The sequence below is a fragment of the Thiohalobacter thiocyanaticus genome (genome assembly GCF_003932505.1).
GTDB classification, from domain to species: Bacteria; Pseudomonadota; Gammaproteobacteria; order Thiohalobacterales; family Thiohalobacteraceae; genus Thiohalobacter; species Thiohalobacter thiocyanaticus.
The window spans coordinates 55,320-168,832 of sequence record NZ_QZMU01000002.1 but is presented as its reverse complement, the minus strand read 5'-3'; the positions used below and the strand labels follow the sequence as shown (position 1 = coordinate 168,832).

Sequence of the window (113,513 nt, the reverse complement as noted above, 5' to 3'; positions counted from 1 at the left end):
GCCGATGGGCAACGGCCGCAGCAGCAGCAGACCGATGCCGGCCAGCAGCGGCAGCAGTACCGGGGCGATCACCAGATGGTTCAGCATGAGGGTCCGTCCCCGTCGACCCGGTCATCGCCCAGCTCGGCGCGGGCCTTGAGCGCGAGCATGATGACGAAGGCGGTCATGGCGAAGCTGATGACGATGGCGGTCAGCACCAGTGCCTGCGGCAGCGGGTCGGCATAGCCCGTGGCGGCGTCATCGATGACGGCCGGCTGGCCGATGGTGAGTCGGCCCATGGCGAACAGGAACAGGTTCACGGCATAGGACAGCAGGGTGATGCCCAGCACCACCGGAAAGCTGCGCCGGCGCAGGCTGAGATACACCCCGCAGGCGGTCAGTACCCCGATGATGACAGCGACCAGTGCCTCCATCAGCGATAGTCTCCCGCGGCCGAGCGCGGCGTGTGGCTGGCGCTGTGCATCAGTCCCAGGTGGATGAGGATGAGCAGGGTCGCGCCCACCACCACCATGTATACCCCGAGGTCGAAGGCGATGGCCGAGGCGATTTCGAAGTCCCCGACCACCGGCCAGTGCAGGTGGGTGAAGGCCGAGGTAAGGAAGGGGTAGCCGTAGACCAGGCTCACCAGGCCGGTGGCAGTGGCCACCAGCAGGCCCAGCCCGACCAGCGGGTGCATGTTGGCCGGCAGCCGTGACTGGGTCCATTCCACGCCGTTGGCCAGGTACTGCATGATGATGGCCACGGCGGTGATCAGTCCGGCGATGAAGCCGCCGCCGGGCATGTTGTGGCCGCGCAGGAAGATGAAGGCCGAGACCAGCAGCGCGCAGCGGCAGCAATCGGGTCAGCGAGGCCATCACCGCCGGGTGCATGTCCCAGTTCCAGGGCCGGCCGCGGCTGTCATAGGCCGGGCCGGGCAGGAACAGGTGCTCCAGCATGGCATAGATGCCGAGCGCGGCGATGCCCAGCACCGTGATCTCGCCCAGGGTGTCGAAGCCGCGGAAGTCCACCAGGATCACGTTGACCACGTTGTGGCCGCCACCGCCCGGCACGCTGTTGGCTAGGAAGTAATCCGAGATGCTCTCCAGCGGCCGGGTCAGCACCGCCCAGGCCAGTAGCCCGGTACCGGTGCCGGCCGCCACGGCCAGGACGGCATCGCGGCTGCGCCGCAGGCCGGAGGAGTCCGCCGGCGCCTCCTGGGGCAGGAAGTAGAGTGCCAGCAGCAGCAGCACGATGGTGACAACCTCCACTGACAGCTGGGTCAGCGCCAGATCGGGACCGGAGAACTTGATGAAGATAAGCGAGACCACCAGACCCACAACCCCGATCAGCACCAGGGCCACCAGGCGTTGGCGATGCAGAATGACCGTGGCCAGCGCAGCCGCGATCAGGCCGGCGGCGGCGAGCAGGCTGATGCCGTCCACCGGCAGGGTCGCGCGGCTGCCGGTCAGCGGCCCGCCGCCGCCGAGATAGCCGGCCAGTCCCAGTAGGGCGGCAAAGGTCACGAACAGGGCCAGCATGCGCGGCAGCGAGCCGCTGTTCAGGGTCCGGGTCAGCCATCCCGCGCCCGCGAACAGGCCGGCCATCAGGGCGTCGAATACGGATTTCGCCTGGCAGTAGGGCTCGCAGCGATCATGCAGTCGGAACAGCGGATAGCGCGCCGCATAGACCAGCCCGCCGCCGACCAGTGCGACCACACTCATCAGCAGCGCCGGACTCAGGCCGTGCCAGATAGCCAGATCGAAGGTCGGGGGCGCAGTCTGCAGCACGCCGCCGGCGGCCAGTTCCAGGATGGGCTCCACGGTCAGGGAGGGTAGGATGCCGACCAGCAGGCACAGGGCGACCAGCATCTCCACCGGTACCTTCATCCAGCGCGGCGGCTCGTGCGGCACCTTCGGCAGGTCGATGGGCTCGCCGTTGAAGAAAACGTCGTGGATGAAGCGGAATGAATAGGCCACGGCGAACACGCCGGCCAGGGTGACCAGCGCCGGCAGCAGCCAGCCGAGCTGCAGGTGGGTGCTGGCGCTGAACGCCTCGGCGAAGAACATCTCCTTGGACAGGAAGCCGTTGAGCAGCGGCACCCCGGCCATGGAGGCGGCCGCGACCATGGCCAGCAGGGCGGTGTGCGGCATGTATTTCCACAGGCCGTTGAGGCGGCGCATGTCGCGGCTGCCGGTCTCGTGGTCGATGATGCCGGCGGCCATGAACAGCGAGGCCTTGAAGATGGCATGATTGATGATGTGGAAGACGCCGGCAACGGCCGCCAGCGGCGTGCCGATACCGAACAGCAGGGTGATCAGGCCCAGGTGGCTGATGGTGGAGTAGGCCAGCAGGCCCTTCAGATCATGCTTGAACAGGGCGAATACGGCGCCGATCAACAGGGTGGCCAGCCCGGCGCCGCCGACCAGCCAGGCCCATTCCGGCGTGCCCGACAGGGCCGGGAACAGGCGTGCCAGCAGGAACACTCCGGCCTTGACCATGGTGGCCGAATGCAGATAGGCCGACACCGGCGTGGGCGCGGCCATGGCATTGGGCAGCCAGAAATGGAAGGGGAACTGGGCCGATTTGGTGAAGGCGCCGAGCAGCACCAGCACCAGCATGGGCAGATACAGCGGATGGGCACGGATGGTGTCGCCGGAAGCCAGGATCACCGACAGCTCGTAGCTGCCCGCGATCTCACCCAGCAGGATGAAACCGCCGAGCATGGCCAGGCCACCCCCGCCGGTGATGGCCAGTGCCATGCGCGCGCCCTGGCGCGCCTCCGGCCGCTCCTGCCAGTAGCTGATCAGCAGGAAGGAGGTCAGGCTGGTCAGCTCCCAGAACACCAGCAGCTGGATGATGTTCTCTGACAGCGCGACGCCCAGCATCGCGCCCATGAACATCAGCAGATAGCTGTAGAAGCGCCCCATGCAGTCGCGCGGCGACAGATAGTAACGGGCGTAGAGGACGATCAGCAGACCGATGCCCAGGATCAGCAGGGCGAACAGCAGTCCCAGCCCGTCCAGCCGGAAGCTGAGATCGAGCCCCGCGGTGGGAATCCAGGCCGTGCGGCTGGTCAGCGTCTCGCCGGCGAACACCGCCTGCATCGGTTCCAGCAGCTGACCCAGCGCGAACAGGACCGTGACCCCCGCAACCCAGGCCGCGTGCAGCCGTCCGAAGCGCGAGGCCCAGCCGGCCAGGATCGCGCCGACGAATACGGTCAGGATAAGGGTGAAGAGGTTGTCGGCCATTGATCAGGTTCCGGGGAACCTCTGATTAATTACAAAATATCCGTCATTGCGAGTACCCGAAGGGCATAAACGAAGCGTGGCAATCTCGTAATGCAGAATCAACCGGTTGGAGATTGCCACGTCGCTGCGCTCCTCGCAATGACGTATTTAATCAGAGGTTCCCTGGATATTAGGTTTCGGACTGGCAGGTCGGGTTACGCCCTTCGGGCTAACCCGACCTACGGTACTATACCTCGGCCCTGGCACCTAGAGCCTGGTACCTGATGTCATATATCCCGCAACAGCTCGTTGATCCCCACCTTGCCGCGGGTCTTCTCGTCGACCTTCTTCACGATCACGGCGCAGTACAGGCTGTAGGTACCGTCCTTCGAGGGCAGGTTGCCGGACACCACCACCGAGCCGGCCGGCACCCGGCCGTAGAGGACCTCTCCGGTCTCGCGGTCATAGATCTTCGTGCTCTGGCCGATGTACACGCCCATGGAGATGACCGAGCCTTCCTCGACGATCACGCCCTCGACGACCTCGGACCGCGCGCCGATGAAGCAGTTGTCCTCGATGATGGTGGGCGCGGCCTGGATGGGCTCCAGCACGCCCCCGATGCCCACACCGCCGGACAGGTGCACGTTCTTCCCGATCTGTGCGCAGGAGCCCACGGTGGCCCAGGTATCGACCATGGTGCCGGAATCCACATAGGCGCCGATGTTCACATACGAAGGCATCAGGACTACGCCCGGGGCGATGTAGCTGCCGCGCCTGGCGGTGGCCGGCGGCACCACCCGCACGCCGTCCTCGCGGAAGGCGCGCGAGTTGTAGTCGGCATACTTGGACGGCACCTTGTCATAGTAATTGGTGAAGCCGCCCTTGATGAAGGCGTTGTCCTCGATGCGGAAGGACAGCAGCACCGCCTTCTTCAGCCAGTCGTGCACCACCCAGCCGCCATCGATCTTCTCGGCCACCCGGGCTTGGCCCGAGTCCAGCATGCCGATGGCTTCCAGCACCGCCTCCTTGACCAGGGTCTCGACATTGCGCGGGTTGATGTCGGCGCGGCGCTCGAAGGCCTCCTCGATGATGCTCTGGATTTCGCTCATGATGGTGTTGTCCTCTTATGCGTTGATGCGTTCAATGTAATTCCGGATGCGCCGGGCGGCCTCGATGCAGTCCTCCAGCGGCGCGACCAGGGCCATGCGCACATGGTCGGCGCCGGGGTTGCCGCTGTCGGTGTCACGGGAAAGAAAACTGCCGGGCAGTACGGTGACATGTTCCTCGGCGAACAGGCCGCGGGCGAAGTCGGTATCCGCGATCGGGGTGCGTGGCCACAGATAGAAGCCGGCCTGCGGCGGGGCGACGTCGATTACCGGCTGCAGGATGTCGGTCACGGCCGTGAATTTCTGCCGGTACAACTCGCGGTTGTCGCGCACATGGACCTCGTCCTGCCAGGCCAGGCGGCTGGCCGCCTGGGTTGCCGGCGGCATGGCGCAGCCGTGGTAGGTGCGGTAACGGAAGAAGGCCTGCAGTACTTGTGGATCGCCGGCGACGAAGCCCGAGCGCAGCCCCGGCAGGTTGGAGCGCTTGGACAGGCTGTGAAACACCACGCAGCGGCGGTAGTCGGCGCGGCCCATGGCCGCGGCGGCCTGCAGCAGGCCCGGCGGCGGTGCGGTCTCGTCGGAATAGATCTCGGAGTAGCATTCATCGGCGGCGATGATGAAATCATGCCGCTCGGCCAGTTCGATCAGCCGCTGCAGCGTGGGGATGTCGAGCACGGTTCCGGTGGGGTTGCCGGGCGAGCACAGGTACAGCAGCTGGCAGTCGTCCCAGACCGTTTCCGGCACCCGGTCGAAGTCGGGCAGATAGCCGCTGTCCCGGGTCGTGTTGAGAAAGACCGGCTCGGCGCCGGCCAGCAGGGCCGCGCCCTCGTAGATCTGATAGAAGGGATTGGGCATCAGTACCCGCGGTCGGGCCGCGCTGCGGTCCACCACCGCCTGGGCAAGCGCGAACAGGGCCTCGCGCGTGCCGTTGACCGGCAGCACCATGGTCTGCGGATCCAGGCTGTCGACGGGCAGTTCGAAACGCCGCGTCAGCCAATCGGCGATGGCTGCGCAGTTCGGGCTGGCCGCGGGTGACCGGATAGTGGGACAGGCCGTGCAGATGGCTGATCAGGGCCTCGGCGACGAAGTGCGGCGCGGCATGCTTGGGCTCGCCGATGGACAGATCGATATGGGCCCTGTCCTCCGGTGGCACGCAGTCGGCCTTGAGCCTGGCCAGGCGTTCGAAGGGGTAGGGCTGCAGCCGTTCCAGATCCGGATTCATGTGTAATGACGTGTGCGATGCCTGACGCCGGTCGGCGTGTTATGGTGTGCCGGCCGCGCGCCGGCAGGGCAGGCGCCCGGGCGGTTCCCGACAAAACAGCTGAATATTATACGTCATCCACCATCCCGTGACACACCGCGACTCGACTCTGCTGCCTATTCTGAGCCTGCTGTTGGCCGCCTGCATGTGGGGCACCGTCTGGTATCCCCTGCGGCTGCTGGAAGGCGGCGGCCTGCACGGCCTGTGGAGCATCCTGGTCGCCTACACTACCGCCATGCTGCCGGGGCTGGTGCTGCTGTGGCGCCACGGCGATGAGCTGCGCCGCGACCCGAAGGCCCTGGTGGTGATGGCGCTGGCCAATGGCTGGTGCAACGTGGCCTTCGTGCTGGCGGTGATCGAGGGCCCGGTGATGCGGGTGCTGCTGCTGTTCTATCTTTCGCCGCTGTGGTCGGTGATCCTGGCGCGTCTGATCCTGGACGAGCGGTTGAGCCGGGAGGCCAGGTTGGTATTCGCCATGGCGCTGGCCGGGGCCCTGATCATGTTGTGGAATCCGGCCCTGGGCCTGCCCTGGCCACAGGGGGCGGGGGACTGGCTGGCAGTCTCCGCCGGGTTCGGCTTTGCGCTCAGCAATGTCATGATCCGGCGCATGCAGGCGGTCTCGATCTGGACCCGGACCAGTGTCAGCTGGGTCGGGGTGCTGGTGATTGCCCTGTTCATGCTGGGGCTGAGCGGGCAGGCGGTGCCGGCGGCGGTTTCCGGCGGCGTCTGGCTGGGCGCGGTCGGGCTGGGTGTCTTCGGCATTATCATCATGACCGTGACCGTCCAGTACGGCGTGAGCCATCTGCCCATCCACCGCTCGGCGGTGATCCTGTTGTTCGAACTGGTGGCCGGGGCGGTGTCTTCCTACCTGCTGGCGCACGAACTGGTCAAGGCCCAGGAGTGGGTCGGCGGGGCCCTGATCGTGGCCGCGGCCTATGTCTCCGCGCACGCGGCGCGGAAGCAGGGTGAGGTGGATTGACCAGATTGGTGATGGGAACGCAGAGGGCGCAGAGGCGCGGAGGCGCAAAGAAATTCAATAAACATCAGGCTACCCCGTCATTGCGAGGCGCGTAGCGCCGTGGCAATCTCCAACCGGCCCTGCTGCATCACGAGATTGCCACGCTACGCTCGCAATGACGATGTTGTAACGTAAATTTTAATCTTTTTCCTTTGCGCCTCCGCGCCCTGTGCGTTATCCCACCCAGGGAGGAAGACCGGCATGACAGCCCAACTACACCACGTCAGCGTCATCGTCGCCGACACGGCGCGGGCGCTGGGATTCTATCGCGATCTGCTGGATCTGCCGGTCAACCCCGACCGCCCCGATCTGGGCTACCCGGGCGCCTGGCTGGACGTGGGTGCAGCCCAGATCCATCTGCTGGAACTGCCCAATCCCGATCCGGTGGAGAACCGGCCGGCGCACGGCGGCCGCGACCGCCATCTGGCGCTGGCGGTGAGTGACCTGGAAAGGGTGCTGGCGCGGCTGGAGGCGGCCGGCGTGGCCGTGAGCCGCAGCCGTTCCGGCCGCGCGGCGGCCTTCTGCCGCGATCCCGACGGCAATGCCGTCGAACTGATCGGTCAGCCCGGGCAGTCGTCGGGATCGGGTTCCTCGCCGTAATCGATGGTGATCTCCTCGCGCGGCCGGATGTCGCGCAGGGCGAACAGGTCGAAGCCGTCGAACACGGCATTGGGCTCGGTGCTGTGATTGAGATAGCGCAGGAAGTTCTTGCCGTCACGCGCCCGGCGCACGCCGTTTTCATCCGTTACCCACAGCACATGCGGGCCGTTGCGGCTCGCCGCCGGTCCGATGTAGGTGCCCAGGTAGCTGTCTTCGGGGATGAAGGCCCTGGCGAACAGGCCCTTGCCATGAAGGGGTGAGGCGGCGACGAAACAGCGCCGGTTGATAAGCTTGTTTTTCAACTGCATGGTTTTTGTGGATGTCAGGTGGGGCGGGCCGCGCCGCGACATCCCGGCACCCGTAGGTGCCAGTGCAGGATGCCTGGCCCGGGGAAGGGTTACATCACGCTGCCGAAGGACTCATTCTTGGCGTCGGCCGGCACCGGCAGACCGGCGATCTTGCAGGCCTGACGCACCGGGCCCTTGGGGAACAGCTCGTACAGGTGCTTCTTGCCGCCGTTGGCCGCGGTGCGGTCCTCCATGCATTCCAGTGCCTCGCGGGCATGGAAATGGGGATTTTTGCGATACAGTTCACGCAGGCCGTGCAGCAGCGCCATGTGTTCGTCGCTCAGGGTGATGCCTTCCTCGGTGGCCAGCACGTGGGCGCGGGATTCCGACCATTCCTCCAGATCCGACATGGGATCGCTGGGGTCGGCCATGACGGGCTTGTCCGGGGTTTCATACAGCGGGGGCTTGGACATGTTCGATCTCCCTTCCTTCTGATTGCGTTACCTTGAGTGTAGTGTAAATGAAATGAGGTTCTAGGTTCTAGGTTCCAGGTTCCAGGTTCCAGGGCCGAGTCTCGCAGGTCGGATTAGGCCGAAGGCCGTAATCCGACACCGGAGCATGTCGGGTTACGCTGCGCTAACCCGACCTACTGAACTGTTCCGGTTTTTTTCCTCGGCCCTAGAGCCTGGCGCCTTTTTCTGAATCCAACTCATCGACGATGTGCTCGCGCAGGCAGTCCAGCACCGCCTGGTCGTGGATCGGGTGATGGTCGTGGTCGGTGATGTAGAAAACGTCCTCGGCGCGGGCGCCGAAGGTGGCGATGCGGGCGTTGCGGATGTTGACGTCGCAATGGGTGAAGGCGCGTGCCACGGCCGACAGCAGTCCCGGCCGGTCGCCGGTGATCAGTTCCATGATGGTGCGCTGGTTGGGTTCGTCCTGCTTGAACTCGATCGAGGTGCGGATTTCGAAATGCCGGAACTGGCGCGGCGGCCGCCGGGTCACGCGGGTGGCCTCGCCATGCGGCTTGGCCAGGCCCCGGATCAGGGCCTGGCGGATCTCGCGGATGCGGGCCGGATCCTCGATCGCCAGGCCCTGGTCGTCCAGCACCACGTAGCTGTCCAGCGCATAGTGATCCTCGGAGGTGAGGATGCGTGCATCCATGACGTCCAGGCCCATCTGATCCAGCATGGCGGTGATGCGTTCGAACAGGCCCGGGTCGGTCGGCATGTAGACGAAGATCTCGGTGCCGCCGCGCTCGGGACTGGGGCGCAGGGCAATCAGCGGGGCACGCGGGTCGTCGCGTTCGAGGATGGCGTGGGTCTGCCAGACGATCTCATCGGGCGAGTGGCGCAGGAAGTACTCCTCGGTGAAGTTGTCCCACAGCGGCTCGAGCTGGTCCGGATCGAAACCGTCCTCGAGCAGTCGGTCGCGGGCCCGGTGCCGGGTCACGGCCACCAGTTCGGCCTGGTCCAGCGGGTTCTCCAGCCCCCGGCGCAGGGCCTGGCTGGTGACATTGTAGAGTTCGTTGAGCAGCGCCGCCTTCCACGAGTTCCACAGTTCCTGATTGGTGGCGCGGATGTCGGCCACGGTCAGAAGATAGAGGTAGTTCAGGCGCATGCGGCTGCCCACGGCCTGGGCGAACTCGTTGATCACGGCCGGGTCGCTGATGTCGCGGCGCTGGGCGGGTGGGACATCAGCAGGTGATTCTGTACCAGCCAGGCCACCAGTTCCGAGTCGTAGCGGCTCAGCCCGTGGTGCTGGCAGAAGGCGCGGGCCTCGTCGGCCCCGAGTTCGGAGTGGTCACCGCCGCGGCCCTTGGCGATGTCATGGAACAGTGCGGCCAGGATCAGCAGCTCCTGCTTGGGGATCTTTCTGATCAGCTCGCTGGCGAACGGCAGCTCATGGGCGAATTCCGGCACCGTCAGGCGGCGGATGTTGCGCACCACGAACAGGGTGTGTTCATCGACAGTGAAGGCGTGGAACAGGTCGTACTGCATCTGGCCGACGATCCTGCCGAACACCGGCAGGTAGGCGGCGAGGATGCCGTAACGGTTCATCCGCCGCAGCTCGTGGGTTACGCCGTGCGGCTGGCGGATGATCTCCATGAACAGGGCGCGGCTGCGCAGGTCGTTGCGGAAATCCTCGTCGATCAGGTGGCGGTGGTCGCGGATCAGGCGGATGGTGGAGGCGCGCACGCCCTTGAGATTCGGGTGCTGGGCCATGACCAGGAAGATCTCCAGCAGCGCGAAAGGGTAACGCCTGAAGACATTCGGGTGAGCCACCTCGATGAAACCCTTGCGGGACTGGAAACGCTTGTTGATGACCACCGGGTCGGCGGAATCGTCGGCATAGAGGATCTGTTCCTTGAACAGCTGCAGCAGCATTTCGTTGAGCCGGTTGAGCTCGAACACCGTGCGGTAGTAATCCTTCATGAACAATTCGACCGACAGGTTCGGCGAGTCCCCGGCCTGATAGCCGAGCTGGACGGCCAGGGTGCGCTGGTAATCGAACAGCAGCCGGTCCTCGCGCCGGCGGGTGAGGGTGTGCAGGGCGAAGCGGATGCGCCAGAGATAGGACTGGCCCTCGACCAGGGTCTCGTATTCATGTTCGGTGAGAAAGCCGTGCTCGACCAGACCGTGCAGGGTCAGCACGCCGTAGTGGCGCTTGGCGATCCAGCCGATCATCTGGATGTCGCGCAGTCCGCCGGGGTTTTCCTTGATGTTGGGTTCCAGGTTGTAGGCCGTGTCGTGGTATTTGTGATGCCGCACGTCCTGCTCCTTGAGCTTGGCATCGAAGAAGTCGCGTCCGCTCCACATGTACTCCGGTCCGGTGCGTTCGCGCATCTGCTCATACAGGGCGTGCGAGCCGGTCAGGTGGCGTGCCTCCAGCAGGTTGGTGGCAATGGTGATGTCGGCCCGGCCGTGTTCCACGCATTCCTGAATGGTGCGCACACTGTGCCCGACCTCCACGCCCATGTCCCAGAGACTGGCCAGGAATTCGCGGATGGCTTCGGCATGATCGGCCTCGGCGCCCTCGGCGAGCAGCACCAGCAGGTCGATGTCCGAGCCCGGCAGCAGCTCGGCACGGCCGTAGCCGCCCACCGCGATCAGGGAGATGTCATTGGCCTGGGGATCGAAGTACAGGGCCCAGGCCCGGCGCAGCAGCTGGTCAAGCAGCCAGCAGCGGCCGTAGACCAGCTCCGGGGCCGGCGCCCCTGCCTCGAAATGCCGGCGCAGGGTGGCGTCGCCCTGCCTGAGCGTCTCGCGCAGCACGGCCATCGGCTGGGCGGACCCGGCAAGACGGCTGTCGAGCGCCGACGTATCCAGGATGTCCGGCAGTGCCGGACGATCGGGAAACTGGATGCGGGGTTCGGGAGCGGTCATCCCGTGTCAGGGATATTCCGGCATGGTGTCCAGCGACTCGGACGGATGCAGGGTCAGCACCTCGAAGCCGTCCTCGGTCACCAGCACGGTGTGTTCCCACTGCGCCGACAGGCTGTGGTCCTTGGTCACCACGGTCCAGTTGTCGGGCAGCATCTTGGTGTGACGCTTGCCGGCGTTGACCATGGGCTCGATGGTGAAGATCATCCCGGGCCGCAGCTCCAGCCCGGTACCGGGGCGGCCGTAGTGCAGTACCTGCGGGTCCTCGTGGAATTCGCGCCCGATGCCGTGCCCGCAGTATTCGCGCACCACCGAGTAGTTGTTGGATTCGACGAAGGTCTGGATGGCATGGCCGATATCGCCCAGCTGCACGCCGGGTCTGACCATCTCGATGCCGGTACGCATGGCGTCGTAGCAGATCCGGATCAGGCGCCCGGCCTGTACGCTCGGTTCACCGATACTGAACATGCGGCTGGTGTCGCCGTGGAAGCCGTCCTTGATCACGGTAATGTCGATATTGAGGATGTCGCCGTTCTTGAGCTTCTTGTCCCCGGGAATGCCGTGACAGATCTGGTGATTGATGGAGGTGCAGATGGACTTGGGAAAACCGCGGTAGTTCAGCGGTGCCGGTATGGCCTGCTGCTCGTTGACGATGTAGTCGTGGCAGATACGGTCCAATTCGCCCGTGGTCACGCCGGCCTTCACATGGGGGCGGATCATCTGCAGCACGTCCGCGGCCAGGCGGCCGGCAATGCGCATTTTTTCGACTTCGTCCGGGGTTTTGATGGTAACGGCCATGTAAGATCCTGAATTATTTGATTGCGCCGGGTCAGGGAGGCGACGGGGAAGATTGTTGAGTCCGGCAGTTTATGGTATAAAGTCGCGCTTGTTAAGCACCGCCCCCACAGAGTGAGGGCGAATCTCGATCCCAAAAACCACACATACTCCGACACATACAGCGGGGTGCCCGGATGAAAAGGGTTGCTGTATGGGGAGTGTGGAGGCCCAACCCGAGAGGAAAATCTCATGGCAGACGTTACCATGCGCCAGATGCTGGAAGCCGGCGTGCACTTCGGGCATCAGACCCGCTTCTGGAACCCCAAAATGGCGCCGTTCATCTTCGGTGAACGCAGCAAGATCCACATCATCAACCTGGAAAAGACCCTCCCGCTGTACAACGACGCGATGAACTACCTCGGCAGCCTTGCGGCCAAGGGCGGCACCATCCTGTTCGTCGGCACCAAGCGCTCGGCCCGTGACGCCATCGCCGAGGAGGCACAGCGCTGCGGCATGCCCTATGTCAGTCACCGCTGGCTCGGCGGCATGCTCACCAACTACAAGACCGTACGCCAGTCCATCCGCCGCCTGAAGGAACTCGAGGCCATGGCCACCGACGGCACCTTCGAGCAGGTCGGCAAGAAGGAGGCCCTGATGCTGCGCCGCGAGATGGAAAAGCTCGAGCGCAGCCTGGGTGGCATCAAGGACATGCGGGGCATCCCGGATGCCATGTTCGTCATCGATGTCGGCCACGAGAAGATCGCCGTCAGCGAGGCGCAGAAGCTGGGCGTACCGGTGGTCGGCGTGGTGGATACCAATAACTCCACCAACGGCATCGACTATGTCATCCCCGGCAATGACGACGCCATTCGTGCCATCCGGCTTTACGTCCAGGGCGCGGCCGATGCCGTGCTCGCCGGCCGCGGCACCGCCGTACGCATTCCCGAGGGCGAGGACGACTTCGTCGAGGTCGACGAGGCCGGCGGGGAAGGCGCCGAAGCCAAGGCCTGAGGCCCCGCGCCCAGAACGGTTGCGGGCCGGCCGGTTCCGGCCCGCGTGATACAGAGACCCGCCGACGGCGGGCGAATCCAGAGTTTTCAGGAGTAACTCCATGGCAATCACTGCGGCACAAGTGAAAGAGCTTCGCGAGCGCACCGGTTCCGGCATGATGGAATGCAAGAAGGCGCTGACCGAGGCCGGCGGCGACATGGACGCCGCCATCGAGGTTCTGCGCAAGTCCGGGCTGGCCAAGGCCGACAAGAAGGCCGGCCGGGTGGCGGCGGAAGGCCTGATCGTGATCGAGTCCAGCGAGGACGGCAAACAGGCCGTCCTGGTCGAGGTCAACAGCGAGACCGACTTCGTCGCCAAGAAGGACGAATTCCGCGAGTTCGCCGAACAGGTCGCCAGGCGCGTGCTGGCCAGCCAGCCGGCGGATCTCGACGCCCTGCTGGCCATGCCGCTGCAGGATGGCGGTGAGCAGAGCATCGAGGAGGCGCGCAAGGAACTGGTCGCCAAACTGGGCGAGAACATCAATGTACGCCGTTTCGTGTCCGTTTCCACCGACGGCTACCTGGGCGCCTATCTGCACGGTACCCGGATCGGTGTGCTGGTCGAACTGGCCGATGCCAATCCGGATCTGGCCAGGGACCTGGCCATGCACGTGGCCGCCAGCCGCCCGGCCGCCGTCGACGAGAACGATGTCCCGGCCGAGATGCTGACCAAGGAGCGCGAGATCATCGAGGCCCAGGCCGCCGAGAGCGGCAAGCCGGCCGAGATCGTCGAGAAGATGGTCCAGGGTCGCATCAACAAGTACCTCAAGGAGATCACCCTGCTGGGCCAGCCCTTCGTCAAGGATCCGGACACCAGCGTCGGCAAGCTGCTGGAACAGGCCGGTACCCGGGTGCTCGGCTTCAACCGCATGGAACTCGGCGAGGGTATCGAGAAGAAGCAGGAGAACTTCGCCGACGAGGTCATGGCGCAGGTGCGCGGCGAATAACCACAGGGCGGCCCGGTCCGGCCGCTGTCAGGCACTGCAATGGGGCCGCACTGCGGCCCCATTGCATGCATGGCATTTCAGCGCGAAAAGACCGACAATAGCGCTGCCCGGCGGGGAGTCATTCAGAGGACGGTACAGGACAGCTGTTTCCGTCATTGCGAGGCGCATAGCGCCGCGGCAATCTCGCGCCGGATAAGCACGCATCACGAGATTGCCACGCTTCGTTTACAATGACGAAATGCCCGGATATCCCTGATGTGATAAATCAGGTTTTCCTTTTAATATTCTGATAAAGAAGATTTTTATGCCTGATACTTATCGGCGGATCCTGCTCAAGCTCAGTGGCGAGGCCCTGATGGGCACGATGGAGTCGGGGATTGACCCCGCGACCCTGAACCGGTTCGCGGCCGAGATCAGTGACCTGCTCAAGTCCGGTGTCCAGGTCGGCCTGGTCGTCGGCGGCGGCAACATCTTTCGCGGCGCGGGCCTGGCCGCCGCCGGCATGGACCGGGTCAAGGGGGACCAGATGGGCATGCTGGCCACGGTCATGAACTCGCTGGCCATGCAGGACGCGCTGATCCGGCTGGGTTCGCCGACCCGGCTGATGACGGCTTTCACGGTCGGCACGCTGAGCGAGCCCTTCGACCGTGACCGCGCCATCCGCCACCTGGAGCAGGGGCGGGCCGTGATCTTCGCCGGCGGCACCGGCAATCCCTATTTCACCACCGATTCCGCTGCCAGCCTGCGCGCCATCGAGATCCAGGCGGACATCCTGTTCAAGGCCACCCAGGTTGACGGCGTGTACTCGGACGATCCCAAGCGCAATCCGCAGGCCGAGCGCTTCGATCGACTGAGCTATGACGATGCCATCGGCCGCCGGCTGATGGTCATGGACACCACCGCGCTGGCCCTGTGTCGGGAAAACGGGCTGCCACTGCAGGTGTTCAACATCCATGAACCGGGCAACCTGGGCCGCGCCGCTGCCGGCGAGGCGATCGGGACCCGGGTCGAATAAATCAAATCTGAGGAGTCTCGTCGTGATCGATGAAATCACCCAGGATGCCAAGACCCGCATGGGCAAGAGTGTCGAGGCGCTGAAAACCGAGATGTCCAAGATCCGCACCGGGCGTGCCCATCCCAGCCTGCTCGAGCACATCACCGTGGAGTACTACGGCAGCGAGGTGCCGCTCAACCAGGTGGCCAACGTCAATGTGGAGGACGCGCGCACCCTGGTGGTCACACCCTGGGAGAAGCCGATGGTGTCCAAGGTGGAGAAGGCGATCCTGGAATCCGATCTGGGCCTCAACCCGGCCGTGGCCGGCACCGTGATGCGTATCCCGATGCCGGCGCTGACCGAGGAACGGCGCCGCGACCTGATCAAGGTGGTGCGCAGTGAGGCCGAGGGCGCCAAGGTGGCGATCCGCAATATCCGCCGCGATGCCATGAACGATTTCAAGGAACTGCTCAAGGACAAGGAAATTTCCGAGGACGAGGAGCGGCGCGCCGGCGAGGCCATCCAGAAACTCACCGATCAGTACGTGGCCAGGGTCGACGAGGTTCTGGCCACCAAGGAAAAGGACCTGATGGAGATCTGAGCGCGCATACGTCATGACCGATATCCGCCACCTGGACCCCAAGCCGACCGCTGCAGAGCTGCCCCGGCACCTTGCCATCATCATGGACGGCAATGGTCGCTGGGCGCGCCGTCACGGCATGCCGCGCCCGGCCGGCCACCGCGAGGGGGTCAAGGCCGTGCGCCGGGCGGTGGAGGCCTGCCGCAAGCGCGGCATTGCCGCACTCACCCTGTTCGCCTTCAGCAGCGAGAACTGGCGCCGGCCGCCGACCGAGGTGAAGCTGTTGATGGATCTGTTCATCAACACCCTGCGCAAGGAGATCGAGGACCTGCACGCCAACGGCGTGCGGGTGCGTTTCATCGGCGATCGCAGCGCCTTCTCTGCCAAGCTGTGCCGGCTGATGGAGGAATCCGAGCAGCGCACCCGCGACAATCCCGGCATGCAGCTCGTCATCGCCGTCAACTACGGCGGGCGCTGGGACATCGTCGAGGCGGCCCGTCATCTGGCCGAACGGGTCAAGGCCGGAACCCTGGCGCCGGAGCAGATCGATGCCGAGGCCTTCGCTCGCGGCCTGTCCCTGGCCGATCTGCCCGAACCCGACCTGTTCATCCGCACCGGCGGCGAGCAGCGCATCAGCAACTACCTGCTCTGGCAGCTGGCCTACACCGAACTCTATTTCACCGACCTGCTGTGGCCGGATTTCGACGCCCAGGCCCTGGAGGATGCGCTGGCCTGGTACGCCGGGCGCCAGCGTCGCTTCGGTCAGACCGGGGAGCAGGTGGAGCGCATTCAGGGTGCTTAGGCTGCGCCTGATCACCGCCATGGTGCTGGTTCCACTGGTGGTCTGGGGCGTACTTGCCCTGCCCACCCCGACCTTTGCCGCGGCTGTTGCTGCCGTGTTGGTACTGGGGGCCTGGGAATGGGCACGTCTGATCCCGCTGCCGGTGCTGCCTCTGCGGCTGGGCTTTGCCCTGCTGGCGGCGGTGCTGTTGTATGCGCTCTGGGACAGCGGCTGGTCGGTCACTGCCCGCGAACCGCTGCTGCTGGCCGGCGTCGTCTGGTGGCTGCTGGCGCTGGCCTGGCTGACCCGGGCCGACTGGAGCCGCGGGCGGATGCTGGTCAAGGGACTGGTCGCGGCCCCGGCGTTGGTGCCGGCCTGGATCGCCCTGATCGCGCTGCACGGGACGGGGCAGGGCGGCTACTGGGTGCTGTACCTGCTGGTGCTGGTCTGGGTCGCCGACAGCGCGGCCTATTTCTCCGGCCGTCGTTTCGGTCGCCGCAAGCTGGCCCCGCGCATCAGCCCGGGCAAGACCTGGGAAGGGGTGGCCGGCGCTCTGCTGGCCTGTACCCTGCTGGCCACGGCCGTGAGCCTGGTTCCGGCCTGGTCGGGGCGCCAGCAACTGCTGTTCGTGCTGTTGAACCTGGTCGCCGTGGCCCTGTCCATTGTGGGTGATCTGTTCATCAGCGCGCTCAAGCGCCAGGTCGGGGTCAAGGACAGCGGCCGGCTCATCCCCGGCCACGGCGGCGTGCTGGATCGTATCGACAGCCTGCTGGCCGCGCCGCCGGTATTCGTCGGCGGGCTGCTCTACCTCGGATTGATGCCGGACTGAAGATGGCGAGTAGCGAGACCAAGACGGGCGTGACCCTGCTCGGGGCGACCGGCTCCATCGGCCTGAGCACCCTCGACGTGCTGGCCCGGCACCCCGAGCGCTACCGGCTCATGGCCGTCACCGCCAACACCGACGTCGAGGGCATGCTGCGCATCTGCGACCGCCACCAGCCCGAATGGGCGGTGATGGCCGATACCGCGGCGGCCGAACGCCTGGAGGCCGGTCTGCGCCGTGGCGGCAGCGAGACCCGGGTGCTGGCGGGCAACGACGGTCTGGTGCAGGTCGCCACGCTGGCTGAAGTCGATTATGTCATGGCCGCCATCGTCGGCGCCGCCGGCCTGCCGCCGGCGTTGTCCGCGGCAGGGGCCGGCAAGACAGTGCTGCTGGCGAACAAGGAAGCGCTGGTCATGTCCGGGGCCCTGTTCATGGACCAGGTGCGCGGCCACCATGCCACCCTGTTGCCCATCGATTCCGAACACAACGCCGTGTTCCAGTGCATGCCCGACGGCTACATCGCCGGTCAGTCGCCGCAGGGCGTGCGCCGTATCCTGCTAACCGCCTCCGGCGGCCCCTTCCGTACCCGCAGCCTCGACGAGCTGGCCGATGTCACCCCGGCCGAGGCGGTCGCGCATCCGAACTGGGACATGGGACGCAAGATCTCGGTCGACTCCGCCACCATGATGAACAAGGGCCTGGAGGTCATCGAGGCCTGCTGGCTGTTCGCCATCGATGTCGACCGGGTCGAGGTGGTGCTGCATCCGCAGAGCGTGATCCATTCCCTGGTCGATTACGATGACGGCTCGGTGCTGGCCCAGCTGGGCAATCCCGATATGCGCACCCCCATCGCCCATGCCCTGGCCTGGCCGCGGCGCATCGCCTCGGGGGTGGCGCCGCTGGACCTGGTCGGGGTGGGGCGGCTCGAATTCGAGGCGCCGGATCTGGTGCGTTTTCCCTGCCTGCGCCTGGCCTACGAGGCCATCCGCGCCGGCGGTACCGCACCGGCCATCCTCAACGCCGCCAACGAGGTCGCGGTGGCGGCCTTTCTCGATGAAAGGCTGGCCTTCACCGCTATCCCGGAGGTGATCGAGGCCGTGCTCGGGCGCCTCACGCCGCAGCCGGCCGACAGCCTGGAGGCCGTGCTCGCGGCCGATGCCGGCGCCCGCGAAGCGGCCCGTGAACTGTGCGCCCGCGGGCGCCGGCAGGCGGTTTCATGAACGGCATCCTGTTCACCATTGCCGCCTTCATTGTCGCCATCGGCCTGCTGGTGACGGTGCACGAATTCGGCCACTTCTGGGTGGCACGGCGCATGGGCGTGAAGGTCCTGCGTTTCTCCATCGGTTTCGGCAAGCCGATCTGGTCGCGGCGCTGGGGCGCGGACCGCACCGAGTTCGTCATCGCCGCCATTCCGCTGGGCGGCTATGTGAAGATGCTGGACGAGCGCGAGGCACCGGTACCCGAGCAGGAACTGGACCGCGCCTTCAACCGCAAGCCGGTGCTGGCCCGCATCGCCGTGGTGGCGGCCGGTCCGCTGTTCAATTTCCTGTTCGCCATCCTTGCCTACTGGTTCCTGTTCGTGACCGGCGTGCCGGGCCTGAAGCCGGTCCTCGACACCCCGCCGCCGGGTTCGCCGGCCGCCGAGGCGGGACTGGTGCAGCGCGACCAGCTGCTCAGTATCGATGGCCGCGAGATCCCGTCCTGGAACGAGGCCATGATCGCGCTGCTCGACGGCGCCCTGGACGCGCGCCAGCTGAACCTGCGCGTGCAGGCGCCCGACGGGGCTGTCCGCAGCGTTACGCTGGACCTGGCGCAGCAGCCGGGACTGCTCGACCGCGGCGACATCACCGACAAACTCGGGCTGCTGCCGTGGCGGCCCGAACTGCCGCCGGTGATGGCCGAGATCCTGCCCGCCAGCCCGGCCGAGCGTGCCGGTCTGCAGCCGGGCGACCGGGTGGTCGAGGCCAACGGCGAGTCCATCGGGACCTGGTCCGAGTGGGTGGATTTCGTCAGTGCCCGCCCGGCAAAGATCATTGACACCCTGATCGAGCGCGACGGCGAGCGACTGCAGGTCAAGCTCATCCCGGAACGCAAGCAGGTCGAGGACGCGGTGATCGGGCGCATCGGCGCCGGACCCGAGATCCCGCCCGGCTACGGCGAGCAGCTGCGCACCATTGTCAGCTACGGGCCGCTGGAAGCGGTGGGCCGCAGCCTGGGGCGTACCGGCGAGATGAGTGTGTTGATGCTGCGCACCCTGTGGAAGATGCTCATCGGCCAGGCCTCGGTGGAGAACATCAGCGGACCGCTGACCATCGCCCAGTATGCCGGCCAGACCGCCAGTATCGGCCTGACCGCCTTCGTCGGGTTGCTGGCGCTGGTCAGCATCAGCCTGGGGGTGCTCAATCTGCTGCCCATCCCGGTACTGGATGGCGGCCACCTGATGTATTACCTTATTGAGCTTTTGCGGGGCCGGCCGGTGTCCGAACAGACCGAGGCCTTCGGTCAGCGTATCGGCCTGGCGCTGCTGCTGGCGTTGATGACGCTGGCCATCTTCAATGACTTTGCCCGCCTGATGCGCTGACGGCGACGCACAACCTCTTGGACTGAAGAATAATCTATGCGACTTACTGCCCTGGTTCTGTTTCTGGTGTGGCTGCTGCCGCTGGCGGCCCACGCGTTCACGCCCTTCGTCGTGGAGGATATCCGCGTTGAAGGGCTGCAGCGCATCTCGGCCGGGACCGTGTTCAACTACCTGCCGGTCAAGACCGGCGAGACCTTCGATGAGGCGCGTTCGGAACAGGCCATCCGGGCCCTGTTCCGGACGGGCTTTTTCCAGGACGTGGAGCTCGAACGTGACGGCAGCGTGCTGGTGGCCACCCTGGTGGAGCGCCCGGCCATCTCCAGCATCGAGATCAGCGGCAACAAGGACATCGAGAGCGAACCGCTGCTGGACTCGCTCAAGCAGATCGGCTTTGCCGAGGGCAGGGTGTTCAACCGGTCGCTGCTGGAGAAGGTCGAGCAGGAGCTGCGGGTGCAGTACTTCGCCCGTGGCAAGTACGGTGTAAAGCTCACCACCACCGTCACGCCGCTGGAGCGCAACCGCGTGGGTATCACCATCGACGTCTCCGAGGGCAAGGCGGCGCGCATCAAGCAGATCAATATCGTCGGCAATGAGGTCTTTGACGACGAGACACTGCTGGATGAGTTCGAGTTGAGCACGCCGACACTGCTGTCCTTTTACACCGGCAAGGATCAGTATTCCAAGCGCAAGCTGGCCGGGGATCTGGAAACCCTGCGTTCCTTCTACCTCGATCGCGGCTACCTCAACTTCAATATCGACTCTACCCAGGTCACGATAACGCCCGACAAGCAGGATATCTACATCACCATCAATCTGCAGGAAGGCGAGCAATACCGGATCGAGGAGGTGAAGCTGTCCGGCGACTTCGTCGTCGATCCCGAGGAACTGTTCCCCCTGGTCGACGTCAATCCGGGCGAAATCTTCTCGCGCAAACGGGTGTCCGATTCGGTCGAACGCATCAGCGAGTATCTCGGCAATGAGGGCTACGCCTTTGCCAATGTCAACACCATCCCGGATGTCGACGAGGAGAACCGGGAAGTGCAGGTGACCTTCTTTGTCGATCCCGGCAAGCGGGTGTACGTGCGCCGCATCGACATGCGCGGCAACACCAAGACCCGTGACGAGGTGCTGCGCCGGGAGATGCGCCAGATGGAGCGCGGCTGGTTCTCGGCCTCGGCGGTGGAGCGTTCGCGCACCCGCCTGGACCGGCTGGGCTTCTTCGAGGAGGTCAATGTCGAAACACCGGCGGTGCCCGGAGCGCCCGACCAGGTGGATGTTAACTTCTCGGTCAAGGAACGCCCCTCGGGCAACCTGATCCTGGGCGTGGGCTACGCCCAGTCCTCCGGTCTGCTGCTCAATGCCAGCGTCAGTCAGAACAACTTCCTGGGTACGGGTAAGCGGCTGTCGGTGAATTTCAACAACAGCGACTTCGATACCCTCTACAGTTTCAACTATTCCAATCCCTACTACACCATCGACGGTATCAGCCGCGGCTTCGGTGCCTTCTACCGCGAGACCGACGCGGCCGAGGCCAACATCGCCGAATACAATGTCGATTCCTTCGGCGGCAATGTCAGTCACGGCATTCCCATCAGCGAGTTCAACCAGGTCCGGCTCAATGTCGAGTATGAGCACATCGAACTGGGCACGACGATTATCTCGCCCTTCATTGTTGAGGACTTCATCAATGCGGAGGGGGACTCCTTCAACACCCTGAAGCTGACCGGCAGCTGGTCCTACGATACCCGTAACCGGGCGATCTTCGCCGACCGCGGCACACTGCAGAGCGTCTCGGCAGAGGTGACCGTGCCGGGGCTGGACCTGCAGTTCTACAAGCTCAATCTGCGCCAGCAGGTGTTCCTGCCGCTCACCGAGCTGTTCACGCTCTCGCTCAATGCCGAGCTGGGCTATGGCGGTGGCTATGGCGATTTCGACGATCTGCCTTTCTTCGAGAACTTTTTCGCCGGCGGTGTGCGTACGGTACGCGGCTGGGAGGACAACACCCTGGGACCGCGTGATGCCCGCTTCAACGAACCCATCGGTGGCGCCTTCAAGACGGTGGGTAACGTGGAGCTGCTCTTCCCGCCGCCCTTCTTCGCCGATTCGAACTCCTTCCGGATGCTGGGCTTTTTCGATATCGGCAATGTTTTTGCCGACGTGGACGACTTCGATGCCGATGAATTGCGGTATTCTGTCGGTGTAGGGGCGACCTGGCTGTCCCCGCTGGGGGCGCTGACCTTCAGTCTGGCCCAGCCGCTGAACGACGAGTCCGAGGACGACGTGCAGGTGTTCCAGTTCACCGTGGGCACGAATTTCTGAGATATTGCCCCGGCAACCTGATGTGTCGGGTTCAGACAACGAAACTGAGGAGTGGTGTCTGTCATGATCAAGCTTATGCGCATATTCGCCCTGTCCCTGCTGGTGCTGCCGCTGTCGGTGCTGGCCGAGGTCAAGGTGGGTTTCGTCAACACCTCCAAGCTGATGGAGGAGGCCCCGCAGGCCCAGTCCGCCAGCAAGCAGATGGAGACCGAATTCGCCCCGCGGGAGAAGGAGTTGATCTCCCTGCAGCGCGAGATCAAGCAGATGGAAGACAAGCTGGCCCGCGATGGTGCGGTGATGAGTGAGTCCGAGCGCAACAAGGCCGAACGCGAGCTGCTCAACCAGAAGCGTGACCTGAAACGCTCCCAGGACGAGTTCCGCGAGGATCTGAACATCCGCCGCAATGAGCTGCTGTCCCAGCTGCAGAAGGAGCTCAACGACGCCATCGTGGCACTCGCCAAGGAAGAAGGCTACGACCTGGTGCTGTTCGAGGGTGTGGTCTTTGCCAGTGACCGCATCGATATCACCGACGCTGTGCTGGAACGGTTGCGGCGCCAGGGGAACTGACCCGGGGAGGCCGACGGGTTGGCCTGGACACTCGAGGCGCTGGCGCATGAGCTGGGTGTGCGGCTGGTCGGCGAGGGCGGCACCCGTATCGACGGGGTCTGCACCCTGCAGCACGGGCGCGAGGGCGGACTGAGCTTTCTGGCCAATCCGGCCTATCGCAGATACCTTCTGAATACCCGGGCCAGCGCCGTCATCGTCGGGAGCGACGACATCGACGACTGTCCGGTGCCGGCGCTGGTCAGTGACAATCCCTACGTCACCTATGCCAACGCCGCGACCCTGTTGAGCGCGCCCCCTGCGCCCGCAGTGGGTGTTCATCCCAGCGCGGTGGTCGCTGAGGATGCGGCAGTCGATACCTCCGCCAGCATCGGCCCACTCTGTGTTATCGAGGCGGGTGCCGTGATCGGCGAAGACTGCGTGCTCGGCCCCGGCTGTCTGGTCGGTCGCGGGGTGCGTCTTGGCGCCGGCAGCCGGCTGGTTGCCAATGTCACGCTGTGCCACGAGGTCAGGCTGGGGGAGCGCTGCATTCTGCATCCGGGCGTGGTGATCGGCAGCGACGGTTTCGGCATCGCCAATGACCGGGGCCGCTGGATCAAGGTGCCGCAGCTCGGCGGCGTGGAGATCGGCGACGACGTGGAAATCGGCGCCAACACCACGGTGGATCGTGGCGCGTTGGAGGATACCGTCATCGCCAGCGGCGCCAAGCTGGACAACCAGATCCAGGTGGCGCACAACGTCCATATCGGCGAACATACCGCCATTGCCGGCTGTGTGGGCATCTCCGGCAGTGCGCACATCGGCAGCCACTGCATGCTGGCCGGCGGTGTCGGTGTGGTGGGACACCTGGAAATAGCCGATCACACGGTGGTTACCGGCATGTCCATGGTCACCCGCAGCATTGGTGAGGCCGGTGTGTATTCCTCGGGTCTGGCGGCCATGCCGACTGACAAATGGAACCGGATCCAAGCCCGCCTGCGCCGCCTCGACGACATGGCCCGGCGGCTGCAGGCGCTCGAACAACAGCTGGCCGCGCTGCGGGACGGCCAATTCGATAAGAAACTACCGGACGACGAGAATGACTGACACTGTAATGGACATCAATGAAATCATGCGGGAGCTGCCGCATCGCTATCCCTTTCTGCTGATCGACCGGGTTATCGAATACGTCGCCGGCGAACACCTGGTGGGCTACAAGAACGTCAGTTTCAACGAGCCCTTCTTCAATGGGCACTTTCCGGAAAAACCCATCATGCCCGGTGTGCTCGTCATCGAGGCCCTGGCCCAGGCCACCGGTCTGCTGGCCTTCCGCAGTATGGGCCGGGAAGGGCGCCGGGATAATGTGCTCTATTATCTGGTGGGCGTGGACAAGGCTCGCTTCAAGCGCCCGGTGGAGCCGGGTGACCAGCTCATGCTGCACGTGCGGGTGAAAACCACCCGACGCGGCATCTGGATGTTCGAGGCCGAGGCGAGGGTGGACGGCAAGGTGGCCGCCAGCGCCGAACTCATGTGCACCGAGCGGGAAGCCGAGGCATGATTCCAGGATGATCCATCAACAGGCCCTGGTTGATCCCGGCGCGATGCTGGCGACCGGGGTGGAGGTCGGCCCCTTCAGCGTGATCGGGCCGGACGTGAGTATAGAGGCGGGAACCGTCATCGGTCCGCACGTGGTCATCAACGGCCCCACCCGCATCGGCCGCGACAACCGCATCTACCAGTTCGCCTCCATCGGCGAGTCGCCCCAGGACAAGAAATACGCCGGCGAACCCACTGAGCTGGTCATCGGCGACGGCAATACCATCCGCGAGGGGGTGACCATCAACCGCGGTACGGTCCAGGACCGTGGCTGCACCAGCGTGGGCGATGACAACTGGATCATGGCCTATGTGCACATCGCCCACGACTGCGACATCGGCAGCCATACCATCTTCGCCAACAACGCCTCGCTCGCCGGCCATGTCCGCGTCGGGGACCACGCCATTCTCGGCGGCTTCACCCTGGTTCACCAGTTCTGCACCATCGGTGCTCACGCCTTCACCGCCTTCGGCAGTGTCATCGGCAAGGACGTACCGCCCTTCGTGATGGTCTCCGGACATCCGGCGCATGTGCACGGCCTCAACAGCGAGGGCCTGAAACGGCGCGGTTTTGCCGCCGACAGCCTGCGCGCGCTCAAGCAGGCCTACCGGACGCTGTACCGCAGCGGTCTGCCCCTGGAGCAGGCGTTGTCGCGGTTGCAGACGGAGCAGGGGGGGGATGCACAGGTGCAGCACCTGATCGGCTTTCTGCAGCAACAGACCCGCGGCATCGTGCGCTGATGCCATGTCGGCTATGACAACCAGTTCCGATGTCCCGGCGCCAAAGCCGCCGCTGCGCATCGCCATGGTGGCCGGCGAGGCCTCCGGCGACCAGCTCGGTGCCGGCCTGATCCATGCCCTGCGCGAACAGCTCTCCGGTACGCGGGAACTGGTGGTGGAGGGTATCGGCGGTCCGGAGATGCAGGCCGCCGGCTGCCGCAGTCTGTATCCCATGGAGGCCCTGTCAGTGATGGGGCTGGTGGAGGTGTTGCGTCATCTGCCGGGGCTGCTGCGGCTGCGTCGCCGGCTGGGCCGGCAGTTTCTGGCCGAACAACCCGACGTGTTTGTCGGCATTGACGCCCCGGATTTCAATCTCGGGCTGGCGTATCGGCTTCGCCGCAGCGGCATACGCACGGTACACTACGTCAGCCCTTCGGTGTGGGCCTGGCGCGGCTACCGCGTCAGGAACATTGCCCGCAGCGTGGACCGTATGCTGACCCTGTTTCCCTTCGAGGCCGAGTTCTATCGCCGCCATTCCGTGCCGGTAAGCTTCGTAGGGCATCCCCTGGCCGAGCGTATCCCCATGCTGCCCGACCCGGTCGCGGCGCGTCAGCTGCTGGGCCTGCCCGAGCGCGGTCCGCTGGTGGCTGTGTTGCCGGGCAGCAGGCTGGGCGAGGTCCAGCGCCTGGCTCAACCCTTCATTGAGACCATGCAGTGGTGCCTGGAGCGCGACCGCAGCCTGCGCTTCATCGTGCCCTGCGCCAGCCCGAAGACCCGGGAGTTGTTCGAGTCCATCCTGGCCCGCTCCGGTGCGAACCTGCCGCTGACTCTGCTCGACGGCCAGGCCCGTCCCGCCATGACCGCCGCGGATGCCGTGCTGCTGGCCTCGGGTACGGCCGCGCTGGAGGCGATGCTGCTCAAGCGCCCCATGGTGGTCGCCTATCGGCTCGCACCGGTCACGTACCGGCTGCTGCAGCGACTGGTCAGGGTTCCGTATTACAGCCTGCCCAATCTGCTGGCCGGCGAGCCGCTGGTGCCCGAATACATCCAGGACCAGGCCACGCCGGTCAATCTGGGGCAGGCGCTGATGAACGAACTGCACAATCCGTCCCGGCGCAGCCAGCTGATGCAGCGCTTTCGCATCATGCACGGCGAACTGCAGCACAATGCCGACCAGGCCGCCGCCGCGGCGGTGTTGGAGGTGGCTGGTGGCTGATGCCGGATCCGGACAGGGCGAGCTGGATTTCGCCTGCCTCGCCGACCGCGTGGCCGGCGTGGATGAGGCCGGGCGCGGTCCCCTGGCCGGGCCGGTGGTGGCCGCCGCTGTCATTCTCGACCCGGACCGACCACTGGCGGGACTGGCCGACTCCAAGACCCTGACGGAGAAGCGCCGCAGCACACTGGCCGGACAGATCCGGGAACAGGCGCTGGCCTGGGCCCTGGGCCGGGCCGAGGTCGAGGAAATCGACCGCATCAACATCCTGCAGGCCAGCCTGCTGGCCATGCAGCGAGCCGTCGCTGCCCTGGCCGTCGCGCCCGAACTGGCGCTGATCGATGGCAACCGCTGTCCCGAACTGCCCTGCGCGTCGCAGGCCGTTATCAAGGGCGACAGCCGGGTCGAGGCCATCAGCGCGGCCTCCATCCTGGCCAAGGTGGCGCGCGATGCGGAGATGATCGCCCTGGATGCGCTGTATCCCGGCTACGGTCTGGCCAGTCACAAGGGCTACGGCAGCAAGGCCCACCTGGCTGCGCTGGAGACCCTGGGCGTGACGCCCATTCACCGGCGTTCCTATGCGCCGGTGCGGCGCCTGATTGAACAGGGCCGAGGGCCGGGGGGCTAGGGACGAGGAGAAAGTCTCGTAGCCCGCAGGCAGGAATAATGGCCGTATGGTCCGTTTCCGGCAACTGCCTGTAGGTGCTGGAAACGCTGCGCTTATTCCGGCCTACAATGTGCATAATTGCTTTTCCTCGGCCCTCGCCCCTAGCACCTCGGCCCTGTCCCAACAAGCCTTGCATCGCCCGCCGCGGTGCCGGAAACTTCCCCTCATGCCAGTCTCCTTCGTCCATCTGCGTCTGCACACCGAATACTCCCTGGTCGACGGTATTGTGCGCATCAAGCCGCTGGTCAAGGCGGCGCGCGCGGCGGGCATGCCGGCGGTGGCCGTCACCGACCAGTGCAACCTGTTCGCCATGGTCAAGTTCTACAAGGCGGCCATCGCGGCGGGGATCAAGCCGATCATCGGCGTGGACCTGTGGCTGGAGAATCCGAACGATCCCAACCAGCCGTACCGGCTGACCCTGCTGTGCCAGAACAACCAGGGCTACCTGAACCTTTCCGAGCTGGTATCGCGGACCTACACCGAGGGTCAGCACGGCGGCGTGCCGGTGCTCAAACGCGACTGGCTGGAGGGCCTGACCGAAGGCCTGATTGCTCTGTCCGGCGGGCGCGAGGGCGATGTCGGCCAGGCACTGCTGGCCGGACATGCCGATACGGCTGCGGCCGCGCTGGCTGACTGGCAGCGGCTGTTCCCTGATCGCTTCTATCTGGAGTTGCAGCGCACCGGCCGCGAGCATGAGGAGGACTATCTGCACGCCGCCGTGGCGCTGGCCACCGACCAGGGCGTACCGGTGGTGGCCACCAATGACGTGCGCTTCATCCAGGCCGACGGCTTCGAGGCCCATGAGGCCCGTGTGTGCATCCATGACGGCCGCACCCTGGACGATCCGCGCCGGCCGCGGCTGTACAGCGATCAGCAGTATCTGAAATCCCCGGAGGAGATGGCCGAGCTGTTCGCCGACATCCCCGAGGCGCTGGATAACACGGTCGAGATCGCCAGGCGCTGCAACCTGGAACTGACCCTGGGCGAGAACTTCCTGCCCGAATTCCCCGTCCCGGAAGGGATGACCATGGAGGCGTTCTTCAACCAGCAGGCGCACGCGGGTCTGGAGCAGCGCCTGGACAAGCTGTTCGACCGCAACAGCCCGGAATTTGCCGAACAGCGCAGGCCCTATGACGAACGTCTGCAGATCGAGCTGGACGTCATCAACCAGATGGGCTTTCCCGGCTACTTCCTCATCGTGGCCGACTTCATCCAGTGGGCCAAGGCCAACGGCGTGCCGGTCGGGCCCGGGCGTGGCTCCGGCGCCGGCTCGCTGGTCGCCTACGCCCTGACCATCACCGATCTGGATCCCATCGCCTACGACCTGCTGTTCGAGCGCTTTCTCAATCCCGAGCGCGTGTCCATGCCCGACTTCGATGTCGACTTCTGCATGGAGGGGCGCGACCGCGTCATCGATTATGTCGCTCGCCGCTATGGCCGCGAGAAGGTCTCCCAGATCATCACCTACGGCTCCATGGCGGCCAAGGCGGTGGTGCGCGATGTGGGCCGGGTACTCGGGCACCCCTACGGTTTCGTCGACCGCATCGCCAAGCTGATCCCGTTCGAGATCGGCATGACCCTGGACAGGGCGCTGGAGCAGGAGGAGGAGCTCAAGCGCCTGGTCGACGAGGACGAGGAGGTGCGCGGTATCATCGAGCTGGCGCAGTCGCTGGAGGGCCTGGCGCGCAACGCCGGCAAGCACGCCGGCGGGGTGGTGATCTCGCCGACCAAGCTCACCGACTTCACCCCGCTGTACTGCGAACACGGCTCGGAGAGCATCGTCAGCCAGTTCGACAAGGACGATGTCGAGGCCGTCGGGCTGGTCAAGTTCGACTTTCTGGGCCTGCGTACGCTCACCATCATCGACTGGGCCCTGCGCAGCGTGAACGCCATCCGCCGCGAGGCCGGCGAGCCCGACGTGGACATCGAGACCATCCCGCTGGACGACCCCGACAGCTTCAGGCTGCTCAAGGCCTGCAAGACCACCGCTGTGTTCCAGCTCGAGTCCAGCGGCATGAAGGACCTGATCCGGCGCCTGCAGCCGGACAGCTTCGAGGACATCATCGCCCTGGTCGCCCTGTTCCGGCCCGGACCGCTGCAGTCCGGCATGGTGGACGATTTCATCGCCCGCAAGCACGGCCGCCAGCGGGTCGAGTATCCGCACCCGAAGCTCGAACCCATCCTGGCACCCACCTACGGCGTGATCCTGTACCAGGAGCAGGTTATGCAGATCGCCCAGGTGCTGGCCGGCTACACGCTGGGCGGCGCCGACCTGCTGCGCCGCGCCATGGGCAAGAAGAAGCCCGAGGAGATGGCCAAGCAGCGCGTCATCTTCACCGAGGGCGCGACCGTCAACGGTGTGGACGAGAAAACGGCCACCTACATCTTCGACCTGATGGAGAAGTTCGCCGGTTACGGTTTCAACAAGTCGCACTCGGCCGCCTATGCGCTGGTCTCCTACCAGACCACCTGGCTCAAGGCGCATTACCCGGCCGCCTTCATGGCCGCGGTACTGTCGGCGGACATGGACAACACCGACAAGGTGGTCACACTGATCGACGAGTGCCGGGACATGAAGCTCGGTGTCATCCCGCCCAACGTCAATCGTTCCATGTACCGCTTCACCGCCGAGGGCGTGGAGACGGTCATCTACGGTCTGGGGGCCATCAAGGGCGTGGGGCAGGGCGCGATCGAGGCCATGCTGGCCGAACGTGAGGCCAATGGGCCCTTTGCGGACCTGTTCGATTTCTGTCGCCGGGTGGATCTGCGCAAGCTCAACCGCCGGGTGCTGGAAGCCCTGATCCGGGCCGGGGCGCTGGACGAGATCGGTTCCAACCGCGCCACCCTCATGGCCCGGCTGCCCATGGCACTGAAGCTGGCCGAGCAGCATGTGCGTGATGCCGACCTGGGCCAGAACGACCTGTTCGGCGAGGCCGGACCGGCGCCGGTGGACAAGCCGCTGGACCTGATCGAGCTGCCCGAATGGACCGAGGACGAACGCCTGACCGGGGAGAAGGAGACCCTGGGACTGTATCTCAGCGGCCACCCCATCTGCCGCTACGAGGCCGAGCTGGCGCACATTACCAGCGGCCGCATCGCCGAGGTCGTGCCCGATGCCGTTCCCGCCGAGGGCGGCAGCGGCCGTGGCCAGGAGCGTACCGTCACCCTGGCCGGCCTGGTGATCGCCCTGCGGGTGCGCAACACCCGGCGCGGGCGCATGGCCTTCGCCACGCTGGATGACCGCAGCGCGCGCATCGAGATGCGGGTCTTCTCCGAGACCTTCGAGGCCCACCGCAATCTGCTGGCCAGGGACCGGGTGCTGGTGATCAGGGGATCGCTGGCGCTGGATGACTATTCCGGCGGCTACCAGCTCACCGCCGACGAGATCTATGACATCAGTCAGGCCCGCGCCGCCTTCGCCCGCCGGCTGGTGATCGATGTCGACGCGGCGCGGGCTGGCAACGGCTTCATGCAGCACCTGGCCGAGACCCTGCAGCCCTACCGCGAGGGCCGCTGCCCGGTCTGGCTCAACTATCACAACGACCAGGCCCGGGCCCAGATCATGCTGGGCAACGAGTGGCGGGTGCAGCCCGCCGACGAGCTGCTGCACCGCCTCGGCGAGCTGGCCGGCGGTGAGGGGCGGGTGCAGGTCGAGTACAACACCCATTAGAAACAAAGACCATCAACGCAAAGACGCAGAGAGTAGGTTGGGTCAGCCGCAGCGTAACCCGACACCCGACCCGCGACCCCTGTCGGGTTACGCCCTGACGGGCTAACCCGACCTACTCTACACGATTGAAAACTTTGCGTTCTTTGCGCCTCTGCGCCTTTGCGTTGAATACCCGTAGTGGTTGCCAGCCATAGCCGCACCCGAGTATCCTTGCGCCCCATGGACCTCAACTTTCTTGATTTTGAACAACCCATCGCAGAACTCGAGGCGAAAATCGAGGAACTGCGCTACGTGGGCGACGATGCCGAGATCAACATCAGCGAGGAGATCCGGCGCCTGGAAGAGAAAAGCCGTTCGCTGACCCAGTCCATCTTCGCCAAGCTCAATGCCTGGCAGATCGCCCAGCTGGCCCGTCATCCCCAGCGGCCCTACCTGCTGGATTACATCGCCCGCATCTTCACCGATTTCGAGGAGTTGCACGGCGACCGTGCCTTCGCCGATGATCCCGCCATCGTCGGCGGCGTGGCACGGTTGGAGGGCGAGCCGGTCATGCTCATCGGCCAGCAGAAGGGCCGCGACACCCGCGAGAAGCTGCACCGCAATTTCGGCATGCCGCGCCCGGAAGGCTATCGCAAGGCGCTGCGGCTGATGCAGACCGCCGAGCGCTTCAAGCTGCCGGTGCTGACCTTCATCGACACCCCCGGCGCCTATCCCGGCATCGGCGCGGAGGAACGTGGTCAGAGCGAAGCCATCGCCCGCAACCTGCAGGCCATGGCCGAGTTGAAGACGCCCGTCATCTGCACCGTGATCGGCGAGGGCGGCTCCGGCGGGGCGCTCGCCATCGGTGTCGGCGACCGCCTGCTGATGCTGGAGTACAGCACCTATTCGGTGATCTCGCCCGAGGGCTGTGCCTCCATCCTGTGGAAGAGCGCGGAGAAGGCCGCCGAGGCCGCCGAGGCCCTGGGTATCACTTCGCGGCGGCTGCTGGAACTGGGGCTGATCGATGCCGTCATCGAGGAGCCGCTGGGCGGCGCTCACCGGGATCCGGAACACATGGCCGAGCAGCTCAGGGACAGGCTGCTCAGCGAGCTGACGGATCTGCGCAGCCAGCCCCTCGACACCCTGCTGGAGACCCGCTACCGCCGGTTACTGGAGTTCGGCGAGTACAACGAAAAGGCCTGACTTTCCTGAGCACCTCAACGCTCCCCCCGGTCGCCCGCCAGATCAAGGAATGGATCCCCCAGGCGCACGCCTGCTGGGTGGCGCTGAGCGGCGGTCTGGATTCCGTCGTGCTGCTGCACCGGCTGGTTACCCAGCGCGAAACGCTCGGCCTGCCGCTGGGCGCGGTGCATGTGGATCACCAGCTGCATCCGGAGTCGGCGCAGTGGAGCGAGCGCTGCCGGGCGCTGTGCCGGCAGCTGGACATCCCCTTCGAACTGCACCGGGTGCAGGCGAGGCACTGCCCCGGAGAGAGCCCCGAGGCCGCGGCGCGCGAGGCCCGCTACCAGGCCCTGCGTGACTGGCTGCGGCCGGATCACTGCCTGCTTACCGCCCATCATGAGGACGACCAGGCCGAGACCCTGCTGCTGCAGCTGCTGCGCGGCAGCGGGCCCAAGGGCCTGGCCGGGATGCCGGCGGTGAGCGTGTTCGGTCGGGGCTGGCTGGGCCGGCCGCTGCTGGGGGTGTCGCGCGAGCAGCTGCTGGCCTGGGCCCGCGACCATGCCCTGGACTGGGTCGAGGATCCGGGCAATGTCGACCGGCGCTACGACCGCAACTTCCTGCGCCACGACATCCTGCCCCGGCTGGAGGCGCGCTGGCCGGGCGTGAAACACGCACTGGCCCGGGCGGCCCGGCATCAGGCCGATGCCGCCAGCCTGCAGGACGCCCTGGCGGTCAGCGACCTGATGCAGGTGGGCGGGCGCGGCCCCGCCACCCTGTCGGTAACGGCCCTGCTGCACTACACCCCGCCGCGCCGGCGTAATCTGCTGCGCTACTGGCTGAACAGTCTGGGGTTGCCCACGCCCAGCGAGGCGGTACTGGAACAGATCGATCAGGCCGCGCTGGGTGCCCGGGTCGATGCCATGCCCCGGGTGCACTGGCCGGGGGCCGAGGTGCGCCGTTACCGGGACGATCTTTATGCCATGCGGCCGCTGCTGCGCCCGCCTGCCGGTCTCCGGGACTGGGACGGCGGGAGCTGTGAACTGGAACCGGCCGATGGCCGGCTGGAGGTCACGCCGACATCGGGACAGGGGCTGCGCCGGGATGCGCTCGCCGGTCGCCGGCTGCAGCTTGGTTTCCGCACCGGTGGCGAGACCCTGGTGCCGGCCGGGCGCGGGCATCACCACAGCCTCAAGCAGCTGTTCCAGGAACGCGGCATTCCGCCCTGGGAGCGCGACCGCGTGCCGCTGGTGTACTGCGACGGGGAGCTTGTGGCCGTGGCCGGGCTGTGGCTCGTCGAGGGCTGGCAGGCGCGCGGCGAGGAGCCCGGTCTTGCACTGAAATGGAGTCGTTTGTGACACGGCTCGCGTTGTACGGGTGGGGGGGTTCTGGTATCGTTGACTCCCGTCCGTAGCGCAACCCGCTTCGCCCACAGCGGCCAGCCCGCCGGCTGCTGAATCTCGCATCTCGACAACTGTTTGGATCGCATGACCCGATACATCTTCATAACCGGTGGTGTGGTTTCCTCGTTGGGGAAAGGCATCGCCGCGGCCTCGCTCGGCGCCATCCTGGAAGCACGTGGCCTCAAGGTCACTCTGATGAAGCTGGACCCCTACATCAACGTGGATCCGGGGACCATGAGCCCGTTCCAGCACGGCGAGGTCTTCGTCACCGCCGACGGCGCCGAGACCGACCTGGATTTGGGACACTACGAGCGCTTCGTGCGCACCACCATGTCCAAGCGCAACAACTTCACCACCGGCCAGATCTACGAGAACGTCATCCGCAAGGAGCGGCGCGGCGACTACCTGGGCGGCACGGTGCAGGTGATTCCGCACATCACCGACGAGATCAAGCGTTCCATCGTCGAGGGCGCGGGTGATGCCGATGTGGCCATGGTCGAGATCGGCGGCACTGTGGGCGACATCGAGTCGCTGCCCTTCCTGGAGGCCATCCGTCAGATGGGGGTGGAACTGGGCCGCGAGCGCGCCATCTTCATGCACCTGACCCTGGTGCCTTACATTTCCGCCTCCGGCGAGATCAAGACCAAGCCGACCCAGCACTCGGTCAAGGAACTGCGCTCCATCGGCATCCAGCCCGACGTGCTGCTGTGCCGCGCCGACCGGCCGCTGCCGGAGGACGAGCGGCGCAAGATCGCGCTGTTCACCAACGTCGAGGAGCGGGCGGTGATTTCGGCCCCCGACGTGGACAACATCTACAAGATCCCGCGCGTGCTGCACGGCCAGCATCTGGACGACATCGTGGTCGACAAGATGCGGCTGGAACTGCCGGCGGCCGACCTGGGCCAGTGGGACCAGGTCATCGAGGCCATGGAGCATCCCGACGGCGAGGTCACCGTGGCCATGGTGGGCAAGTACGTCAACCTGACCGAATCCTACAAATCGCTGTCCGAGTCCCTGATCCACGCCGGTGCCCACACCCGCACCCGGGTGAACATCACCTATGTGGATTCCGAGGTGATCGAGCAGGAAGGCACGGCCTGCCTGGACAAGGTCGATGCCGTGCTGGTGCCGGGCGGCTTCGGCGAACGCGGCGTGGAAGGCAAGATCGCCGCCGTGCGCCATGCCCGCGAGCAGGGCATTCCCTATCTGGGCATCTGCCTGGGCATGCAGGTCGCGGTGATCGAATACGCCCGTCACCTGGCCGGGCTGGCGGACGCGCACAGCACCGAGTTTCGCCCGGACACCCCCTATCCGGTCATCGCGCTCATCACCGAGTGGAAGACCGAGGAGGGCACCATAGAACGCCGTGACGAGCATTCCGACCTGGGCGGCACCATGCGCTTGGGCGCACAGAAATGTCGGCTCAGGGAAGGCTCGCTGGCGCACCGGCTCTATGGGCAGGACGTGATCGAGGAACGCCACCGGCACCGTTACGAGTTCAACAACAACTACCGCGACAGCCTGCAGCAGGCGGGGCTGGTGCTGTCCGGCACCTCGCTGGACGATGAGCTGGTCGAGGTGGTCGAGATCGCCGATCATCCCTGGTTCCTGGCCTGCCAGTTCCACCCGGAGTTCACCTCCACCCCGCGCGACGGTCACCCGCTGTTCTCCGGCTTCATCCAGGCCGCGCGCGAACACGCCGGGACCGCGGCCAGCGACGAGGTCACGGCCACGGCCGGCGCCTGATCCCCTTTTCCCCTGGAAGACACCATGACGAACATGCAACTGTGCGGTTTCGAGGTCGGGCTGGACCGGCCTTTTTTCCTGATTGCCGGTCCCTGCGTGATCGAGGGCGAGCAGCTGGCGCTGGACACGGCCGGCGAGCTCAAGGCCATCACCGACCGGCTCGGCATCCCCTTCATCTACAAGTCCTCCTTCGACAAGGCCAACCGCTCCTCGACCAAAAGCTTCCGCGGCCCGGGCCTGGAGGAGGGCCTGCGCATCCTGCAGCAGGTGAAGGACGAACTCGGCGTGCCGGTGCTGACCGACGTGCACGAGGACACGCCGCTGGATGAGGTCGCCAGCGTGGTCGATGTGCTGCAGACCCCGGCCTTCCTCTGCCGCCAGACCAACTTCATCCAGAACGTCGCCCGCCAGGGCCGGCCGGTGAACATCAAGAAGGGCCAGTTCCTGGCGCCCTGGGATATGCAGAACGTGGTCGACAAGGCACGCGAGGTCGGCAATGAGCAGATCATGGTGTGCGAGCGGGGTGTTTCCTTCGGCTACAACACCCTGATCTCGGACATGCGCGGCCTGGCCATCATGCGCGCCACCGGCGCACCGGTGGTGTTCGACGCCACCCACTCGGTGCAGCAGCCCGGCGGGCAGGGCACCAGCTCCGGCGGCCAGCGCGAATTCGTCCCGGTGCTGGCCCGCGCCGCCGTCGCCGCCGGCGTGTCCGGCCTGTTCATGGAGACCCATCCCAATCCCGCCGAGGCCCTGAGCGACGGGCCCAACGCCTGGCCGCTGGGCAGCATGGAAAACCTGCTGGCCACCCTGAAGGTCATCGACGCGGCGGTGAAGGAACGGGGGTTTGCCGAGGCGGATCTGATATAAAGCTCAAACCGCGAAGGCGAAGAAGGCGCGCGAAGGAAATGAGAACAGCCAGTCATTGCGAGTCGCGTCAGCTTGTAGGTCGGGTTAGCGCAGCGTAACCCGACATTACCGCGGCACGTTGGGTTACGGCGCTGCGCGCCTAACCCAACCTGCGCCCTTCGCTCATATCCCTTCGCGGCCTTCTTCGCCTTTGCGGTTTGAAGCTTTCAGGTCGGCTCCCCAGCCGCCACGACAAACCCTCCCGATTGCGCTAGAATTGGCGCCATTCACGCCGAGCAATCGACTTTAAGTATTAATCGTAACTAGAAGAAATCTGGAGAAAAGATGTCTCAGATTAATAATATCCGCGCGCGCGAGATTCTGGATTCGCGCGGCAATCCGACCGTCGAGGCCGACGTCCTGCTCGAGAGCGGTGCCGTGGGCCGCGCCTCCGTGCCCTCCGGCGCCTCCACCGGCAGCCGCGAGGCGGTGGAACTGCGTGACGGCGACAAGCACCGCTACAACGGCAAGGGCGTGCTGCAGGCGGTGGAGAACGTCAACACCGAGATCCGCGACGCGCTGATCGGCATGGACGCGAAGGCGCAGCAGGCGCTGGATCAGACGCTGATTGAACTGGACGGCAGCGAGAACAAGTCCCGCCTGGGTGCCAACGCCATCCTGGCGGTGTCGCTGGCCAATGCCCAGGCCACGGCACGCGAGGCCGACGTGCCCCTGTACCGGCTGCTGGGCGGCAAGGGTCCTTTCACCCTGCCGGTGCCGATGATGAATATCCTCAATGGCGGGGCGCATGCCAGCAACAGCGTGGACATGCAGGAGTTCATGATCCTGCCCGTCGGCGCGGCCACCTTCCGCGAGGCGGTGCGTTACGGCGCCGAGGTTTTTCATGCGCTGAAGGCCGTGCTGGCCGGACGCGGGCTTGCCACCACCGTGGGCGACGAGGGCGGCTTCGCTCCCGACCTGCCCTCCAACGAGGCCGCCATCGAAGTGATCCTGGAGGCGATCGAGAAGGCCGGCTTCAGCGCCGGCGAGGAGATCTTCCTCGGCCTGGACGCGGCCAGCAGCGAGTTTTATAAAGACGGCAAATACGTACTGGAGTCCGAGGGCAGGAGCTTCAGTTCGGCCGAGTTCGTCGAGTATCTGGCCGCCTGGTGCGACAAGTACCCGATCATCAGCATCGAGGACGGCATGGCCGAGGACGACTGGGACGGCTGGAAGGCTCTGACCGAAAAACTGGGCGAGAAGATCCAGCTGGTCGGCGACGACCTGTTCGTCACCAACCCGAAGATCCTGCAGGAAGGCATCGACAAGGGCGTGGGCAACTCCATCCTGATCAAGGTCAACCAGATCGGCACTCTGACCGAGACCCTGGAGGCGATCAAGCTGGCCGCCGGCGCCGGCTACAGCTCGGTGGTCTCGCACCGTTCCGGCGAGACCGAGGATGTCAGCATCGCCGATATCGCCGTGGGCACCGCCGCCAGCCAGATCAAGACCGGCTCGCTATCGCGCTCCGACCGGGTGGCGAAGTACAACCGGTTGATGCGTATCGAGGACCAGCTCCAGACCCAGGCCAGCTATGCCGGACGCGACGCCTTCAAGCAGTTCGGCTAGCACGGTCCCGCGCCCATGCGCTGGCTGCTGCTGATACTGGCCCTGATCTTCCTCGGCCTGCAGTACAAGCTGTGGGTGGGGGAGGGCAGTCTGGCCGAGGTCTGGCACCTCAGGGGCGCGGTGGAGCAGCAGCGCAAGGAGAACGAAAACCTGCGTGAACGCAACCGCGCCCTGGACGCCGAGGTCCGTGACCTCAAGCAGGGTCTGGATGCAGTCGAGGAACGCGCCCGCAGCGAACTGGGCATGATCCGCGACGGCGAGACCTTCTATCAGGTCATCGAGCCCGACAAGAACAACGCCAGTGATGATTGACATTCCCCTCTCCCCCACGGGGAGAGGGCCAGGGTGAGGGGGCAGAAAGAGATTGCGCCGGAAGCTTCGTCCATGAGCCATCCCCCGAAGTACTGGGCCGTCGTGCCTGCAGCCGGCATCGGTCGCCGCATGGGCGCCGAGGTGCCCAAGCAGTACCTGCCGCTGGGGCGTCAGAGCGTGCTCGAATACACCCTCGATGCCCTCTATGGCGAGCCGCGCATCCAGGCTGTCTGTGTCGTCCACGGTGCCGATGATCCTTACTGGAGCAGTCTGCAGTACACCGCTCCGCGTCCGCTCATCGAGGCCCCTGGTGGTGCCGAGCGCAGCGACTCGGTACTGAACGGCATTCTCAACCTGCTCACGCAGGCAGACCCCGACGACTGGGTGCTGGTCCACGACGCCGCCCGGCCCTGCCTGCGCCGGGAGGATCTTGCCAAGCTCATCGATACCCTCAGCGATGACGACGTCGGCGGGCTGCTCGCCGTGCCAACGCGCGATACCATGAAGGAGGTCGACGAGCAGGGCCGGGTGGTGGCTACCCTGGATCGCAGTGTCATCTGGCATGCGCTGACCCCGCAGATGTTCCGCCTCAGGGCCCTGCACGATGCGCTGGCGAAGGCCAGGGACGCGGGCCGTGCCGTCACCGACGAGGCTTCCGCCATCGAGGCCGCGGGTCTCAGGCCGAAGCTGGTCGAGGGCCACGCCGACAACCTCAAGATCACCCGGCCCGAAGATCTGGCCCTGGCCGGCTTCTACCTGCAGCAACAGGAGCGCCTATGAGAATCGGACAGGGCTTCGACGCCCATGCCTTCAGGGACGGCGGCCGGCTGGTGCTGGGCGGCGTCGAGATCCCTCACGACCGGGGTCTGGAAGCCCATTCCGACGGCGACGTGGCCCTGCACGCCCTGTGCGACGCCCTGTTGGGTGCGGCCGCCCTGGGCGATATCGGCAAACACTTCCCCGACAGCGATCCGCAGTACAAGGGTGTCGACAGCCGGCGGCTGCTGCGCGGCGTGATGGAAAAGATCACGGACAAGGGCTACCGCGTCATCAACGCCGACCTGACCCTCATCGCCCAGGCCCCGAAACTCGCCCCCCACATCGACGCCATGCGCGACAACATCGCCGCCGATCTGAACGTCGACCCCGACTGCATCAACGTCAAGGCCACCACCACCGAGAAGATGGGCTTCACCGGCCGCGGCGAGGGCATCGCCGCCCTGGCCGCGGTGCTGCTCAAATCGTCCGCTTGACACCTGGCTGGAATGGTATATTTTTTATACCATGTTCTCATTCGAGTTCGATGAACAGAAAAGCCGGGCCAATCTGAACAAGCACGGAATCGACTTTGAGCAGGCTCAGGAGCTCTGGAGCGATCCCGATCTCATCGAAATCCCGGCGAAAACCTCTGATGAGCCACGATTCCTGGCGATCGGTCGAATTGCGGGCAAGCACTGGTCGGCGGTGGTGAACCATCGGAGCGAAAACATCCGCATCATTTCTGTTCGTCGTTCCCGCGCTGAAGAGGTGGCTCTGTATGAAGGCTAAAAAATTCGATAGCGAATTCGACAGCGGCAAGGACGTGACCGCACACCTGGATCTGTCCCGGGCCCGGCGTCCCCAGCAGAAACTGAAACGCGTCAATGTGGATTTTCCCGACTGGATGATCGACTCCCTGGACCGGGAAGCCAGTCGACTCGGGGTGACCCGCCAGTCCATCATCAAGGTCTGGCTCGCCGAGCGCCTGGAACAGATTGCATCGAACAAGTGAATCCATCCGCCCCGGTGACGCGGCAGTATCCGCTACGGCAGAATATCCGCACGTAGGTCGGGTTAGCCCGAAGGGCGTAACCCGACGGGGCGTTTGAATACATGGCTGTATCCATATTGAATATGAACCGGGCAGTAATGATTCTGCTGGCGTTGGCCCTGGCCGGCTGCGCCGCCAGCCCGCCGAAACAGCAGCACGACCTGTGCGCGGTGTTCGACCAGCACCCCGACTGGTACGACTATGCCCAGGCATCGGAAGACAAGTGGGGCGTGCCGGCGCATATCCTGATGGCTTTCGTGCGGCATGAGTCCAGCTACCGGCACGATGCCAAGCCGCCGTTCGAATGGTTCCTGTTCATTCCGCTGGGCCGGGCCTCCTCGGCCGAAGGCTATGCCCAGATCCAGGATCCGGCCTGGAAGGACTATCGCAAGGAAACCGGCGGCCTGTTCAAGAGCCGCTCGGACATGGAGGACGCGCTGGACTTCGTCGGCTGGTACAACCACAAGAGCAGCAGACTGCTCGGCATCTCCAAGTGGGACCCGAAGAATCTCTACCTTGCCTATCACGAGGGTCACGGCGGCTATCGGCGCGGCACCTGGCGCGGCAAGCGCTGGCTGTTGCGGGTCGCCGAGCGCGTGGATCACACGGCCCGGCAATACGGCGCGCAGCTGCGCCGCTGCGAGGAGCGGTTCCAGTGCCGGCGCTGGTACCAGGTCGGTCCCCTGTGCCGGTAATCAGAGCTCCTCGACCACGAAATCGGTCACGCTGAACCTGGCCCATTCGTTGTAGCGGATGGCGCGCCAGGTGTTCTGCCAGTCGAAGCGGTTGCGGTCGAACTTCACCACGAAGTAATTCCCGGCTTCGATCCGCACATAGACCACCCCGTCCTGTTCGCGCAGGAAATCGGCGATGGCCATGATCTGCTGGCTGCCTGCCGCGCCCTCGGCGTAGAAGCTGCCCAGGCGGTATTCCGGTGCTGCGGGCTCACGGGTGAACAGGCCGGAGAGGGCCTCCGGGTGGGTGCGCAGGTAGATGCTGCTGGAGACGACGACGAAGAGGGTGGCGCTGAAGATCAGTGCCCAGACCGGTCTGGTGATCATGTCGGACTCCGATGACTGTCCGGCGTCGGCCTCATGCCCCGGTGCCGGTAGAGTGCGGCCTCATCCCCTGATGCGCGGTCGAAACACGACCCCAGTATATGAGTCCGTTCTCCCACTGAGTGTGATCGGCATCACAAAACCGGCGGCGCACGGTGGCCGAGATAGCGCGCGAGCCGCGCGGCGTCGTGGAAGGCGTGGCCGTCGCGGTCGTTGTTGAAATAGGCATAGATGTCGGTGCCGCTGCGCTGCGCTTGTCCGAGTCGCCGGGCCTGCGCCGTAAGATACTGATGACTGTAGGCTTCGCCATAATCGACACCGTGATAGCGCAGATACAGCCAGCTGCTGGTGACGACGAAGGGATGATCCTCGATGAGGTCGTGAATGCATAATCCGATCCCGGCATCCCGCAGGCGCGAGAACACGCGCTCGTCCAGCCAGTCGGGGTGGCGGAACTCCAGGGTCCAGCGATAGCCCGCCGGCAGGCAGGCAATGAAGCCGTCCAGCCGTTGCAGGTTGAGCCGCCAGTGTGGCGGCAGCTGGACCAGCAGGGGTCCGAGGGTTTCCGCCAGCAGGCGGGCGCGTTCGAGGAAGTGCTGCACCGGTTGATGCGGGTCCTTGAGGTATTTGACATGGGTGAGATAGCGACTGAGCTTCAGGGCATAGACGAAGCCCGCCGGCGCGGCCGCGCGCCAGCGGCGAAAGGTGTCCGCCTCCGGCAGCCGGTAGAAGGTGTTGTTGATCTCGACCGTGTCGAACTGTCGGCTGTAGTATTCGAACCAGGCCCGCTGCGGCAGCTTCTCCGGATACACCGGGCCGCGCCAGTGCCGGTACTGGTAGCCGGAGGTGCCGATATGAATCCGTCCCGTCATGTTGGCCCTGATCCCATCGCCGGAATTACCCGGAAGCACGTAGGTCGGGTTAGCCTAGCGTAACCCGACACCCCGCGGCATGTTGGGTTACGGTGCCAGGCACCTAGCCCAACCTACCTTATGCAATGATTGGGTTAACAGGCCCTGACAAGGATAGCTGTATGTTTTCTGATCTGCTCCCGGCCTTCGGTTCCCCGCTCGGTCGCGCCCGCTTGCGCGTCGAGCCCGAGGATTTCGCCGTCATCGAACTGCCCCTGGTCGAGCCGGCCGGGGAGGGCGAGCACGCGTGGCTGTGGGTACGCAAGCGCGGTCAGAACACCGACTGGGTGGCCGGGCAGCTGGCCCGTCTGGCCGGCGTGAAGCCGCGCGATGTCAGCTACGCCGGCCTCAAGGACCGCCATGCCGTGACCGAGCAGTGGTTTTCGGTGCAGCTGCCGGGACGGCCGGACCCGGACTGGAACGCGCTGGAGGCCGAGGGTGTGACTGTTGTCGAGGCCCGGCGGCATTCGCGCAAGCTGCGCCGCGGCGCGCTGCGCGGTAACCGTTTCCGGTTGCGGTTGCGCGATTTCGACGGTGACGCCGGGGCCTTGATGGAACGCGCCGCGTTGCTGAACGTGCGCGGCCTGCCCAATTATTTCGGCGCCCAGCGCTTCGGTCGCGACGGCGGCAACCTGGAAGCGGCCCGGCGCATGTTTGCCGATCCGCGCCGGCGCCTGCCGCGCCAGAAGCGCGGCCTGTACCTGTCCGCGGCGCGCAGCTTCCTGTTCAACCGGGTACTGGCCGAGAGGGTGCGCCGCGGCGACTGGGACCGCTGCCTGGCCGGTGACGTGATGCAGCTCGACGGGCGCAGCGCCCTGTTTGCCGCGCCCGAATGCGAGCCGGAGCTCGAAACCCGGCTGAAGGCGCTGGAGGTCCACCCCACCGGCCCCCTGTGGGGGCGGGGCGAGTCATTGTGCAGCGGGGAATGCGCCCGCCTGGAGGCCGACTGTCTGGCCGCGGAGGCCGAGCTGCGCGAGGGCCTGGAACGGGCCGGCCCCGAACTGGACCGGCGCGCCCTGCGGGTGCGGGTGGAGGGGTTGCAGGTGACGCCGGAGGGCAGCGACCTGTGGCTGGAGTTCGATCTGCCCGCCGGCAGTTATGCCACCGTACTGCTGGATCAGCTGGTGGAGTGGGCGTGAACGGGGGTTTGGCAGACGTAGGTCGGGTTAGCGCAGCGTAACCCGACGAGCCCGGCCGACGTCGGGTTATGCCTTTCGGCTGACCCGACCTGCATCACTGCCGGGCAGCGATCACCGCAGTGCCTTGAGCAGCACATACACCGCCCCGGTACCGCCGTCCACGGGGCGGGCCGAGCAGTAGGCCAGCACCTCGTCGCGCTGCTGCAGCCAGCGGGCGACCTTGTGCTTGAGCACCGGGATGCGCTGCACCGAGCCATGGCCCTTGCCGTGGATGATGCGCACGCAGGTCTGCTGCCGGCGCCGGCAGTGGCCGAGGAATTCCACCAGCGCCTGGCGCGCCTCCGGCACCCGCATGCCGTGCAGGTCGCACTCGGCCGTGACGGCGAACTGGCCGCGCCGCAGCCGCTTCAGCAGCCGGTGCTGCAGGCCGGGCCGGGCGAAGATCAGCTCCTCGCCGGTCTCGACCTCGGCCGGGTCATATTCGTCGGAAAGCAGGTCGCGCAGCACGGCCAGATCGTCCTGCTCGCGGAAATGCGGCCGCGGCGCCGGCGGCGGCGGGCGCAGTTCGACCCGGTCCCGGCGCAGGGGGCGCACCGGCCCGACACTGTCCCGGAACAGCGCCCGGTCGGCGTCGGTGAGCGGCGGTCTGGGGCGGCGCGGCTTGCTCATGGCGCCATCTTGCCACGAACCCCGGCGCAATGACCATGAGACACGTCGCCGGGCTTCCAGTATAGTTTCACTCCGGTACAACACGACTTTTTCGAATAACCCTATGCACCTGCTTCTCAGCAACGATGACGGCTACCATGCGCCGGGACTGGCGGCCCTGGCCGAGGCCATGCGCTCGCTGGGTGAGATCACTGTGGTCGCCCCCGACCGCAACCGCAGCGGCGCCTCCAATTCCCTGACCCTGGACAGCCCCCTGCGCATGACCCTGCAGGACAATGGCTTCTACAGTGTCGACGGCACCCCGACCGACTGCGTGCACCTGGCCATCACCGGCCTGGTGGAAGAGGAACCGGATATCGTGGTCTCGGGCATCAACGCCGGCGCCAACCTCGGCGACGACGTGCTCTATTCCGGTACCGTGGCCGCGGCCATGGAGGGGCGCTTCCTCGGCCTGCCGGCGATCGCGGTCTCCTGCGTGGCCTTCCAGCCGCAGTTCTTCGACACCGCCGCGCGGGTGGCGCGCTGGCTGGTGGACAAGCTTCAGCGCGATCCGCTGCCGGCCGATACCATCCTCAACGTGAATGTCCCCGACGTGCCCTGGGAGGATCTCGCCGGCTTCCAGGCAACCCGGCTGGGGCACCGACACAAGTCCGAGCCGGTGATCCGCATGGAGGATCCGCGCGGCCGGCCCATCTACTGGGTCGGCCCGGCCGGGGCCGAGCAGGACGCGGGGCAGGGGACGGACTTCCATGCCGTGCGGAACCATGCGGTCTCGATCACGCCGATCCAGGTGGACCTGACCCGCTACGACGCTCTGGAAAAGGTCTCCGGCTGGCTGGAGCAGTAGGAACCCGGATGCGCAAACAGTAAACGACGCATCGGCATGACCTCGCAACGTACTCGAGACCGGCTGGTAGCAGCGGCTGCTCAAGGCAAAGGTCAATCAGCAACCCGGCTGTTGCCTGAAGTTGATGCGGCTAGACCACTCTCCAGCCTTTTCGTGTACGAGGCCCTGTCCCAGCCGTCTACAGGACCGTGGCCCTGCCCTCGATCTACTGCCAGACCATCTCCCACCTTACATCGATGCACGGTCATGACCGAGGTAGATCCTCCAAGGGTAAGCCGAAAACGGGTGCTGGATGTGTGCAACAAGTTCCTTGCTACCAGGCTGCGCGCTGGCCCAGCGGTGGAGAAGGTTTTCACGGTCCGAGCGATCGTCCTCTGCTGCGCCAGTGCGTCAGCGCCTGCGATCTGGGCTGCACAATGTTCCAGCTCAGCACAGCCGACGGCAACGTGGCTGGGCCCGAAGGGTCCCTTCGAGGCCATCCCTGCTGACCGCGCGCGGAGACCGATACCCGACCGCTCTGCTTGGAGCAAGCTGGCCCGCACGGTGAACGCCTGGGTGCTCCCAGCGCGGCGCCCGCGACAACGCCTGGCGGTATCACCCCACCGGCCGCGGTAACGGGGTGCCTAGCAGGAGTATCTGGAACTGGTCAGTTTCGTGCCGCTGCTGGGATACGGACTGATTGCGCTGTTCGACGGCGCTGTACAGCCGGGGTGATTGCCGCTCTTGTCGCGCTCCGCATGCGCGAGTTATCTGGCGGGCTGAGTTTTGCCGATCATCGTTTTTTCCCTATCCCGCCGGAAACGTGAGTCTCGCCGCCCATGAGCCTGGCCCGGCCGACCGGGCCTTGTACTACGCCCGGGCTGACACGATCGCCGCGGTGCTGGGCGGCCATCCTGGGCTATGCCATCGGGATTGTCGCCTGCGAGCTGGTCGAACCCCTGATCCGCGAGGTCCGTTACTGGGACAATAACCTCACGCACGGGAGTGGTTCGCCGGTGGGGCCTTCTGGACGGTGGTCAGCGCGGCTTCTCGCCCTTCCCTGATAAAGTCCTTTCACCAGTGCGCCGGCGAGCCCTGTCCATGGCCCTCTGCGCCTTCGTGGTGCTCGGCGGTGGGACGCGGCGCCCGCTTCTTTCTGTGGCCGGGCGGTCTGCTTGGGGGGGGGCGGTCCGCGGCTTGAGCGGCACTGCACAAATACATCGAGAATCCTAGGGCTGGCTGGTCCAATCGGCGCCGGGGTGCTGTCCATGCGCTGCTAGGGGGTATGCCCGGGGCGCTGCAGCAGTTCGCCGGAATCCTGCTGCTGGCAGTATTTACTGCTGGTTGCTGTGCTGGCCGCGCGCTGGCGCCGGTCGGGGTGCGTGGCGAGCCCGGCACCGACGGGCGGCCGGCCCATCACACCGTGCAACGCGGCGAGAGCCTGTATTCCATCGCCTGGAAATACGGCCTGGATTACCAGCAGCTGGCCGGATGGAACGACATCGGCCCGCCTTACACCATCTATGTGAACCAGAAGCTGAGACTGCGCCCGGCCGCGCCCGCGGCCCGGGCCGAATCCCGCCCGGCGCCGACCCCGACACCACGGCCGGCACCTGCCCCCGAACGTGACATCCGGGTCAAATCCAGTCCCGCCCCGCGCACTCCGGCCTCCGCACCGGACAGCTTTGCCTATCCCGCGACTGTCAGTGCCTGGAGTTGGCCGGTCGAGGGTCGGATACTGCGGCGTTTCGACCCCCGTTCGCCGGGCAAGAAAGGCATTACAATCAGTGGGGAAAAGGGCAGGAAAATCCACGCGGCCGCCGCGGGCAGAGTCGTCTACAGCGGCAGTGGACTTGTCGGTTATGGGAGGCTTATCATCGTCAAGCACAATGAGGATTATCTCAGTGCCTATGGTCACACACGACAAGCTGCTGGTCAGCGAAGGCGATGTGATCAAGGCCGGGCAGGTGCTGGCCCTGATGGGCAGCAGCGGAACCAATCGGAACCAGCTGCACTTCGAGATCCGCCGCAAAGGCAAGCCGGTGGATCCGCTGCAATACCTGCCGCACCGCAATTGATGCAGTCTTGCTGGGATAACAAGGGATGAGCGAGGTGAGTCCCATGGCAAAGAATCCAAAGGTCGATATGATTTCCACCGGCATCGGTACCAGTACCAGTACCAGTACCAGTGCCGCAGAGGAAGAACCGGAAGCACACGAACCTGAGATCAGGGATGAGCCGGAGGAGGTGGTGTTCGAAGCCGGTGTGGTTCCGGATCATCAGATAGACGCCACCCGGCTGTATCTGAATGAAATCGGTTTCGCCCCGCTGCTGACTGCCGAGGAAGAAGTCTACTATTCGCGTCTGGCGCAGAGCGGCGACGAATCCGGTCGCAAGCGCATGATCGAGAGCAACCTGCGCCTGGTGGTCAAGATCGCCCGGCGTTACATGAACCGCGGTCTGGCCCTGCTGGACCTGATCGAGGAAGGCAACCTGGGCCTGATCCGCGCGGTGGAGAAGTTCGATCCCGAGCGCGGTTTCCGTTTCTCCACCTATGCGACCTGGTGGATCCGCCAGACCATCGAGCGGGCGTTGATGAACCAGACCCGTACCGTGCGTCTGCCGATCCATATCGTGAAGGAGATCAACGTCTATCTGCGCGCCGCCCGCAAGCTGGCGCAGCAGCTCGACCACGAGCCCTCCCCCGAAGAAATCGCCGATTTGCTCGACAAACCGCTGGAGGATGTCGAGCGCCTGCTCGGGCTGAACGAGAAGACCGCCTCCATGGATTCACCGCTCGGTGGTGACTCCAGCCGCTCGCTGCTCGACGCCCTGCCGGACGAGAACAATCCCGATCCCTCCGACCTGCTGGCCGATGACGACGTCCACGACAATCTGGACTTCTGGCTGGACCAGCTCAATCCCAAGCAGCGCGACGTGGTCGAACGCCGCTTCGGCCTGCACGGCCACAAGACCTGCACCCTGGAAGAAGTGGGCCGGGAGATCGGCGTGACCCGCGAACGCGTGCGCCAGATTCAGATGGATGCGCTCAGGCGACTGCGCGAGATCCTGGAGAGCGAGGGCTTCTCGCACGATGCGCTGCTGCGGTGAGTGACCGACATAACCGTGGTATCGGGTTTACTGCGAAGCTTAAAACCGCAAAGGCGAAGACGGCGCGCGAAGGCAAATTACTTCGGGAGATCCATATTCAGTGTAGGTCGGCTTAGCCCGGGCAGGGCGTAACCCGACAAGGCCCGCCCGAGCATGTCGGGTTACGCTGCGCTAACCCGACCTACACACTTCGCGCGCCGTCTTCGCCTTCGCGGTTTGACGCTTTTCATCTCCCGCATTCTCAGATCATCATCAGCGCCGCCACCACATTGCGGTCCTCTGAGGCGAGCACGGCGAAGGTGCGGCAGGCGGCGGCGGTATCCATCACTTCCAGCCCCACGCCGGCGCTCTGGACCCGATGCAGGATGGCCGCCTCGGGAAAGCGCAACTGGGCGCCGGTACCCAGCACCAGGATCTCCGGCTGCATCTCCAGCAGTGAGTCGATGTGCTCGGCGCGCAGCTCGGCCATGGACTCGGGCGGCCAGTCCGTGCTCAGCCGGGTCGCCGAGATCACCAGGCTTTCCCGGTAGATCTCCTCGTTGATCCGGATCTCGCCGGGGCCATAGCCGCGGATGGCGTAGCTGCCGGTATTCCTGTCCTGGGCGAAGTGCATGGGCACAAGATAGACGTCCGTTGTGCCCGAGTGCAACCCGCGGCCATGTCTCTTCTGTTGAACGGGCCCCGAGTGGCACTTAATTTATACCTGCGTCATTCCCGCGCAGGCGGGAATCCAGTGCCTGGAGGGCAAACACACGCTGGATCCCCGCCTGCGCGGGGATGACGCAGTGGCTGAAATCCGGCTCACTTAAGTCTGTCCAAGATAACCCTATAAATTTCAGTAAGCTAGTTTTGGGTTTCCGGGGCCGCTCCCTTGTATATTGGGCGCAATTTAAGTAAATTGCAGCGTTCGATTTCATCAACCGGCAGCACGCACATTCGGGTACCCAGCCTTGTTGGACGAATTTCAGCGCATCAAACGCCTTCCTCCCTATGTCTTCAATATCGTCAACGAATTGAAGGCAAAGGCGCGAGCGCGGGGCGAGGATATCATCGACTTCGGCATGGGCAATCCCGACCAGCCCACGCCGGATCACATCGTCGCCAAGCTGGTCGAGGCCGCCCAGCGTCGGGATACCCACCGCTATTCGCTGTCCAAGGGCATCCCGCGGCTGCGCCGCGCCATCTGCAACTGGTACAAGCAGCGCTACGATGTCGAGCTCGATCCCGAGACCGAGGCCATCGTCACCATCGGCTCCAAGGAGGGTCTGGCGCACCTGGCCCTGGCAACGGTCGGCCCGGGCGACGCGGTGCTGGTGCCCAACCCGGCCTATCCCATCCATCCCTACGGCTTTGTGATCGCCGGTGCCGATATCCGCCATGTGCCGCTGGTGCCGCACATCGACTTCTTCGTAGAGCTGGAAAAGGCGATCAAGGACTCCTGGCCCAAGCCCAAGATGCTGGTGCTGAATTTTCCCGGCAACCCGACCACCCAGTGCGTGGACCTGGAGTTCTTCGAACGGGTGGTGGCCATCGCCCGCGAACACCAGATCTGGGTGGTGCAGGATCTGGCCTATGCCGATCTGGTGTTCGACGGCTACCAGGCACCGTCCATCCTGCAGGTGCCGGGCGCGCGCGAGGTGGCGGTGGAGTTCTTCTCCCTGTCCAAGAGTTACAACATGCCCGGCTGGCGCGTGGGCTTCATGTGCGGCAACGAAACCCTGGTCGCCGCGCTGGCGCGGATGAAATCCTATCTCGATTACGGCATGTTCACGCCCATCCAGGTGGCGGCCATCAGCGCCCTGGAAGGGCCGCAGGACTGTGTCGAGGAGATCCGCGAACTCTACCGCAAGCGCCGCGACGTGCTCTGCGACGGCCTCAACGCCCTGGGCTGGAAAGTGGAAAAGCCGAAGGGGACCATGTTTGTCTGGGCGCCCATCCCTGAACAGTACCAGCATCTGGGCTCGCTGGAGTTTTCCAAGAAGCTGCTGGCCGAGGCCAAGGTGGCCGTCTCGCCGGGTATCGGCTTCGGCGACTATGGCGACGATTATGTGCGCTTCGGTCTGATCGAGAACGAGCACCGCACCCGCCAGGCCGTGCGCGGTATCCGCGACATGTTCCGCCGCGACCAGAAGAAGGCGTCGGCGGGATGAATTTATACATGACACTATGGCCACGGAATACACGGAAGAACACGGAAAGAGCACGACGCATTGATACATCAATACCTGACGGTTTTCCCGTCATCCCGGCGCATGCCGGGATGACGATTTTTGTCTATCACTGATCTCTTTGACTTGCTTATTTTCCGTGTCTTTCCGTGTATTCCGTGGCCATTCAGAAAAACAAGGAGTGAACTGAAGTGAAACCGGTCAAGGTCGGCCTGCTGGGCCTGGGCACCGTCGGTGGCGGTACCTTCAACGTGCTGCGGCGCAATGCCGAGGAGATCGCGCGCCGCGCCGGCCGCGGCATCGAGATCGTACACGCCGCGGCGCGTGAATACGACCCGACGCGTCTGCCTGGCATCGAGGGCATCCAGGTCTCCGACGATGCCTTCAAGGTGGTCGATGACCCCGACATCGACATCATCGTCGAGCTGATCGGCGGTTATTCCCCCGCCAAGGAACTGGTGCTCAGGGCGATCGAGAACGGCAAGCATGTGGTCACCGCCAACAAGGCATTGATCGCCCTGCACGGCAACGAGATATTCAAGGCGGCCCAGGACAAGGGCGTGATGGTGGCCTTCGAGGCCGCGGTCGGCGGTGGCATACCCATCATCAAGGCGGTGCGCGAGGGTCTGGCCGCCAATCAGATCGAATGGCTGGCCGGTATCATCAACGGCACCGGCAACTTCATTCTCACCGAGATGCGCGACAAGGGACGCGAGTTCGCCGACGTGCTGGCCGAGGCCCAGGCGCTGGGCTACGCCGAGGCCGATCCCACCTTCGACGTGGAGGGCATCGACGCCGCCCACAAGCTGACCATCCTGGCCTCCATCGCCTTCGGCGTGCCGCTGCAGTTCGACAAGACCTACACCGAGGGCATCAGTAACATCACCCGCGACGATGTGGCCTATGCCGGGGAGCTGGGCTACCGCATCAAGCATCTTGGCTTCTCGCGCCGCACCCCGAAGGGTATCGAGCTGAGGGTGCATCCGACCCTGATCCCGGAGCGGCGCCTGATCGCCAATGTGGACGGGGTGATGAACGCCGTGCTGGTCAAGGGCGATGCCGTCGGTCCGACCCTGTATTACGGTGCCGGTGCCGGTTCCGAGCCCACCGCCTCGGCGGTGGTGGCCGACATCGTCGACGTGACCCGGGTGTTGACCGCCGATCCCGAGAACCGGGTGCCGCATCTGGCCTTCCAGCCCGATGCATTGTCGGATACGCCCATTCTGCCCATGGAGGCGGTGGAGACGGCCTATTATCTGCGCCTGTGCGCCCAGGACAAGCCGGGCGTGCTCAGTGACGTGACCCGCATTCTGGCCGAGCGCGAGATCAGCATCGAGGCCATCCTGCAGAAGGAACCGGCGGAAGGCGCGACCCGGGTGCCGGTGATCATCCTCACCCACCGTGTCACCGAGGGCGCGATGAACGAGGCCATCGCCGCCATCGAGGCGCTGCAGCACATCGAGGACAAGGTTACCCGTATCCGGCTCGAACACCTGGATGCGAGTTGAGCTGATTTGAATATTCTTGAACCGCCAAGACGCCAAGTTTTTGAACCGCCAAGGCGCCAAGTGCGCCATGCATAATTTATTGTAATTTTGTTTTCCTGGCGTCCTTGGCGCCTTGGCGGTTAACAATGGATTCAGGATAAACAAACCGAGGGCCCACCATGCCATTCCGTACCCGCTATACCGGTCTGATCGACAAGTACCGCGACCGGCTGCCCGTCCATGACGACACCCGCATCATCAGCCTGGGCGAGGGCAACACGCCGCTGATCCGGTTGAACAACATCCCGCGTGTGATCGGCAAAGAGGTCGACATCTACGTCAAGTTCGAGGGCCTGAACCCGACCGGGTCGTTCAAGGACCGCGGCATGACCATGGCCGTGACCCGCGCGGTGGAGGAGGGCAGCAAGGCCATCATCTGTGCCTCCACCGGCAACACCTCCGCGTCCGCTGCGGCCTATGCCGGGCGCGCCGGCATCACCGCCTTCGTGCTGATCCCGGAGGGCAAGATCGCCATGGGCAAGCTGGCCCAGGCCATGATGCACGGCGCGGTGGTACTGCAGATCCGCGGCAACTTCGACGCCGGCATGAGGCTGGTCAAGGAGGTGGCCGAGGCCGCGCCCGTGACCATTGTCAATTCCATCAATCCCTACCGCCTGCAGGGCCAGAAGACGGCCGCCTTCGAGATCGTCGAGGAACTGGGCCGGGCGCCGGACTATCACTGTCTGCCGGTGGGCAACGCCGGCAACATCACCGCCCACTGGATCGGCTACTGCGAGTATTCCTCCGGTTCGGGCGATCATGTGACCGAGGCCTGCACCTTCTGCAAGGGGCGTTGTCCTTACGCCGGCGGGGCGATCGTCGGCAATCGGCCGAAAATGGTCGGCTATCAGGCCGCGGGCAGCGCGCCCTTCATGCGCGGCGCCATGGTGGATGATCCCGATACCGTGGCCACGGCCATCCGTATCGGCCATCCCCAGTCCTGGGATCAGGCCTGGAAGGTCAAGGAGGAATCCGGCGGTTGGTTCGACGAATGCACCGACGCGGAGATCCTGGCCGCGCAGAAACTGCTGGCCCAGAACGAAGGCGTTTTCTGCGAGCCGGCTTCGGCCGCCTCGCTGGCCGGTGCCCTGCGGGACGTGGAGAACGGCAAGATCCCGGAGGGCAGTTCCATCGTCTGCACCCTGACTGGCAACGGTCTGAAGGATCCGGATACGGCCATCAGCCAGTGCCAGGCTGACGGCACCATGCTGACCATCGATGCCACCCTGGACGCGGTGCGCGATGCCATCCTCAAGGGGATGGAAGACAATTGAACTGAGTCTCTGCGTTCCGGGTCTGCTGGGGCCGCTGCCCGGCGTCGATCCGACGGATCTCGACCTGCCAGCACTGCCGGCCCTGTGCCGGCTGCTGGCGCGCGCCGACCGGGGTCGGGGGCCGCGGGAACTGTTCGAGGCGCTCGCCGATCTGGGGGGTTATCCGCGCGCGGCGCTGCCCGCTGCGCGGCTGCGCTATCTGGCGGAGACCGGCGGCATGGGTGGACCGGGGGATCTGCTCTGCGCCGACCCGGTGCATCTGCGTGCCGACCAGGACCGGGTGCTTCTGTTCGATGCCGACTTGAATGTCACTGCCGGGGAGGCGCATGCCTTGTGCGAAGCCTTCAATGCCTTCGAGGCGGACAGTGGCATGCGCCTGGAGTGCGTGACGCCGGAACACTGGTATCTGCATGTGCCGGGCGGTATCGATATCGAGACGACGCCGTTGCAGCATGCCCGCGGCCGCGACATCGATCCCCTGCTGCCGCGGGGACCCGGGCGCGTCCGCTGGCATGCGTTACTGAACGAGTGGCAGATGCTGCTGTTCCAGCAGCCCGCGAACCAGCAACGCCAGCAGGCCGGCCGGCCCATGATCAACGGCGTCTGGCTCTGGGGCGAGGGCGAGCTCGTCGATGGCCACACGGAGGTCAAAACCCTGTGGGCCGATGACCCGCTGGTGCAGGGCATGGGCCGGCACCTGTCGGTGAATTCCCGGCAACTGCCTGCCGATCCCGCTCACTGGCTGGCTTCGGTTGGTCCGGGACACCACTGGATCCACCTGCCGGGACTGCTGCTGCCGCTTGCCTATCTGGATCTCGAACACTGGCGACAGTCCGTTATGGAACTGGAGACCGCCTGGTTCCAGCCGCTGTTTGCAGCCGTGAATTCAGGCAGGGTGAACCGGGTCAATCTGCTGCCCTGCAACGGATCGGTTTTTCATTACCGCCGCCGGTATCGCTGGAGGTTCTGGCGCCGTGCCAGGCCGCTGACCACATATATGCAGTCGTAGGCCGGGTAAAGCGTAGCGTTCCCGGCAATCCGGGACGAATGCCGGAAACGCGCCGTCTGGCCCTTATCCCAGCCTACAGCCACGAGAGCATACAAATATCAATTCCATGACACTTCCCGCCCACCACAAACGCATCGTCCGACGCGAGCCGCAGGTCAATCCCGCCGAACTGCCGGACAGCCTGCCGGCCGTGCTGCGTCGCGTCTATGCCGCGCGCGGGATCCGGCGGCCCGAGGAACTGGAGCATGTACTGAACCGCCTGCACCGGCCGGAGCAGCTGGGCGGTCTGACCACGGCGGTCGATCTGCTGGAGCAGGCGCTGATCAACGACCGGCATATTCTGATCGTGGGTGATTTCGATGCCGACGGGGCGACCAGCAGTGCGCTCTGTGTGCGGGCGCTGCGCGCCCTGGGGGCGCGCGAGGTCGAGTTCCTGGTGCCCAACCGCTTCGAATACGGCTACGGGCTCACGCCGGAGATCGTCGACGTTGCACTTGAACGCCGGCCCGACCTGATCATGACGGTGGATAACGGCGTATCCAGCCACCAGGGCGTTGCCGCCGCCCAGGCCGCCGGCGTGCAGGTGCTGGTGACCGATCACCACCTGCCGGGCGCGGTGCTGCCCCCCGGCCGAGGCCATCGTCAATCCCAACCTGCCGGGGGATCCCTTCCCCAGCAAGCACCTGGCCGGAGTGGGCGTGGCCTTCTATGTCATGTCGGCCCTGCGCGCCCGGCTGCGCGAGACCGGCTGGTTCGCGCATCGCGGCATCGAGGAACCCAGCCTGGCCGGGTTGCTGGATCTGGTCGCGCTGGGCACGGTGGCCGACGTGGTGCCGCTGGATCACAACAATCGTATCCTGGTCGAGCAGGGCCTGCGGCGCATCCGCGCCGGTCAGTGCGTGCCGGGCATTACCGCCCTGCTGCAGGCGGCCGGGCGCGATCCGGGCCGCTGTGTCGCATCCGACCTGGGCTTTGCCGCGGGACCGCGGCTCAATGCCGCCGGCCGCATGGAGGACATGCGCATCGGCATTGACTGTCTGCTGGCCGATTCAATGGCCGAGGCGCGGCAGCTGGCCGCCACCCTGGACGGGCTGAACCGCGAGCGGCGCGAGGTCGAGACACGGATGAAAGAGGAGGCGCTGCGCGAGCTGGAAACACTGCATCTGGACGAAGCGGCCGAACTGCCGGTGGGTGTCTGTCTGTACAACCCGGACTGGCATCAGGGTGTGATCGGCATCCTGGCCGCACGGGTCAAGGAGGCCTGGCACCGTCCGGTGATCGCCTTTGCCCGGGCCAGCGGGAATGAACTCAAGGGCTCGGCCCGTTCGGTACCGGGGCTCCATATCCGGGACGTGCTGGACGCGGTCGCGGCCCGGCATCCGGGCCTCGTCGACAAGTTCGGCGGGCATGCCATGGCCGCCGGCCTGAGTCTGGCCGAGTCCGCGCTGGAGGCGTTCAGGACCGCCTTCGATGCCGAGGTGCGCCGGCACCTGGACGAAAGCGCACTGCATGGTGTGGTCTACAGTGACGGCGAGCTCGAAGCCGAGGAACTGACCCTGGAGACGGCCGAACTGCTGCGGGCCGGCGGCCCCTGGGGCCAGGCCTTCCCCGAACCGGTGTTCGACGGTGATTTCGAGCTGGTCGGTCAGCGCGTGGTCGGAGAGCACCACCTCAAGCTGCAGCTGCGCGAGCCACGCTCCGGCCGGAACCTGGATGCCATCGCCTTTCACGCGGCGGCACAGCATGTGCTGGAACCGGGCGCGGAACTGCGCCTGGCCTACCGTGCCGACAGCAATGCCTTTCGCGGCCAATGCAGTCTACAATTGGTGGTGGAACACATCGAACCGCTGTGACCCCGCATACGGATCCGCCCTGCAGCCGGGTCATCCGGATCGCTCCATTACTGTTCAAAATCGTGTCTGAATCATTTTTGCCCAATATTGTCCGCCGTCTGCTCACGCTCGTCCTGCTGCTGACGGTCTGGCCGGTGGCCGCCATCGGTCCCGACAGCGTCGACCTGCGCAACGGGATCGAGCGTTTCGTCACCCGCGCCGAGGCGCAGCTGACCTGCCGGGGCCTGGACTGGGAGGCGCTGCAGCGTTTCTATTCACAGCGCGGCTACCTTCCGGTCTGGTGGGATATGTTCGGCCGCCGACCGGTGCCGGCCGCGAAGGAACTGCTCGCGATCCTTGAGCAGAGTCCCGAACATGGCCTGTCGGTCAGCGATTATCATCTGCACGAACTGATGGCGCTTCTACCTAGCGGACCGGGTGCTGACCTGGCCCAGATCGATGTCCTGCTGACCGATGCCTTTCTGGCCTATGCCAGACATCTGTACAGTGGCCGCAACCGCCCGCAGCTGATCGATCCCGCCTGGCACATCGAACCGGGCAGTCTTGATGCCGAGGCACTGTTGTCCCGGGTGCTTGAGAACGGCCGCCTGGAAGCGACGCTCGCGGCCCTGACACCGCCGCACCCCGAGTACCGGCTGCTGCAGGACCTGCTGGCCCGCTATCGCAGCCTGGCCGCCAGCGGCGGCTGGCCGGTACTGGAATCCGGGCCGCTGCTGCGGCCGGGCGAGCGCGACCTGCGTGTGGCCCCGCTGCGCCAGCGGCTATGGCTGGAAGGCTTTCCGGTGAACTGGGAGGGCGATGAATACCTGTTCGATCCCGATCTGGAACAGACGCTGAAGCTGTTCCAGCAACTGCGCGGCATCGAGCCCGACGGTATCGTCGGCCCGGCTACCCTGCAGGCGCTGAACGTGACGGCGACGGAGCGCATCTAGCAGATCATGCTCAACCTGGAGCGCTGGCGCTGGCTGCCGCGCGATCTCGGCCCACGCTATATCATGGTCAACATTGCCGGTTTCCGCCTGCAGCTGGTAGAACACGATGAGGTCATGCAGGACATGCGGGTGATCATCGGCAAGCCGTACCGCTCGACACCGGCCTTCGTCGGCCGGCTGCGCTACCTGGTGTTCAATCCCTATTGGAACGTCCCCGAACGCAACATGCGCGAGGATCTGCTGCCGCAGCAGATCGCTGATCCCGGCTATCTCGCCGCCAACGGCTACCGTATCCTGGACGGCTGGGGCGAGGATGCGCGCGAGATAGATCCCGCCGAGATCGACTGGCAGCGGGTGCGTCCGGTGCAGTTCCCCTATCGCCTGCGCCAGGACCCGGGCCCGCAGAACAGTCTTGGGCGGCTCAAGTTCATGCTGCCAAACCGTTTCGATGTCTATCTGCACGACACACCGGCGCGGCATCTGTTCGAGCGCACCGTGCGCACCTTCAGCTCCGGTTGTATCCGGGTGGAGGAACCGGTCGCACTGGCTGAGCGAGTGCTGGCCGGAACCGGGGGTGACTGGAACGTCGCGGTGATCCGCCACCTGATCGCCAGTGGTGAAACCCTCGATGTCCGGCTGGGTGAGCCCCTGCCGGTGTACATCCTGTACTGGACGGTCTGGGTCGATGACGACGGCCGGGCGCATTTCGTCAACGACGTCTATGGCCGGGATCGGCGCATGGCGCAGTGGCGCGAGGCGCAGGCGCAATCGGAGCCGGCCGCGCAATAACCCGATTTTCTGAACGGCTTCCCGGTATTTCCCTGTCAGGGCGGTATACTGGGGCCTGATCCTTGGCACGGGCAATGCATAACTGTGTCTGACCCGGAAATGAACGAGACGGATTTTTCATGACCAAGCATTTGAATCGACGTGGTTTTATCAAGAATATTGCTGGCCTGGGCGCGCTTCTGGGCAGCCCGGCAGCACTGGCACGCATCGGAACGCCGACGCGGCGCGAACTGGCCCTGCACAATCTGCACACCGGTGAATCCACCGAAGTGGTCTACTGGCGCGACGGCGATTATGCCGGTTCGGCCCTGGCCGATCTGAATCATCTGCTGCGTGATCACCGCAGCGGCGAGGTCTGGGACATGGATCCGGCCCTGCTCGATCAGCTCTATCTGCTGCAGCGCCAGGTCGGGGTGGAGCGGCCCTATCAGGTCATTTCGGGCTACCGCTCGCCCTCAACCAACGCCATGCTGCGCGGTCAGAGCAGCGGCGTGGCCAAGCGCAGCCTGCACATGCAGGGCCGCGCCATCGACATCCGCCTGCCGGGCGTGAAGCTGTCGAAGCTGCGCGAGGCGGCGCTGACCCTGCAGGCCGGCGGCGTGGGCTACTATCCGCAATCCAACTTCGTCCACTTGGATACCGGCCGGGTGCGGTTCTGGTAACAGGCGGCTTCGCCACCCGTATCGTGTTGATTCTTGATCCAGGCCAAGTCGGCCGTGGGCACTGTCGGCTAGACTTACCGGCAGGCCTGAACGATCAAGGAGATCACCATGCACGGAAACATCCTGAAGACGCTGCTGCTGTCAGCACTCGTGGCCGGCACCGGCCCGGCCCTGGCCGAGGTGGATGAGGCCGCACGGACCGAGGCGGCGCGCAATGCCTCCATGGAACTGATCCAGAAGCTGGGCGGCACTCTGCAGCAGGAGATGAAAACCGCCGGCCCGGCTGCGGCCATCACCGTCTGCCGCGACGTGGCCCCGCAGATCGCCGGTGAACTGTCACGGCGCAACGGCTGGCGCGTGACCCGCGTCAGCGACCGGGTGCGCAACCCCATGCTGGGCATGCCGGATGACTGGGAAGCCGGGGTGCTGGAGGAGTTCCAACACCAGGTCGAGGCGGGCAGGAAACCGGCCGAACTCGAGTTCACCGAAGTGGTGACCGAGGCCGATGGCCAGCGCTATTTCCGTTATATGAAGGCCATCGGCACCAAACCGGTGTGCCTGACCTGTCACGGCGCCCGTGAGCAGATGCCGGCCGAGGTCAGACAGGCCATTGAGTCGGCCTATCCCCACGATCGGGCCGTCGGCTACAGCGCCGGCCAGGTACGCGGCGCGGTGAGCATCAAGCAGCCGGTGGAGGCTGAAGGCAGCTGAGGTTCCGCGCGGTTCTGCTGCCCTCTCCCGTAACCGGGAGAGGGCAGGGGTGAGGGCATGCCCCTGGCACCCGCTGCATTGAATGTTGTTCCCCTCATAAACATTGCATAGACTGCGGCTTTACCCATACGAGTCGCACTGCATGCACACCGACATCATGCTGACCCTCGCCCTGATCGGCCTGCTGGCCATTCTCTGCCAGTGGTTCGCCTGGTGGGTCAAGTTGCCGGCGATTCTGTTCCTGCTGCTCACCGGCATCGTCGCCGGGCCGATGACCGGCTGGCTGAACCCGGACGCCCTGTTCGGCGAGTTGCTGTTCCCTATCATTTCCCTGTCGGTCGGCGTGATCCTGTTCGAAGGAGCGCTGACCCTGCGTTTTCGTGAGATCGTCGGGCTGGAGACGGTGGTGCGGCGCATGGTCAGCAGCGGTGTGCTGGTGACCTGGGCGGTGGTCAGCGCAGCGACCTACTACCTGCTTGCCTTCCCCCTCGAACTGGCCATTCTGTTCGGCGCCATCATGGTGGTGACCGGGCCAACCGTGATCGTGCCCATGCTGCGCACCGTGCGGCCCAATGCCCGCATCAGCAACATCCTGCGCTGGGAGGGCATCGTCATCGATCCACTGGGCGCGCTGCTGGCGGTGCTGGTGTTCGAGTTCATCATCTCCGGCCAGGGCGGCCAGGCGCTGGAGCACACCCTGTTACAGTTCGCCAAGACCATCCTGGTCGGGGTGCTGGTCGGCGGCGGGGGCGGCATTGCCCTGGAGCAGATCCTGCGTCGGCACCTGATGCCGGAGTACCTGCACAATGTCGCGGCCCTGGTGCTGGTGTTCGTGGTATTCGCCGTCTCCGATACCCTGATGGCCGAGTCCGGACTGCTCAGCGTGACCGTGATGGGCATCTGGCTGGCCAACCGGAAGGACCTGAACATCGAGCATATCCTCAATTTCAAGGAAAGCCTGAGTGTATTGCTGATCTCCGGGCTGTTCATCCTGCTGGCGGCCCGGCTCGACCTGGGCCAGATCCAGGCGCTCGGCTGGCCGGCGCTGGCGGTGCTCGCCGTACTGCAGTTCGTGGCCCGGCCGCTGAAGGTGATGGTGTCGGCCTTCGGTTCCAGCCTCAACTGGCGCGAGCGCGCGCTGCTGTCCTGGATCGCCCCGCGCGGCATCGTGGCGGCGGCCGTGGCGGCGATCTTCTCGCTGCAGTTGCAGCAGCAGGGCTATCCCGAGGCCGACATGCTGGTGCCCCTGACCTTCATTGTCATCATCGGCACCGTGGTCCTGCAGAGCGCGACCGCCGGACTGCTGGCACGGTTACTGAAGGTGGCCGAGCCCGAGCCGCGCGGTTTTCTCATCGTCGGCGCGAATCCCGTTGCCCGCACCCTGGCCGAGAGCCTGGTCAAGCATGACTATGACTGTCTGCTGTGCGACACCAACTGGTCCTATGTGCGCACTGCACGCATGCACGGTTTGAAGACCTTCTACGGTCACCCGGTGTCCCAGGATGCCGACCGGCGACTGGACCTGGTCGGACTGGGCCGGCTGCTGGCGCTGTCGCCGCAGCGCGAGGTCAATGCACTGGCGGTGGTGCGCTATCGGCGTGAATTCGGCGAAGGGAATCTCTATACGCTGCTCAGCAGGGAAGAGGGCGAGAAGGCACAGGACAAGCCCGAAGCGGGCTATATCGCCTTCAGCCAGGAGCTGACCTACCAGCATCTGGCCGAGTGGATCAGCCTCGGTGCCGAGATGCACGAAACCAAGCTGAGCGAGAACTTCGACTTCGATGCCTATTATGAAAAATACTTCGATAAGGGCATCCTGCTGTTTGCGCTCGACCCGCGCGGCAGGCTGCAGGTGATCGTCGAGGACAAGGAGCTGGAGTTCGGGCCGGGTTGGACGCTGCTGAGTCTGGTCAGGGCCGAGGAGGAAAAGGGGCAACCGGAGCCGGAAGCGCAAGCGCCGGCGTAGGATGGGTGGGGCGCAGCGGAACCCATCGTGCCTGTTCCGGTGATGGGTCGCGGCACGATGTGCCTTCACCCATCATGCCCGGATCGGGCCATGACCGATTGCAGTCGTGCAATCGACTCGTGCGCCGCTTCATCTGTGTAGGGACGGGCGGGAGCATGGCCCCAGACCGGCTTCGGCCAGGCCGGATCGCCGGTATAACGCACCACATGATGCAGATGCAGCTGCGGCACCAGGTTGCCGATGGCGGCGATGTTGAGCTTGTCGGGTCGATACAGCTGTGTCAGGCCGCGGGCCAGGCGTGAGGACTCGCGGATCAGCTGCTGCTGGTCGGCCTCCTCCAGCTGATGGATCTCGGTGATGCCGTCCCGGTCCGGAACCAGAATGCACCAGGGGTAATTGCAGTCGTTCATCAGCAGCAGATGGCACAGGTCCAGGCGGCTGACGTAGTGACAGTCCTGCTGGAGTCGGGGGTGGAGTTGCGTCATGGTAGAATTGTCAGTCCTGATCCGTCGGGCCTGAGCCCTGTATGAATGAAGTTTTCCGCATGATGCCATCCCCGACCGAGCTGCGCGACCGTCCGCCTGTGTGGGTCCTGGATCTGCCCGAAGCCGGGGCCCTGAACCGCGATCTGCTTCGCGCCTATCGCGAACAGCTCGCCGTTGGTGCGGAGCGACGCAGTCATTTTTTCGAGGGCCGTTACGAGAACATCTATATTGGCCGCGAACGCCTGCCGGCGATCGAACCGGTGCTGGAGGCCGCCTGTGCGGTGACCGCCCGACTGCACGATGGCGATCCGTGGGACTACCGGGCCGGGTTCTGGTTCAACGACATGCCGCCAGGCAGCCGCACCCTGCAGCACACTCACGACGACGATGATGAGCTCCTCTCCGGTGTCTACTATGTGGAGGTGCCGCCCGATTCGGGCTGCCTGGTGCTGGAAGAGGACGGACAGCGTGTGCTGGTCCGGCCCCGGGCCGGGCGGATGGTCTTCTTCGCGCCGGATACACTGCACTGGGTGACACCGAACCTTGCCGACATGAATCGGCTGTCGGTGGGGATCAATGCAGGGCGTAACGAGGTGTTGTAGGAGCGTGTATTGATCGCAGAGGCAAGGGAATCTCTGATCGGTTCGTCATTGCGATACCCTGACCCGAAGGGTGGGGTAGCCATGATGAAGCCCGAAGGGGTTCTATGGCGCGTAGCGCCGCGGCAATCTCCAGCCGATTGATTCTGCTGTATGAGATTGCTTCGCTTCGTTTATGCCCTCTGGGTACTCGCAATGACGAAGCTTCCCAGGCTGTTGCCGGCATCAGCCCGATATCCGATGCAGAGCGACGAATTTCCGGTTGCTGTCGAACTCCAGCTCAAACCAGCCCTGTACGCCGTTCTGCAGCACATGCGGTCGCAGCGCCTCGACGGGAAAGCGCACCGAGATCCCGCCCGGCGTCCAGGCAATGACACTGTCGACTTCGCCGCGGTAGTAGCGCAGCACCTCCTCGGACGACAGCGCCAGGTGGATGCGCAGGCGTTGATTGCTCATGCGGGTTTGCGGATTCAGTCACGTGACCCGGACAGGCGCACGCGGATGGCCTCTTCCTGGTCGATGTCCTCGAGCCGGTCCTCCAGCTCCTGGATGCGTTGTTTGTTTTCGGGCAGCAGCACGTCCTCGATGGCCCGGGCGCGACGTTCAGTGCGGCGGTAGTCGGCCACCAGTTCGGTCAGATTATGCGTCAGCACCGCCATGCGCGCCAGCCGGTGCAGCCATTCGACCACCGCCTCGGCGCAGTCGCGTCCCGGCGCCTCCGGGCCCGGTTGCCTGACCGGCTCCTCCAGCAGGCCCGGATCGCCGCTGAGCACACGGGTGCCGAGGAAATTGCGGTGCAGAAAGTGAAAGTCGGTCGTCAGTTTCAGTACCGACGGCAGGGTGCGGCTGCCGGCCAGGCCCTGTTCCCGCACCAGGGCACGCAGCGCCTCGCGTACCCGCTCCCGACCGGTCACGGCATCGATCTCCAGCGCCTCCAGTGCATTGAGTTCGCGCTGGCATTCCGTGGCCAGCATCAACCGCTTCTCATCCAGGAAATGAAAACCCTCCTGCATTACGCCGCGTTCGTCGCGCAGCTCCAGCAGGTCGGCGTGAGTGGTGGCCTGCTCAACCATGGTGCGGCTCGATGTATTTTGCGATCTGGGCGTCGCTGAGGCGGTGCAGCTCGGAGGCGGGCAGGGCGGCGAGCAGGCGCCAGCCGATCTCCATGCTGGCCTCCAGGCCGCGGCGTTCCTCCTGGGCGATGAACTCGTGTTCGAAGCTGTCACCGAAACGCAGGTAGTAGCGGTCGGTCTCGGTCAGGCCGTCCTCGCCCACCACATTGGCCAGTACCCGCACCTGCACGGCGCGGGCATAGGCCGCATAGAGCTGGTTGGCCAGGTCAGGGTGATCCTCGTGGGTGAAGCCGCGCCCGGTGCCGTCCTTCATCAGCCGTGAGAGGCTGGGCAGCACCTTCACCGGCGGGTACAGGCCGCGCCGGTGCAGATTGCGGTCGAGCACGATCTGGCCCTCGGTGATGTAGCCGGTGAGATCGGGGATGGGGTGGCTGATGTCGTCCGAGGGCATGCTGAGGATGGGAATCTGGGTCAGAGAGCCCGGGCGCCCCTCGATGATGCCGGCGCGTTCGTACAGGGTGGCGAGATCCGAGTACATGTAGCCCGGATAGCCCTTGCGGCTGGGGATCTCGCCGTGGCTGGCAGAGACCTCACGCAGGGCCTCGCAGTAGTTGGTGATATCCGTGAGGATGACCAGCACGTGGTGGCCCAGCTCGTAGGCGAGGTATTCGGCCGCGGTCAGCGCAAAGCGCGGGGTGAGCAGGCGTTGCACGCTGGAGTCCGAGGCCAGGTTCAGGAACAGGGCGGTGTGGCCCAGCGCGCCGCTGCGTTCCATGGCGGTGCGGAACTGTTCGGCGGTGTCGTGCGGGATGCCGATGCCGGCGAAGACGATGGAGAAGCGCCCGGCGTCATCGCCGCGCAGCCGTGACTGGCGCGCGAGCTGGATGGCGAGGGCATCGTGCGGCAGGCCGCCGCCGGAGAAAATGGGCAGTTTCTGGCCGCGCACCAGGCTGTCCATGATGTCGATGCTGCTGATGCCGGTCTCGATGAAATCCGCCGGGCTGGCGCGCCGCGCCGGGTTCAGCGCCATGCCCTCGATGCGCAGGTGCTGTTCGGCGGCGATGGGCGGACCGCCGTCGATGACCCGGCCGACGCCGTCATACACGCGCCCCAGCAGGTCCGGCCCGAGGCTGAAATGCAGAGGTGCGCCGCGAAAGCGTACCCGGGTCTCGTTCAGCGCCAGCCCCTGGGTGGTCTCCAGCACCTCGATGGTCATGAAGTCATCGTCCAGGGCGGATACCCGCCCCAACCGCGGCCGGCCGTCGGCACCGCTGACCTCCACGGCCTCGTTCAGGCCCACGTCCAGACTGCGCTCCAGGAACAGCAGCGGGCCGTCGATGCGGGTGGCGTTGCCGGCGGCGTACAGGTCAGCCTTCATGGACGGTCTCCGGTTTGAGTGCTGCAAAGGCGTCGTCCAGCTCGTGCTCGAGTTCGGCGTAATCGTCCAGCGCCTCCTCGCCCAGGTCCTCCTTCATGCGCTGGAGCTTGCGCAGGATGGGCATGCCGCGCAGGGTGTCCACACTGGTGCCCTGTTCCACCGCCTGCAATGCCAGGTCGATGTAGCGGGTGATCAGCCCCAGCATCACCGACTGGCGTTCGGGCGAGGCGTAGCGGTCGGTCGGGGAGAAGGAGGACTGCATCAGGTAGCCCTGGTTGATCAGCTCGCCGGCCAGCAGGATGCACTGCTGGCGCGGGGGCAGGGCATCCTTGCCGACAATGCGCGCCATCCGCTCGAGCTGATCCTGTTCCTCCAGGATCTTCAGCAGCCGGGCGCGGCGTTCGCGCCAGTGCGGGCTGCCGCGCTCGCGCCACCAGCCGGCCAGCTCGTCGACCGCCTCGGCATAGGACTGCAGCGGGTGCACGGCGGGATAGAAGCGGGCCTGGGCGCGCTCGCGGTCCAGTCCCCAGAAGCTGCGCACATAACGCTTGGTGTGGGTGGTGACCGGCTCGGAAAAATCCCCTGAGGGCGGACTGACAGCACCGATGATCGACAGCGAGCCTTCTTCGCCGTTGAGCGCGGTGACCCGGCCGGCGCGTTCATAGAAGCTGGCCAGGCGGCTGCTGAGATAGGCCGGGTAGCCGGCCTCGCCGGGCAGTTCGCCCAGCCGGCCCGAGACCTCGCGCAGCGCCTCGGCCCAGCGGCTGGTGGAATCGGCCATCAAAGCCACGTGCAGGCCCTGGTCGCGGAAGTACTCGGCCACTGTCACGCCGGTATAGATACTGGCCTCGCGCGCGGCCACCGGCATGTTGGAAGTATTGGCGATGATCAGGGTACGCTCCATCAGCGAGCGGCCGGTGCGTGGATCCTGCAGCTGCGGGAACTCGTGCAGCACGCCGGCCATTTCGTTGCCGCGTTCGCCACAGCCCACATAGATGATGATGTCGGCGTCGCACCATTTGGCCAGGCTTTCCTGCAGTACCGTCTTGCCGGTGCCGAAGCCGCCGGGCAGGGCCGCCTTGCCGCCGCGGGCGATGGGGAAGAGGGTATCCAGGATGCGCTGGCCGGTGATCATGGGCCGGTCCGGCGGCAATCGCCGGGTCACCGGGCGAGGCACGCGCACCGGCCAGGTGTGCTGCATGCCCACCGTGTGTGTCTTGCCATCGGCAGCCTTCACTGTGACCAGCCCGGCGTTGTCACTGTAGTCGCCGTCGGGTTCGATATGGCTGACCTTGCCGGCGACATCGGGCGGGATCAGCACCCGCTGGGTTACCCCGTTGCGGCTGACCTCGCCAAAGACCTCGCCGCCTGCGACCGTGTCGCCATCCTTCAGCCGGGGACAGAAGGCGAAGGTCTGCTCGGGGGCGGCGCGCATGCCGGGCTCGACGTGGATCGCCTCACCGCCGGCCAGCGGCCGCAGCAGACCATCGAAGATGTTGCCCAGCAGGGCAGGGCCGAGTTTCACCGACAGCGGATAGCCGGTGCCGCGGATACGCACGCCGGGGCGCAGGCCGGTGGTGTCCTCGTAGACCTGGATGACAATCTCCTCGCGGGTCAGACGGATGATCTCGCCCAGCAGCCGGCGCTCGCCGATCAGCACCGCCTCGTTGACGGCGAAGTCGCCCTCGGGTACGGCGCGGATGACCGGCCCCGAGACCCAGTGCAGACGTGCCTCAGCCATGGGGTGTGTCCCCCTGTTCGCTGTCGATGCAGTGTTCGATGTGATCCAGCAGCCGCGCCTCCAGCAGTGCGCGGTCAGCCAGCAGACCGTCCAGGGTGGCATCCAGATGCACGCCGCCGACGCGGATGCGCAGCCCGGCGCTGATCTCCGCGCGTGCGATCCATTCCGGTTCCTCGCCGCAATGTTCACGCAGGCGGCGCTGCCAGTCGCTGTCGATCTCCTCGGGGAAGGGTACGGGATGCTCGATGCGCCAATGGCCGGCGGGCAGCCGTTCCAGGGCCTGTTCGAACAGGCTGCGGACCCATTCGCCGCGGCATTCGTGTGCCTGCCACAGGGCGGCGAGCATGCCTTCCAGTTCCTGCCAGGCGCGGGAAAGGGTGCGGCGGGTGGTTTCCAGCAACTGCTGACGTTCGTGGCTTTCCAGCGCGGCGCGTGCGTGGTCCAGGCGCTCGGTGTGCTGCTGGCGTTCGTGCTCGATGGCCTGATGCACCCGTTCGCGGGCCTCGCGGCGGGCCCGCCGCAGCAGGTCGCGGGCCTCGGTCCGGGTCTGCTGTTCGATGTCGCGGCACTGGGCCTCGGCGCTCTCCCGGATCAACCGGCGCAGCGCCTCGGTGCTGGTCTGTACATCGGGCGTCATGACGCGCTGCCCCAGCCCAGCTCCCGGCGTAGCCGTACGGACTCGCCGACGAAGTCCTCTTCGCCCAGCACGTCCGGGATTACCGCCACCAGCGGCTGGCCCGCCTTGAGCGCCGCCTTCAGGGTCTCCGGCGGCAGCCGGCGGGCGAAGGCCGTGCCCAGCAGCAGGAAATCGGTCTCGCCCAGGTACTGTTCGAACAGCGCCACGGGGTCTTCTTCCTCACCGGGGACATAGACCTGCACGCCCGCCAGGCGCAGGGCGGCCGCGGTGTCGGCGTCACCGATGTAGTGCGGTGTGCTCATCCCGTGAGCGCGTTGAGGATCAGAATGGAAATGATCAGGCCGTAGATGGCGATACCCTCGGCCAGACCGACGAAGATCAGGGTACGGCCGAAGACCTCGGGTTTCTCGGCGATGGCGCCGACGGCGGCGCTGCCCACCGAGGCCACGGCGAAGCCGGCGCCCAGCGACGACAGGCCGGTGGCCAGGGCTGCGGCCATGTAGCCCCACTGGCGGACCTCCGGATCGATCCCGGCCGCCACTGCAGTAGCCGTTTCGGCCAGGCCCAGACCCGGCAGCCACAGCAGCAGCGAACCCAGTACGGCCCAGACCAGGGTCACGGCGGTCATCCCGAGGGCGAAACGATAGCGACGCATGGTTGTTCTCCTTGGTTTGTGTTCAGTCTACCACCGGCCTGAGCCGGTCATAACCGGGTGCGGGCAGCGGCACGAAACCCCGGCCGGTACTGCGCAGGAAACGGATGAAGAATTCGAACAGCACCAGACGCGTGGTCTGGATCGAGACCACCAGCCCCTCCAGCACCAGGATGAGCAGATTGCCCAGCAGGAACACCAGTGCCGTGGCGGGCAGTGAGGTGCTGATCTCCATCAGTGCCATAACCGCCTGCGACAGGGCTGCGTGGGCCAGGGCGAAGGCGCCGACACGGGCGAAGGACAGGGTGTTGATGACCAGCTGGAACAGCGATTCCACCAGCTCGGCCAGCGCGATCAGCGCCCCACGCAGCGGCCGTGCCGGCGTCAGCCGGGCGTGGCCGCCCAGATACCAGGCCAGCCCGCCCAGCAGCAGGGCCTGGGCGGGCAGCGGGGCGACGAACAGCAGCGGCAGGCCCAGATACAGCACGATCACCGGCGCCTGGCCCAGCCACCAGTGCCGTCGCCGGCCGGCCCAGCCGGCCTGTACCCCGGCCAGCACCAGCCCGGTGAGCAGCAGCAGCGCGCCGCCGGCCAGCGGGATCCCGAGCAGCAGCAGCGGATGCTGCATGGGGTGCAGCCACAGCGCCGGGATCAGGCCCTCGATGCTGAACAGGCTGCCATAGAGCAGACCGAAGATCATGGCGCTGGCGCCGGCCGGGATCAGGAGGGCGAGCTGAGGGATACGGCGTCGCAACAGCACCCCGGCCAGCAGGATTACCAGGCCCTGGCCCACATCGCCGAACATATAACCGAACAGTAGCGGAACCACCCAGGCCAGCAGGTTGGTGGGGTCGTATTCGTCGCGCCCGGGCATGCCCAGCAGGCGCGGGAACAGCTCGAAGGCCCGGCTCCAACCGGAGTGGCGCAGGGTCAGCGGCGGCTCCACGCCCTCCGGTGGCGGGGCGAAGTGCACCAGCCCACGTGCACCCTCGTGTGCCAGCGCCTGTTGCAGTGCCTCGGCCGAGTCGGCGATGGTCCAGCCCCGCACCCAGGCGAGTCGGTCGGATTCCAGGTGGTATTCGATGTGCTGCATGAACCAGTTCAGCCGTTCGATGTCGCCCAGCGCAGCCTGCAGCCCGGTCGTGGCGTGCGAGGCCTCGAGCGCGGCCTGCAGCCGGCGCAGCTCCTGATCCACCTCGTCCAGCCGGCGCTGCAGTGTGGTGATGGCCTGCGGCGGACGGCCGTTCAGCCAGCCGGGCAGTCTGAGCTGCATGACCTCGGTCTGCAGCAGCTGGGTATCCAGCTGCGTCAGGCGGTCGCGGTTGCCCACCACCAGCCGGTAGATGTCCGGCTCGACCGGGGCGTTGAGCAGCAGCAGGTCGTCGCAGTCGAAATCGACATCGCATTCCGGCGGACACAGCACCAGCCGGTAGTCCAGCCAGGGGCCGATGCGGTGCAGCTCGCCCAGCGCGAGCGCGGCGCCGCCCTGGATATGCTTCAGCCAGGTCAGCACGTGACGGTACCAGGTCCGTTCGCGTCGGCGCGCCTCCAGGGTCTGGATCAGGCCGTCGTTGTCGGTGCGCCAGGCGCGCAGCTGTTCCAGGGCGCGGGCATAGGTGGTGGCCGGGCGGCCGTGGCTGGTGCCGGGACGGATACCGGTGACCGGCCAGTAGCCGCCGTCGCGCTGGCGCAGCTCGTGGTATTCCTGGTACAGCCCCTGCAGATCGCGCAACGAGGTCTCGGGACGCGTCGGCACGCCGGGTTCCAACTGGATCAAGCCAGTGTCGGCGAGCTGCTCCATGGCGTGCGTCATGTCGTCGCGCGCCACCAGCGCCTCGAACCAGCGGGCGGCCACCGGACGCATCAGGCCGCCGCTCCATGCGTGAACAACAGCCGGTCCACCAGCAGCCGGCGCAGCCCGGTCAGATCCAGCGCCTGGATGGCCAGGAAGGCGAAGGGTGCGACCGGGGTGAACACATGCTGGTGCAGCGGTCTGAGCAGCAGCAGGGAGGCCGCGGCCGGGTCCTGTTCACCGCGGCTGACCGCGGCATGGGCCCGGCGCAGGCGCCGGCCCACGTCGGCGAGGTGGCGCTGCAGTGTGCGGTCGGGTTCAGGCCAGCGCGTCAGCCAGTGATCGTACCAGGCCCGGTAGAGATTCTCGCCCGCACCAAGCGCCGGCAGCAGCGGCGCGAAGTCGGTTTCACGCAGCTGCTTCAGCGCCGCCTCGTCCTGCGCGTCGGTCAGCGACTGCAGCGGCGTTGAGGCGAGTCGCAGCAGTTCGCCGGTGCCGGGTGCCGTCTGCTGCCGGCGCAGGCTGTCGAGCCAGGGCAGGGTGCGGGTCCAGCGGATGGCCGCACGCCAGGGGCGGGGATACCAGCGGGCGATCTCCTCGGTCTGCTCGCCCAGCCGCAGCCTGAGCTGCTGCTCGGCCAGCTCGGCGGCGCTGCCGCCGTCCAGGCCGCGCACCCAACCCACCGCCGGGGTCTGCAGCAGACTGTCGATCAGGTGCTGGGCGTCACGGATGCTGCTGAGGCGCTGCCAGTCGCGTTCGTCCAGCCGCTGGCCGAGCCGGGCCTGCAGCCGCACGCCGGGAAAGATATAAGGGTTGCCGGTCACGGCGGCGGTTCCTTTACCCCGCCCATGATCAGTTCCAGGGCCAGCCGCTGCGCGGCCTGCTCCAGCCGGGCCTCGTCCGGCTGCAGCCGGGCCAGCCGTTCCATCAGCGCTTCATGGCGCTCCCGGCGCAGCGCATCCAGCTCGCGGCGACTTGCCGCCAGACACAGGCGGTGGAGCTGGGTGATGCGGTGATCGGTGCGCTGGCGGATACGCGACGCGTGCAGGCGGGCCTGCTTGAGCTGCTGCGCTGCCTCCTCGCGGCACTGTTCGACCTGCGCCTGCGCCTCGCGCTCGGCCGCCAGCACCTGATTGATGGCCTGATCGGCAGGGGCGTTGTTATTGGTATCGTGTTCCATAGCGGCTGACCTCGATCTCCCCTCTCCCCTGGGGGAGAGTACCCGTAGGGCATAAAGGGACAGGGGTGAGGGAGCAATCCAGCGACCAGCCCTCAATTGCAGACCTTACTCCCCCTCCAGAACCTCCACCTTGATCCAGATCGGATTGCGCTCATGTTCCTTGCTCTCGGTGCGATGTACAACCCCCGAACTGCGGCGTTCGACCGACGCCGTCCGCCCGCCCAGTTCCAGCCACTGCCCGACCGGCCCGCGCACCGTGGTCACCAGCGCCTCGGACTCCACCATCCCGCCCCCGCGCGGGCTCAGCGCCTCCCGCTTCGGACTGGCCGTGACCGTGGCCTGATCGCCATTGACCCGGGCCAGGGCATAGAAGCCGGATTCCAGCTGCCGGTACTCGACGGTGTTGCTGATCACCTCGCGCCCGTTGACGATGTGCACCTGGCTGCCCACGGTCGGGAAGGCCAGCCCCTCGGCGATGTAGGCCGGCTCGCCCTCCAGGGTGTTCACCATATGCGTATCCCGCTCGTGCGATTTGGCCTCGGTGCGGTGAATGGTCACCTTCCCCCGGACCCCGGCTCCGTCCTCGTCCACGCGTACCCCGCCGTTCAACCGCCGGTTGTCCCGCTCGATCTCCGCCACCGACGCCCGCCGCACACTGATCCGCAGCCGCGCCGGCGCCGCGTCCAGCTGCGCGATCAGCCCCTTCAGCTCCTTCACCCGCTCCGTCCGCGCCCGCAGGATGAGCTGAAAGCCCTGCCCGGTCAGCGCCTCGTTGGCCTCCAGGTGCGGATGCAGCAGCGGGATGATCTGCTCGGCCGGGCGGTTGTGGAGCTGGATGACTTCCAGCTCGTCGGCGGCAAATGCAGGAACGCATCCGGCCAGCCAGAGAGGCAGGAGTATGCACAGGAAATCGAGCAGGCGGCGGTTCGGAACTATCGACATGCAGGCAGGCATCTGTGTAATACAAGGTTTACATTGCGTACCAGCATAGCCCCTCGGGTGGAACTGTGCCAAGGCCTTTCAGATAGCCCGGCAATCCGGCTGCATGATAGGCGGCGAGTGGAAACAGGTTCCGGCCGTAAGCGACCAAAAGCCGTATTCCATTTTCTTGATATATGGGGATAAAAAAGGTAGCGTCAGGCCGAAAAGGCAGGGGCAGGGAATGGCCGGGATGGAGATATACGGCAAATCGCCGTGTTATAACACGGTAAAATTCCAGATACACACTGTTAGAACTCTTCAAGGAAGCATCGGTGCATGAAAGACACGAAAATAATGCAAAGTTACATAAATAATTTTCGAAGGCACTTATCTCCCTTCCTCAAGCCGAATATTGGGCTTTCGTGCAAAGCTTATCCGGCTGAGTTAAATGGGGCCATTCTAGAATTCACAATTGGTCCAGGCATAGCGAATGATGATGAGTTCATGCCACCAGAACCGACTGTGAATGATGCACTATCCAAAATTCCACAGCGCGCTTTTGGTGGCAATCTGGGCGGATTTTTGTTCGGCGGAACAAATGTCATTGCCGAGGACAATAGAATTATCCTGATCAAAGGCGGAGACGACCGCGAAGAATGGAGCGACGAAGGTGCCGAATCTGACGTCAAACGAGTAATCCCTCCCGCAAAGGGAGGTGAGCGATGAAAATCGGTAAGGCGGAAGGGACGCCGGAAGAAATCAAAGACTTTTTTGAAAATTATGGTCTGAACCCCGAGGACTATTTCGAGAAAACAGAAAGCCCCTTGCATTGGAAATGGATAGCAATTCCGGGCTCGATAGTTGCGGTTTCTGCACTTCTGTTGGTGTTTCTCGATACCGTTACTCCAAAAACACACATTCTCCTTTTTTCTGGCCGGTGCGGGTTGTGCGTGTTGGTCAGCAGTGTCTTTACAGATCAGGTTCAAAAATGGATGGGCAACCACTGTAGCCGCAGTTGGCGCACTATTGGTATTGCTAGTGGCAGCGGGCTTTATCACACCGAAGGAGACCGTAGATGCAATCAAGGGCTTCAAAGGTGATTAAGAGTTCTAACAAACCCATCAAGCCGACGCCAAAAACCGGCGCGGCTTATGGGTGGCGTTATGTTTCAAGGAGAGATTGTGCGTAAGCCTATAATTTTTGTGCTTTGCTTTTTGCCAGCGGTCGCTTATGCAAACGTGGTGTGGCCAGCTCTATATCTGGAAACCCGCCTTTTTTCTTGGTGGGCAATCGTCATTGGCCTTTTAATTGAGTTTTTCTTTATTAAATGGCTGTTTTCACTTTCACAAAAAAAGGCTGCCTTAGCCGCTGTATCTGCAAATGCTGTTTCCTCTATCGCTGGCATAATCCTAATTCCTTTAGCAGGCATTGCATGGGAGCTGTTTCCAGGCTCAGTAATAAACTGGGCTTTTAGCTGGGGCACATTTAATCCCATTACATGGGCTGCAACTTTCTTTCTAGGGTGCCTAGTAAATGCCATCTTAGAAGGCGCTGTTTATAAAAAGTGGTTCGCACCCGAGTTTAAATTTAAGAGCAAGGCGTTTATCTGGTTGCTGGCTGCAAACTCACTTAGTGTAGGTGCTGCATTTATAAGCCTATGGTACAAGCCTGTGCAACTATGAAACATAACAAGACAATCAAGTTCGCCCATAAAAGGCATGGGATTGGACGCGGCAAAAGACGCCGCGCCACTTATTTATAACGTTGGGCGTCAGAAAATGAGTAGCGCATCCAGATGGTTGATAGCGATTGCCGTTGCCTTCGCAGCAGGATTCAGCGTGGTGCCATCAGGCATGGCGGATTGGCTATTTACTACAAGTCTTATTGCCGCATTCATTGTTTGCATTGCTATGTCCTATCGGGTGGCTTGGCGCCAAGGCCATACTGGCCTATTTGTAATCCCAATCCTAAAGGGTAAGTTTGGCCTCTCGGGATTGGCGCTCAAAAGCAACGCAAGGGAGTCTGCTGTAATCTGGATATGCCTCGTATTTATTGCAGGTCTACTCGGTGGGCTATTGTGGGCAGCGTCCTAATGAACATCACGCCCAACACTACGCTCAAGTTCGCTCCGCTTCGCTACGCTGGGACGCGCCTATCGGCGCGCCCCTTAGCTTCACGTTATGCGCACTAAGTCAGTGGAAGTGGAACCTGCAAAAGAGATCGACCTATCGATCTTGCTTGAGATATACAATTCGTCGAGGGCTAGTGCCGGGTGCTGCTTTGAAAAGGCGCTGGATATAGAGCGGTTCTCGGCACTAATTGACGGCGAGAGGATCCATGTCGCTGTGCTGGATGGGGCGGTTGTCGGATTCGCTTCGGTGTGGGCTGCTGATAGGTTTATTCATCATCTATATGTCTCGCCGCAATATCAGGGTTGCGGAATTGGCAGTAGCCTGTTGGAGACATGCGCTGAAATCTATGGTCTGCCCCTATCGTTAAAATGCGATACAAGCAATGAACACGCCCAACGCTTCTATCGACGAAAAGGGTGGTTACCAAGTGAAAGAGGTGTTGGCGCCGATGGCCCCTGGGAGCGCTTTGAGTCACCAAGCGCATAACAAGGGCGCCGCAGTCCGACGCTTGACTGCTTCCTCCCTTCGCTATCGCTCCGGTCGCTCGCCGTCAAGCGCGGCTGAGCGCCAACGTTATTCTCCGAGGAGTATTTTGCAATGTATGTGTTTTAGATCGTAACTCCTGGGACATGGCTCGAAGGTGAGGACCGAGATTGGTCCTGGAAAATCGGAAATCTATTGCAATCACTTACGAAGCATAAGGGTCAGGTCTTGCAATGCTACAAGCGAATGTTTGATTGCAAGACCTGACCTCGTTTATTGCTTTTATGGACCTGACCCCGTTTATGCTCATTGGCTTGCTGGATTGCGGTCGCGCGTTCTGTATATCCAGTCCGTGGTAACAGAGCTGGGTTTGCTGAGGTGTGCCGAGGCTTCAGACTGGACGTATTGATGAAGTTCGTATGCTACACCGACTGGGACCAACTACCTGAGAGTGCTGATGCACTCTTCGCGCAGGGAGAGAAGGAAAATATATTTTTCTCGCGCCCGTGGTTTGAGAATCTGGCTGCCGCCGCACTTGATGATGATCATGTCATGGTGCTGGCCTGTGTGCTGGCAGGGGACAAGGTGCTGGCGATCCTGCCTCTGATGCAGCGTTCCGGAAATGCCTGGCATTCCCTCAGACATCGATATACCACACATTACAGCATGCTGCTTGGGGCCTTTGATCAACAGCGGACTCTCGATTGCCTGGCACAGGGCTTGAGTCGGTTGCCGCTTCAGTCATTGCTGTTGGAGCCGGTTGCCGGCGATGATGGCAGAATGTCCGGCCTGCAATCGAGTATGGAAACGGCCGGATACAGCTGTGATTGCAGTTTCCGGCTGTATAACTGGATCCTTCGCGTGCAGGGGCAGTCATTTGAGGGCTATATGGCGGCCCGACCCGCCAGGCTGCGCAATACCATTGCCCGCAAGAAACGCAAGCTCGAACGTGAAAACGGCTACGTAATCCGTCTTTTTGCCGGAGACGAAGTGCCGCAGGCAATGTCCGATTACCATGCGGTCTACAGGGCCAGCTGGAAGGCGAATGAACAGTATGCGGACTTTCTGGATGGCATTGTGTCGGGGTTTTCGCGGCGGGGCTGGTCGCGGCTCGCTGTGCTTTATGTCAAGGATCGGCCCGTCGCGGCACAGCTCTGGTTTGTGGCGCATGGCAAGGCGAGCATATTCAGGCTGGCGTATGACGAGGCTTGGCGGCGGTATTCGCCGGGCTCAATACTCACCGGTTTCCTGATGGAGTATGTGATCGATATCGACGGGGTTGATGAGGTTGATTTCCTGACCGGCAACGACGCCTACAAGCAGGACTGGATGTCTGAGCGCAGGGAGCGTTTCGCGCTGGGATGTGTGAATAAGGTAAAACCTGCGGGCAGGTGTGAATTGTTTGTCGAATCGCTGAAGAGTATGCTGAAAAGACTGCAAGGAAACGCTGATTGACCCATCATGCCGCTATCGGCCTTCGCCGACACAGGCACAGATCGGCAGCCGTGTGCCTGATTTGCCTGGATCCCGGCCTGCGCCGGGATGACGAAAAGGAGTTAATCAGGATTTGCCTGGAATCAATTCCTCACTGATACTATTTTTTTCAGTTTGGTTTCAGCTGCTGGCGGTATCCTGGCAGCCAAATCCGTAGACCGAGGCGAGCACCAATGGCGCAACCTTCAAACGAGACTTACCGTGTATGGGACCGCTCCGTGCGCGTGTTCCACTGGGTCAATTTCTCCGCCGTGCTGCTGCTCCTGGCCATCGGCCTGATCATCTACAACGGCAAGGCGCTGGGGATTTCCGCCGAGGCCAAGGTCTTTCTCAAAACCTTCCATGTCTGGGTCGGCTACGTGCTGGCCCTGAATCTCGCCTGGCGCTACCTGTGGGGATTCGTCGGCGGCCGTTATGCGCGCTGGGGTGCGGTCCTGCCCTTTGGACGCGGCTATTTCAGTGAGCTGGGCGCGTATCTGCGCAGTCTGGTCGGCGGTGAGCCGCGCCGCTATCTGGGCCACAATCCGCTCGGCCGCCTGATGGTTCTGGTGCTGTTCATACTGCTGACAGTGCAGGCCGTGACGGGACTGGTGCTGGCCGGTACCGACATCTACTATCCGCCGCTCGGCAGCTGGATCGCCGGCTGGGTTGCCGCGCCCGGCGTGGATCCGGCGACGCTGGTCCCGGGCGATAAGGCGCTGGTCGATCCGGCGGCCTGGGAGGCGATGCGCGCCTTCCGCAAGCCCTACATCACGCTGCATGAGTGGGGCTTCTTCGTGCTCGGCGGCGCGGCGGTGCTGCATATCCTTGCCGTGGTGGTTTCCGAGATCAGGGAGCGCAGCGGTCTGGTCTCGGCCATGATCCACGGCTACAAGACGCCGGACCGGAAACCGGAGGATCGGCCTGAGTAACCTGAGGCTAAGGGGAATACGCTTGACTTCAGCTCAGGGAAACTCTGATTAATTCGTCAGCTGACACGTTGGCGAATGCCTTGAACCAGCACTACACCCACGGCCGCGATCACCAGGCCGACGATATCGGTCGCGAGCAGGTGATCCCCGAACGCGATCCAGGCCATCAGCATGGTGACGGGCGGTCCCAGATAGAACAGGCTGGCGACGCGCACCGCATCCACGCGCGCCAGCAGCAGCCACATCAGGCCGTAGGCGCCCAGGGATACCGCGAAGATGAGCCAGGCCATTGTGGCCAGGAATTGAGGCGTCCAGTGGGTCGTCAGTTGTTCCACGGTTACGGCAGGCAGGGCGAGCGCCAGGGCGGTTGCCAGGCTCTGGTAGAACAGGGTCAGGTCCAGCGGCATGATCACTTTACCCAGTACCTCCCGTCGACGCTGCAGCAGGCTGGCCAGGGTAATGGCCGCCACCGAGCCGAGCGGGATGAGGTAGCCGAACACGGAGCCGCTGTCGTTCCAGTCGATCCGGGCGCCGACGGCGACCGCCACGCCGCAGAATCCCAGCACCAGTCCCGCCCACTGACGAATACTCGTGGTCTCGCCGGTCATTCTTCCCGAAAAGGCGCCGGTGGCCAGCGGCTGCAGGGCCACCACCAGTGCGACGATGCCGGCGGGCACGCCCTGTTCCAGTGACAGGAGTACGCAGGCGAGCCAGACGCCGTGAGCCAGCACGCCCACCAGGGCGGCGTGGCCCGCGGCCTCCATGCCGGGCCAATCCAGGCGCCGGTGCCAGGCCAGGAACAGTGCCAGCGCCAGGGTCAGGGCGGTGTAGCGCCAGAACAGCAGGGTGAAGGTGCCGGCGTCGGGCAGGCCGTATTCGGCGCCGATGAAGCCGGAATTCCAGAGGAAGACGAAGGCGAGGGCAAGGGCGGGGATGGACGTCAGTAAGCTTGGCATCGGTGCTGGCTGTCAGGGGATGGAGTGGCGGTCTCTACCCGCGATGCGCCGCGAGCGGGATGCCTACCCGGTACTTCAATCACTGTGGTTGCCAGGGCGGCGCAGAAACTCCAGATACAGGGGCTCGTCCCAGGGCCTGCCGCCCAGTGCCTGATAACGGATGAATCCCTGCGGGTCAACGAGATAAGTGGCCGGCAGGCCGCGTGGCTGCCAGGCCTCGGTGATGCGGCCGTTGCGATCCGAGTAGCTGTGCAGTTCCGGTGCCACCTCGGCGAGAAAGAAGAAAATCGTATCAGCGTCCTCGGCGGTGTTGATGAGCACCACCCGCGGCCCTTGTCCGTCGAGCGCCTCCAGCATGCGCTGGATGCTGGGCATCTCCCGGCGACAGGGGGCGCACCAGCTGGCCCAGAAATGTACGAACACCCAGTTCCCGCGCGCTGCTTCGAGACTGAAGCGGCTGCCGTCGGCATCGCTCACCTCGAAATCCGGCGCCGGGCGCGGCTCCAGGGTGAGAATCCCTTCCGGCGCCGCTGTGGCGGCTGCAGGCAGGCTCACCAGCAGCAGTATCGCCAGCCAGGGCCGGGTGGTACGGTTTCGTCTCATGGTTCCTGGTCTCCGGCGCAGCGCAGCCCATCCAGGCGCAGTATGATTTCCTCGCCGGTGCGATCCGTGCCGGTGGCGAAGCGCGCGATCAGGCGCAAGGGTTTCCCGGTGCGTTCCAGGGTGATGTTGCCGCCCTCGCGTTCTCCGGGGTGGAAATCCAGCCGTTCCGGCAGCAGGGTCCAGCGAAAGGTCGAGCGGCTGGGCAGCGGGGCCTGCATCGTCTCCCATTGCGCCTGCCACCAGTCGCGCGAGCGGCGGGCGATGGCCGTACCGTCGGCGGTAACGAAACGCCAGCGCTCCAGTTCATGCCACAGGATGTCTTCTGTCTTGTTCTGCAGCAGCACCGTGACGAAACAGTAACGGCGGGTGAGATCGATCATGGCATCGGGAAAGCCCCGTCCTTCATAGAAGGCGGCCATCTGCTGCGGCGTGCGCGGAACCAGAATGACATTGAGTCTGCTGTCATCGTGCTCCACACGGCCGGGCAGCTGCGCCAGCGGCCCGTCCTGGGCGCCGGCGGGCAGGGTGCCAAGCAGCAGCAGCAGCGGGAACACGAAACATGGGCAGCGCGTCATCATGGTATCTGTTGCATGGATTGCCTGAGGGGATCAGGATACACGATCTCCCCGGGGCGGGGACAGGGAGCGTTGCAGGTCCTGCGCTGCTGCGCAGTCGGAGCCGCACAGGTTTGCCACGGCAGTGTCGAAATCGGTGGTGTTTTCTGCAACAATCCGATCCTTGTTTTCCACCATCCGAGGTTGAATCCATGAAAGCACGCGCTGCGGTCGCCTGGGCACCCAGACAGCCCCTGTCCATCGAGGAAATCGACGTCGAAGGGCCGAAGGAGGGGGAGGTCCTGCTCAAGGTGGTGGCCTCCGGGGTCTGTCACACCGATGCCTTCACCCTGTCGGGCGAGGATCCGGAGGGCGCCTTTCCCTGCGTGCTCGGCCACGAGGGCGGCTGCGAAGTGGTTGAATGCGGCCCGGGCGTGAAGGGGCTCAAGCCCGGTGATCACGTCATACCGCTGTATATCCCTGAATGCGGGGAGTGCGAGTACTGCCGTTCGACCAAGACCAATCTGTGCCAGTCCATCGCCGCCACCGTCTGGACCGGCTACATGCCCGACCGCACCCGGCGCTTCTCGCATCAGGGCAAGCCGATCTATCACTATATGGGCTGCTCCACCTTCTCGGAATATACCGTGGTGCCGGAGATCGCGCTGGCCAAGGTCAATCCCGCCGCGCCGCTGGACAAGGTATGCCTGCTCGGCTGCGGCATCACCACCGGCATCGGCGCCGTGCGCAATACCGCGCAGGTCGAGCCGGGTTCCAGCGTGGCCGTGTTCGGCCTCGGTGGCATCGGCCTGTCGGTGATCCAGGGTGCGGTGATGGCCCAGGCCGACCGCATCATCGCCGTCGACGTCAACCCGGACAAGTTCGAGATGGCCCGCGCCCTGGGGGCCACGGACTGCGTCAACCCGGCCGATCTGGGCACCACCGTCACCGAGGCGATCGTGGAGATGACGGGCGGCGGGGTGGACTATTCCTTCGAGTGCATCGGCAATGTCGAGGTGATGCGCGAGGCCCTGGAGTGCTGTCACATGGGCTGGGGCGTGTCCACCATCATCGGCGTGGCCGGCGCCGGCCAGGAGATTCATACCCGGCCGTTTCAGCTGGTTACGGGCCGGACCTGGAAGGGATCGGCCTTCGGTGGAGTCAAGGGCCGCAGCCAGCTGCCGGACTATGTCGAGCAGTATCTGAACGGCCGGATCGAAATCGATCGCCTGGTCACCCACACCCTGCCGCTGGAGGAGATCAACACTGCGTTTGATCTGATGCACGCCGGCAAGAGCATCCGCTCGGTCATCATCTTCTGAGGGGTGTCCATGGAACGCATCGAACGCGTAAAGGAGGCGGGCGGCTGGCTGGAACGCTATCGCCACGACTCCACCAGCTGCAACTGCCCGATGACCTTCTCGGTCTACCTGCCGCCGCAGGCACAGCAGGGCCCGGTGCCCAGTCTGTACTGGCTGTCGGGCCTGACCTGCACCGACGACAACTTCCGGGTCAAGGCCGGCGCCCAGCGCTATGCTGCCGAGCTGGGCCTCGCCCTGGTGATCCCGGACACCAGCCCGCGTGGCGAGGAGGTGCCCGACGCGCCGGAGCGCTACGACCTGGGGCAGGGCGCGGGCTTCTACGTCGACGCCACCCGCGCACCCTGGTCGCACCACTATCAGATGTACCGCTATGTCACCCGCGAGCTGCCGGCCCTGGTCGAGGGCGCGCTGCCGCTGGTGCCGGGGCTGCGCAGCATCAGCGGCCACTCCATGGGCGGGCACGGGGCCCTGGTCTGCGCCCTGCGCGAGCCCGGCCTCTACCGCTCCGTCTCCGCCTTCGCCCCCATCTGCCACCCGGTGCGCTGCGGCTGGGGCGAGGGCTGCTTCAGTGCCTACCTGGGCGAGGACCGCCGGGCCTGGGAGGCCTATGACGCCACCTGCCTGGTCCGGGCCGGGGCCGAGCCGATCGAGCTGCTGATCGATCAGGGTACGGCCGATGAGTTCCTGGCCGAGCAGCTGCTGCCCGAGGCGCTGGAGCAGGCCTGTGCCGAGCGGGATTTCCCGCTCAGGCTGCGGCGCCAGCCGGACTATGACCACAGCTACCATTTCATCGCCAGCTTCATCGGCGAGCACCTCGCCTACCACGCCCGCGCCCTGGGCCGCTGAGGCCGTGCCGTAGCCGGGACTGCCCCTGATTAAAGATGCAGCCGCCGCAACTCCGGATCGGTGCTGCTGCGCTCCCAGACTTCGTCGAATTCACTGCGCAGGCGACGGACTTCCAGCGGGGCCTTGAAGCTGACCCGGCCCTCGAAGCGGGTGGCGAGTTTCCTTTCCAGTAATCCGTAATCATCCACCAGCAGGAAGGTGTCGCTGCGCTCGCGGTAGTCCTCGTGAGTGCGGCGGATCTCGGCGTAGCTGCTGAGGCGACGACAGAGTTCGATCAGCCGGTTGCCGCCCTTCACCGCCGGTTCCACGTCATGGGTGAGGATGCGGATGCGGCAGTTGCGGTGACGCAGGGCGAACCGCGTCATGGCCTCGACCACGGGGCTGCGGTCGTAGAGCGGGGGATCGAGGTCGCTGGTGAATATCTCGATGCGGCGATGGGCCAGCGGGAGCAGGGCGTCCACGGCCAGGCGGTTGTCATCGCGGGTTTTCAGGGCAAATTCGCCCCCGGTCCGGCCGAGTTCGGGGTTCAGACTGGTATGGATGTCGGCGAAATCGGTCATGGCATTGCTCTTATTCGACGTCGCGGGTCGGGAAGGTTTCGCAGAAACGGGACATGCTGATGTGCGGGATGCCGGCCTCCTGGAACGGCTCGCCGGTGGCGATGAAGCCGTGCTGGTGATAGAAGCTGGCGGCGCTTTCCTGGGCATGGACATAGACCTCGTCCAGTTTGTGCTCGCCAGCCAGTTCGATCAGGCTCAGCAGCAGGGCGCTGCCCACGCCCTGGTTGCGGTATTCGGGCAGCACGGCCATGCGACCGATCCTGCCGTCGGCGCTCATGCGCGCGGTGGCGATGGGGCGGCCGTCGATGGCGTAGGCAAGGTAGTGGACGCAGTCGGTGTCGCTGCCGTCGAATTCCAGCGTCGCGTCGATGCCCTGTTCGTCGACGAACACCGCGGTGCGGATGGCGCGGATGGCGCTGGCGTCGGTTTCCCAGTCGGCGCGGGCGATCAGGAAGCCGGTTTCGTGGGCGGCGTCGTCGGTCATGAGGGTATGGTGCCGGAATCGCGGGTGTTTGGGAATGTTCGCGACCCTCACCCCGGCCCCTCTCCCTCAGGAGGGAGAGGGGAGGATGCAGGTCAGGACTTGATGCGTCTGGCCTGGTCGGCGGCGTTGCCGAGGTAGGTGGAGGGGGTGAGCGCCTTCAGGCGCTCCTTCGCTTCGGCGGGGATGTCGAGGGTATCGATGAAGTTCTGCATGGACTCGGCATCGATGCCCTTGCCGCGGGTGAGTTCCTTGAGTTTTTCGTAGGGCTTCTCGATGCCGTAGCGGCGCATGACGGTCTGCACGGCCTCGGCCAGCACCTCCCAGGTGGCGTCCAGGTCCTCGGCCAGGCGGGTCGGGTTGGCTTCCAGCTTGCCGATGCCGCGGCCGAGCGAGTCGAAGGCGATGACGGTGTGGGCAGATGCCCACGCCCAGGTTGCGCAGCACGGTGGAGTCGCTCAGGTCGCGCTGCCAGCGCGAGATGGGCAGCTTGGCGGCCAGGTGGTCGAAGATGGCGTTGGCGATCCCCAGGTTGCCTTCGGCGTTCTCGAAGTCGATGGGATTGACCTTGTGCGGCATGGTGGAGGAGCCCACCTCGCCGGCGACCGTCTTCTGCTTGAAGTAGCCCAGCGAGATGTAGCCCCAGACGTCGCGGGCGAAGTCGATCAGGATGGTGTTGATCCGCCCCAGCACGTCGAACAGCTCGGCGATGTAGTCGTGCGGTTCGATCTGGATGGTGTAGGGATTCCAGTCCAGGCCCAGCCTGCTGGTGATGAAATCCTCGGCGAAGGCCGGCCAGTCGACCTCAGGGTAGGTGATGAGGTGGGCGTTGTAGTTACCCACCGCGCCGTTGATTTTGCCCAGCATGGGCACGGCGGTGAGCTGACCGCGCTGGCGCTGCAGGCGATGGACCACGTTGGCCATCTCCTTGCCCAGGGTGGTGGGGGAGGCGGGCTGGCCGTGGGTGCGCGACAGCATCGGTACCTCGGCATGCGTTTCGGCCAGGCGGGCGATGGCGTCGATGACGCCATCCAGCTGCGGTAGCAGCACCTGGGCCCGGCCCTCGCGCAGCATCAGGGCGTAGGCCAGGTTGTTGATGTCCTCGGAGGTGCAGGCGAAGTGGATGAACTCGCTGACCGCCTCCAGCTCCTGATTGCCGGCGATCTTCTCCTTGAGAAAATACTCCACCGCCTTGACGTCGTGGTTGGTGGTGCGCTCGATGTTCTTGACCCGCTGCGCGTCCTCTTCGTTGAAGTTGTCCACGATGGCGTTGAGCACATTGTTGGCGTGCTCGCCGAAGGTCGGCACTTCTTTGATCTCCGGATTTTCCGCCAGCGCCTGCAGCCAGCGCACCTCGACCAGCACCCGGTGTTTGATCAGGCCGTATTCGCTGAAGATGGGGCGCAGGTCCTCGGTCCTGCGGCCGTAGCGGCCGTCGATGGGGGAGACTGCGGTGAGGGATGTCAGGTCCATGGTTGTTTACCTATTGAAGCTATTCGACGCGGAGGCGCGGAGAACGCAAAGAACCCTGGAATGTGATAAACACCTTAATCATTCCCGTCATCCCGGCGCAGGCCGGGATCCAGAAACCGCCGCGGGTACTGGATTCCGGCCTGCGCCGGAATGACGTACCAGGTGAGTCAGGCTGTTTCTATGCTTTGCGACCTCTGCGCCTCCACGCCTCTGCGTTAAAAGGTTTTTCGTCACGCCGCCAGCTGGCGCAGCACATAGTGCAGGATGCCGCCGTGGCGGTAGTACTCGACCTCCTGCGGGGTGTCGATGCGCACCCGGGCGGTGAAGGTCTTCTCCGTGCCGTCCTCGGCCGTGGCACGGACAGTGACCGATTTGGCCGAGCCGCCTTCCAGGCCCTCGATGCTGTAGCTTTCGTGGCCGGTCAGGCCGAGCGTGGGAACATTCTCACCCTCGTTGAACTGCAGCGGCAGCACGCCCATGCACACCAGGTTGGTGCGGTGGATGCGCTCATAGCTCTCGGCAATGACGGCGCGAACGCCCAGCAGGCTGGGGCCCTTGGCGGCCCAGTCGCGCGAGGAGCCGGAGCCGTACTCCTTGCCGGCGAGGATGATGGTGGGCGTGGCCTCGGCCTGGTACTTCATCGCCGCATCGTAGATCGACATCTGCTGTTCGCTGGGCACATGGATGGTCACGCCGCCCTCGGTGCCGGGGGCGAGCAGGTTGCGCAGGCGGATGTTGGCGAAGGTGCCGCGCATCATCACCTCGTGGTTGCCGCGGCGCGAGCCCAGGGAGTTGAAATCGGCCTGCTGCACGCCGTGTTCCAGCAGGAATTTGCCGGCCGGGGTGTCGGGTTTGATCGCACCGGCGGGCGAGATGTGGTCGGTGGTGACCGAGTCGCCCAGCAGGGCCAGTACCCGGGCGTTCCGGATGTCCTTCACCTGGGCGGGTTCCCGGCTCATGCCCTCGAAGTAGGGCGGCTTCTGGATGTAGGTGGAATCGTCGTCCCAGCCGAACAGCTGCCCCTCGGGGGAGTCCAGCCCGGCCCAGCGGGCCTCGCCCTTGTAGATGTCGTCGTAGACCTGGGTGAACTCGGCGCGGTTCACGCTGCTGGCGACGATGTCACTGATCTCCTTCTGGGTCGGCCATATATCCTTCAATGTGACCGGGTTGCCGTCCCTGTCGGTGGCGATGGGGTCGTTGAACAGATCGATGTCCATGGTGCCGGCGATGGCGTAGGCGACCACCAGCGGTGGCGAGGCCAGGTAGTTCATGCGCACCTCGGCATGCACCCGGCCTTCGAAGTTACGGTTGCCGGACAGTACCGAGCACACCGACAGATCACCCTCGGCGATGGCCTTGGAGACCGGCTCGGGCAGCGGGCCGGAGTTGCCGATGCAGGTCGCGCAGCCGTAGCCGATGACGTGGAAGCCCATGGCTTCGAGATCATCCATCAGGCCGGCCTGGTTGAGATACTCGGTGACCACCTGCGAGCCGGGGGCGAGCGAGGTCTTCACCCAGGGCTTGACCGTGATGCCGCGCTCCAGCGCCTTCTTGGCCACCAGGCCGGCGCCCAGCATGACCGAGGGGTTGGAGGTGTTGGTGCAGGAGGTGATGGAGGCGATCACCACCGAGCCGTCGTTGAGCTCGAATTCCCGGCCGTTGATGGTGCCCCTGGCCGGTTTGCTGCTGAGATTGCGTTCCTCCTTGAGCTGGTTCAGATCATGCTCGAACCTGGCCTTGGCCTCGGTCAGGGCGATACGGTCCTGCGGGCGTTTGGGCCCGGCAATGCTCGGCACCACCGTGGTCATGTCCAGTTCCAGCGTGGAGCTGTATTCGGCGTCCGGTGTGTCCACGGTGTGGAACATCCCCTGTTCCTTCGCATAGGTCTCGACCAGGGCGACCTGCTCGTCGTCGCGGCCGGTCAGGCGCAGGTATTTGAGGGTTTCCTCGTCGATGGGAAAGATACCGCAGGTCGCCCCGTACTCGGGCGCCATGTTGGCGATGGTGGCACGGTCGGCCAGGGACAGGTGTTCAAGGCCGTCGCCGTAGAACTCGACGAATTTGCCCACCACGCCATGGCGGCGCAGCATCTCGACCACGGTCAGTACCAGATCGGTGGCGGTCGCGCCCTCGGGCAGGGCGCCGGTGAGTCTGAAGCCCACCACCTGCGGGATGAGCATGGACACCGGCTGGCCCAGCATGGCGGCCTCGGCCTCGATGCCGCCCACGCCCCAGCCCAGCACGCCCAGGCCGTTGACCATGGTGGTGTGGGAATCGGTACCGACCAGGGTGTCGGGGTAGGCCTGCAGCGTTCCGTCGTTGTCCTTGGCGAAGACCACGCGGGCGAGATATTCGATGTTCACCTGGTGCACGATGCCGGTGTCGGGCGGGACCACCTTGAAGTTGGAGAAGGCCTTCTGGCCCCACTTGAGGAAGCTGTAGCGCTCGCGGTTGCGCTGGTACTCCAGCTTCGCGTTGATGTCCATGGCGTCCTTGTTGCCGAAGGCATCGATCTGTACTGAGTGGTCGATGACCAGCTCCGCCGGCTGCAGCGGATTGATTTTATCCGGGTCGCCGCCCAGGGCCTGCATGGCGTCGCGCATGGCGGCCAGGTCCACCACGGCGGGCACGCCGGTGAAGTCCTGCATCAGCACCCGCGCCGGGCGGTAGGCGATCTCGCGGTCGGGCTCGGCCTGCGGGCTCCACTGCGCCAACGCCTCGATGTCGGCGGCGCTGACGGTCCTGTTGTCCTCGTAGCGCAGCAGGTTCTCCAGCAGGATCTTCAGGGAGAAGGGCAGGCGGGAGACGGAGAAGCGGTCCTCGAGGGCATCCAGCCGGTAGATCTCGAAGGTCCTGTCGCCGACGGTGAGGGAGGCGCGGGCGCCGAAGCTGTTAGCCATGCTGACTCCTGTCTGGTTCTGATTCGGGGGCCTGGCCGGGGCGTGGAACGGCATCCCGGCAAGCGCGCCATTATGTCGGATTTGCCGCCGGCTGAGTAGCCCGGAAATGGAAGCCAAAACAATGAGATGCCTGTCAGGGCCCGGGAAATATCAGATAAATTATGTTTAAAAACAAATAATAAATAAATATATCTAATGTAAATTCACGTAAAATGTGGAACGGTTCCCGGATCTGCCCCCCTTGCCGGCCGCTACCTGGAGGCGGTGGTTCTGCCCTGAGCCGTGGCTTCAGCCGGCCGGCTCGCCGACCGTTTCCAGCAGCGACTGTGCCGCACCCAGCAGCGCCCTGCGTTTGAACAGCAGCTGCCAGCGCCGCCCGCCGGACTGTTCCCACAATACCGCCGAGCGAATGCCGGCCAGCAGCAGGGTGCGGATCCAGTTCTGGTTGTCGGGCGTGCCAAGGACGGCGGGCTCGCCCTGCACCATGATGCGCGGCGTGAGGGTGCTCACGGTCTGTTGATACAGGTCCGCCAGGGCGGCGATGACATTCTCGTGAGTGGGGGAGAAGTATTCCGCCTGATGCCGGGCCTGACTGATGCCGTCGGTGAGGATCTGAATCAGGTCCCGCCGGCGCTGAAGCTTGCGTGCCAGGTGCAGCAGGGCGATGACATAGCGGGTGACTTCCAGTTCCGGTGCCGGGCCGCGGCCGCCGCCGAGACGCTGGATCAGGGCCTCAAGCCCGCGCCTGACCGGCGCCACGCCGCCATAGACCTCGGCGGTGCTGTCCGGCTCCGTGACCAGCAGGCTGTGTATCAGGGTTTCGCGTTCGGCGCTGTCGGCGCGGCCGGTGTGGGCGTATTCCCTGACCAGCAGGGCGGCCTGAAACAGCCCACCCAGGGCCAGGCTGCGATCGGCAAGGGATTGGCTCATAACATCTGCTGGTGATTGACCGGCGCTGAGTATGCGGATGGTGGTACGTGATGATCAGGGAGTAATACTAATACACGAGAGACGGCTTGTGCACGAATATCACAGGAATTGAGCGACAACATCGACTGCCGATTACAGCCTGTCTTCAATCGTCCCGCCCCCGAGGCAGACTTCGCCCTGGTAGAAGACCACCGCCTGGCCCGGTGTGATGGCGCGCTGGGGTGTGTCGAATCCGACCTGCCATCTGCTTCCATCGAGCGGTTCGAGCACGCAGGGCTGGTCGCTCTGGCGGTAGCGGATCCTGGCGCTGCAGGTCAGCGGCTGTGCCGGCGGCTCGCCCTGGATCCAGTGCAGGCGGGTCAGCGTAAGCCCCCGGTGCAGCAGGAGCGGATGCCCGCTGCCCTGGACCACGATCAGGCGGTTGTGTTCCAGATCCTTGTCGGCGACATACCAGGGTTCGCCACTGGCATCGGCGCGGCCACCGATGCCCAGGCCCTGGCGCTGGCCGATGGTGTGGTACATCAGTCCCTGGTGCTCGCCGAGCACGCGGCCGTCGGGATCCACGATCTCGCCCGGCCGCGCCGGCAGGTACTGTTTGAGAAAGGCGTTGAAGCGGCGTTCGCCGATGAAGCAGATACCGGTGCTGTCCTTCTTGGCGTGATTGGTGAAGCCGGCCTCCCGGGCGCGCTCCCGCACCCGGGTCTTTTCCAGGCCGCCGAGCGGGAACAGGCTGCGGCTGAGCTGGGACTGTGACAGCAGATACAGGAAATAGGACTGGTCCTTGTTCGGATCCAGGCCCTTGAGCAGCCGCACCCCGTCCGGTGCATGCGCGATGCGGGCGTAGTGTCCGGTGGCAATGGCATCGGCGCCCAGTGACAGGGCATGATCGAGAAAGGCGCGGAACTTGATCTCCCGGTTGCACAGCACGTCCGGGTTGGGCGTACGCCCGGCACGGTATTCGGCCAGAAAGTATTCGAACACCCGGTCCCAGTATTCGGCAGAGAAGTTCACTTTGTGCAATGTTATGCCAATACGTGCGGCCACCGCCTCGGCATCGGCCAGATCCTCGGCCGCCGGGCAGTAACCGTCGGCGTCATCCTCGTCCCAGTTCTTCATGAACAGGCCTTCGACCTGATACCCCTGTTCCAGCAGCTGCAGGGCGGCGACGGCGGAATCCACGCCCCCGGACAGGCCGACCATGACGCGGGTGACTGCAGGCTGTTTCATTCCGGGGGATCCAGCAGGCTGCGCAGAAGGGACAGGGGATAGCGCTGTCCGGCCAGGTAATCATTCACGCATTCCATCACCAGCGGACTGCGCCACTCCTCGCGGCGGGTGCGGATGTGGTCGGGACTGAGCCAGACAGTGGCATCGATTTCGGGATCCGGCTGCAGATCGGGGTCGGCTTCCCCGGCATAACCGGTGAAGGTGGCCCGCAGAAAGGTGGTGCGATCGGGGCCGGCGCGCCAGAGATAGACGCCCACCAGTGCCTCCGGCGTGAAGGCGCGGGTGGTTTCTTCGCGTACCTCGCGGATTACCGCATCAACCAGGGATTCGCCCGGCTCCAGGTGACCGGCGGGCTGGTTGAGCCGGCGCCGTCCCTCGATGATCTCTTCCACGCAGAGGAAATAGCCGCTGTTTTCGATGATCGCGGCGACAGTGACATGCGGTTTCCAGGTCATGAATTCGATGCGGCTCCAAAGGGTCTGCCGGCAGGTCCGACCTGCCGGGAATGCATTAATGTTAATAGATTAGTGGATACTAATAAAATTTTTGTATCAGATGCTTGCGAAGGCTGATTTTTACTGGCGTCGATTTTTTGTCTTTTTTGCTTGACATCAAAACCTGCTCAATGGATTACTATTGTCCATCACCGCCGGGATTTGGGCCAGGGAGTCGCCCGCACGGCGGGAAGATAAAAGTCGAGTCGGGCCGAGTCCTGATATTTCTAGAATAAACATGTACTGGAGGAGTTGCACATGATCAACGCAATCAAAAAAATGTGTCTCGCAGGTGCGGTGTTCGCCTTCACGGCGAGTGGGGCGGTTTCGGCCGAGGCCCTCAAGCCATTCAGCCTGGCTTACACCACGTCCGGTGAAATCAACGCCATCGCCGATGAAGTCAAGTCCAAGGTGACATCAGCCGGCTTCGAAATCGTCGGTTCCTATACCCCTTACGAGGGTGCCCTCATTCTGGCCATCACCAACGATGAGCTCAAGCAGGCCGCGGCCAGCTCCGAGTTCGGCGGTTATGCCGCCGGTCAGCGCGTGACCCTGACCCAGGTGGGTGACGAGGTCCAGGTCTCCTACACCAACCCCGAGTACTTCGGCAATGCCTACCGTCTGGAAAATGAATCCAGCATGACCAGCGCCGCAAACAAGCTGAAGGAAGCGCTGGGCAAGGAAACCGAGTTCGGTACCGGCGACAAGCAGCTCAGCTCCAAGGATCTGCGCAAGTATCATTACATGTTCGGCATGGAATACTTCGACGATCCTTCCGAGCTGGCCGAGTACGACAGCCACGAAGAGGCCGTCAAGGCTGTTGAGGAGGGCCTGGCCAACGCTCGCGGTGGCGCCACCAAGGTCTATCGCATTGACATCCCGGGCAAGGAAGAGACCGTCTTCGGTGTGGGCCTGAGCGAAGGCTGCTCCGGTGACGAGTACATCATGAGCCGAGTGGACAAGGACGAGCTGCGTTCCACCGGCCATCTGCCCTATGAGATCCTGGTCTCCGGCGGTGATGTCTATGCCCTGTATGCCCGCTTCCGCATCGCCATCAGCTGGCCGCATCTGCCGATGATCGCCAGCGAGACCGGCGCCACCTTCTTCAACATCATGTGTGCGCCGAACGCTATCGAGGAGGCCCTGATCGAGGCCGCCGGCGGCGAAATCTGAAGCAGCAATAGCAACATCCTCTGCACAACCCTGTGCAGACATCGACCCCCGCCCTTGTGCGGGGGTTTTTGTTTGGTCATACCGTCATTGCGAGCGAAGCAGTCAGGGCCTGTTGAGTCAATGCCCGGAAGCCCATGCTAAACTGACGCTGTTTCAATGTGCGGCAGGAGTGCAGCAGCATGGCGTATCAGAAGATCGAGGTCCCCGCCGAAGGTGAACGCATCCGGGTCAATGCGGATAGCTCACTCACGGTTCCCGATCATCCCGTCATTCCCTTTATCGAGGGCGACGGCATCGGTGTGGATATCACGCCGGTCATGCGTCGGGTGGTGGATGCGGCGGTGGCCAGGGCCTATGGCGGCAACCGGCGGCTGGTCTGGATGGAAATCTTTGCCGGGGAGAAGTCCAACCTCGTCTATGGTGAGAACACCTGGCTGCCGGCGGAGACGGTTGAGGTCATCCGCGATTACGGCCTTGCCATCAAGGGGCCGCTGACCACTCCGGTCGGCGGTGGTATCCGCTCCATCAATGTCGCGCTGCGCCAGCAGCTCGATCTGTATGTCTGCCTGCGCCCCGTACGCTATTACCCGGGTACCCCAAGCCCGGTACGGCATCCGGAAAAGAGTGACATGGTGATCTTCCGGGAAAATTCCGAAGATATCTATACCGGCATCGAATGGGAGGAAGGCAGTCCGGAGGTGAAGAAGCTGCTGGATTTCCTGCAGAGTGAACTGGGCGTGACCCAGATCCGTTTTCCGGACAGCTCGGGCATCGGTATCAAGCCGGTCTCCCGCGACGGCACCGAGCGCCTGGTGCGCAAGGCCATCCAGTATGCCGTCGACCAGGACCGGGGCAAGGTGACCCTGGTACACAAGGGCAACATCATGAAGTTCACCGAGGGCGCCTTCAGGGACTGGGGTTACGCGCTGGCCCGGCGGGAGTTCGGTGCGGTGGAAAAGGACGGCGGGCCCTGGCTGAGCTTTATCAATCCGGTGACGGGCCGGGAGATCATCATCAACGACGTCATCGCCGACGCCTTCCTGCAGCAGTTGCTGCTGCAACCCGAACAGTGTGATGTGATCGCCACGCTGAACCTGAACGGAGACTACATATCCGATGCCGCCGCGGCTCAGGTCGGCGGCATCGGTATCGCGCCCGGCGCCAATCTGTCAGACACCGTGGCCCTGTTCGAGGCCACGCACGGCACCGCGCCCGATATCGCCGGGCAGGATCGGGCTAATCCCAGTTCGCTGATTCTGTCGGCGGAAATGATGCTGCGCCATATGGGCTGGCAGGAGGCGGCTGAATGCGTTGTCAGTGCGCTTGCCGGCGCCATCGCCGCGGGCACGGTCACCTGCGATCTGGCCGGCACAATGGAAGGGGCGACGGAACTGGGTTGCAGCGCCTTCGGCGATGCGATGATCGCCCGCATGTAACGTATTCAGGGCGCGCGGCCCGGACCTGCCGGGCCGGGCGCTGCCACTTAGGGCCTGTTAACACTAATCCCATCGTCTCTGTTGTGCCAGAAACAGCGCCAATCGATACCCATAGGGCATAAAGGCGCGAGGAGCGCAGTTTGGTGATTCCAAATAAGCGAGAGCCTGCCCCGCGAGCGCAGCGAGTGTTGTGGGTACGAGCAACGCTGAGTGGCGCTGTTTCAGGCACAACCCGTCGGGCTGGGGCTGATGTTCCGCCCAGCGGCGTTATCATTCGCTCATGTAGAATAACTACACTTCGCTCATTCTGCCTTGCTGGACGAAAAATCAGCCCCAGCAGAGGCGATTGGATTAGTGTTAACAGGCCCTAGTTGACCGAGGGGTCGATGCGGGTTGCCAGCAGTCCCTTCGGGCCTTCCTTGTATTCGTATTCCACCTTCTGCCCTTCCTTGAGGGTTCGATAACCTTCCGCCTCAATTACGGTGAAATGGGCGAACACATCCTCACCGCCGCCTTCGGGTTCAATAAAGCCATAACCTTTGGCGTTGCTGAACCATTTCACTGTACCGATTGCCATACGTGCCTACCTCGTTTACCGCTGCGGTTCAGACGACCGCTTATTGCTGTTGGTGGTTTCACCTCTCCACCTCCGGCGCGCCACGGGCGGTGACCGGAGACTCCTCCTGTCGCATCGATTGATCCGACACAACCCACTTTATACACTTGACTAAAATAGTCAAGTATTCGCCGCATGGGGTTGGATCGCTTAGGGGTCGTGCACGCGGGCGGGGCGTGAAATGTGAATTCAAGTACTTAACAAAGGGTTTAAATCCGCTGCCCGATCCCTATATATTGATGACTGTGATGCAGCGACAGGACCGATGGATTTCGCGTAAGATCATCGCCATGAGTCAGGAACCGAAGCAACCGAACCAGGATGACGGGCTCGCTGTCCAGGAGGACAAGCCCAAGGTTAAGAAACCGCCGCTGTACAAGGTCGTACTGCTGAACGACGACTACACGCCGATGGAGTTCGTGGTCGAGGTGCTGGAGACCTTCTTTGCCATGTCGCGTGAAAAGGCCACCCAGATCATGCTGCACGTGCATACGCGTGGGAAGGGAATCTGCGGGGTCTACACCCATGAGATTGCCGAGACCAAGGTGCATCAGGTCAACGATTTCTCCCGGCAACATCAACATCCGCTCCTGTGCACTCTCGAAGAGGCGTAGGGCGCGGAGCACGAGGTGCGATTATGCTGAGCAAGGAACTGGAATTCACCCTGAACCTGGCCTTCAAGGAGGCCCGGGAGAAACGGCATGAATTCATGACGGTCGAGCACCTGCTGCTCGCCTTGCTGGACAATCCCGCCGCCGCCGAGGTGCTGCGCGCCTGCGCCGCCGACACCGAAAAGCTCAAGCAGGAACTGGAAGGCTTCATCGAGGAGACCACCCCGCGCCTGCCCGAGCACGACAACCGCGAAACCCAGCCCACGCTGGGTTTCCAGCGGGTGCTGCAGCGGGCGGTGTTCCATGTCCAGTCCTCGGGCAGCAAGGAAGTCACCGGTGCCAATGTCCTGGTCGCCATCTTCAGTGAGCAGGAATCCCAGGCCGTGTACTTCCTCAACAAGCAGGATGTGACCCGGCTGGACGTGGTCAACTACATCTCCCACGGTATCTCCAAGGTCGGCGACCAGGAGGAACTGGGCGCCCAGGGCGGCGAGGAGGCCGAGACCGGCGGCGAGGCGGGCGGCAAGAGCAACCCCCTGGAGACCTTCGCCTCCAACCTCAACGATCTGGCCCGTCAGGGCAAGATCGATCCGCTGATCGGTCGTGCGGAGGAAATCGAGCGTACGGTGCAGATCCTGTGCCGGCGGCGCAAGAACAACCCTCTCTATGTCGGCGAGGCCGGCGTGGGTAAGACGGCGCTGGCCGAGGGGTTGGCGCGCATGATCGTTGACGACCAGGTGCCCGAGGTGCTCAGGGACAGTGTCATCTATGCGCTGGATCTGGGGGCGCTGGTGGCCGGCACCAAGTACCGCGGCGATTTCGAAAAGCGCCTCAAGGCCGTGCTCGCCCAGCTGCGCAGGGAGCCGGGTGCAGTTCTGTTCATCGACGAGATCCATACCATCATCGGCGCGGGCGCGGCCTCCGGCGGGGTGATGGATGCCTCCAACCTGATCAAGCCGATGCTGGCCAACGGCGAGCTCAAGTGCATCGGTTCGACCACCTACCAGGAATACCGCGGCATTTTCGAGAAGGACCGCGCCCTGGCCCGCCGTTTCCAGAAGATCGACGTGCGCGAGCCGACGGTCAACGAGACGGTACAGATACTCAAGGGCCTCAAGCAGGTGTTCGAGGAGCACCACAAGGTGAAGTATTCATCCAAGGCCCTGCATGCGGCCGCGGAGCTGTCGGATCGGTACATCACCGACCGCCATCTGCCGGACAAGGCCATCGACATCATCGACGAGGCCGGCGCCAACCAGCGCATGCAGCCGCCGTCGAAGCGCAAGAAGACCATCGGCATCAACGATATCGAGATGATCGTCTCCAAGATCGCGCGGATCCCGCCCAAGAGCGTGTCCACCACCGACAAGGACAAGCTCAGGAACCTGGCGCGCGACCTCAAGCTGGTCATCTTCGGCCAGGACGAGGCGGTGGAGTCGCTTGCCGCCTCGATCAAGATGGCGCGCTCCGGGCTGCGTGACGAAAGCAAACCTGTGGGCTCGTACCTGTTTGCCGGCCCCACCGGTGTGGGCAAGACCGAGGTCACCCGGCAGCTGGCGCTGCATCTGGGTATCGAGCTGATCCGTTTCGACATGTCCGAGTACATGGAGCGCCACACGGTTTCTCGTCTGATCGGCGCGCCGCCGGGCTATGTCGGCTTCGACCAGGGCGGGCTGCTCACCGACGAGGTGCTCAAGCATCCGCACTCGGTGGTCCTGCTCGACGAGATCGAGAAGGCCCATCCGGAGGTGTTCAACCTGCTGCTTCAGGTGATGGACCACGGCACGCTCACCGACAACAACGGCCGCAAGGTGGACTTCCGCAATGTGATCATTGTCATGACCACCAATGCCGGCGCGCAGGACATGGACCGGCGCTCCATCGGTTTCACCAAGCAGGATCACAGCAGCGACGGCATTGGAGGCGATCAAGCGCATCTTCACGCCGGAGTTCCGCAACCGCCTGGACGGTATCATCCAGTTCCAGTCGCTGGCCCGACCATGGTGGCGCAGGTGGTCAACAAGTTCATCTTCGAGCTGGAGGCGCAGTTGCAGGACAAGGGTGTGTCGCTGCACGTCGACGACGAGGCGCGGCTGTGGCTGGCCGAGAAGGGCTATGATCCCAAGATGGGTGCCCGGCCGATGGCGCGGGTGGTGCAGGAGCACATCAAGAAGCCGCTGGCCGAGGAGCTGCTGTTCGGCCGCCTGGTCAAGGGCGGCGAGGTGCATGTGCATCTCAGGGACGGCGAACTCGAGATCGAGATTCCGGAGGAGGAAGAGGCCTGAGGCCTGCGGCAATCCGGTACGCCAACAGCTGCCCGACCGTTCCGGTTGGGCAGTTTTCTTATGGGCTAGCGGAAAGCAGGAGAGCGACGGCCGCGGCCGTCGGGATCAGCGGGAACGGTAGACGATCCGGCCCTTGCTCAGATCGTAGGGGGTCAGCTGCACCGTGACCTTGTCGCCGGTCAGAATGCGGATGTAGTGCTTGCGCATCTTGCCCGAGATGTGGGCCGTGACGACGTGCCCGTTCTCGAGTTCGACGCGGAACATGGTGTTGGGCAGGGTCTCCAGCACCCGGCCTTCCATTTCGATGTGGTCTTCTTTGGCCATAAACATTCAATTCAGTGACTTGGCGAATGGCGCATTATAGCGGCTAAGTGCGCCACGGAAAACACGGATAATGATAAAAATGGCCACGGAATACACGGAAAGCACGGAAAAAAAACCAATAACATTGCCGAGGCGCCAGCACCCGACATGGGAAAACGGGCTTTGCAATCTTAATTGTCCGTGCTTTCCGTGTTTTCCGTGGCGCTTTTAAGGTTCTTCGGCCAGTTCCCGCCAGCGATCGCCCTGGTAGCCCTGGAGCGGCCGGAAGCGGCGTTTGTAGGCCATTTTCGGTGAGTTTTCAATCCAGTATCCCAGATACACCCAGTCCAGATGCAGGCGCTTCGCCAGCTCGATCTGCTGCAGGATGGCGTAATTACCCAGGCCACGGTCGCTGGCCTCGGGCGCGAAGAAGGTGTAGACCGCCGACAGGCCGTCGTCGACCAGGTCGGTGCAGGCCACCCCGAGCAGCTGTTCCTCCAGCCGCAGTTCCAGGAACAGGGTCTCGCTCCAGTGGCTGAGCAGGAACTGGCGGAATTGGGCCGGGGAGGGGTTGTCCATGCCGCCGCCGGGGTGACGGGCCGCCAGGTAGCGCTGGTAGAGGTCGAAATATTCCGGGGCGTAATGGCCCTTGAGCCAGTGCGCGGCCAGGTCCCGGTTGCGTCTCCAGCAACGGCGCTCGCGCCGGGACGGCTTGAAGCGCGCTGCCGGGATACGCACCGACACGCAGGCCTGGCAGCCCGGGCAGGCCGGGCGGTAGATGTGTTCACCGCTGCGGCGGAAACCGTGCCGGATCAGGTGGCTGTAGATCGGATTGTCCGCGGTCCCGGGTTCGACAAAGATGCTGACCGCGTCCCGCTCCGGCAGATAGCTGCATTCCTGCGGCGGGGTGACATAGAGCTGGATGTTGGTGGGACGATTCATGGAGTGAAAATTTCGCGCAGCGACACGGTTGCCCCCTCTCCCGCGAGCGGGAGCACCCTTTCGGGCATAAAAGGGTTGGGGGAGGGTGCGGTACGTTGCCGATGATGGCCGTTCGTATGCAGGTTAGGCATGCGGCTCGGGGCTGTCAAACCGCCAGGGCCCGCTCCGGTCGGGGAACCGCAGGGCGGCCTCGAGCTGCCGGATGAACTCGCGGCGCGGCACCTCGACCGCCCCCAGGCTGGCCAGGTGCAGGGTGTGGACCTGGCAGTCGATCAGGGCGAAATCCCAGGCCGCGAGCTGACGTACCAGGTGCACAAAGGCGACCTTGGAGGCGTCGCTGACCCGGCTGAACATGGATTCGCCGAAAAAGGCCCGGCCCAGGGCCACACCATAGAGGCCGCCGACCAGCCGGCCGTCCCGCCAGGTTTCGACCGAATGGGCCAGGCCCAGTTGATGCAGGCGTTCATAGGCCTGACGGATCTCGACCGTGATCCAGGTGCCGGGTTCGTCCCGGCGCGGCTCGGCGCAGCCGCGGATCACGCCGGGGAAATCCGTGTCCAGACTGACCTGGAAGCGCTGCTGGCGCAGGGTCTTGCGCAGGCTGCGGGATACCTTCAGTTGCCAGGGGAACAGCAGGGTGCGCGGGTCCGGCGACCACCAGAGGATGGGCTGGCCCTCGCTGTACCAGGGGAAGATGCCGTGACGGTAGGCGTTGAGCAGGCGCTCGGGCTCCAGCCCGCCGCCGACGGCCAGCAGCCCGTCCGGCTCGCGCAGGGCCAGCTCCACTGGGGGGAAGGGGGCCTCCGGGTTGGCCGGATTGAGCCAGTAGGGGGCGGATTGGCGCCGGGTCATTGGGATTCAATCGATGGGCCGCACATGACTGGGCTGCGGCGGTAACCGGCCGGCTTTGTAGGGCAGATGTTCCTCGTGCAGGGTGTGGATATAGTCGCGCATGGCCCGTTGCTCCCGTGACAGGAAATCCGCGATGGCGTCCCGCAGCCTGGGTTCGGCGACCCAGTGGGCCGACCAGGTCGGGGTGGGCAGAAAGCCGCGGCTGACCTTGTGTTCGCCCTGCGCGCCGGGCTCGAACAGGGTCAGGCCTTCCCGGATGCAATAATCGATACCCTGATAGTAGCAGGTCTCGAAATGAAGGCTATGGTAGTCGGCCTCGCAGCCCCAGTGGCGACCGTAGAGCGCGGTCGGGCTGCGAAAGCACAGGGCCCCGGCCACCGGGCGGCCGTCGCATTCGGCAAAGACCAGGACCACCTGTTCACCCATGGTGGCGCCGAGCTCGCGAAAAAAGGGCAGGTTGAGGGTGGCGGTGCCCCATTTTTTGTCGAAGGTGGATTGATAGAAATGATGCATGGTCCGCCAGTCCGCATCACCGGCCTCGTGGCCGTGCACGATCCGGTGCTCGATGCCGGCCTCGACCACGCGGCGGCGTTCACGCCTGAGCTTCTTGCGCTTGTGGGCGCTGAAGCTGTCGAGGAAGTCGTCGAAGTCACGGTAGCCCGGCTGGGTCCAGTGATACTGGCAGCCCAGTCGCAGCAGAAAGCCGGCATCTTCCAGGCTGGCGGTGTCGGCCGTATCCGGAAACAGCCAGTGCAGCGAGGACAGGCCCTGCTCGCGGACCAGTTCGCCGGCGGCCTCGATCAGCGCCTGGCGGACGGCTTCGTGGCCAACCAGTTGTGGATCGACCAGCAGCCGCCGGCCGGTGGCGGGTGTGTAGGGTATGGCCACCACCGCCTTGGGGTACCAGGGGATGCCGGCGCGCTCGCTGGCGTCGGCCCAGGCCCAGTCGAAGACGAACTCGCCGTAGGAATTGGTCTTGAAATACAACGGCACGGCCCCGACCAGCCGGTGTTCGTCATCGAAGGCCAGCAGGTGGTGCGCCAGCCAGCCGAAGGTCTCGCCGACGCAGCCGTGATGTTCCAGCGCGGCGAGGAACTCGTGGCGCAGGAAAGGGTTGCCGTCCGGGTTGAGCCGGTTCCAGTCGGCGGCCGGGACGGTATCGATGCTGTCGGTTACCTGAATCTGCATTGGGCTGAGTGTACCCGGATAACGGGCGCAAAAAAGCCCACCAAAGGCGGGCTTTAATGTCCGGCAGCTACTTGTGACTGCGCGCCATCAACGCAGAGACGCAGAGGCGCAAAGAGTATATTAGTGTAAAGCAAAGAACCTCTGAGTTATTCGTCATGCCCGCGGAGGCGGGCATCCATGCCTCTAACCCATCTGGGTTCCCGCATTCGCGGGAATGACGGAAATAGTCGTAATCAGAAGCTTCTTAAGAAAACTCCGCGCCTCTGTGCCTCTGCGTTCTCTGCGTTGATGTCGCGGGGGAATAGCTATCCAGCGGTCAGTAATGACTGGCGCTCTGGTCCAGGTTGTCGAGGTACTTCTCGGCGTCCAGCGCGGCCATGCAGCCGGTGCCGGCGGAGGTGATGGCCTGGCGGTAGACATGATCCATTACATCGCCGGCGGCGAACACGCCTTCCACGCTGGTGGCAGTGGCGTTGCCCTCGGTGCCGCTTTTCACCTTGATATAGCCGTGTTCCATGTCCAGCTGGTCCTCGAACATATCGGTGTTGGGCTTGTGGCCGATGGCGATGAAGACACCGTGGACGTCGATCTCCCTGGTGGAGTCGTCCTGGGTGTTCTTCAGACGCATGCCGGTCACACCGGCGTCATCGCCCAGCACCTCGTCCAGCACGTGATTCCATTCGATGCTGACCTTGCCTTCCTTCTCCTTGGCGAACAGCCGATCCTGCAGGATCTTCTCGGCGCGCAGGGCGTCGCGGCGATGCACCAGGGTGACATGCGAGGCGATGTTGGCCAGGTACAGGGCTTCCTCCACGGCGGTGTTACCGCCGCCGATCACGGCCACTGCCTTGTCACGGTAGAAGAAGCCGTCGCAGGTGGCGCAGGCAGAGACGCCGCGGCCCTTGAAGGCCTCTTCCGAATCCAGACCCAGGTACATGGCCGAGGCACCGGTGGCGATGATGAGCGCATCGCAGGTGTAGCTGCCGGAATCACCCTGGAGCTGGAAGGGGCGCTGCTTGAGATCCACGTTGTTGATGTGGTCGAAGACGATCTCGGCATCGAAGCGCTCGGTGTGCTGGCGCATCTCTTCCATCAGCTGCGGCCCCTGCAGATCCGCTGCGCCGCCGGGCCAGTTCTCGACCTCGGTGGTGGTCATCAGCTGGCCGCCCTGTTCCAGCCCCGTGACCAGCACGGGATTGAGGTTGGCGCGCGCGGCATAGATGGCGGCGGTGTAACCGGCCGGGCCGGAACCGAGAATCAGCAGGCGACAGTGCTTGGATTCACTCATGTATAATAGCTCCACGTTGACTGGCAATGGCTAGAGACGAACGGCAGTTACCTCAGCCTCGCCATCCCCGTACCGGCCTGCGCCGGCAGGCTCCGGCGGGGATCCAGCATCTATTGGCTCTGCCAGGCACTGGATTCCCGCCTTCGCGGGAATGACGGATAGACTGAAAGCCGGCTTATGTAAGCGCCATTCGAGCCAGAGACCGGAAATTCTCGCCGTATGCACGACGGCGCAGTTATGTTACGGGCTTTGCTCAGGGCGGTAAAGGAGAGGGCATGCGCATCGGGATACCGAAGGAGATCAAGACGCTCGAAGGTCGGGTGGGCCTGATCCCGGCGGCCTGCACCGATCTGGTCAGGGCCGGCCACGCAGTGGCGGTCGAGACCGGCGCCGGCCTGCAATCCGGCTATACGGATGACGAATACCGCGCCGCGGGCGTGGAAGTACTGCCGGATGCGGGTGCCGTCTATGCCCACGGCGAGCTGATCATCAAGGTCAAGGAGCCGGTGGAAGGGGATCTCGAGCACCTGCGTGCGGAGCATCTGCTGTTCTGCTATCTGCACCTGGCCGCCGAAGTGGAACTGGCCCGGCGGCTGCAGGCCATCGGTTTGACCGCCATCGGTTTCGAGACCGTGACCCACGCCGGAGGGCTGCCCCTGCTTGCCCCCATGAGCGACATTGCCGGGCGGCTGGCGGTCCAGATCGGCGCCACCCTGCTGCATACTCCCCAGGGCGGCAAGGGGTTGCTGCTGGGCGGGCTGCCGGCGGCGGAACGGGGCCGGGTGACCGTCATCGGCGGCGGTTTCGCCGGCGGCAATGCTGCGGCCTTTGCGGCCGCCATGGGTGCGGAAGTGACGGTGTTCGACAAGCAGCGCGAACGGCTGGAGGCCATGCGCGGACTCGGGCCCAATGTCACCGCCCTGTATCCCTACCAGGACGCGGTGGCCGAGGCAGTGGCGGCCTGCGATCTGCTGATCGGGGCGGTGCTCATTCCCGGTGCCCGCGCCCCGCACGTGGTGGCGGCGACGATGGTGGAACGGATGGCGTCCGGCGGCGCGGTGGTGGACATCTCCGTCGACCAGGGCGGCTGTATCGAGACCATCCACCCGACCGATTACAGCGCGCCGACCTATGACTGGAACGGCATTGTGCATTTCGGTGTCACCAACATGCCGGGCGCGGTGCCGCGTAGCGCCTCCCAGGCCCTGTCGGCGGCCGTGCTGCCCTATGCGTTGCAACTGGCCGGGGAACAGAACTGGACCACCGATTCCGGCCTGGCGGCGGGGATCAACATCCATGCCGGGGACGTGGTTCATCCGGCGGTCAAGGCGGCGCTTGGCGGCAAGCATTGATTTGTCAGGACATGAAAATTTCTGAAAACCGCATTTACACAACGGTCGAAAGGGCGGAAACAACTACGAAAGGCGCCGTCATTCCCGCGGAGGCGGGACAAAAGCGCGCAGGCGCGTTGAACGCCCAGAGGGCGGCCCGGAGGGTGAAGACGGATCCGGGCAAGCAAACTGCTTTGCTTGCCCCGTCTGAGCGCCGCAAGCTCTGCGAGCGGCAGGAACGAGCGTAGCGAGTAATCCAGTGACCGCTGCGGTGTCTGGATCCCGGCATTCGCCGGGATGACGGTGTCAGGTAGGTCAGCCGAAATTGTGCAATGGTTGATTCCGCTTGCAGGTGATTTCCTTTTAAGTCAATATAGTTAGCCGATAAACTTACAAAGATTTCTCGATCTTGGCACAGGCAAAACGCAAGAAACCGAATCCCGTTCCCCTGCGGCACCATGTCAGCCGCGGGGTACGCGAGGGCGCGCTCATCGTGCTGGCCGCGATCGCGCTCTATTTCCTGTTCGCCCTGCTGACCTACAGCCACGACGACCCGGGCTGGTCGCACAGTGGACCGCGCGGCGAGGTCGGCAACATGGGGGGCGCGGTCGGCGCCTGGTTCGCCGACGTCCTGCTGTACCTGATCGGGTATCTGGCCTACCTGTTTCCCGTGATGATTGCCTACAGTGGCTGGCTGATCTTCCGCGGCCGCGACGGCCGGGATGAGATCGACTACCGGGTACTGGGCATCCGCTGGGCCGGCTTTCTGCTCACCGTGGCGTCCGGCTGCGGGCTGGCCAGCCTGCATTTCGTTATCGCCCCCGGGCAGCTGCCGCTCAGCGCCGGCGGTATCCTGGGCGATTTCATCGGCGGCGGCCTGGCCGCCCCCTTCAGCTTCCTGGGCGCGACCCTGCTGCTGCTGGCCCTGTTCCTGGCCGGCGTGACCCTGTTCACCGGTCTGTCCTGGTTTTCCCTCATGGACCAGACCGGCCGGCTGGTGCTGCAGGGGCTGAGCCTGGCCCGGCAGAAGATACTCCGGGCGAAGGATTACCTGGAGAGCCGCAAGGCGCTGCGCCAGCGCGAAGAGGTGGTCCGGACCGAGAAGAAGAAGGTCGAGAAGCGTAAGCCGGTCAGGATCGAGCCCGTGATCAAGACGGTCGAGCCCAGCGAGCGCGAGGAGAAGGAGCGCCAGGTTCCCCTGTTCGAGCCGCCGCCCAATTCCGAGCTGCCGCCGCTGGCGCTGCTGGACGAGCCGCAGAAGAAGGTCGGCGGCTATTCCGAGGAGGCGCTGCAGGCCATGTCGCGGCTGGTGGAGATGAAGCTGGCCGACTTCGGCATCGAGGTCGAGGTGGTCGCGGTCAGCCCCGGGCCGGTCATCACCCGCTTCGAGCTGCAGCCCGGCACCGGGGTGAAGGTGAGCCAGATCACCAATCTGGCCAAGGACCTGGCCCGGGCCCTCTCAACCATCAGCGTGCGGGTGGTGGAGATCATCCCGGGCAAGTCGGTGGTGGGGCTGGAGATACCCAACGAGTACCGCGAGATCGTCACCCTGAGCGAGATCGTGAAATCCAGCGCCTACGATGATTCCAGTTCGCCGCTGACCCTGGCGCTGGGCAAGGACATCAGCGGCCAGCCCATCGTGGCCGATCTGGCGCGCATGCCGCACCTGTTGGTGGCGGGCACCACCGGCTCGGGCAAGTCGGTGGCCATCAATGCCATGATCCTGAGCATCCTGTACAAGACACTGCCGCAGGATGTGCGCCTGATCATGATCGATCCCAAGATGCTGGAGCTGTCCATCTACGAGGGCATTCCGCACCTGCTCACGCCGGTGGTGACCGACATGAAGGAGGCGCAGAACGCGCTGCGCTGGTGCGTGGCCGAGATGGAGCGGCGTTACAAGCTGATGGCCGCGCTCGGGGTGCGCAACATCCTCAACTACAACCGCAAGGTCAAAGAGGCCATCGACCGCGGCGAGCCGATTCCCGATCCGCTGTGGAAGCCGGAAGAGCACATGGACGAGACGGAGCATCCGACGCTGGACAAACTCCCCTACATCGTCGTCATCGTCGACGAGCTGGCCGACATGATGATGGTGGTCGGCAAGAAGGTGGAGGAGCTGATCGCCCGGCTGGCGCAGAAGGCACGCGCCGCCGGCGTGCATCTGATCCTGGCCACGCAGCGGCCGTCGGTGGACGTCATCACGGGTCTGATCAAGGCCAACATCCCCACCCGCATCGCCTTTCAGGTCTCCAGCAAGGTGGACTCACGCACCATCCTCGACCAGATGGGCGCCGAGCAGCTGCTGGGCCACGGCGACATGCTCTACCTGCCGCCCGGCACCGGCCTGCCCATGCGCGTGCACGGCGCCTTCGTCTCCGACCAGGAGGTGCACAAGGTGGTCAATCACCTGCAGGGCAGCGGCGCGCCGGACTATATCGAGGAGATCCTGCAGGACAACCTGCCCGGCGGCGAGCTGCCGGGCGAGACCCCCATCGGCGGCGAGGACAGCGAGTCCGACCCGCTCTACGATCAGGCGGTGCAGATCGTCACCGAAACCCGCCGGGCCTCCATCTCCGGCGTGCAGCGGCGGCTGAAGATCGGCTATAACCGCGCCGCGCGCATGATCGAGGCCATGGAGGCGGCCGGTATCGTCGGTCCGCTGGAGGCCAACGGCTCGCGCGAAGTGCTGGCTCCGCCACCGCCCCAGGACTGAGAGGCCCGATCATGTCTATCGCATTAAACCGATCCGCCTGGCTTCCGGCCGCACTGCTGTGTCTTATGTTCAGCACCGCACAGGCCGAGCCCCCGGCCGTGTTCACCGCCTTCTTCGACGGCCTGCGCACCTTCCGGGCCGATTTCACCCAGGAGGTGCTGGACCGCCACGGCGACCGGGTGCAGCGGGGGGCGGGCGAGGTGTTCATCCAGCGCCCCGGCCGCTTCCGCTGGAACTATGACGAACCCTATACCCAGGTCATCCTGGGCGACGGCCGCACCCTCTGGACCTACGATGCCGACCTGGAACAGGCCACGCGCAAGCCCCAGGCGGAAGTCCTCATGGGTACCCCGGCGGTGCTGCTGAGCAGCGTCGAGGACCCGGCCGAGGTGTTCGTGATCGCCGCCGTGGGCGGGGAGGGCGAGACCGAATGGGCCGAACTCGTGCCCCGGGATGCCGACAGTCAGTTCGAGGCCATTCACCTGGGTTTTGTCGACGGCATGCTGCAGCGCATGATCCTGCACGACAGCTTCGGCCAGCGTACCGACATCCGCTTCACCAACGCGCAGCGTAATGTCGAACTCGACCCCGGGCTGTTCCGCTTCGACCCGCCGCCGGGCACGGATGTCCTGGGCGGAGAAGATTAAAGCGCATTAAAGAGCGCCACGGAATACACGGAAAACACGGACAGATTCATAATTGTTATCGAGGCAGCGTACCCACTCGCATGACGTCATTCCGGCATACGCCGGAATGACGTGAAAAGCTGGCCAGTGCTGCCAAACCCCGATAATCATTTGTCCGTGTTTTCCGTGGCGCTCTTGAATTTTGGGACAACACCACATGCAGGATAGCGACACCGCCTACCGCCCCCTGGCCGACCGCATGCGGCCGCGCACCCTGGACGAGTTCATCGGCCAGGAACACCTGCTGGGGCCGGGCAAGCCGCTGCGGGCGGCCATCGAGGCCGGCCGCCTGCATTCCATGATCTTCTGGGGTCCGCCCGGGACCGGCAAGACCACCCTGGCACGGTTGCTGGCGCGCACCGCCGGGGCCGAGTTCATGACCCTGTCGGCGGTGCTGGCCGGGGTGAAGGATATCCGCCAGGCGGTCGAACATGCCCGCCAGCTGCGCGAGGCCTATAACCGGCCGACCATCCTGTTCGTCGACGAGGTGCACCGCTTCAACAAGTCGCAGCAGGACGCCTTCCTGCCGCATGTCGAGGACGGCACCGTGCTGTTCGTCGGCGCGACCACCGAGAATCCCTCCTTTGAACTGAACAACGCGCTGCTGTCGCGTGCACGCACCTATGTGCTCAAGCGGCTGGAGCCCGAGACGTTACGTCGGATCCTGGACGAGGCGCTGGAGGACATGGAGCGCGGTCTGGGCGACCGCCATATCGAACTCGCGCCCGAGCTGCGTGACCGCCTGTGCCAGGCCGCCGACGGCGATGCACGGCGGGTGCTGAATCTGCTGGAGATCGCCACCGATCTGGCCGAACAGCGCGACGGGCGCTGGGTCATCCCCGAGGCAGTGGTCAACGAGGTGGCCGCGGGCGGCCTGCGCCAGTTCGACAAGGGCGGCGAGGCCTTCTACGACCAGATATCGGCTCTGCACAAGTCGGTGCGCGGCTCGGCCCCGGACGCCGCGCTCTACTGGTTGGTGCGGATGCTGGATGGCGGCTGCGATCCGCTGTACCTGGCCCGGCGCATCGTGCGCATGGCCTCGGAGGACATTGGCAATGCCGACCCGCGGGCGCTGGAACTGTGTCTCAACTGCTGGGACGTGCAGGAACGTCTGGGCAGCCCGGAGGGCGAGCTGGCGCTGGCCCAGGCGGTGCTGTATCTGGCCTGTGCGCCCAAGAGCAACGCCGTCTACATGGCCTACAATGCCGCCCGGCGCGAGATCGGCAAGTACGGATCGCTGGAGGTGCCCATTCACCTGCGCAACGCGCCCACCAAACTGATGAAGGAACTGGGTTACGGGAAGGCGTATCGCTACGCCCATGACGAGCCCGAGGCCTACGCCGCCGGCGAGGACTATTTCCCCGAGGGCATGCCGCGGCCGCACTATTATGATCCGGTGCCGCGCGGGCTGGAGCTGAAGATCCGCGACAAGCTGGCGCACCTGCGCGAGCTGGACCGGCGGGCGAAGGATGAATCTGATTGAAGAGCGCCACGGAATACACGGAAAACACGGAAAATAATGAATATGATGTTGGCAACATCAGACAACTCTCCGTCATTCCTGCGTATGCCGGAATCCAGATGCTGCTACGGTTGATAGATTCCTGCATGCGCAGGAATGACGTTACAGAGGAAGAGGGTACCTCGAAAGCAATAATGAATTTGTCCGTGCTTTCCGTGTATTCCGTGGCGCTCTTTCATAAAAAACAGTTAACTGGTGTAACATAGCGCCCCATGCCACAACCGACCCTGACAGGATCCCGCGCCTCATGATCCACTGGCTGGCCATCGCCCTGGGCGGCGCGCTGGGCTCGGTGCTGCGTTATGCGGTCTCCACCGGTGTCCATCAGTGGTGGGGACGGGAATTCCCCTACGGCACTCTGGTGGTCAATGTGCTGGGCAGCCTGTTGATGGGGGTATTGTTCATCCTGCTGGTGGAGCGGCTGGCGGTGGCACCGGCGCTGCGGGCCTTCTGGCTGGTCGGGCTGCTGGGGGCCTTCACCACCTTTTCCACCTTCTCGCTGGAGACCCTGAACCTGATGCAGGCCGGTGAGCTGGGCCGGGCGGCGGCGAATGTCCTGCTGAGCGTACTGCTCTGCATCGGGGCGGCGGCCATCGGTATAGCACTGGGGAGACAGTTATGAAGCAGATAGAGATAACCTTCGTGCGTGTCTATATGACCGATGACGAGGAACGGCATGCCCATCTGGTAAAACGGCTGCATGACGAGGAGAAGGTGCGCGGGGTGACCGTGTTCCGCGGTGTCAGCGGTTTCGGCCCCTCCGGGCGCATGCACGAGGCGCGACTGGTGGATCTGGCGCTGGATCTGCCGCTGGTGATCGAGTTCTTCGATACGCCGGAAAAGGTCAGGCGGATACTGGACCATCTGGAAGATCAAATTGCGCCGGGTCATATCGTGACCTGGCCGGCCACGGTACACGAATAAATCAATCGCCAGGACAAGACATGCTGGATCCGAAACTACTCAGAACCGAGCTGGAACAGACCGCGCAGCAGCTGGCGCGGCGTGGCTTCACCCTGGACGTCGAGCGGCTGCGCGCCCTGGAGGAGGAGCGCAAGTCGCTGCAGGTGCAGACCGAGGAGCTGCAGGCCGAGCGCAACCGCCGCTCGAAGGCCATCGGCAAGGCCAAGGCCCAGGGCGAGGACATCCAGCCGCTGCTGGCTGAGGTCGCCGGTCTGGGTGAGAAGCTCGATGCGGGCAAGGCCAGGCTCGATGCCCTGCAGGGCGAGCTCAACGCCATTCTCATGGCGATTCCAAACCTCCCGCATACGTCCGTACCCGACGGCGACAGTGAGGATGATAACCAGGAAGTGCGCCGCTGGGGCGAGCCGCGGCAGTTCGACTTCGAGGTCCGGGACCATGTCGATGTGGGTACCGGTCCCAACGGACTGGATTTCGATACCGCGGCGAAGATCGCCGGTGCGCGTTTTGCACTGATGCACGGCGACATGGCCCGGCTGCACCGCGCTCTGATTCAGTTCATGCTGGACGTGCACACCCGTGAGCACGGCTATCAGGAGGTCTATGTGCCCTACCTGGTCAATGCCGACAGCCTGCGCGGCACCGGGCAGCTGCCCAAGTTCGAGGAGGATCTGTTCGCCACTGCCAGCGAGCCGCAGTACTACCTGATTCCGACCGCCGAGGTGCCGGTGACCAACATCCTGCGCGGCGAGATCGCCGAAAGCCTGCCGCTGAGGTTTGTCTGCCACACGCCCTGTTTCCGCTCCGAGGCCGGTTCCTACGGCCGCGATACCCGCGGCATGATCCGCCAGCATCAGTTCGAGAAGGTGGAGCTGGTGCAGATGGTGCCGCCGGCTCAGTCCTATGAGGCGCTGGAGGCGCTGACCGGCCACGCCGAGACCATCCTGCAGCGGCTGGAGCTGCCCTACCGGGTGGTGACCCTGTGCACCGGCGACATCGGTTTTTCCGCCGCCAAGACCTACGACATCGAGGTGTGGCTGCCGGGGCAGGCGAAATACCGCGAGATCTCCTCCTGCAGCAACTTCGAGGACTTCCAGGCCCGGCGCATGCAGGCCCGCTGGCGCAACCCCGATACCGGCAAACCGGAGCTGCTGCATACCCTGAACGGTTCCGGTCTGGCGGTGGGCCGCACCCTGGTAGCGATCCTGGAGAACCATCAGCAGGCCGACGGCAGTGTGACCGTGCCGGAGGCGTTGCGGGCCTGGATGGGCGGGATGGAGTCGATCCGGCCGGCGGGGTGAGTCCGTGTCATGCCATGCAGCGGTAATGGGTAACGCCGAGAGCGCAGAGGCGCGGAGGCGCAAAGTCCAATGAATTTTATATCGTCATTGCGAGCGAAGCGTGGCAATCTCGTAATGCAGAATCAATCGGTTAGAGATTGCCACGTCGCTACGCTCCTCGCAATGACGTAATTGATCGAAGGTTTCTAAATCTTTGCGCCTCCGCGTATTCTGCGTTGACAGCACAAATGCCTGATAGCCAGTCTCAGCCCAGATCCCGCGGCCGGACCAGCTCTACCAGTTCGGCCGTGCCGCGGCCCGCATCCTTCCAGTTGCCGTCCAGCCGCAGCAGCGCCAGGTTGGCGGTGGTGAACAGCTTGTCGCTGTCGGTGGTTGGTACCGCCGTCCGGCTCAGGTATTCCAGCACCTCCTCCAGCCCGGGATTGTGCCCGACCAGCAGCACGCTTTTCGTTTCCTGGGACAGCCCGCGGATGCGTTGCAACAGTGACTTCCGGCTGGCCAGGTAGAGTTCTTCCTCCCAGCGTAGCTCGACGTCCTGCATCCCGGCCTGTTCGATCACGGCCTCAATGGTCTGACGGGCCCGGACGGCAGGGGAACTAAGAATCAGCTGCGGCCGCCAGGCCTGTCTCTGCAGCCAGCGACCGAGGCTCGGGGCATCCTTCTTCCCGCGTTTGTTCAGGGGGCGGTCGATATCCGTGGTGCCGGCGTCCCAGTCGGATTTGGCGTGGCGCAGCAGGGCGAGGGTCTTGCTCATGGTCGGCCTCAGGCCTGGAGGGTTTCCGCGCGCATGATGCCGGTGCAGTCGCGGGTGCGCTTGCACTTGTACAGGGCCCGGTCGACGTGGTCGAGGATGGCATCGAGGCTGCGGCCATGGGTCGGCGCCTCGCCGAGGGCGATGGTCACGCTGCAGGGCAGCTGGTGGTCACAGGCATAGAGCGCGATCTGCTCCTGGATGCGGGTGGCGACCAGCTCGGCCTCGTCCAGGGTGATGTCGGTCAGCACCAGGACGAATTCGTCGCCGCCGATGCGCGCGGCGAGATCAGTGCCGCGCAGCGAGCCCCGCATGATTTCGGCCACCTTGCGCAGAACCTGGTCGCCCATGCCGTGGCCATAGGTATCGTTGACCTGTTTGAATTTGTCCATGTCGGCGAACATCACCACGGCGCGATGGGAGCCGCCGCCGAGACTCTGGAACAGGCGGTCGGACAGCTCCATCAGCGCGCCCCGGTTCATCAGGCCGGTAAGGGGGTCGATGCGGCTGTTGTGCTCGAGCTCGCGGCGTGACTGCTCGATCCGTCCCATCAGGATATAGGCATAGACCAGGATGATGCCCCCGAACAGGTTCAGGAACAGCATGCCCGGCGTGAACAGTTCACCCATGTTGGAATAGCGCAGGGTGAAGACCAGCATCACGGCGCCGAAGCAGCCGATCACGGCCTCACCGAACAGGCGCATGCCGTAGCGCATGCCGTTGCCCAGCACCACCATGATGAATACCAGCAGCGAGGGCGGGATGGCGTAGGGATCGTTGAGCACCGAGATGGCGGTGATGGCGATATCCACCCACATGGCGAAATGGTAGCGGGCGGGGCAGATGGGGCGACGACTGGCGTGCAGGAAGTTCAGGGTGTTGATGACGAAATACAGGCCGAAGGCGATATTGAGTTCGAGGCGGCTGAACCAGACCGGCTCGATGTTCTGGGTGAAATTGAAGAACAGGATGCCGAGGCTGAAGAACAGGTAGCGGGTCAGGAACTGGATGAGCTGCTCCGACCAGTCCGGATAGCGGTAGACGTCCGGATTGAGTCCCTGGCAGGCGGCCGTGTCGGTCCAGCGCCGGTCACGTCCCGAGCGTCGGTCATCCGCGGTTCGACGGCGCAGAATACTCATGGCTTCGTTCCTTGTGCGGTTTGTTATTCTCCGGCCGACCGGATTATACACCGGCGGGCCGGGTGCCCCTAATTGATGGTATGCATGCCGGCCTGCTCGGTGGCCGCGGCCTGAATCCGGGCCAGGTTGGCCCGGGCCTGTTCCAGGCCGACGGCAGCGGCCGGGTTTGATTCCAGCAGCCGGCGCGCATCCCGGATTATCATCGTGAGCTGCTCATCGCTGAACAGGGTCAGGACCTTCTCCAGCACGGCGGGCTCGGCCCCGAGCAGGGTCGGGATGAGGTCGCCCTCGGGAATCACGGCTTCGGGATTGAGCAGATCGGCGACCAGCGGTTCCTCCAGCAGTTCGAAATGCAGGGCGCGGGCCTGGTCCTCCTCGTCGAGCTTGCGCAGGGCCACGGCGTCGTTTTCCGCGCCCTGGCGCACAGCCCGCATGATGGTGTCCACCAAGCGGACGATGGCTTCCTTGATCCGGGACTGATCCCCGGTCAGGCCGGCGGCCTCCTCGTAACAGCGGTCCAGTTCCTCCTTGAGTTCCAGGATGACGTCGCTCTGGACGTTGGTGTCAAGTTCCACCGCTCGCTGCACCACCTGATGAAAGCGTTCCAGGAAGCTCTCCAGCTGCTGCTGATCGCGCCGGCGCGCGGCCAGCACATCCTGTTCACTGATCTGCCGGCGTTCGGCGGAAAACAGGGGATTTTCGTACCGGCGCCGCAGATGACGTTCATGGGCGCCGGGCTCGCGGCTGAACAGAGGGGTTGTAGTCATGCTCCAGTCTGTATTGATCTGCGGTCTGTGTAGGATGGGGGAGCGCAGGGATTATCCTCCCGTTCCGCTCCTGTCTCAAGCCGCGGTCCCGGTATCCCGGGCGCGTGCCTGCTCCAGCGCCTCGCGGTCGGCGGGTTCACCGCCGACCACCGCCAGCAGCAGCTCCCGTTCGGCCGCGTGGCGGCGGCCGGTATCGGCCTCCTGCAGCTGGTAATGCAGCTTGATGCCTTCCCGGAACATGGCGCGCAGACGCTTGTTGTAAACGGCCTGGTCCTGTACGGAGAACTCCGACTTCAGGGCCGTGACCGCATCCTGCAGGGCGCTGCGCGCGACCTGGGCGCAATCCGAACTGTGGGGCGGGAAGGCGACATCGATATAGTTTTCCAGGGCTGTCAGAAGAATATCCTGGATCGCTTTATCACATTGTATTGCAATCTCTTTTCTCATGGATTTCAGGGCCGGTGCAGTTTCTGGACGTCAGGATAGCCGCTGCCCGGACAGCGTGCCACCGGGGGAGGGATCCGGTATTTGTATCAGTATTTTCTAACATAATGAATCATAACAGGAATCGTCGGTCCAGGATTCAAGATCGCGCGCACCGTACCGCTACAACGGGTGACAGGGGATGGTTGCCGGTGACGGTCGACCGGCCCATGTTCCTGCCAGGGAACGCCATAAAAGGCTGGATCTGAACACAGAGACAAAAGGGTACTGACATGCCACACACCTCGAATGTCGTGGAATTTCCCACCGGCGCCGTCATGGATGTCGGCGGCAAGACCATCCCGCTGATGCCCGACGGGCGGTTGCACAACCTCGACGACTGGAGTCCGGATGTCGCCGCTGCCATGGCTGAGTCCATGGGCGTGAACCTGACCCGGGATCACTGGGACGTGATCAACCTGATGCGCAGCTACTACGGTGAATACAACGTCTCGCCGGTGCGCAAGCTGCTCAAGCGCGCCCTGTTGCGCGAGGGCTATGAGGAACTGGCCCGTGATGAACGTCTGGATTCGCTGTTTCCAGGCGATGTGCTGGTGCAGGGCTCCAAGCTGGCCGGCGTGCCCGTGCCGCATCTGGATGCAGAACTGGAACGCCGCACCTATGCCGACAACCGCGCTGCCGACAACCCGCAGGTCAAGCAGTCCAGGGCGGCCGGGCATTTCGTCGGCAGCTTCGAGTTCGACGGCGAACGTTACGAAGTCACCCCTACCGGCAACCTGATCGACCTGCACCGCTGGAATGAACGGGTCGCCATGCACATGGCCCAGAAGGAGGGCATCGAGCTGACCGCCGAGCACTGGGAGATTCTCAACTTCCTGCGCGGTTTCTATTTCGAATACGGAATCAGCCCGATGGTGAAGATCCTGATGCGTCACATGCGTGAGGAGATCGGCCCGGAGAAGGCCAGCGCCGATTATCTCTACAAGCTGTTTCCCAAAGGTCCCTCGCGGCAGGGCTCGCGCATCGCCGGTCTGCCCGAGCCGCAGGGCTGCATCGACGGCTGAATCTGTTGGTTATACCAACAACACTAAAGAATTTACGGTTGTTGCCGTAAACCTGCTTACACCGGTTTCTTCGAGGGGTGTAGCTTTACCCTCCCTGTCAAGGGAGGGTTTTTTTATGGCCACGGAAAGCACGGAAAGCGCGGACAGGATTATGATTGTATGAGTATCGTAGGTCGGGTTAGCCCGACAGGGCGTAACCCGACGTTTCCGCCGTGAGTGTCGGGTTACGCTGCGGCTGACCCGACCTACGATGCCACAAGATTTCAATTTGTCCGTGCTTACCGTGTTTTCCGTGGCTATCACGATTCCGGCAGGATGGGATGCCACAGCCCTTCGATTAGGGCAGAATAAAGGGTTCTGTCATGCAGCAACCCGGAATCACCCGCCATGGACCGCAAAGCCGACACCCCGAAGCCCGTCACCGTCTATCTCAAGGACTATCAGCCACCGGCCTGGCACATCGAGGCAGTGGAACTGGATTTCGATCTGGACCCGGACGCGACCCGGGTGCGTTCCCGGCTGCATTTTCGCCGGGCGCAGGAGACTGCGCCGGGCACGCCCCTGCACCTCGACGGCGAGGCGCTGGAACTGCTGGGCATCAGCCTGGACGGCGAGCCGCTGGCGGCCGACCGCTATCGCCTGGATGAAGCCGGCCTCGAGGTCCGGGATCTGCCCGAGACCGGGCTGCTGGAGATCGAGACCCGCATCCAGCCGGCGGCCAATACCGAACTGTCCGGCCTCTATACCTCCAGCGGCAATTTCTGCACCCAGTGCGAGGCCGAAGGCTTCCGCCGCATCACCTTCTACCCGGATCGGCCCGACGTGATGGCGTGCTTCACCACCACCCTGCGTGCCGACAAATCGGCCTGTCCGGTGCTGCTTTCCAACGGCAACCCCGTCGCCAGCGGTGAGTTGGAGGACGGCCGTCACTATGTCACCTGGCAGGATCCCTTTCCCAAACCCTGCTACCTGTTCGCCCTGGTGGCCGGGGATCTGGGCTGGATCGAGGACCGCTTTGTCACCCGTTCCGGGCGCGAGGTCGATCTCTACATCTATGTGCAGAAGCACAACCTGGACAAGTGCGATCACGCCATGGCCTCGCTGAAACGCGCCATGAAGTGGGACGAGGCGGTCTACGGTCGCGAATACGATCTGGACCGCTACATGATTGTCGCCGTCGACGATTTCAACATGGGGGCGATGGAAAACAAGGGCCTCAACATCTTCAATTCGCGTTATGTGCTGGCCCGTCCCGACACCGCCACCGACAGCGACTACCAGAACATCGAGGGTGTGATCGGCCATGAGTATTTTCACAACTGGTCGGGTAACCGGGTCACCTGCCGCGACTGGTTCCAGCTGAGCCTGAAGGAAGGTTTCACCGTGTTCCGCGACCAGGAGTTCTCTGCCGACATGAACTCGCGCGGCGTGCAGCGCATCACTGATGTGAACATCCTGCGTACCCACCAGTTCCGCGAGGACGCCGGTCCCATGGCCCATCCGGTCAAACCGGACCACTATGTCGCCATTGACAACTTCTATACCGTCACCGTCTACAACAAGGGCGCGGAGGTGGTGCGCATGCTGCACACCCTGCTCGGTCCCGAGGCCTTTCGCCGCGGCTGCGACCGCTATTTCGAGCGCCACGACGGCCAGGCCGTGACCACGGACGATTTCGTCAACGCCCTGGAGGCGGCCAACGGGGTCAGCCTGCGGCAGTTCCGATGCTGGTACGACCAGGCCGGCACGCCGGAGCTGACCGTGGAGCGTCACTACGACCCACAGGCGTGTACCTTCGCCCTGACCCTGCGCCAGCAGTGCCCGGCCACCCCGGGGCAGTCGGCCAAGCAGCCCTTCCACATTCCGGTGGCCATGGGGCTGCGTGACGGCGAGGGCAGGGCGCTGCCGCTACGTCTCTATGGCGAGGCGCAGGCCGTGGGTGAATCGCGCGTCCTGGAGCTGTGCCAGGAGGAGGAGACCTTCGTGTTCCAGGACATCGCGGCCGAACCCGTGCCGGTGCTGTTGCGCGGCTTCTCCGCGCCGGTCAAGCTGAACCTGGACTACCGCGATGCCGAGCTGGCGCTGCTGTCGGCCCACGAGGACGATCCCTTCTGTCGCTGGGAGGCGGGTCAGACCCTGGCCCGGCGCCTGCTGCTGACGCATCCGCCGGAGGCGTTGACGGGCGAATTGATTCAACCCCTGGTCGAGGCCTGCCGGCACACCCTGGACGATGCGGCGCTGGATCCGGCCCTGCGCGCCCTGGCCCTGACCCTGCCGGGCGAGGGCTATCTGGCCGAGTTCGTCGATACGATCGAGCCACAGCAGCTGCACGGCGCGCGCGAGGCGCTGCGTCGTGCCCTGGCGCAGGCCCTGCGTCCGGAATGGGAAGCCTGCTATCAGGCCCTCACCGAAACCGGGCCCTACAGTCCGGATGCGGCCGCCGCCGGCCGGCGCCGCCTGCGCAACCTGTGCCTGAACTATCTCATCGCCTGCGAGGATGAAGCGGCGTATGAGTTGGCCCTGGGACAGTACCGCAGTGCGACCAACATGACCGACTCGCTGGCCGCCCTGCAGGCCCTGGTCAACAGCGACTGTCCGCAGCGCGAGGCGGTGCTGGAGGATTTCTATTCGCGCTGGCAGGCAGATACCCTGGTGGTGGACAAATGGCTCAGCCTGCAGGCCACCGCTGCCCGGCCGGATACCC

108 protein-coding genes and 5 pseudogenes (2 of these 113 cut by a window edge) are annotated in these 113,513 nt (G+C 64.5%); 66 read left to right on the top strand and 47 right to left on the bottom strand.

Annotated elements, in window-relative coordinates:
* From D6C00_RS15000 to dapC, 5 genes and pseudogenes are all read right to left on the bottom strand, one after another.
* Positions 1-87: the 5' end (the start) of a monovalent cation/H+ antiporter subunit D gene (locus tag D6C00_RS15000; protein WP_125182625.1), read on the bottom strand. Its footprint begins 1,425 nt before the window's first position; 87 of the gene's 1,512 nt are visible here — the first part of the coding sequence; the start codon lies at positions 85-87; its stop codon lies off the left edge, out of view.
* Complete coding sequence (locus D6C00_RS14995) at positions 81-413, bottom strand: Na+/H+ antiporter subunit C (protein ID WP_125182624.1); 333 nt, start codon at positions 411-413, stop codon at positions 81-83. Before D6C00_RS14995 ends, D6C00_RS15000 begins: the two co-directional genes overlap by 7 nt.
* Positions 413-3,227 (bottom strand): annotated as a pseudogene (locus D6C00_RS14990) (monovalent cation/H+ antiporter subunit A). The gene D6C00_RS14995 and the pseudogene D6C00_RS14990 overlap by 1 nt, the downstream one beginning before the upstream one ends.
* Before the next feature lie 266 nt (positions 3,228-3,493).
* Positions 3,494-4,315: a 2,3,4,5-tetrahydropyridine-2,6-dicarboxylate N-succinyltransferase gene (gene dapD, locus D6C00_RS14985; protein ID WP_125182623.1), complete on the bottom strand. Its 822-nt coding sequence runs from the start codon at positions 4,313-4,315 to the stop codon at positions 3,494-3,496.
* A gap of 15 nt (positions 4,316-4,330) precedes the next feature.
* Positions 4,331-5,534 (bottom strand): annotated as a pseudogene (dapC, locus tag D6C00_RS14980) (succinyldiaminopimelate transaminase).
* A 127-nt stretch (positions 5,535-5,661) separates the two neighbouring features.
* Between dapC and D6C00_RS14975 the strand changes: the two are divergent.
* Together D6C00_RS14975 and D6C00_RS14970 are read left to right on the top strand one after the other, a co-directional pair.
* Entirely contained in the window at positions 5,662-6,552 is an 891-nt protein-coding gene (locus D6C00_RS14975; protein ID WP_206609623.1) for a DMT family transporter, read from the top strand.
* A 240-nt stretch (positions 6,553-6,792) separates the two neighbouring features.
* Complete coding sequence (locus D6C00_RS14970) at positions 6,793-7,191, top strand: VOC family protein (protein WP_125182622.1); 399 nt, start codon at positions 6,793-6,795, stop codon at positions 7,189-7,191.
* Here the strand turns inward: D6C00_RS14970 and D6C00_RS14965 are convergent.
* The 5 genes from D6C00_RS14965 to map all read right to left on the bottom strand — a co-directional run bounded on the left by D6C00_RS14965 (position 7,152) and on the right by map (position 11,656).
* Positions 7,152-7,499, bottom strand: a complete 348-nt coding sequence (locus D6C00_RS14965) for an SET domain-containing protein (RefSeq protein WP_125182621.1) — start codon at positions 7,497-7,499, stop codon at positions 7,152-7,154. The two genes, D6C00_RS14970 and D6C00_RS14965, sit on opposite strands and share 40 nt — an antisense overlap.
* 89 nt (positions 7,500-7,588) lie before the next feature.
* Complete coding sequence (locus D6C00_RS14960; RefSeq protein WP_125182620.1) at positions 7,589-7,951, bottom strand: TusE/DsrC/DsvC family sulfur relay protein; 363 nt, start codon at positions 7,949-7,951, stop codon at positions 7,589-7,591.
* Between the two features lie 205 nt (positions 7,952-8,156).
* Entirely contained in the window at positions 8,157-9,131 is a 975-nt protein-coding gene (locus D6C00_RS16225) for an ACT domain-containing protein (protein ID WP_241546953.1), read from the bottom strand.
* Positions 9,128-10,861, bottom strand: a complete 1,734-nt coding sequence (glnD, locus tag D6C00_RS16220) for a [protein-PII] uridylyltransferase (protein WP_241546952.1) — start codon at positions 10,859-10,861, stop codon at positions 9,128-9,130. Before glnD ends, D6C00_RS16225 begins: the two co-directional genes overlap by 4 nt.
* A gap of 6 nt (positions 10,862-10,867) precedes the next feature.
* On the bottom strand, positions 10,868-11,656 hold the full coding sequence (gene map, locus D6C00_RS14950) for a type I methionyl aminopeptidase (RefSeq protein ID WP_125182619.1): 789 nt from the start codon (positions 11,654-11,656) through the stop codon (positions 10,868-10,870).
* A gap of 228 nt (positions 11,657-11,884) precedes the next feature.
* Here map and rpsB point away from each other — a divergent pair, with 228 nt between their 5' ends.
* The 27 genes from rpsB to D6C00_RS14815 all read left to right on the top strand — a co-directional run bounded on the left by rpsB (position 11,885) and on the right by D6C00_RS14815 (position 39,719).
* Entirely contained in the window at positions 11,885-12,646 is a 762-nt protein-coding gene (gene rpsB, locus D6C00_RS14945; RefSeq protein WP_125182618.1) for a 30S ribosomal protein S2, read from the top strand.
* Positions 12,647-12,746: 100 nt separating this feature from the next.
* Positions 12,747-13,631 (top strand): translation elongation factor Ts, encoded by an 885-nt coding sequence (tsf, locus tag D6C00_RS14940; RefSeq protein ID WP_125182617.1) that lies wholly within the window; start codon positions 12,747-12,749, stop codon positions 13,629-13,631.
* Between the two features lie 304 nt (positions 13,632-13,935).
* A complete protein-coding gene (gene pyrH / locus D6C00_RS14935; RefSeq protein WP_125182616.1) occupies positions 13,936-14,646 on the top strand; it encodes a UMP kinase in 711 nt (236 codons plus the stop codon).
* 58 nt (positions 14,647-14,704) lie between these two features.
* Complete coding sequence (frr, locus tag D6C00_RS14930) at positions 14,705-15,226, top strand: ribosome recycling factor (RefSeq protein ID WP_241546961.1); 522 nt, start codon at positions 14,705-14,707, stop codon at positions 15,224-15,226.
* 13 nt (positions 15,227-15,239) lie between these two features.
* On the top strand, positions 15,240-16,007 hold the full coding sequence (gene uppS / locus D6C00_RS14925) for a polyprenyl diphosphate synthase (protein ID WP_125182614.1): 768 nt from the start codon (positions 15,240-15,242) through the stop codon (positions 16,005-16,007).
* Complete coding sequence (locus D6C00_RS14920; protein ID WP_125182613.1) at positions 16,000-16,815, top strand: phosphatidate cytidylyltransferase; 816 nt, start codon at positions 16,000-16,002, stop codon at positions 16,813-16,815. The genes uppS and D6C00_RS14920 overlap by 8 nt, the downstream gene beginning before the upstream one ends.
* Positions 16,816-16,817: 2 nt before the next feature.
* Positions 16,818-18,029, top strand: coding sequence for a 1-deoxy-D-xylulose-5-phosphate reductoisomerase (gene ispC, locus D6C00_RS14915; RefSeq protein WP_125182612.1), 1,212 nt, complete (start codon positions 16,818-16,820; stop codon positions 18,027-18,029).
* Positions 18,026-19,390: an RIP metalloprotease RseP gene (rseP, locus tag D6C00_RS14910; protein WP_125182611.1), complete on the top strand. Its 1,365-nt coding sequence runs from the start codon at positions 18,026-18,028 to the stop codon at positions 19,388-19,390. The genes ispC and rseP overlap by 4 nt, the downstream gene beginning before the upstream one ends.
* A 36-nt stretch (positions 19,391-19,426) precedes the next feature.
* Positions 19,427-21,709, top strand: coding sequence for an outer membrane protein assembly factor BamA (gene bamA, locus D6C00_RS14905; RefSeq protein WP_125182610.1), 2,283 nt, complete (start codon positions 19,427-19,429; stop codon positions 21,707-21,709).
* A gap of 63 nt (positions 21,710-21,772) precedes the next feature.
* Positions 21,773-22,276, top strand: a complete 504-nt coding sequence (locus D6C00_RS14900) for an OmpH family outer membrane protein (RefSeq protein WP_125182609.1) — start codon at positions 21,773-21,775, stop codon at positions 22,274-22,276.
* Between the two features lie 18 nt (positions 22,277-22,294).
* Complete coding sequence (lpxD, locus tag D6C00_RS14895; protein WP_125182608.1) at positions 22,295-23,359, top strand: UDP-3-O-(3-hydroxymyristoyl)glucosamine N-acyltransferase; 1,065 nt, start codon at positions 22,295-22,297, stop codon at positions 23,357-23,359.
* Complete coding sequence (gene fabZ / locus D6C00_RS14890; RefSeq protein ID WP_177433231.1) at positions 23,352-23,810, top strand: 3-hydroxyacyl-ACP dehydratase FabZ; 459 nt, start codon at positions 23,352-23,354, stop codon at positions 23,808-23,810. The genes lpxD and fabZ overlap by 8 nt, the downstream gene beginning before the upstream one ends.
* A gap of 7 nt (positions 23,811-23,817) precedes the next feature.
* Entirely contained in the window at positions 23,818-24,588 is a 771-nt protein-coding gene (lpxA, locus tag D6C00_RS14885; RefSeq protein ID WP_125182607.1) for an acyl-ACP--UDP-N-acetylglucosamine O-acyltransferase, read from the top strand.
* 13 nt (positions 24,589-24,601) lie between these two features.
* Positions 24,602-25,783: a lipid-A-disaccharide synthase gene (gene lpxB, locus D6C00_RS14880; RefSeq protein ID WP_125182606.1), complete on the top strand. Its 1,182-nt coding sequence runs from the start codon at positions 24,602-24,604 to the stop codon at positions 25,781-25,783.
* Positions 25,776-26,408, top strand: a complete 633-nt coding sequence (gene rnhB / locus D6C00_RS14875; protein WP_317623023.1) for a ribonuclease HII — start codon at positions 25,776-25,778, stop codon at positions 26,406-26,408. Before lpxB ends, rnhB begins: the two co-directional genes overlap by 8 nt.
* 205 nt (positions 26,409-26,613) lie before the next feature.
* A complete protein-coding gene (gene dnaE / locus D6C00_RS14870; protein WP_125182604.1) occupies positions 26,614-30,117 on the top strand; it encodes a DNA polymerase III subunit alpha in 3,504 nt (1,167 codons plus the stop codon).
* Between the two features lie 219 nt (positions 30,118-30,336).
* Complete coding sequence (locus D6C00_RS14865) at positions 30,337-31,299, top strand: acetyl-CoA carboxylase carboxyltransferase subunit alpha (RefSeq protein ID WP_125182603.1); 963 nt, start codon at positions 30,337-30,339, stop codon at positions 31,297-31,299.
* A 77-nt stretch (positions 31,300-31,376) separates the two neighbouring features.
* Positions 31,377-32,633, top strand: coding sequence for a tRNA lysidine(34) synthetase TilS (gene tilS, locus D6C00_RS14860; protein WP_241546951.1), 1,257 nt, complete (start codon positions 31,377-31,379; stop codon positions 32,631-32,633).
* Between the two features lie 129 nt (positions 32,634-32,762).
* Positions 32,763-34,424, top strand: a complete 1,662-nt coding sequence (locus tag D6C00_RS14855) for a CTP synthase (protein WP_125182602.1) — start codon at positions 32,763-32,765, stop codon at positions 34,422-34,424.
* Positions 34,425-34,457: 33 nt separating this feature from the next.
* Positions 34,458-35,294 (top strand): 3-deoxy-8-phosphooctulonate synthase, encoded by an 837-nt coding sequence (gene kdsA / locus D6C00_RS14850; protein ID WP_125182687.1) that lies wholly within the window; start codon positions 34,458-34,460, stop codon positions 35,292-35,294.
* A 324-nt stretch (positions 35,295-35,618) separates the two neighbouring features.
* Positions 35,619-36,902 (top strand): phosphopyruvate hydratase, encoded by a 1,284-nt coding sequence (gene eno / locus D6C00_RS14845; protein ID WP_125182601.1) that lies wholly within the window; start codon positions 35,619-35,621, stop codon positions 36,900-36,902.
* A 15-nt stretch (positions 36,903-36,917) separates the two neighbouring features.
* A complete protein-coding gene (ftsB, locus tag D6C00_RS14840; protein ID WP_125182600.1) occupies positions 36,918-37,214 on the top strand; it encodes a cell division protein FtsB in 297 nt (98 codons plus the stop codon).
* Between the two features lie 72 nt (positions 37,215-37,286).
* A complete protein-coding gene (gene ispD, locus D6C00_RS14835; RefSeq protein WP_125182599.1) occupies positions 37,287-37,994 on the top strand; it encodes a 2-C-methyl-D-erythritol 4-phosphate cytidylyltransferase in 708 nt (235 codons plus the stop codon).
* Complete coding sequence (gene ispF, locus D6C00_RS14830; RefSeq protein ID WP_125182598.1) at positions 37,991-38,467, top strand: 2-C-methyl-D-erythritol 2,4-cyclodiphosphate synthase; 477 nt, start codon at positions 37,991-37,993, stop codon at positions 38,465-38,467. The genes ispD and ispF overlap by 4 nt, the downstream gene beginning before the upstream one ends.
* 31 nt (positions 38,468-38,498) lie before the next feature.
* The gene (locus tag D6C00_RS14825; RefSeq protein WP_125182597.1) at positions 38,499-38,762 is read left to right on the top strand and encodes a BrnT family toxin; all 264 of its coding nucleotides are present in this window, start codon (positions 38,499-38,501) and stop codon (positions 38,760-38,762) included.
* The gene (gene brnA, locus D6C00_RS14820; RefSeq protein WP_125182596.1) at positions 38,752-38,985 is read left to right on the top strand and encodes a type II toxin-antitoxin system BrnA family antitoxin; all 234 of its coding nucleotides are present in this window, start codon (positions 38,752-38,754) and stop codon (positions 38,983-38,985) included. The genes D6C00_RS14825 and brnA overlap by 11 nt, the downstream gene beginning before the upstream one ends.
* Positions 38,986-39,107: 122 nt before the next feature.
* Positions 39,108-39,719, top strand: a complete 612-nt coding sequence (locus D6C00_RS14815) for a transglycosylase SLT domain-containing protein (protein WP_170165465.1) — start codon at positions 39,108-39,110, stop codon at positions 39,717-39,719.
* On the opposite strand, the gene D6C00_RS14810 is transcribed toward D6C00_RS14815, so the two are convergent.
* Both D6C00_RS14810 and D6C00_RS14805 read right to left on the bottom strand, forming a co-directional pair.
* A complete protein-coding gene (locus tag D6C00_RS14810; RefSeq protein ID WP_125182594.1) occupies positions 39,720-40,085 on the bottom strand; it encodes a hypothetical protein in 366 nt (121 codons plus the stop codon).
* 131 nt (positions 40,086-40,216) lie between these two features.
* Positions 40,217-40,954, bottom strand: a complete 738-nt coding sequence (locus D6C00_RS14805) for a DUF72 domain-containing protein (protein WP_125182593.1) — start codon at positions 40,952-40,954, stop codon at positions 40,217-40,219.
* A 161-nt stretch (positions 40,955-41,115) separates the two neighbouring features.
* On the opposite strand from D6C00_RS14805, the gene truD reads away from it, so the two are divergent.
* The gene (gene truD / locus D6C00_RS14800; protein ID WP_125182592.1) at positions 41,116-42,132 is read left to right on the top strand and encodes a tRNA pseudouridine(13) synthase TruD; all 1,017 of its coding nucleotides are present in this window, start codon (positions 41,116-41,118) and stop codon (positions 42,130-42,132) included.
* Between the two features lie 111 nt (positions 42,133-42,243).
* Here the strand turns inward: truD and D6C00_RS14795 are convergent, their stop codons facing one another.
* Positions 42,244-42,801, bottom strand: coding sequence for a Smr/MutS family protein (locus D6C00_RS14795; RefSeq protein ID WP_125182591.1), 558 nt, complete (start codon positions 42,799-42,801; stop codon positions 42,244-42,246).
* A gap of 103 nt (positions 42,802-42,904) precedes the next feature.
* On the opposite strand from D6C00_RS14795, the gene surE reads away from it, so the two are divergent.
* The 4 genes and pseudogenes from surE (at position 42,905) to rpoS (ending at position 46,738) form a co-directional block, all read left to right on the top strand.
* Positions 42,905-43,648, top strand: a complete 744-nt coding sequence (gene surE, locus D6C00_RS14790) for a 5'/3'-nucleotidase SurE (RefSeq protein ID WP_125182590.1) — start codon at positions 42,905-42,907, stop codon at positions 43,646-43,648.
* A 1,264-nt stretch (positions 43,649-44,912) separates the two neighbouring features.
* A pseudogene (locus D6C00_RS14780) lies at positions 44,913-45,497 on the top strand (LysM peptidoglycan-binding domain-containing protein); the annotation flags it as partial.
* Positions 45,498-45,537: 40 nt separating this feature from the next.
* A complete protein-coding gene (locus D6C00_RS16215) occupies positions 45,538-45,705 on the top strand; it encodes a peptidoglycan DD-metalloendopeptidase family protein (RefSeq protein WP_241546959.1) in 168 nt (55 codons plus the stop codon).
* Between the two features lie 67 nt (positions 45,706-45,772).
* Entirely contained in the window at positions 45,773-46,738 is a 966-nt protein-coding gene (gene rpoS, locus D6C00_RS14775; RefSeq protein ID WP_399361415.1) for an RNA polymerase sigma factor RpoS, read from the top strand.
* A 241-nt stretch (positions 46,739-46,979) separates the two neighbouring features.
* Here rpoS and D6C00_RS14770 read toward each other — a convergent pair whose 3' ends face one another.
* The gene (locus tag D6C00_RS14770; RefSeq protein WP_241546958.1) at positions 46,980-47,351 is read right to left on the bottom strand and encodes an Mth938-like domain-containing protein; all 372 of its coding nucleotides are present in this window, start codon (positions 47,349-47,351) and stop codon (positions 46,980-46,982) included.
* Positions 47,352-47,688: 337 nt separating this feature from the next.
* Between D6C00_RS14770 and alaC the strand changes: the two genes are divergently transcribed.
* The 10 genes and pseudogenes from alaC to D6C00_RS14720 all read left to right on the top strand — a co-directional run bounded on the left by alaC (position 47,689) and on the right by D6C00_RS14720 (position 59,649).
* Positions 47,689-48,888 (top strand): alanine transaminase, encoded by a 1,200-nt coding sequence (gene alaC, locus D6C00_RS14765; RefSeq protein ID WP_177433230.1) that lies wholly within the window; start codon positions 47,689-47,691, stop codon positions 48,886-48,888.
* A gap of 209 nt (positions 48,889-49,097) precedes the next feature.
* Positions 49,098-50,414: a homoserine dehydrogenase gene (locus D6C00_RS14760; RefSeq protein WP_125182586.1), complete on the top strand. Its 1,317-nt coding sequence runs from the start codon at positions 49,098-49,100 to the stop codon at positions 50,412-50,414.
* A gap of 158 nt (positions 50,415-50,572) precedes the next feature.
* Positions 50,573-51,727, top strand: coding sequence for a threonine synthase (thrC, locus tag D6C00_RS14755; RefSeq protein ID WP_125182585.1), 1,155 nt, complete (start codon positions 50,573-50,575; stop codon positions 51,725-51,727).
* The gene (locus tag D6C00_RS14750; RefSeq protein ID WP_125182584.1) at positions 51,696-52,736 is read left to right on the top strand and encodes a hypothetical protein; all 1,041 of its coding nucleotides are present in this window, start codon (positions 51,696-51,698) and stop codon (positions 52,734-52,736) included. The genes thrC and D6C00_RS14750 overlap by 32 nt, the downstream gene beginning before the upstream one ends.
* A gap of 106 nt (positions 52,737-52,842) precedes the next feature.
* Positions 52,843-54,589, top strand: a pseudogene (recJ, locus tag D6C00_RS14745) (single-stranded-DNA-specific exonuclease RecJ).
* 77 nt (positions 54,590-54,666) lie between these two features.
* Entirely contained in the window at positions 54,667-55,521 is an 855-nt protein-coding gene (locus D6C00_RS14740) for a L,D-transpeptidase scaffold domain-containing protein (RefSeq protein ID WP_158675455.1), read from the top strand.
* Between the two features lie 6 nt (positions 55,522-55,527).
* The gene (locus tag D6C00_RS14735; protein ID WP_125182582.1) at positions 55,528-56,310 is read left to right on the top strand and encodes a L,D-transpeptidase family protein; all 783 of its coding nucleotides are present in this window, start codon (positions 55,528-55,530) and stop codon (positions 56,308-56,310) included.
* Positions 56,311-56,429: 119 nt separating this feature from the next.
* The gene (locus D6C00_RS14730) at positions 56,430-56,972 is read left to right on the top strand and encodes a DUF882 domain-containing protein (protein ID WP_125182581.1); all 543 of its coding nucleotides are present in this window, start codon (positions 56,430-56,432) and stop codon (positions 56,970-56,972) included.
* Positions 56,973-57,080: 108 nt separating this feature from the next.
* Positions 57,081-57,683, top strand: coding sequence for a Tll0287-like domain-containing protein (locus D6C00_RS14725; protein WP_125182580.1), 603 nt, complete (start codon positions 57,081-57,083; stop codon positions 57,681-57,683).
* A gap of 142 nt (positions 57,684-57,825) precedes the next feature.
* The gene (locus D6C00_RS14720) at positions 57,826-59,649 is read left to right on the top strand and encodes a cation:proton antiporter (RefSeq protein WP_125182579.1); all 1,824 of its coding nucleotides are present in this window, start codon (positions 57,826-57,828) and stop codon (positions 59,647-59,649) included.
* A 65-nt stretch (positions 59,650-59,714) separates the two neighbouring features.
* Here D6C00_RS14720 and D6C00_RS14715 read toward each other — a convergent pair whose 3' ends face one another.
* On the bottom strand, positions 59,715-60,134 hold the full coding sequence (locus D6C00_RS14715) for an HIT domain-containing protein (protein ID WP_125182578.1): 420 nt from the start codon (positions 60,132-60,134) through the stop codon (positions 59,715-59,717).
* A 41-nt stretch (positions 60,135-60,175) separates the two neighbouring features.
* Here D6C00_RS14715 and D6C00_RS14710 point away from each other — a divergent pair, with 41 nt between their 5' ends.
* Positions 60,176-60,736, top strand: a complete 561-nt coding sequence (locus D6C00_RS14710) for a 2OG-Fe(II) oxygenase family protein (RefSeq protein ID WP_125182577.1) — start codon at positions 60,176-60,178, stop codon at positions 60,734-60,736.
* A 222-nt stretch (positions 60,737-60,958) separates the two neighbouring features.
* Here the strand turns inward: D6C00_RS14710 and D6C00_RS14705 are convergent, their stop codons facing one another.
* From D6C00_RS14705 to D6C00_RS14655, 11 genes are all read right to left on the bottom strand, one after another.
* Entirely contained in the window at positions 60,959-61,189 is a 231-nt protein-coding gene (locus D6C00_RS14705) for a DUF2835 family protein (protein ID WP_125182576.1), read from the bottom strand.
* Positions 61,190-61,203: 14 nt separating this feature from the next.
* Positions 61,204-61,806: a V-type ATP synthase subunit D gene (locus tag D6C00_RS14700; RefSeq protein WP_125182575.1), complete on the bottom strand. Its 603-nt coding sequence runs from the start codon at positions 61,804-61,806 to the stop codon at positions 61,204-61,206.
* Entirely contained in the window at positions 61,799-63,184 is a 1,386-nt protein-coding gene (locus D6C00_RS14695; RefSeq protein ID WP_125182574.1) for a V-type ATP synthase subunit B, read from the bottom strand. Before D6C00_RS14695 ends, D6C00_RS14700 begins: the two co-directional genes overlap by 8 nt.
* Positions 63,174-64,925, bottom strand: coding sequence for a V-type ATP synthase subunit A (locus D6C00_RS14690; protein WP_125182573.1), 1,752 nt, complete (start codon positions 64,923-64,925; stop codon positions 63,174-63,176). Before D6C00_RS14690 ends, D6C00_RS14695 begins: the two co-directional genes overlap by 11 nt.
* A complete protein-coding gene (locus D6C00_RS14685; protein ID WP_125182572.1) occupies positions 64,918-65,562 on the bottom strand; it encodes a V-type ATP synthase subunit E family protein in 645 nt (214 codons plus the stop codon). Before D6C00_RS14685 ends, D6C00_RS14690 begins: the two co-directional genes overlap by 8 nt.
* Positions 65,559-65,864 carry a V-type ATP synthase subunit F gene (locus D6C00_RS14680; protein ID WP_125182571.1) on the bottom strand — a complete coding sequence of 102 codons (306 nt, stop codon included), beginning with the start codon at positions 65,862-65,864 and terminating at the stop codon, positions 65,559-65,561. Before D6C00_RS14680 ends, D6C00_RS14685 begins: the two co-directional genes overlap by 4 nt.
* Positions 65,861-66,217, bottom strand: a complete 357-nt coding sequence (locus tag D6C00_RS14675; protein ID WP_125182570.1) for an ATP synthase subunit C — start codon at positions 66,215-66,217, stop codon at positions 65,861-65,863. Before D6C00_RS14675 ends, D6C00_RS14680 begins: the two co-directional genes overlap by 4 nt.
* A 22-nt stretch (positions 66,218-66,239) precedes the next feature.
* Entirely contained in the window at positions 66,240-68,078 is a 1,839-nt protein-coding gene (locus D6C00_RS14670) for a V-type ATP synthase subunit I (RefSeq protein ID WP_125182569.1), read from the bottom strand.
* The gene (locus D6C00_RS14665; RefSeq protein WP_125182568.1) at positions 68,078-68,830 is read right to left on the bottom strand and encodes a hypothetical protein; all 753 of its coding nucleotides are present in this window, start codon (positions 68,828-68,830) and stop codon (positions 68,078-68,080) included. Before D6C00_RS14665 ends, D6C00_RS14670 begins: the two co-directional genes overlap by 1 nt.
* The gene (locus D6C00_RS14660) at positions 68,827-69,186 is read right to left on the bottom strand and encodes a hypothetical protein (protein WP_125182567.1); all 360 of its coding nucleotides are present in this window, start codon (positions 69,184-69,186) and stop codon (positions 68,827-68,829) included. The genes D6C00_RS14665 and D6C00_RS14660 overlap by 4 nt, the downstream gene beginning before the upstream one ends.
* A 105-nt stretch (positions 69,187-69,291) precedes the next feature.
* Entirely contained in the window at positions 69,292-70,128 is an 837-nt protein-coding gene (locus D6C00_RS14655) for a hypothetical protein (protein ID WP_125182566.1), read from the bottom strand.
* 315 nt (positions 70,129-70,443) lie between these two features.
* On the opposite strand from D6C00_RS14655, the gene D6C00_RS14650 reads away from it, so the two are divergent.
* From D6C00_RS14650 to D6C00_RS14640, 3 genes are all read left to right on the top strand, one after another.
* The gene (locus D6C00_RS14650; protein WP_125182565.1) at positions 70,444-70,833 is read left to right on the top strand and encodes a hypothetical protein; all 390 of its coding nucleotides are present in this window, start codon (positions 70,444-70,446) and stop codon (positions 70,831-70,833) included.
* Positions 70,830-71,207 carry a hypothetical protein gene (locus tag D6C00_RS14645; protein ID WP_125182564.1) on the top strand — a complete coding sequence of 126 codons (378 nt, stop codon included), beginning with the start codon at positions 70,830-70,832 and terminating at the stop codon, positions 71,205-71,207. The genes D6C00_RS14650 and D6C00_RS14645 overlap by 4 nt, the downstream gene beginning before the upstream one ends.
* A 63-nt stretch (positions 71,208-71,270) precedes the next feature.
* A complete protein-coding gene (locus D6C00_RS14640; RefSeq protein ID WP_148098517.1) occupies positions 71,271-71,789 on the top strand; it encodes a hypothetical protein in 519 nt (172 codons plus the stop codon).
* An 89-nt stretch (positions 71,790-71,878) separates the two neighbouring features.
* Here the strand turns inward: D6C00_RS14640 and D6C00_RS16425 are convergent, their stop codons facing one another.
* Complete coding sequence (locus tag D6C00_RS16425) at positions 71,879-72,013, bottom strand: hypothetical protein (RefSeq protein WP_255416803.1); 135 nt, start codon at positions 72,011-72,013, stop codon at positions 71,879-71,881.
* A 274-nt stretch (positions 72,014-72,287) separates the two neighbouring features.
* Between D6C00_RS16425 and D6C00_RS16825 the strand changes: the two genes are divergently transcribed.
* The 3 genes from D6C00_RS16825 (at position 72,288) to D6C00_RS14625 (ending at position 75,127) form a co-directional block, all read left to right on the top strand.
* Complete coding sequence (locus tag D6C00_RS16825) at positions 72,288-72,725, top strand: GNAT family N-acetyltransferase (RefSeq protein ID WP_125182562.1); 438 nt, start codon at positions 72,288-72,290, stop codon at positions 72,723-72,725.
* Positions 72,726-73,130: 405 nt separating this feature from the next.
* Entirely contained in the window at positions 73,131-74,177 is a 1,047-nt protein-coding gene (locus tag D6C00_RS14630; RefSeq protein ID WP_125182561.1) for a GNAT family N-acetyltransferase, read from the top strand.
* 212 nt (positions 74,178-74,389) lie between these two features.
* Entirely contained in the window at positions 74,390-75,127 is a 738-nt protein-coding gene (locus tag D6C00_RS14625; protein ID WP_125182560.1) for a cytochrome b/b6 domain-containing protein, read from the top strand.
* Between the two features lie 56 nt (positions 75,128-75,183).
* Here the strand turns inward: D6C00_RS14625 and D6C00_RS14620 are convergent, their stop codons facing one another.
* From D6C00_RS14620 to D6C00_RS15555, 3 genes are all read right to left on the bottom strand, one after another.
* The gene (locus D6C00_RS14620; protein ID WP_125182559.1) at positions 75,184-76,083 is read right to left on the bottom strand and encodes a DMT family transporter; all 900 of its coding nucleotides are present in this window, start codon (positions 76,081-76,083) and stop codon (positions 75,184-75,186) included.
* Positions 76,084-76,158: 75 nt separating this feature from the next.
* The gene (locus D6C00_RS14615; protein ID WP_158675453.1) at positions 76,159-76,686 is read right to left on the bottom strand and encodes a TlpA family protein disulfide reductase; all 528 of its coding nucleotides are present in this window, start codon (positions 76,684-76,686) and stop codon (positions 76,159-76,161) included.
* Positions 76,683-77,264, bottom strand: coding sequence for a hypothetical protein (locus tag D6C00_RS15555; RefSeq protein WP_158675452.1), 582 nt, complete (start codon positions 77,262-77,264; stop codon positions 76,683-76,685). The genes D6C00_RS14615 and D6C00_RS15555 overlap by 4 nt, the downstream gene beginning before the upstream one ends.
* Before the next feature lie 188 nt (positions 77,265-77,452).
* On the opposite strand from D6C00_RS15555, the gene D6C00_RS14610 reads away from it, so the two are divergent.
* Together D6C00_RS14610 and fghA are read left to right on the top strand one after the other, a co-directional pair.
* Positions 77,453-78,562 (top strand): S-(hydroxymethyl)glutathione dehydrogenase/class III alcohol dehydrogenase, encoded by a 1,110-nt coding sequence (locus D6C00_RS14610; protein ID WP_125182557.1) that lies wholly within the window; start codon positions 77,453-77,455, stop codon positions 78,560-78,562.
* A gap of 9 nt (positions 78,563-78,571) precedes the next feature.
* Complete coding sequence (gene fghA / locus D6C00_RS14605) at positions 78,572-79,408, top strand: S-formylglutathione hydrolase (protein ID WP_125182556.1); 837 nt, start codon at positions 78,572-78,574, stop codon at positions 79,406-79,408.
* 29 nt (positions 79,409-79,437) lie between these two features.
* Here fghA and D6C00_RS14600 read toward each other — a convergent pair whose 3' ends face one another.
* The 7 genes and pseudogenes from D6C00_RS14600 to D6C00_RS14570 form a co-directional block, all read right to left on the bottom strand.
* The gene (locus D6C00_RS14600) at positions 79,438-79,968 is read right to left on the bottom strand and encodes a DUF7931 domain-containing protein (protein WP_125182555.1); all 531 of its coding nucleotides are present in this window, start codon (positions 79,966-79,968) and stop codon (positions 79,438-79,440) included.
* Positions 79,969-79,978: 10 nt separating this feature from the next.
* Positions 79,979-80,452 (bottom strand): GNAT family N-acetyltransferase, encoded by a 474-nt coding sequence (locus D6C00_RS14595; protein WP_125182554.1) that lies wholly within the window; start codon positions 80,450-80,452, stop codon positions 79,979-79,981.
* A 92-nt stretch (positions 80,453-80,544) separates the two neighbouring features.
* Positions 80,545-81,922 (bottom strand): annotated as a pseudogene (gene purB / locus D6C00_RS14590) (adenylosuccinate lyase).
* A gap of 230 nt (positions 81,923-82,152) precedes the next feature.
* The gene (acnA, locus tag D6C00_RS14585) at positions 82,153-84,822 is read right to left on the bottom strand and encodes an aconitate hydratase AcnA (RefSeq protein ID WP_125182553.1); all 2,670 of its coding nucleotides are present in this window, start codon (positions 84,820-84,822) and stop codon (positions 82,153-82,155) included.
* A gap of 288 nt (positions 84,823-85,110) precedes the next feature.
* Positions 85,111-85,752: a high frequency lysogenization protein HflD gene (gene hflD, locus D6C00_RS14580; RefSeq protein ID WP_125182552.1), complete on the bottom strand. Its 642-nt coding sequence runs from the start codon at positions 85,750-85,752 to the stop codon at positions 85,111-85,113.
* Positions 85,753-85,884: 132 nt separating this feature from the next.
* Complete coding sequence (gene mnmA, locus D6C00_RS14575) at positions 85,885-86,979, bottom strand: tRNA 2-thiouridine(34) synthase MnmA (RefSeq protein WP_125182551.1); 1,095 nt, start codon at positions 86,977-86,979, stop codon at positions 85,885-85,887.
* A complete protein-coding gene (locus D6C00_RS14570; protein WP_125182550.1) occupies positions 86,976-87,434 on the bottom strand; it encodes an NUDIX hydrolase in 459 nt (152 codons plus the stop codon). The genes mnmA and D6C00_RS14570 overlap by 4 nt, the downstream gene beginning before the upstream one ends.
* Positions 87,435-87,731: 297 nt before the next feature.
* Between D6C00_RS14570 and D6C00_RS14565 the strand changes: the two genes are divergently transcribed.
* On the top strand, positions 87,732-88,646 hold the full coding sequence (locus tag D6C00_RS14565) for a hypothetical protein (RefSeq protein WP_125182549.1): 915 nt from the start codon (positions 87,732-87,734) through the stop codon (positions 88,644-88,646).
* Positions 88,647-88,825: 179 nt separating this feature from the next.
* Positions 88,826-90,082 (top strand): NADP-dependent isocitrate dehydrogenase, encoded by a 1,257-nt coding sequence (gene icd, locus D6C00_RS14560; protein WP_125182548.1) that lies wholly within the window; start codon positions 88,826-88,828, stop codon positions 90,080-90,082.
* Positions 90,083-90,449: 367 nt separating this feature from the next.
* On the opposite strand, the gene D6C00_RS14555 is transcribed toward icd, so the two are convergent.
* Complete coding sequence (locus D6C00_RS14555) at positions 90,450-90,659, bottom strand: cold-shock protein (protein ID WP_125182547.1); 210 nt, start codon at positions 90,657-90,659, stop codon at positions 90,450-90,452.
* 329 nt (positions 90,660-90,988) lie between these two features.
* Between D6C00_RS14555 and clpS the strand changes: the two genes are divergently transcribed.
* Both clpS and clpA read left to right on the top strand, forming a co-directional pair.
* Complete coding sequence (gene clpS / locus D6C00_RS14550) at positions 90,989-91,312, top strand: ATP-dependent Clp protease adapter ClpS (RefSeq protein ID WP_125182546.1); 324 nt, start codon at positions 90,989-90,991, stop codon at positions 91,310-91,312.
* Between the two features lie 23 nt (positions 91,313-91,335).
* The gene (gene clpA, locus D6C00_RS14545; RefSeq protein WP_241546948.1) at positions 91,336-93,594 is read left to right on the top strand and encodes an ATP-dependent Clp protease ATP-binding subunit ClpA; all 2,259 of its coding nucleotides are present in this window, start codon (positions 91,336-91,338) and stop codon (positions 93,592-93,594) included.
* A gap of 105 nt (positions 93,595-93,699) precedes the next feature.
* On the opposite strand, the gene infA is transcribed toward clpA, so the two are convergent.
* The 5 genes from infA to trxB form a co-directional block, all read right to left on the bottom strand.
* Positions 93,700-93,918, bottom strand: a complete 219-nt coding sequence (gene infA, locus D6C00_RS14540; RefSeq protein WP_096366465.1) for a translation initiation factor IF-1 — start codon at positions 93,916-93,918, stop codon at positions 93,700-93,702.
* 207 nt (positions 93,919-94,125) lie between these two features.
* Positions 94,126-94,839 (bottom strand): arginyltransferase, encoded by a 714-nt coding sequence (locus tag D6C00_RS14535; protein ID WP_125182545.1) that lies wholly within the window; start codon positions 94,837-94,839, stop codon positions 94,126-94,128.
* Between the two features lie 123 nt (positions 94,840-94,962).
* Positions 94,963-95,691: a leucyl/phenylalanyl-tRNA--protein transferase gene (gene aat / locus D6C00_RS14530; RefSeq protein ID WP_125182544.1), complete on the bottom strand. Its 729-nt coding sequence runs from the start codon at positions 95,689-95,691 to the stop codon at positions 94,963-94,965.
* 6 nt (positions 95,692-95,697) lie between these two features.
* On the bottom strand, positions 95,698-96,879 hold the full coding sequence (locus D6C00_RS14525; RefSeq protein ID WP_125182543.1) for a GNAT family N-acetyltransferase: 1,182 nt from the start codon (positions 96,877-96,879) through the stop codon (positions 95,698-95,700).
* Between the two features lie 316 nt (positions 96,880-97,195).
* Positions 97,196-98,167 (bottom strand): thioredoxin-disulfide reductase, encoded by a 972-nt coding sequence (trxB, locus tag D6C00_RS14520; protein ID WP_125182542.1) that lies wholly within the window; start codon positions 98,165-98,167, stop codon positions 97,196-97,198.
* Positions 98,168-98,442: 275 nt separating this feature from the next.
* On the opposite strand from trxB, the gene ald reads away from it, so the two are divergent.
* The 7 genes from ald to serS all read left to right on the top strand — a co-directional run bounded on the left by ald (position 98,443) and on the right by serS (position 106,644).
* Positions 98,443-99,519 carry an alanine dehydrogenase gene (gene ald, locus D6C00_RS14515; RefSeq protein WP_125182541.1) on the top strand — a complete coding sequence of 359 codons (1,077 nt, stop codon included), beginning with the start codon at positions 98,443-98,445 and terminating at the stop codon, positions 99,517-99,519.
* Positions 99,520-99,907: 388 nt separating this feature from the next.
* Positions 99,908-102,214: a DNA translocase FtsK gene (locus D6C00_RS14510; protein ID WP_125182540.1), complete on the top strand. Its 2,307-nt coding sequence runs from the start codon at positions 99,908-99,910 to the stop codon at positions 102,212-102,214.
* Positions 102,215-102,279: 65 nt separating this feature from the next.
* Positions 102,280-102,861, top strand: coding sequence for an outer membrane lipoprotein chaperone LolA (gene lolA / locus D6C00_RS14505; RefSeq protein ID WP_158675451.1), 582 nt, complete (start codon positions 102,280-102,282; stop codon positions 102,859-102,861).
* A 196-nt stretch (positions 102,862-103,057) separates the two neighbouring features.
* A complete protein-coding gene (locus tag D6C00_RS14500; RefSeq protein ID WP_125182538.1) occupies positions 103,058-104,383 on the top strand; it encodes a replication-associated recombination protein A in 1,326 nt (441 codons plus the stop codon).
* A 286-nt stretch (positions 104,384-104,669) separates the two neighbouring features.
* On the top strand, positions 104,670-105,044 hold the full coding sequence (crcB, locus tag D6C00_RS14495) for a fluoride efflux transporter CrcB (RefSeq protein WP_125182537.1): 375 nt from the start codon (positions 104,670-104,672) through the stop codon (positions 105,042-105,044).
* The gene (locus D6C00_RS14490) at positions 105,041-105,346 is read left to right on the top strand and encodes a DUF190 domain-containing protein (protein ID WP_125182536.1); all 306 of its coding nucleotides are present in this window, start codon (positions 105,041-105,043) and stop codon (positions 105,344-105,346) included. The genes crcB and D6C00_RS14490 overlap by 4 nt, the downstream gene beginning before the upstream one ends.
* Positions 105,347-105,366: 20 nt before the next feature.
* The gene (gene serS, locus D6C00_RS14485) at positions 105,367-106,644 is read left to right on the top strand and encodes a serine--tRNA ligase (protein ID WP_125182535.1); all 1,278 of its coding nucleotides are present in this window, start codon (positions 105,367-105,369) and stop codon (positions 106,642-106,644) included.
* Positions 106,645-106,888: 244 nt separating this feature from the next.
* On the opposite strand, the gene D6C00_RS14480 is transcribed toward serS, so the two are convergent.
* From D6C00_RS14480 to D6C00_RS14465, 4 genes are all read right to left on the bottom strand, one after another.
* The gene (locus D6C00_RS14480) at positions 106,889-107,398 is read right to left on the bottom strand and encodes a SixA phosphatase family protein (RefSeq protein WP_125182534.1); all 510 of its coding nucleotides are present in this window, start codon (positions 107,396-107,398) and stop codon (positions 106,889-106,891) included.
* An 8-nt stretch (positions 107,399-107,406) separates the two neighbouring features.
* Positions 107,407-108,534, bottom strand: a complete 1,128-nt coding sequence (locus D6C00_RS14475) for a GGDEF domain-containing protein (RefSeq protein ID WP_125182533.1) — start codon at positions 108,532-108,534, stop codon at positions 107,407-107,409.
* A gap of 68 nt (positions 108,535-108,602) precedes the next feature.
* The gene (locus D6C00_RS14470) at positions 108,603-109,301 is read right to left on the bottom strand and encodes a hypothetical protein (RefSeq protein ID WP_125182532.1); all 699 of its coding nucleotides are present in this window, start codon (positions 109,299-109,301) and stop codon (positions 108,603-108,605) included.
* Between the two features lie 75 nt (positions 109,302-109,376).
* The gene (locus D6C00_RS14465; protein WP_125182531.1) at positions 109,377-109,748 is read right to left on the bottom strand and encodes a hypothetical protein; all 372 of its coding nucleotides are present in this window, start codon (positions 109,746-109,748) and stop codon (positions 109,377-109,379) included.
* Positions 109,749-110,017: 269 nt separating this feature from the next.
* Between D6C00_RS14465 and D6C00_RS14460 the strand changes: the two genes are divergently transcribed.
* Both D6C00_RS14460 and pepN read left to right on the top strand, forming a co-directional pair.
* Complete coding sequence (locus D6C00_RS14460) at positions 110,018-110,809, top strand: TusE/DsrC/DsvC family sulfur relay protein (protein WP_125182530.1); 792 nt, start codon at positions 110,018-110,020, stop codon at positions 110,807-110,809.
* A 387-nt stretch (positions 110,810-111,196) separates the two neighbouring features.
* Positions 111,197-113,513: the 5' portion of an aminopeptidase N gene (pepN, locus tag D6C00_RS14455; RefSeq protein WP_125182529.1), read on the top strand. The gene runs 344 nt beyond the window's last position; only the first 2,317 of its 2,661 coding nucleotides appear in the window; the start codon lies at positions 111,197-111,199; the stop codon falls past the right edge of the window.

Bases quoted from the DNA above. Each gene is read 5' to 3' on its own strand.
- D6C00_RS14995 (WP_125182624.1), bottom strand. From the start codon at position 413: ATGGAGGCACTGGTCGCTGTCATCATCGGGGTACTGACCGCCTGCGGG.
- dapD (WP_125182623.1), bottom strand. From the start codon at position 4,315: ATGAGCGAAATCCAGAGCATCATCGAGGAGGCCTTCGAGCGCCGCGCC.
- D6C00_RS14970 (WP_125182622.1), top strand. From the start codon at position 6,793: ATGACAGCCCAACTACACCACGTCAGCGTCATCGTCGCCGACACGGCG.
- D6C00_RS14965 (WP_125182621.1), bottom strand. From the start codon at position 7,499: ATGCAGTTGAAAAACAAGCTTATCAACCGGCGCTGTTTCGTCGCCGCC.
- D6C00_RS14960 (WP_125182620.1), bottom strand. From the start codon at position 7,951: ATGTCCAAGCCCCCGCTGTATGAAACCCCGGACAAGCCCGTCATGGCC.
- glnD (WP_241546952.1), bottom strand. From the start codon at position 10,861: ATGACCGCTCCCGAACCCCGCATCCAGTTTCCCGATCGTCCGGCACTG.
- map (WP_125182619.1), bottom strand. From the start codon at position 11,656: ATGGCCGTTACCATCAAAACCCCGGACGAAGTCGAAAAAATGCGCATT.
- rpsB (WP_125182618.1), top strand. From the start codon at position 11,885: ATGGCAGACGTTACCATGCGCCAGATGCTGGAAGCCGGCGTGCACTTC.
- tsf (WP_125182617.1), top strand. From the start codon at position 12,747: ATGGCAATCACTGCGGCACAAGTGAAAGAGCTTCGCGAGCGCACCGGT.
- pyrH (WP_125182616.1), top strand. From the start codon at position 13,936: ATGCCTGATACTTATCGGCGGATCCTGCTCAAGCTCAGTGGCGAGGCC.
- frr (WP_241546961.1), top strand. From the start codon at position 14,705: ATGGGCAAGAGTGTCGAGGCGCTGAAAACCGAGATGTCCAAGATCCGC.
- uppS (WP_125182614.1), top strand. From the start codon at position 15,240: ATGACCGATATCCGCCACCTGGACCCCAAGCCGACCGCTGCAGAGCTG.
- ispC (WP_125182612.1), top strand. From the start codon at position 16,818: ATGGCGAGTAGCGAGACCAAGACGGGCGTGACCCTGCTCGGGGCGACC.
- rseP (WP_125182611.1), top strand. From the start codon at position 18,026: ATGAACGGCATCCTGTTCACCATTGCCGCCTTCATTGTCGCCATCGGC.
- bamA (WP_125182610.1), top strand. From the start codon at position 19,427: ATGCGACTTACTGCCCTGGTTCTGTTTCTGGTGTGGCTGCTGCCGCTG.
- D6C00_RS14900 (WP_125182609.1), top strand. From the start codon at position 21,773: ATGATCAAGCTTATGCGCATATTCGCCCTGTCCCTGCTGGTGCTGCCG.
- fabZ (WP_177433231.1), top strand. From the start codon at position 23,352: ATGACTGACACTGTAATGGACATCAATGAAATCATGCGGGAGCTGCCG.
- lpxA (WP_125182607.1), top strand. From the start codon at position 23,818: ATGATCCATCAACAGGCCCTGGTTGATCCCGGCGCGATGCTGGCGACC.
- lpxB (WP_125182606.1), top strand. From the start codon at position 24,602: ATGACAACCAGTTCCGATGTCCCGGCGCCAAAGCCGCCGCTGCGCATC.
- dnaE (WP_125182604.1), top strand. From the start codon at position 26,614: ATGCCAGTCTCCTTCGTCCATCTGCGTCTGCACACCGAATACTCCCTG.
- D6C00_RS14865 (WP_125182603.1), top strand. From the start codon at position 30,337: ATGGACCTCAACTTTCTTGATTTTGAACAACCCATCGCAGAACTCGAG.
- D6C00_RS14855 (WP_125182602.1), top strand. From the start codon at position 32,763: ATGACCCGATACATCTTCATAACCGGTGGTGTGGTTTCCTCGTTGGGG.
- kdsA (WP_125182687.1), top strand. From the start codon at position 34,458: ATGCAACTGTGCGGTTTCGAGGTCGGGCTGGACCGGCCTTTTTTCCTG.
- eno (WP_125182601.1), top strand. From the start codon at position 35,619: ATGTCTCAGATTAATAATATCCGCGCGCGCGAGATTCTGGATTCGCGC.
- ftsB (WP_125182600.1), top strand. From the start codon at position 36,918: ATGCGCTGGCTGCTGCTGATACTGGCCCTGATCTTCCTCGGCCTGCAG.
- ispD (WP_125182599.1), top strand. From the start codon at position 37,287: ATGAGCCATCCCCCGAAGTACTGGGCCGTCGTGCCTGCAGCCGGCATC.
- ispF (WP_125182598.1), top strand. From the start codon at position 37,991: ATGAGAATCGGACAGGGCTTCGACGCCCATGCCTTCAGGGACGGCGGC.
- D6C00_RS14825 (WP_125182597.1), top strand. From the start codon at position 38,499: ATGTTCTCATTCGAGTTCGATGAACAGAAAAGCCGGGCCAATCTGAAC.
- brnA (WP_125182596.1), top strand. From the start codon at position 38,752: ATGAAGGCTAAAAAATTCGATAGCGAATTCGACAGCGGCAAGGACGTG.
- D6C00_RS14815 (WP_170165465.1), top strand. From the start codon at position 39,108: ATGAACCGGGCAGTAATGATTCTGCTGGCGTTGGCCCTGGCCGGCTGC.
- D6C00_RS14810 (WP_125182594.1), bottom strand. From the start codon at position 40,085: ATGATCACCAGACCGGTCTGGGCACTGATCTTCAGCGCCACCCTCTTC.
- D6C00_RS14805 (WP_125182593.1), bottom strand. From the start codon at position 40,954: ATGACGGGACGGATTCATATCGGCACCTCCGGCTACCAGTACCGGCAC.
- truD (WP_125182592.1), top strand. From the start codon at position 41,116: ATGTTTTCTGATCTGCTCCCGGCCTTCGGTTCCCCGCTCGGTCGCGCC.
- D6C00_RS14795 (WP_125182591.1), bottom strand. From the start codon at position 42,801: ATGAGCAAGCCGCGCCGCCCCAGACCGCCGCTCACCGACGCCGACCGG.
- surE (WP_125182590.1), top strand. From the start codon at position 42,905: ATGCACCTGCTTCTCAGCAACGATGACGGCTACCATGCGCCGGGACTG.
- D6C00_RS16215 (WP_241546959.1), top strand. From the start codon at position 45,538: ATGGTCACACACGACAAGCTGCTGGTCAGCGAAGGCGATGTGATCAAG.
- rpoS (WP_399361415.1), top strand. From the start codon at position 45,773: ATGATTTCCACCGGCATCGGTACCAGTACCAGTACCAGTACCAGTGCC.
- D6C00_RS14770 (WP_241546958.1), bottom strand. From the start codon at position 47,351: ATGCACTTCGCCCAGGACAGGAATACCGGCAGCTACGCCATCCGCGGC.
- thrC (WP_125182585.1), top strand. From the start codon at position 50,573: ATGCCATTCCGTACCCGCTATACCGGTCTGATCGACAAGTACCGCGAC.
- D6C00_RS14750 (WP_125182584.1), top strand. From the start codon at position 51,696: ATGCCATCCTCAAGGGGATGGAAGACAATTGAACTGAGTCTCTGCGTT.
- D6C00_RS14735 (WP_125182582.1), top strand. From the start codon at position 55,528: ATGCTCAACCTGGAGCGCTGGCGCTGGCTGCCGCGCGATCTCGGCCCA.
- D6C00_RS14730 (WP_125182581.1), top strand. From the start codon at position 56,430: ATGACCAAGCATTTGAATCGACGTGGTTTTATCAAGAATATTGCTGGC.
- D6C00_RS14725 (WP_125182580.1), top strand. From the start codon at position 57,081: ATGCACGGAAACATCCTGAAGACGCTGCTGCTGTCAGCACTCGTGGCC.
- D6C00_RS14720 (WP_125182579.1), top strand. From the start codon at position 57,826: ATGCACACCGACATCATGCTGACCCTCGCCCTGATCGGCCTGCTGGCC.
- D6C00_RS14715 (WP_125182578.1), bottom strand. From the start codon at position 60,134: ATGACGCAACTCCACCCCCGACTCCAGCAGGACTGTCACTACGTCAGC.
- D6C00_RS14710 (WP_125182577.1), top strand. From the start codon at position 60,176: ATGAATGAAGTTTTCCGCATGATGCCATCCCCGACCGAGCTGCGCGAC.
- D6C00_RS14705 (WP_125182576.1), bottom strand. From the start codon at position 61,189: ATGAGCAATCAACGCCTGCGCATCCACCTGGCGCTGTCGTCCGAGGAG.
- D6C00_RS14700 (WP_125182575.1), bottom strand. From the start codon at position 61,806: ATGGTTGAGCAGGCCACCACTCACGCCGACCTGCTGGAGCTGCGCGAC.
- D6C00_RS14695 (WP_125182574.1), bottom strand. From the start codon at position 63,184: ATGAAGGCTGACCTGTACGCCGCCGGCAACGCCACCCGCATCGACGGC.
- D6C00_RS14690 (WP_125182573.1), bottom strand. From the start codon at position 64,925: ATGGCTGAGGCACGTCTGCACTGGGTCTCGGGGCCGGTCATCCGCGCC.
- D6C00_RS14685 (WP_125182572.1), bottom strand. From the start codon at position 65,562: ATGACGCCCGATGTACAGACCAGCACCGAGGCGCTGCGCCGGTTGATC.
- D6C00_RS14680 (WP_125182571.1), bottom strand. From the start codon at position 65,864: ATGAGCACACCGCACTACATCGGTGACGCCGACACCGCGGCCGCCCTG.
- D6C00_RS14675 (WP_125182570.1), bottom strand. From the start codon at position 66,217: ATGCGTCGCTATCGTTTCGCCCTCGGGATGACCGCCGTGACCCTGGTC.
- D6C00_RS14670 (WP_125182569.1), bottom strand. From the start codon at position 68,078: ATGCGTCCGGTGGCCGCCCGCTGGTTCGAGGCGCTGGTGGCGCGCGAC.
- D6C00_RS14660 (WP_125182567.1), bottom strand. From the start codon at position 69,186: ATGGAACACGATACCAATAACAACGCCCCTGCCGATCAGGCCATCAAT.
- D6C00_RS14655 (WP_125182566.1), bottom strand. From the start codon at position 70,128: ATGTCGATAGTTCCGAACCGCCGCCTGCTCGATTTCCTGTGCATACTC.
- D6C00_RS14650 (WP_125182565.1), top strand. From the start codon at position 70,444: ATGAAAGACACGAAAATAATGCAAAGTTACATAAATAATTTTCGAAGG.
- D6C00_RS14645 (WP_125182564.1), top strand. From the start codon at position 70,830: ATGAAAATCGGTAAGGCGGAAGGGACGCCGGAAGAAATCAAAGACTTT.
- D6C00_RS14640 (WP_148098517.1), top strand. From the start codon at position 71,271: ATGTTTCAAGGAGAGATTGTGCGTAAGCCTATAATTTTTGTGCTTTGC.
- D6C00_RS16425 (WP_255416803.1), bottom strand. From the start codon at position 72,013: ATGCAAACAATGAATGCGGCAATAAGACTTGTAGTAAATAGCCAATCC.
- D6C00_RS16825 (WP_125182562.1), top strand. From the start codon at position 72,288: ATGCGCACTAAGTCAGTGGAAGTGGAACCTGCAAAAGAGATCGACCTA.
- D6C00_RS14630 (WP_125182561.1), top strand. From the start codon at position 73,131: ATGAAGTTCGTATGCTACACCGACTGGGACCAACTACCTGAGAGTGCT.
- D6C00_RS14625 (WP_125182560.1), top strand. From the start codon at position 74,390: ATGGCGCAACCTTCAAACGAGACTTACCGTGTATGGGACCGCTCCGTG.
- D6C00_RS14620 (WP_125182559.1), bottom strand. From the start codon at position 76,083: ATGCCAAGCTTACTGACGTCCATCCCCGCCCTTGCCCTCGCCTTCGTC.
- D6C00_RS14615 (WP_158675453.1), bottom strand. From the start codon at position 76,686: ATGAGACGAAACCGTACCACCCGGCCCTGGCTGGCGATACTGCTGCTG.
- D6C00_RS15555 (WP_158675452.1), bottom strand. From the start codon at position 77,264: ATGATGACGCGCTGCCCATGTTTCGTGTTCCCGCTGCTGCTGCTGCTT.
- D6C00_RS14610 (WP_125182557.1), top strand. From the start codon at position 77,453: ATGAAAGCACGCGCTGCGGTCGCCTGGGCACCCAGACAGCCCCTGTCC.
- fghA (WP_125182556.1), top strand. From the start codon at position 78,572: ATGGAACGCATCGAACGCGTAAAGGAGGCGGGCGGCTGGCTGGAACGC.
- D6C00_RS14600 (WP_125182555.1), bottom strand. From the start codon at position 79,968: ATGACCGATTTCGCCGACATCCATACCAGTCTGAACCCCGAACTCGGC.
- D6C00_RS14595 (WP_125182554.1), bottom strand. From the start codon at position 80,452: ATGACCGACGACGCCGCCCACGAAACCGGCTTCCTGATCGCCCGCGCC.
- acnA (WP_125182553.1), bottom strand. From the start codon at position 84,822: ATGGCTAACAGCTTCGGCGCCCGCGCCTCCCTCACCGTCGGCGACAGG.
- hflD (WP_125182552.1), bottom strand. From the start codon at position 85,752: ATGAGCCAATCCCTTGCCGATCGCAGCCTGGCCCTGGGTGGGCTGTTT.
- mnmA (WP_125182551.1), bottom strand. From the start codon at position 86,979: ATGAAACAGCCTGCAGTCACCCGCGTCATGGTCGGCCTGTCCGGGGGC.
- D6C00_RS14570 (WP_125182550.1), bottom strand. From the start codon at position 87,434: ATGACCTGGAAACCGCATGTCACTGTCGCCGCGATCATCGAAAACAGC.
- D6C00_RS14565 (WP_125182549.1), top strand. From the start codon at position 87,732: ATGATCAACGCAATCAAAAAAATGTGTCTCGCAGGTGCGGTGTTCGCC.
- icd (WP_125182548.1), top strand. From the start codon at position 88,826: ATGGCGTATCAGAAGATCGAGGTCCCCGCCGAAGGTGAACGCATCCGG.
- D6C00_RS14555 (WP_125182547.1), bottom strand. From the start codon at position 90,659: ATGGCAATCGGTACAGTGAAATGGTTCAGCAACGCCAAAGGTTATGGC.
- clpS (WP_125182546.1), top strand. From the start codon at position 90,989: ATGAGTCAGGAACCGAAGCAACCGAACCAGGATGACGGGCTCGCTGTC.
- clpA (WP_241546948.1), top strand. From the start codon at position 91,336: ATGCTGAGCAAGGAACTGGAATTCACCCTGAACCTGGCCTTCAAGGAG.
- infA (WP_096366465.1), bottom strand. From the start codon at position 93,918: ATGGCCAAAGAAGACCACATCGAAATGGAAGGCCGGGTGCTGGAGACC.
- D6C00_RS14535 (WP_125182545.1), bottom strand. From the start codon at position 94,839: ATGAATCGTCCCACCAACATCCAGCTCTATGTCACCCCGCCGCAGGAA.
- aat (WP_125182544.1), bottom strand. From the start codon at position 95,691: ATGACCCGGCGCCAATCCGCCCCCTACTGGCTCAATCCGGCCAACCCG.
- D6C00_RS14525 (WP_125182543.1), bottom strand. From the start codon at position 96,879: ATGCAGATTCAGGTAACCGACAGCATCGATACCGTCCCGGCCGCCGAC.
- trxB (WP_125182542.1), bottom strand. From the start codon at position 98,167: ATGAGTGAATCCAAGCACTGTCGCCTGCTGATTCTCGGTTCCGGCCCG.
- ald (WP_125182541.1), top strand. From the start codon at position 98,443: ATGCGCATCGGGATACCGAAGGAGATCAAGACGCTCGAAGGTCGGGTG.
- lolA (WP_158675451.1), top strand. From the start codon at position 102,280: ATGTTCAGCACCGCACAGGCCGAGCCCCCGGCCGTGTTCACCGCCTTC.
- D6C00_RS14500 (WP_125182538.1), top strand. From the start codon at position 103,058: ATGCAGGATAGCGACACCGCCTACCGCCCCCTGGCCGACCGCATGCGG.
- crcB (WP_125182537.1), top strand. From the start codon at position 104,670: ATGATCCACTGGCTGGCCATCGCCCTGGGCGGCGCGCTGGGCTCGGTG.
- D6C00_RS14490 (WP_125182536.1), top strand. From the start codon at position 105,041: ATGAAGCAGATAGAGATAACCTTCGTGCGTGTCTATATGACCGATGAC.
- serS (WP_125182535.1), top strand. From the start codon at position 105,367: ATGCTGGATCCGAAACTACTCAGAACCGAGCTGGAACAGACCGCGCAG.
- D6C00_RS14480 (WP_125182534.1), bottom strand. From the start codon at position 107,398: ATGAGCAAGACCCTCGCCCTGCTGCGCCACGCCAAATCCGACTGGGAC.
- D6C00_RS14475 (WP_125182533.1), bottom strand. From the start codon at position 108,534: ATGAGTATTCTGCGCCGTCGAACCGCGGATGACCGACGCTCGGGACGT.
- D6C00_RS14470 (WP_125182532.1), bottom strand. From the start codon at position 109,301: ATGACTACAACCCCTCTGTTCAGCCGCGAGCCCGGCGCCCATGAACGT.
- D6C00_RS14465 (WP_125182531.1), bottom strand. From the start codon at position 109,748: ATGAGAAAAGAGATTGCAATACAATGTGATAAAGCGATCCAGGATATT.
- D6C00_RS14460 (WP_125182530.1), top strand. From the start codon at position 110,018: ATGCCACACACCTCGAATGTCGTGGAATTTCCCACCGGCGCCGTCATG.